Annotated in this window: 113 protein-coding genes, 1 tRNA gene, 1 pseudogene and 1 riboswitch (1 of these 116 only partly in view); of the genes and pseudogenes, 51 read left to right on the forward strand and 64 right to left on the reverse strand. The window is 67.8% G+C overall.

Annotation, left to right across the window (positions count from 1 at the left end):
- The 3 genes from H6G16_RS05395 to H6G16_RS05405 all read left to right on the forward strand — a co-directional run.
- On the forward strand, positions 1 to 2,088 hold a 2,088-nt coding region (locus H6G16_RS05395), incomplete at its 5' end, for a hypothetical protein (protein ID WP_190389299.1).
- Between the two features lie 87 nt (positions 2,089 to 2,175).
- On the forward strand, positions 2,176 to 2,865 hold the full coding sequence (locus H6G16_RS13280) for a response regulator transcription factor (protein ID WP_190389300.1): 690 nt from the start codon (positions 2,176 to 2,178) through the stop codon (positions 2,863 to 2,865).
- A 315-nt stretch (positions 2,866 to 3,180) separates the two neighbouring features.
- Positions 3,181 to 3,450: a hypothetical protein gene (locus tag H6G16_RS05405; RefSeq protein WP_242036217.1), complete on the forward strand. Its 270-nt coding sequence runs from the start codon at positions 3,181 to 3,183 to the stop codon at positions 3,448 to 3,450.
- A gap of 375 nt (positions 3,451 to 3,825) precedes the next feature.
- Here the strand turns inward: H6G16_RS05405 and H6G16_RS05410 are convergent, their stop codons facing one another.
- Both H6G16_RS05410 and H6G16_RS05415 read right to left on the reverse strand, forming a co-directional pair.
- Entirely contained in the window at positions 3,826 to 4,086 is a 261-nt protein-coding gene (locus tag H6G16_RS05410; protein WP_190389301.1) for a DUF2442 domain-containing protein, read from the reverse strand.
- Positions 4,087 to 4,107: 21 nt separating this feature from the next.
- Positions 4,108 to 8,112, reverse strand: coding sequence for a magnesium chelatase subunit H (locus H6G16_RS05415; RefSeq protein WP_190389302.1), 4,005 nt, complete (start codon positions 8,110 to 8,112; stop codon positions 4,108 to 4,110).
- Positions 8,113 to 8,197: 85 nt separating this feature from the next.
- Here H6G16_RS05415 and H6G16_RS13200 point away from each other — a divergent pair, with 85 nt between their 5' ends.
- The 6 genes from H6G16_RS13200 (at position 8,198) to H6G16_RS05445 (ending at position 14,555) form a co-directional block, all read left to right on the forward strand.
- The gene (locus H6G16_RS13200) at positions 8,198 to 11,005 is read left to right on the forward strand and encodes an HD domain-containing phosphohydrolase (RefSeq protein WP_190389303.1); all 2,808 of its coding nucleotides are present in this window, start codon (positions 8,198 to 8,200) and stop codon (positions 11,003 to 11,005) included.
- Positions 11,006 to 11,034: 29 nt separating this feature from the next.
- Positions 11,035 to 11,883 carry a 4-hydroxy-tetrahydrodipicolinate reductase gene (dapB, locus tag H6G16_RS05425; protein ID WP_190389304.1) on the forward strand — a complete coding sequence of 283 codons (849 nt, stop codon included), beginning with the start codon at positions 11,035 to 11,037 and terminating at the stop codon, positions 11,881 to 11,883.
- A 26-nt stretch (positions 11,884 to 11,909) separates the two neighbouring features.
- A complete protein-coding gene (locus H6G16_RS05430) occupies positions 11,910 to 12,557 on the forward strand; it encodes a hypothetical protein (protein ID WP_190389305.1) in 648 nt (215 codons plus the stop codon).
- Between the two features lie 173 nt (positions 12,558 to 12,730).
- Positions 12,731 to 12,985 (forward strand): high light inducible protein, encoded by a 255-nt coding sequence (locus H6G16_RS05435; RefSeq protein ID WP_190389306.1) that lies wholly within the window; start codon positions 12,731 to 12,733, stop codon positions 12,983 to 12,985.
- Between the two features lie 135 nt (positions 12,986 to 13,120).
- Positions 13,121 to 14,290 (forward strand): FAD-dependent monooxygenase, encoded by a 1,170-nt coding sequence (locus tag H6G16_RS05440; protein ID WP_190389307.1) that lies wholly within the window; start codon positions 13,121 to 13,123, stop codon positions 14,288 to 14,290.
- A gap of 43 nt (positions 14,291 to 14,333) precedes the next feature.
- On the forward strand, positions 14,334 to 14,555 hold the full coding sequence (locus tag H6G16_RS05445) for a DUF2949 domain-containing protein (RefSeq protein ID WP_190389308.1): 222 nt from the start codon (positions 14,334 to 14,336) through the stop codon (positions 14,553 to 14,555).
- On the opposite strand, the gene H6G16_RS05450 is transcribed toward H6G16_RS05445, so the two are convergent.
- On the reverse strand, positions 14,546 to 15,070 hold the full coding sequence (locus tag H6G16_RS05450) for an adenine phosphoribosyltransferase (protein ID WP_190389309.1): 525 nt from the start codon (positions 15,068 to 15,070) through the stop codon (positions 14,546 to 14,548). The two genes, H6G16_RS05445 and H6G16_RS05450, sit on opposite strands and share 10 nt — an antisense overlap.
- Before the next feature lie 41 nt (positions 15,071 to 15,111).
- Here H6G16_RS05450 and H6G16_RS05455 point away from each other — a divergent pair, with 41 nt between their 5' ends.
- From H6G16_RS05455 to H6G16_RS05480, 6 genes are all read left to right on the forward strand, one after another.
- Positions 15,112 to 15,654 (forward strand): DUF3038 domain-containing protein, encoded by a 543-nt coding sequence (locus H6G16_RS05455; protein WP_190389310.1) that lies wholly within the window; start codon positions 15,112 to 15,114, stop codon positions 15,652 to 15,654.
- Positions 15,655 to 15,667: 13 nt separating this feature from the next.
- Complete coding sequence (locus tag H6G16_RS05460; RefSeq protein WP_190389311.1) at positions 15,668 to 16,288, forward strand: DUF4335 domain-containing protein; 621 nt, start codon at positions 15,668 to 15,670, stop codon at positions 16,286 to 16,288.
- A gap of 44 nt (positions 16,289 to 16,332) precedes the next feature.
- The gene (locus H6G16_RS05465; RefSeq protein ID WP_190389312.1) at positions 16,333 to 16,581 is read left to right on the forward strand and encodes a hypothetical protein; all 249 of its coding nucleotides are present in this window, start codon (positions 16,333 to 16,335) and stop codon (positions 16,579 to 16,581) included.
- A complete protein-coding gene (locus H6G16_RS05470; protein ID WP_199289238.1) occupies positions 16,578 to 16,943 on the forward strand; it encodes a hypothetical protein in 366 nt (121 codons plus the stop codon). Before H6G16_RS05465 ends, H6G16_RS05470 begins: the two co-directional genes overlap by 4 nt.
- A 19-nt stretch (positions 16,944 to 16,962) precedes the next feature.
- Positions 16,963 to 17,877, forward strand: coding sequence for a polyphosphate kinase 2 (ppk2, locus tag H6G16_RS05475; protein ID WP_190389313.1), 915 nt, complete (start codon positions 16,963 to 16,965; stop codon positions 17,875 to 17,877).
- 378 nt (positions 17,878 to 18,255) lie between these two features.
- Positions 18,256 to 18,546 (forward strand): hypothetical protein, encoded by a 291-nt coding sequence (locus H6G16_RS05480; protein ID WP_190389314.1) that lies wholly within the window; start codon positions 18,256 to 18,258, stop codon positions 18,544 to 18,546.
- Positions 18,547 to 18,586: 40 nt separating this feature from the next.
- Here H6G16_RS05480 and H6G16_RS05485 read toward each other — a convergent pair.
- Positions 18,587 to 18,671, reverse strand: a tRNA-Ser gene (locus H6G16_RS05485).
- Positions 18,672 to 18,873: 202 nt separating this feature from the next.
- On the opposite strand from H6G16_RS05485, the gene H6G16_RS05490 reads away from it, so the two are divergent.
- Genes H6G16_RS05490 through siaD form a run of 4 tightly spaced genes read left to right on the forward strand, consistent with a single transcriptional unit; the run spans position 18,874 to position 21,837 of the window.
- A complete protein-coding gene (locus H6G16_RS05490) occupies positions 18,874 to 19,986 on the forward strand; it encodes a SpoIIE family protein phosphatase (RefSeq protein ID WP_242036218.1) in 1,113 nt (370 codons plus the stop codon).
- Positions 19,987 to 20,045: 59 nt separating this feature from the next.
- On the forward strand, positions 20,046 to 20,603 hold the full coding sequence (gene siaB / locus H6G16_RS05495) for a biofilm regulation protein kinase SiaB (RefSeq protein ID WP_190389316.1): 558 nt from the start codon (positions 20,046 to 20,048) through the stop codon (positions 20,601 to 20,603).
- Positions 20,604 to 20,608: 5 nt separating this feature from the next.
- On the forward strand, positions 20,609 to 21,007 hold the full coding sequence (gene siaC / locus H6G16_RS05500; protein WP_190389317.1) for a biofilm regulation phosphoprotein SiaC: 399 nt from the start codon (positions 20,609 to 20,611) through the stop codon (positions 21,005 to 21,007).
- Positions 21,008 to 21,018: 11 nt separating this feature from the next.
- Complete coding sequence (gene siaD / locus H6G16_RS05505; RefSeq protein WP_190389318.1) at positions 21,019 to 21,837, forward strand: biofilm regulation diguanylate cyclase SiaD; 819 nt, start codon at positions 21,019 to 21,021, stop codon at positions 21,835 to 21,837.
- A 17-nt stretch (positions 21,838 to 21,854) separates the two neighbouring features.
- Here siaD and nrdJ read toward each other — a convergent pair whose 3' ends face one another.
- Entirely contained in the window at positions 21,855 to 24,242 is a 2,388-nt protein-coding gene (nrdJ, locus tag H6G16_RS05510; RefSeq protein ID WP_190389319.1) for a ribonucleoside-triphosphate reductase, adenosylcobalamin-dependent, read from the reverse strand.
- A 128-nt stretch (positions 24,243 to 24,370) separates the two neighbouring features.
- Here nrdJ and H6G16_RS05515 point away from each other — a divergent pair, with 128 nt between their 5' ends.
- Entirely contained in the window at positions 24,371 to 25,060 is a 690-nt protein-coding gene (locus H6G16_RS05515) for a class I SAM-dependent methyltransferase (protein WP_190389320.1), read from the forward strand.
- Here H6G16_RS05515 and H6G16_RS05520 read toward each other — a convergent pair.
- Positions 25,057 to 25,398: a DoxX family protein gene (locus tag H6G16_RS05520; protein ID WP_242036219.1), complete on the reverse strand. Its 342-nt coding sequence runs from the start codon at positions 25,396 to 25,398 to the stop codon at positions 25,057 to 25,059. The genes H6G16_RS05515 and H6G16_RS05520 overlap by 4 nt on opposite strands.
- A gap of 271 nt (positions 25,399 to 25,669) precedes the next feature.
- Between H6G16_RS05520 and H6G16_RS05525 the strand changes: the two genes are divergently transcribed.
- The 5 genes from H6G16_RS05525 to H6G16_RS05545 all read left to right on the forward strand — a co-directional run bounded on the left by H6G16_RS05525 (position 25,670) and on the right by H6G16_RS05545 (position 30,583).
- Positions 25,670 to 26,761: a hypothetical protein gene (locus H6G16_RS05525; protein ID WP_190389322.1), complete on the forward strand. Its 1,092-nt coding sequence runs from the start codon at positions 25,670 to 25,672 to the stop codon at positions 26,759 to 26,761.
- A 33-nt stretch (positions 26,762 to 26,794) separates the two neighbouring features.
- Positions 26,795 to 27,838 (forward strand): hypothetical protein, encoded by a 1,044-nt coding sequence (locus H6G16_RS05530; protein ID WP_190389323.1) that lies wholly within the window; start codon positions 26,795 to 26,797, stop codon positions 27,836 to 27,838.
- 27 nt (positions 27,839 to 27,865) lie between these two features.
- Positions 27,866 to 29,515, forward strand: coding sequence for a peptide chain release factor 3 (locus H6G16_RS05535; RefSeq protein WP_190389324.1), 1,650 nt, complete (start codon positions 27,866 to 27,868; stop codon positions 29,513 to 29,515).
- 57 nt (positions 29,516 to 29,572) lie between these two features.
- The gene (locus H6G16_RS05540) at positions 29,573 to 29,812 is read left to right on the forward strand and encodes a hypothetical protein (protein WP_190389325.1); all 240 of its coding nucleotides are present in this window, start codon (positions 29,573 to 29,575) and stop codon (positions 29,810 to 29,812) included.
- A 93-nt stretch (positions 29,813 to 29,905) separates the two neighbouring features.
- Positions 29,906 to 30,583, forward strand: a complete 678-nt coding sequence (locus tag H6G16_RS05545; protein ID WP_190389326.1) for a CPP1-like family protein — start codon at positions 29,906 to 29,908, stop codon at positions 30,581 to 30,583.
- Positions 30,584 to 30,602: 19 nt separating this feature from the next.
- Here the strand turns inward: H6G16_RS05545 and hslO are convergent, their stop codons facing one another.
- Positions 30,603 to 31,520 (reverse strand): Hsp33 family molecular chaperone HslO, encoded by a 918-nt coding sequence (gene hslO / locus H6G16_RS05550; protein WP_190389327.1) that lies wholly within the window; start codon positions 31,518 to 31,520, stop codon positions 30,603 to 30,605.
- Complete coding sequence (locus tag H6G16_RS05555) at positions 31,517 to 32,179, reverse strand: ABC transporter ATP-binding protein (protein WP_190389328.1); 663 nt, start codon at positions 32,177 to 32,179, stop codon at positions 31,517 to 31,519. Before H6G16_RS05555 ends, hslO begins: the two co-directional genes overlap by 4 nt.
- Before the next feature lie 60 nt (positions 32,180 to 32,239).
- Here H6G16_RS05555 and H6G16_RS05560 point away from each other — a divergent pair, with 60 nt between their 5' ends.
- Together H6G16_RS05560 and H6G16_RS05565 are read left to right on the forward strand one after the other, a co-directional pair.
- Entirely contained in the window at positions 32,240 to 32,719 is a 480-nt protein-coding gene (locus H6G16_RS05560; RefSeq protein WP_190389721.1) for a DUF3531 family protein, read from the forward strand.
- Between the two features lie 7 nt (positions 32,720 to 32,726).
- Positions 32,727 to 33,491, forward strand: coding sequence for a 16S rRNA (uracil(1498)-N(3))-methyltransferase (locus H6G16_RS05565; RefSeq protein ID WP_347238803.1), 765 nt, complete (start codon positions 32,727 to 32,729; stop codon positions 33,489 to 33,491).
- Between the two features lie 68 nt (positions 33,492 to 33,559).
- On the opposite strand, the gene H6G16_RS05570 is transcribed toward H6G16_RS05565, so the two are convergent.
- On the reverse strand, positions 33,560 to 33,952 hold the full coding sequence (locus tag H6G16_RS05570; protein ID WP_190389329.1) for a hypothetical protein: 393 nt from the start codon (positions 33,950 to 33,952) through the stop codon (positions 33,560 to 33,562).
- Positions 33,953 to 34,151: 199 nt separating this feature from the next.
- On the opposite strand from H6G16_RS05570, the gene H6G16_RS05575 reads away from it, so the two are divergent.
- Positions 34,152 to 34,907, forward strand: coding sequence for a DUF92 domain-containing protein (locus tag H6G16_RS05575; RefSeq protein WP_190389723.1), 756 nt, complete (start codon positions 34,152 to 34,154; stop codon positions 34,905 to 34,907).
- Here the strand turns inward: H6G16_RS05575 and H6G16_RS05580 are convergent.
- The 7 genes from H6G16_RS05580 to H6G16_RS05610 form a co-directional block, all read right to left on the reverse strand.
- Entirely contained in the window at positions 34,841 to 35,722 is an 882-nt protein-coding gene (locus tag H6G16_RS05580) for a sigma-70 family RNA polymerase sigma factor (RefSeq protein WP_190389330.1), read from the reverse strand. The genes H6G16_RS05575 and H6G16_RS05580 overlap by 67 nt on opposite strands.
- Positions 35,723 to 35,836: 114 nt before the next feature.
- A complete protein-coding gene (locus tag H6G16_RS05585) occupies positions 35,837 to 36,517 on the reverse strand; it encodes a GDSL-type esterase/lipase family protein (protein ID WP_190389331.1) in 681 nt (226 codons plus the stop codon).
- Positions 36,474 to 38,060 (reverse strand): phosphonate ABC transporter, encoded by a 1,587-nt coding sequence (locus tag H6G16_RS05590; RefSeq protein WP_190389332.1) that lies wholly within the window; start codon positions 38,058 to 38,060, stop codon positions 36,474 to 36,476. Before H6G16_RS05590 ends, H6G16_RS05585 begins: the two co-directional genes overlap by 44 nt.
- Positions 38,057 to 38,803: an ATP-binding cassette domain-containing protein gene (locus H6G16_RS05595; RefSeq protein ID WP_190389333.1), complete on the reverse strand. Its 747-nt coding sequence runs from the start codon at positions 38,801 to 38,803 to the stop codon at positions 38,057 to 38,059. Before H6G16_RS05595 ends, H6G16_RS05590 begins: the two co-directional genes overlap by 4 nt.
- Positions 38,804 to 38,999: 196 nt before the next feature.
- Complete coding sequence (locus H6G16_RS05600) at positions 39,000 to 39,224, reverse strand: hypothetical protein (protein ID WP_190389334.1); 225 nt, start codon at positions 39,222 to 39,224, stop codon at positions 39,000 to 39,002.
- A gap of 62 nt (positions 39,225 to 39,286) precedes the next feature.
- Positions 39,287 to 40,261, reverse strand: a complete 975-nt coding sequence (locus H6G16_RS05605; protein WP_190389335.1) for a putative selenate ABC transporter substrate-binding protein — start codon at positions 40,259 to 40,261, stop codon at positions 39,287 to 39,289.
- 32 nt (positions 40,262 to 40,293) lie between these two features.
- The gene (locus H6G16_RS05610) at positions 40,294 to 41,502 is read right to left on the reverse strand and encodes a pyridoxal phosphate-dependent aminotransferase (RefSeq protein ID WP_242036220.1); all 1,209 of its coding nucleotides are present in this window, start codon (positions 41,500 to 41,502) and stop codon (positions 40,294 to 40,296) included.
- A 110-nt stretch (positions 41,503 to 41,612) separates the two neighbouring features.
- Here H6G16_RS05610 and H6G16_RS05615 point away from each other — a divergent pair, with 110 nt between their 5' ends.
- The 5 genes from H6G16_RS05615 to H6G16_RS05635 all read left to right on the forward strand — a co-directional run bounded on the left by H6G16_RS05615 (position 41,613) and on the right by H6G16_RS05635 (position 46,196).
- Positions 41,613 to 42,218 carry a uracil-DNA glycosylase gene (locus tag H6G16_RS05615; protein WP_190389336.1) on the forward strand — a complete coding sequence of 202 codons (606 nt, stop codon included), beginning with the start codon at positions 41,613 to 41,615 and terminating at the stop codon, positions 42,216 to 42,218.
- Positions 42,219 to 42,288: 70 nt separating this feature from the next.
- On the forward strand, positions 42,289 to 43,215 hold the full coding sequence (locus H6G16_RS05620; protein WP_190389337.1) for a sugar ABC transporter substrate-binding protein: 927 nt from the start codon (positions 42,289 to 42,291) through the stop codon (positions 43,213 to 43,215).
- Between the two features lie 61 nt (positions 43,216 to 43,276).
- A complete protein-coding gene (ispG, locus tag H6G16_RS05625; protein WP_242036221.1) occupies positions 43,277 to 44,533 on the forward strand; it encodes a (E)-4-hydroxy-3-methylbut-2-enyl-diphosphate synthase in 1,257 nt (418 codons plus the stop codon).
- Between the two features lie 93 nt (positions 44,534 to 44,626).
- Positions 44,627 to 45,973: a S41 family peptidase gene (locus tag H6G16_RS05630; RefSeq protein WP_190389338.1), complete on the forward strand. Its 1,347-nt coding sequence runs from the start codon at positions 44,627 to 44,629 to the stop codon at positions 45,971 to 45,973.
- Between the two features lie 7 nt (positions 45,974 to 45,980).
- Positions 45,981 to 46,196 carry a DUF6737 family protein gene (locus H6G16_RS05635; protein ID WP_190389339.1) on the forward strand — a complete coding sequence of 72 codons (216 nt, stop codon included), beginning with the start codon at positions 45,981 to 45,983 and terminating at the stop codon, positions 46,194 to 46,196.
- 13 nt (positions 46,197 to 46,209) lie between these two features.
- Here the strand turns inward: H6G16_RS05635 and H6G16_RS05640 are convergent, their stop codons facing one another.
- Positions 46,210 to 46,383, reverse strand: coding sequence for a hypothetical protein (locus H6G16_RS05640; RefSeq protein ID WP_190389340.1), 174 nt, complete (start codon positions 46,381 to 46,383; stop codon positions 46,210 to 46,212).
- A gap of 65 nt (positions 46,384 to 46,448) precedes the next feature.
- A complete protein-coding gene (gene mfd / locus H6G16_RS05645; protein WP_190389341.1) occupies positions 46,449 to 50,036 on the reverse strand; it encodes a transcription-repair coupling factor in 3,588 nt (1,195 codons plus the stop codon).
- A gap of 62 nt (positions 50,037 to 50,098) precedes the next feature.
- Between mfd and H6G16_RS05650 the strand changes: the two genes are divergently transcribed.
- The 3 genes from H6G16_RS05650 (at position 50,099) to H6G16_RS05660 (ending at position 53,094) form a co-directional block, all read left to right on the forward strand.
- Positions 50,099 to 50,845, forward strand: coding sequence for a hypothetical protein (locus H6G16_RS05650; RefSeq protein ID WP_190389342.1), 747 nt, complete (start codon positions 50,099 to 50,101; stop codon positions 50,843 to 50,845).
- 61 nt (positions 50,846 to 50,906) lie between these two features.
- A complete protein-coding gene (locus tag H6G16_RS05655; RefSeq protein WP_347238804.1) occupies positions 50,907 to 51,338 on the forward strand; it encodes a PAS domain S-box protein in 432 nt (143 codons plus the stop codon).
- Positions 51,331 to 53,094, forward strand: a complete 1,764-nt coding sequence (locus tag H6G16_RS05660) for a sensor domain-containing phosphodiesterase (protein ID WP_190389343.1) — start codon at positions 51,331 to 51,333, stop codon at positions 53,092 to 53,094. The genes H6G16_RS05655 and H6G16_RS05660 overlap by 8 nt, the downstream gene beginning before the upstream one ends.
- Here H6G16_RS05660 and H6G16_RS05665 read toward each other — a convergent pair.
- Positions 53,071 to 53,916, reverse strand: coding sequence for a hypothetical protein (locus H6G16_RS05665; RefSeq protein WP_190389727.1), 846 nt, complete (start codon positions 53,914 to 53,916; stop codon positions 53,071 to 53,073). The two genes, H6G16_RS05660 and H6G16_RS05665, sit on opposite strands and share 24 nt — an antisense overlap.
- Before the next feature lie 80 nt (positions 53,917 to 53,996).
- Here H6G16_RS05665 and H6G16_RS05670 point away from each other — a divergent pair, with 80 nt between their 5' ends.
- The 5 genes from H6G16_RS05670 to H6G16_RS05690 all read left to right on the forward strand — a co-directional run bounded on the left by H6G16_RS05670 (position 53,997) and on the right by H6G16_RS05690 (position 57,509).
- Positions 53,997 to 54,755, forward strand: a complete 759-nt coding sequence (locus H6G16_RS05670; protein WP_190389344.1) for a hypothetical protein — start codon at positions 53,997 to 53,999, stop codon at positions 54,753 to 54,755.
- The gene (locus H6G16_RS05675; protein WP_190389345.1) at positions 54,752 to 55,117 is read left to right on the forward strand and encodes a DUF6464 family protein; all 366 of its coding nucleotides are present in this window, start codon (positions 54,752 to 54,754) and stop codon (positions 55,115 to 55,117) included. The genes H6G16_RS05670 and H6G16_RS05675 overlap by 4 nt, the downstream gene beginning before the upstream one ends.
- Positions 55,110 to 55,790: a hypothetical protein gene (locus H6G16_RS05680; protein WP_190389346.1), complete on the forward strand. Its 681-nt coding sequence runs from the start codon at positions 55,110 to 55,112 to the stop codon at positions 55,788 to 55,790. The genes H6G16_RS05675 and H6G16_RS05680 overlap by 8 nt, the downstream gene beginning before the upstream one ends.
- A 137-nt stretch (positions 55,791 to 55,927) precedes the next feature.
- Positions 55,928 to 57,199 carry a DEAD/DEAH box helicase gene (locus tag H6G16_RS05685; RefSeq protein WP_190389728.1) on the forward strand — a complete coding sequence of 424 codons (1,272 nt, stop codon included), beginning with the start codon at positions 55,928 to 55,930 and terminating at the stop codon, positions 57,197 to 57,199.
- Between the two features lie 106 nt (positions 57,200 to 57,305).
- Positions 57,306 to 57,509 (forward strand): hypothetical protein, encoded by a 204-nt coding sequence (locus tag H6G16_RS05690; RefSeq protein WP_190389347.1) that lies wholly within the window; start codon positions 57,306 to 57,308, stop codon positions 57,507 to 57,509.
- Between the two features lie 4 nt (positions 57,510 to 57,513).
- Here the strand turns inward: H6G16_RS05690 and H6G16_RS05695 are convergent, their stop codons facing one another.
- From H6G16_RS05695 to H6G16_RS05750, 12 genes are all read right to left on the reverse strand, one after another.
- Positions 57,514 to 57,735 (reverse strand): hypothetical protein, encoded by a 222-nt coding sequence (locus H6G16_RS05695; RefSeq protein WP_190389348.1) that lies wholly within the window; start codon positions 57,733 to 57,735, stop codon positions 57,514 to 57,516.
- Between the two features lie 91 nt (positions 57,736 to 57,826).
- A complete protein-coding gene (gene fmt, locus H6G16_RS05700; protein WP_190389729.1) occupies positions 57,827 to 58,846 on the reverse strand; it encodes a methionyl-tRNA formyltransferase in 1,020 nt (339 codons plus the stop codon).
- A gap of 24 nt (positions 58,847 to 58,870) precedes the next feature.
- On the reverse strand, positions 58,871 to 60,277 hold the full coding sequence (locus H6G16_RS05705) for a TldD/PmbA family protein (RefSeq protein WP_190389349.1): 1,407 nt from the start codon (positions 60,275 to 60,277) through the stop codon (positions 58,871 to 58,873).
- Positions 60,278 to 60,279: 2 nt separating this feature from the next.
- Positions 60,280 to 61,704 (reverse strand): TldD/PmbA family protein, encoded by a 1,425-nt coding sequence (locus H6G16_RS05710; RefSeq protein ID WP_190389350.1) that lies wholly within the window; start codon positions 61,702 to 61,704, stop codon positions 60,280 to 60,282.
- Positions 61,705 to 61,783: 79 nt separating this feature from the next.
- A complete protein-coding gene (acsF, locus tag H6G16_RS05715) occupies positions 61,784 to 62,887 on the reverse strand; it encodes a magnesium-protoporphyrin IX monomethyl ester (oxidative) cyclase (protein ID WP_190389351.1) in 1,104 nt (367 codons plus the stop codon).
- Between the two features lie 48 nt (positions 62,888 to 62,935).
- On the reverse strand, positions 62,936 to 63,331 hold the full coding sequence (locus H6G16_RS05720) for a DUF2996 domain-containing protein (protein WP_190389352.1): 396 nt from the start codon (positions 63,329 to 63,331) through the stop codon (positions 62,936 to 62,938).
- 66 nt (positions 63,332 to 63,397) lie between these two features.
- Positions 63,398 to 63,937 (reverse strand): hypothetical protein, encoded by a 540-nt coding sequence (locus H6G16_RS05725; RefSeq protein ID WP_190389353.1) that lies wholly within the window; start codon positions 63,935 to 63,937, stop codon positions 63,398 to 63,400.
- Between the two features lie 26 nt (positions 63,938 to 63,963).
- Positions 63,964 to 64,620, reverse strand: a complete 657-nt coding sequence (locus H6G16_RS05730) for a flavin prenyltransferase UbiX (protein ID WP_190389354.1) — start codon at positions 64,618 to 64,620, stop codon at positions 63,964 to 63,966.
- Positions 64,621 to 64,623: 3 nt separating this feature from the next.
- Positions 64,624 to 66,954: an RNB domain-containing ribonuclease gene (locus H6G16_RS05735; RefSeq protein WP_190389355.1), complete on the reverse strand. Its 2,331-nt coding sequence runs from the start codon at positions 66,952 to 66,954 to the stop codon at positions 64,624 to 64,626.
- A gap of 166 nt (positions 66,955 to 67,120) precedes the next feature.
- Positions 67,121 to 67,441, reverse strand: a complete 321-nt coding sequence (locus H6G16_RS05740) for a TMEM165/GDT1 family protein (RefSeq protein ID WP_190389356.1) — start codon at positions 67,439 to 67,441, stop codon at positions 67,121 to 67,123.
- 13 nt (positions 67,442 to 67,454) lie between these two features.
- Positions 67,455 to 67,823 (reverse strand): TMEM165/GDT1 family protein, encoded by a 369-nt coding sequence (locus H6G16_RS05745; protein WP_190389357.1) that lies wholly within the window; start codon positions 67,821 to 67,823, stop codon positions 67,455 to 67,457.
- Positions 67,820 to 68,191 carry a YkgJ family cysteine cluster protein gene (locus tag H6G16_RS05750; RefSeq protein ID WP_190389358.1) on the reverse strand — a complete coding sequence of 124 codons (372 nt, stop codon included), beginning with the start codon at positions 68,189 to 68,191 and terminating at the stop codon, positions 67,820 to 67,822. Before H6G16_RS05750 ends, H6G16_RS05745 begins: the two co-directional genes overlap by 4 nt.
- Before the next feature lie 189 nt (positions 68,192 to 68,380).
- Here H6G16_RS05750 and H6G16_RS05755 point away from each other — a divergent pair, with 189 nt between their 5' ends.
- The gene (locus H6G16_RS05755; protein WP_094559277.1) at positions 68,381 to 68,488 is read left to right on the forward strand and encodes a photosystem II reaction center protein Ycf12; all 108 of its coding nucleotides are present in this window, start codon (positions 68,381 to 68,383) and stop codon (positions 68,486 to 68,488) included.
- Here the strand turns inward: H6G16_RS05755 and H6G16_RS05760 are convergent.
- Complete coding sequence (locus H6G16_RS05760) at positions 68,467 to 69,804, reverse strand: chloride channel protein (protein WP_190389359.1); 1,338 nt, start codon at positions 69,802 to 69,804, stop codon at positions 68,467 to 68,469. The two genes, H6G16_RS05755 and H6G16_RS05760, sit on opposite strands and share 22 nt — an antisense overlap.
- Before the next feature lies 1 nt (position 69,805).
- Entirely contained in the window at positions 69,806 to 71,713 is a 1,908-nt protein-coding gene (gene recJ / locus H6G16_RS05765) for a single-stranded-DNA-specific exonuclease RecJ (RefSeq protein WP_190389360.1), read from the reverse strand.
- Positions 71,714 to 71,801: 88 nt separating this feature from the next.
- Here recJ and H6G16_RS05770 point away from each other — a divergent pair, with 88 nt between their 5' ends.
- Genes H6G16_RS05770 through H6G16_RS05780 form a run of 3 tightly spaced genes read left to right on the forward strand, consistent with a single transcriptional unit; the run spans position 71,802 to position 73,695 of the window.
- On the forward strand, positions 71,802 to 72,554 hold the full coding sequence (locus tag H6G16_RS05770; RefSeq protein WP_190389361.1) for an HAD-IA family hydrolase: 753 nt from the start codon (positions 71,802 to 71,804) through the stop codon (positions 72,552 to 72,554).
- Entirely contained in the window at positions 72,551 to 72,898 is a 348-nt protein-coding gene (locus tag H6G16_RS05775; RefSeq protein ID WP_190389362.1) for a DUF565 domain-containing protein, read from the forward strand. Before H6G16_RS05770 ends, H6G16_RS05775 begins: the two co-directional genes overlap by 4 nt.
- Entirely contained in the window at positions 72,895 to 73,695 is an 801-nt protein-coding gene (locus H6G16_RS05780) for a hypothetical protein (protein WP_190389363.1), read from the forward strand. Before H6G16_RS05775 ends, H6G16_RS05780 begins: the two co-directional genes overlap by 4 nt.
- Positions 73,696 to 73,725: 30 nt before the next feature.
- Here H6G16_RS05780 and rpmF read toward each other — a convergent pair whose 3' ends face one another.
- Positions 73,726 to 73,902 (reverse strand): 50S ribosomal protein L32, encoded by a 177-nt coding sequence (gene rpmF / locus H6G16_RS05785; protein ID WP_190389364.1) that lies wholly within the window; start codon positions 73,900 to 73,902, stop codon positions 73,726 to 73,728.
- A 156-nt stretch (positions 73,903 to 74,058) separates the two neighbouring features.
- Between rpmF and ftsH the strand changes: the two genes are divergently transcribed.
- Complete coding sequence (gene ftsH / locus H6G16_RS05790) at positions 74,059 to 75,855, forward strand: ATP-dependent zinc metalloprotease FtsH (RefSeq protein ID WP_242036222.1); 1,797 nt, start codon at positions 74,059 to 74,061, stop codon at positions 75,853 to 75,855.
- On the opposite strand, the gene H6G16_RS05795 is transcribed toward ftsH, so the two are convergent.
- The 3 genes from H6G16_RS05795 to thrC form a co-directional block, all read right to left on the reverse strand.
- Complete coding sequence (locus tag H6G16_RS05795; protein WP_190389366.1) at positions 75,793 to 76,758, reverse strand: cupin domain-containing protein; 966 nt, start codon at positions 76,756 to 76,758, stop codon at positions 75,793 to 75,795. The genes ftsH and H6G16_RS05795 overlap by 63 nt on opposite strands.
- Before the next feature lie 108 nt (positions 76,759 to 76,866).
- The gene (locus H6G16_RS05800; RefSeq protein ID WP_190389367.1) at positions 76,867 to 77,142 is read right to left on the reverse strand and encodes a MoaD/ThiS family protein; all 276 of its coding nucleotides are present in this window, start codon (positions 77,140 to 77,142) and stop codon (positions 76,867 to 76,869) included.
- A 30-nt stretch (positions 77,143 to 77,172) separates the two neighbouring features.
- Entirely contained in the window at positions 77,173 to 78,438 is a 1,266-nt protein-coding gene (thrC, locus tag H6G16_RS05805) for a threonine synthase (RefSeq protein WP_190389368.1), read from the reverse strand.
- A 179-nt stretch (positions 78,439 to 78,617) separates the two neighbouring features.
- Here thrC and H6G16_RS05810 point away from each other — a divergent pair, with 179 nt between their 5' ends.
- On the forward strand, positions 78,618 to 81,452 hold the full coding sequence (locus H6G16_RS05810) for a UPF0182 family protein (RefSeq protein WP_190389369.1): 2,835 nt from the start codon (positions 78,618 to 78,620) through the stop codon (positions 81,450 to 81,452).
- Positions 81,453 to 81,506: 54 nt separating this feature from the next.
- Here the strand turns inward: H6G16_RS05810 and fba are convergent, their stop codons facing one another.
- From fba to H6G16_RS05885, 15 genes are all read right to left on the reverse strand, one after another.
- Positions 81,507 to 82,580 carry a class II fructose-bisphosphate aldolase gene (gene fba / locus H6G16_RS05815; protein ID WP_190389370.1) on the reverse strand — a complete coding sequence of 358 codons (1,074 nt, stop codon included), beginning with the start codon at positions 82,578 to 82,580 and terminating at the stop codon, positions 81,507 to 81,509.
- A 281-nt stretch (positions 82,581 to 82,861) separates the two neighbouring features.
- Positions 82,862 to 82,925: riboswitch (Glutamine riboswitch) on the reverse strand.
- 19 nt (positions 82,926 to 82,944) lie between these two features.
- A complete protein-coding gene (locus H6G16_RS05820) occupies positions 82,945 to 84,054 on the reverse strand; it encodes a Gfo/Idh/MocA family oxidoreductase (RefSeq protein WP_190389371.1) in 1,110 nt (369 codons plus the stop codon).
- Entirely contained in the window at positions 84,051 to 84,458 is a 408-nt protein-coding gene (locus H6G16_RS05825; RefSeq protein ID WP_347238806.1) for a hypothetical protein, read from the reverse strand. The genes H6G16_RS05820 and H6G16_RS05825 overlap by 4 nt, the downstream gene beginning before the upstream one ends.
- 10 nt (positions 84,459 to 84,468) lie before the next feature.
- Positions 84,469 to 85,344, reverse strand: coding sequence for an acetyl-CoA carboxylase, carboxyltransferase subunit beta (accD, locus tag H6G16_RS05830; protein ID WP_190389372.1), 876 nt, complete (start codon positions 85,342 to 85,344; stop codon positions 84,469 to 84,471).
- A 50-nt stretch (positions 85,345 to 85,394) separates the two neighbouring features.
- The gene (locus H6G16_RS05835; RefSeq protein WP_242036223.1) at positions 85,395 to 86,243 is read right to left on the reverse strand and encodes an A24 family peptidase; all 849 of its coding nucleotides are present in this window, start codon (positions 86,241 to 86,243) and stop codon (positions 85,395 to 85,397) included.
- 7 nt (positions 86,244 to 86,250) lie between these two features.
- Positions 86,251 to 86,499 carry a hypothetical protein gene (locus H6G16_RS05840; protein ID WP_242036224.1) on the reverse strand — a complete coding sequence of 83 codons (249 nt, stop codon included), beginning with the start codon at positions 86,497 to 86,499 and terminating at the stop codon, positions 86,251 to 86,253.
- Positions 86,500 to 86,660: 161 nt separating this feature from the next.
- Positions 86,661 to 87,563, reverse strand: coding sequence for a phosphoribulokinase (locus H6G16_RS05845; protein ID WP_190389373.1), 903 nt, complete (start codon positions 87,561 to 87,563; stop codon positions 86,661 to 86,663).
- 102 nt (positions 87,564 to 87,665) lie between these two features.
- Positions 87,666 to 88,748, reverse strand: coding sequence for a 3-isopropylmalate dehydrogenase (gene leuB, locus H6G16_RS05850; protein ID WP_190389374.1), 1,083 nt, complete (start codon positions 88,746 to 88,748; stop codon positions 87,666 to 87,668).
- A gap of 25 nt (positions 88,749 to 88,773) precedes the next feature.
- Positions 88,774 to 89,826 carry a UDP-3-O-(3-hydroxymyristoyl)glucosamine N-acyltransferase gene (lpxD, locus tag H6G16_RS05855; protein ID WP_190389375.1) on the reverse strand — a complete coding sequence of 351 codons (1,053 nt, stop codon included), beginning with the start codon at positions 89,824 to 89,826 and terminating at the stop codon, positions 88,774 to 88,776.
- A gap of 37 nt (positions 89,827 to 89,863) precedes the next feature.
- On the reverse strand, positions 89,864 to 90,952 hold the full coding sequence (gene proB, locus H6G16_RS05860) for a glutamate 5-kinase (RefSeq protein ID WP_242036225.1): 1,089 nt from the start codon (positions 90,950 to 90,952) through the stop codon (positions 89,864 to 89,866).
- Complete coding sequence (locus H6G16_RS05865) at positions 90,952 to 91,461, reverse strand: YqeG family HAD IIIA-type phosphatase (RefSeq protein WP_190389376.1); 510 nt, start codon at positions 91,459 to 91,461, stop codon at positions 90,952 to 90,954. The genes proB and H6G16_RS05865 overlap by 1 nt, the downstream gene beginning before the upstream one ends.
- Positions 91,461 to 92,021 (reverse strand): DUF3727 domain-containing protein, encoded by a 561-nt coding sequence (locus H6G16_RS05870; protein ID WP_190389377.1) that lies wholly within the window; start codon positions 92,019 to 92,021, stop codon positions 91,461 to 91,463. Before H6G16_RS05870 ends, H6G16_RS05865 begins: the two co-directional genes overlap by 1 nt.
- 19 nt (positions 92,022 to 92,040) lie before the next feature.
- Positions 92,041 to 92,514, reverse strand: a complete 474-nt coding sequence (ruvX, locus tag H6G16_RS05875; RefSeq protein WP_347238807.1) for a Holliday junction resolvase RuvX — start codon at positions 92,512 to 92,514, stop codon at positions 92,041 to 92,043.
- The gene (locus H6G16_RS05880) at positions 92,511 to 93,602 is read right to left on the reverse strand and encodes a GNAT family N-acetyltransferase (protein WP_242036226.1); all 1,092 of its coding nucleotides are present in this window, start codon (positions 93,600 to 93,602) and stop codon (positions 92,511 to 92,513) included. Before H6G16_RS05880 ends, ruvX begins: the two co-directional genes overlap by 4 nt.
- A gap of 57 nt (positions 93,603 to 93,659) precedes the next feature.
- Positions 93,660 to 94,829 carry a F420-0:Gamma-glutamyl ligase gene (locus H6G16_RS05885; RefSeq protein WP_190389735.1) on the reverse strand — a complete coding sequence of 390 codons (1,170 nt, stop codon included), beginning with the start codon at positions 94,827 to 94,829 and terminating at the stop codon, positions 93,660 to 93,662.
- 139 nt (positions 94,830 to 94,968) lie between these two features.
- Here H6G16_RS05885 and H6G16_RS05890 point away from each other — a divergent pair, with 139 nt between their 5' ends.
- Positions 94,969 to 96,381, forward strand: coding sequence for a PhoH family protein (locus tag H6G16_RS05890; RefSeq protein WP_190389379.1), 1,413 nt, complete (start codon positions 94,969 to 94,971; stop codon positions 96,379 to 96,381).
- Here the strand turns inward: H6G16_RS05890 and glnT are convergent.
- The 11 genes and pseudogenes from glnT to H6G16_RS13065 form a co-directional block, all read right to left on the reverse strand.
- Positions 96,378 to 97,694, reverse strand: a complete 1,317-nt coding sequence (glnT, locus tag H6G16_RS05895) for a type III glutamate--ammonia ligase (protein WP_190389380.1) — start codon at positions 97,692 to 97,694, stop codon at positions 96,378 to 96,380. The genes H6G16_RS05890 and glnT overlap by 4 nt on opposite strands.
- Complete coding sequence (locus H6G16_RS05900; protein WP_190389381.1) at positions 97,687 to 98,688, reverse strand: alpha/beta fold hydrolase; 1,002 nt, start codon at positions 98,686 to 98,688, stop codon at positions 97,687 to 97,689. Before H6G16_RS05900 ends, glnT begins: the two co-directional genes overlap by 8 nt.
- Positions 98,685 to 99,602 carry a fatty acid desaturase gene (locus H6G16_RS05905; protein WP_190389382.1) on the reverse strand — a complete coding sequence of 306 codons (918 nt, stop codon included), beginning with the start codon at positions 99,600 to 99,602 and terminating at the stop codon, positions 98,685 to 98,687. Before H6G16_RS05905 ends, H6G16_RS05900 begins: the two co-directional genes overlap by 4 nt.
- Positions 99,603 to 99,607: 5 nt before the next feature.
- Positions 99,608 to 101,368 (reverse strand): EAL domain-containing protein, encoded by a 1,761-nt coding sequence (locus tag H6G16_RS05910; RefSeq protein ID WP_190389383.1) that lies wholly within the window; start codon positions 101,366 to 101,368, stop codon positions 99,608 to 99,610.
- Between the two features lie 67 nt (positions 101,369 to 101,435).
- Complete coding sequence (gene fumC / locus H6G16_RS05915; protein ID WP_190389384.1) at positions 101,436 to 102,809, reverse strand: class II fumarate hydratase; 1,374 nt, start codon at positions 102,807 to 102,809, stop codon at positions 101,436 to 101,438.
- Entirely contained in the window at positions 102,809 to 103,387 is a 579-nt protein-coding gene (locus H6G16_RS05920) for a thylakoid membrane photosystem I accumulation factor (protein ID WP_347238808.1), read from the reverse strand. Before H6G16_RS05920 ends, fumC begins: the two co-directional genes overlap by 1 nt.
- A gap of 78 nt (positions 103,388 to 103,465) precedes the next feature.
- Positions 103,466 to 105,115, reverse strand: a complete 1,650-nt coding sequence (locus H6G16_RS05925; RefSeq protein WP_190389386.1) for a DUF3685 domain-containing protein — start codon at positions 105,113 to 105,115, stop codon at positions 103,466 to 103,468.
- Between the two features lie 71 nt (positions 105,116 to 105,186).
- Positions 105,187 to 105,552 carry a transcriptional repressor gene (locus H6G16_RS05930; protein ID WP_190389736.1) on the reverse strand — a complete coding sequence of 122 codons (366 nt, stop codon included), beginning with the start codon at positions 105,550 to 105,552 and terminating at the stop codon, positions 105,187 to 105,189.
- Positions 105,553 to 105,725: 173 nt separating this feature from the next.
- Positions 105,726 to 106,475, reverse strand: coding sequence for a hypothetical protein (locus H6G16_RS05935; protein WP_190389387.1), 750 nt, complete (start codon positions 106,473 to 106,475; stop codon positions 105,726 to 105,728).
- A 24-nt stretch (positions 106,476 to 106,499) separates the two neighbouring features.
- Entirely contained in the window at positions 106,500 to 107,264 is a 765-nt protein-coding gene (gene hisA, locus H6G16_RS05940) for a 1-(5-phosphoribosyl)-5-[(5-phosphoribosylamino)methylideneamino]imidazole-4-carboxamide isomerase (protein ID WP_242036260.1), read from the reverse strand.
- 33 nt (positions 107,265 to 107,297) lie between these two features.
- A pseudogene (locus tag H6G16_RS13065) lies at positions 107,298 to 107,486 on the reverse strand (TIGR02450 family Trp-rich protein); the annotation flags it as partial.
- 142 nt (positions 107,487 to 107,628) lie between these two features.
- Here H6G16_RS13065 and H6G16_RS05945 point away from each other — a divergent pair.
- A complete protein-coding gene (locus H6G16_RS05945; RefSeq protein ID WP_190389389.1) occupies positions 107,629 to 108,570 on the forward strand; it encodes a substrate-binding domain-containing protein in 942 nt (313 codons plus the stop codon).
- 60 nt (positions 108,571 to 108,630) lie between these two features.
- A complete protein-coding gene (locus H6G16_RS05950) occupies positions 108,631 to 109,548 on the forward strand; it encodes an NAD-dependent epimerase/dehydratase family protein (protein WP_190389737.1) in 918 nt (305 codons plus the stop codon).
- 16 nt (positions 109,549 to 109,564) lie between these two features.
- Here the strand turns inward: H6G16_RS05950 and H6G16_RS05955 are convergent, their stop codons facing one another.
- On the reverse strand, positions 109,565 to 110,107 hold the full coding sequence (locus H6G16_RS05955) for a CDP-alcohol phosphatidyltransferase family protein (RefSeq protein WP_190389390.1): 543 nt from the start codon (positions 110,105 to 110,107) through the stop codon (positions 109,565 to 109,567).
- A 78-nt stretch (positions 110,108 to 110,185) separates the two neighbouring features.
- Between H6G16_RS05955 and H6G16_RS05960 the strand changes: the two genes are divergently transcribed.
- On the forward strand, positions 110,186 to 110,217 hold the 5' end (the start) of the coding sequence (locus H6G16_RS05960) for a CBS domain-containing protein (protein WP_190389738.1). The gene runs 406 nt beyond the window's last position; 32 of the gene's 438 nt are visible here — the first part of the coding sequence; it begins with the start codon at positions 110,186 to 110,188; the stop codon falls past the right edge of the window.

Here is a 110,217-nt window from a genome sequence, read left to right on the forward strand (position 1 = left end):
TCGCTGGTGAGTGTGTTGGCGACGGTGACGACGGTGGATGGCGATAACGACAGCATTGTGGATTCGAGCAGTGCATCAACACCGTTGAGCCTGACGATCAGCGATACGGATCCTTCTTTTGATAGCTCTACAATCGTTATTAAAACTCCGAATGCCAACCTAGGACCGACCAACCTTGAGCTTCTTGATTGGACTTCAAATCCTGACGGTATTGCCTCTGTTGATATGTCTAACTTGACCGTCTATTTCGCTGGATCTTCGACACCGGCTCTGCTTGTCCAAGTTGCCGAGAATCAGTGGAAGGCCACTTATACTCAAGTTATCTCGGGCACATCTGTTAACACGGTCTATACTTTTACTTATGAGTATATTGATGCAGACGGTAAGATCTCCTTTAGCGTTGCGACTGATAAGGGATCTCTTTATACCATGACTATAGATGGAGACTCTGCCGATACTGTTTTGGTTGGTACGCAGACAGGTGGGGAGTTTTTCATCGATACTGCTCAGAAGTCGGCGATTCCTGGAGGACCGGAAGGTTATACAGTGCTTCCGGTGGGCGAATCTGTCGATCTACTTGTTGTTCCTACCGATAACCTGGGTAAACCTGCTCTTGTTAATACCAGCTCGCCTGGATGGGGTGTTAAAGCTTCAACACAAGGAGATTCTGCGCAAACTGTGGATCCCAATGAATCCATCGCTCTTAAATTCTTTGCGAATGGATCTCTTTCTGATGGCTATGTTGTGACTGATGATGCTCGTGCTGGTACCGAGAAGGTATCCTTTACTCTTAATAATTTTACGGGAGGAGCCAAGGAGATTGATGTTAGGTTTGTCGTCGTCTTGATCAATTCCTCGGATGAGACATTCTCCGTTGAGCTTGACAGCGGTTTGTACGATAAAGCATTTGATGGAGAGCGTTTCTCTTTCGTGGCTGATGACCTTTCTTCTGGCAAAGCTGGTGATTGGTTAATTCATTCTGTTGAAGTTATCAACGAAGGAGACAAAGGCGGATTTAGAGTTAATACCCCTTCTTACGCCGAGCCTCAAGCTATTCCAGTTCCTCCGGTTGCGGTTAATTTTGATCTTGTCGTTACAGACAATGACGGCGATCAAGACTCCGCCTCTTTTTCCCTGTCTCTTAATGATTCCTCTGTTTCAGACATTACTGCTAGTGTAGATGGCTCTGTTCTTGTCCCCCCTGTTGCCATCGATCTTGATCGCGATAATTCAATCTCCTACATTTCGCATTCGGATTCTGCGTTTAGTTCTGAATCTATTCTTTCAGCAGCGGCTTGGGTTGGCTCCTCAGACGGCCTGCTCGTCTACGACTACAACAACGACGGCCGGATCAGCGAAGCTAGGGAATTCGTCTTCACCATGTGGGGCGACAATCCTGATGTTACCACCGACATGCAGGCCTTGGCTGCCTACTTCGACTCGAACAAAGATGGTGTCTTTGATTCACAGGATGATGCCTGGGATTCCTTCGGGGTCTGGCAGGATCTGAACGTCGATGGCATTCAACAGGAAGGCGAGTATGCCTCCCTTGGCGATTGGGGAATCGAGAGCATTGCGCTCAGCTACGACGACGACAGCACGGCCTATAGCGCTGCTGATGGCGCCGTCCAGGTTTACGGTCAGATGACCGTTACCTACGACGACGGCACCACTGGTCTTGCCGAGGACATGGCCTTCGCCGTTCAGGCTGCAGACACCAGCTATCCAGTTGATCAGCTGGTGGCGTCCTATCTCGACACCATGGCCTCATCGGGTGATACCGATGGCAGTGGCGACCTCAGTGTTGCCGAGCTGGCTTACGGCCTTGACTACATGGTGTCGTCCTTCGTCGACAGCTATGGATTGTCGATCGAAGACCATGCGGTGATCCAGCAGGATGTGTACAACCAACTCGCCCACGAACTCAATGATCTCTCGGTGGACGACGGTATCGATATCGCCTTCGATGCTGCCGGCGATGCCAATGGCGCCGACGTACTCGCCGCCCTGGATCAGCACTTCATGGAAATCCATGATGCCCATGTGGTGCCTGTTGACAGCTACGACGATCCCGGTTCGATGGTCTGATCCTCTCGTTTTCTAGGTCTACACTCAGGCTCCGGCGTATTTCGTCGGGGCCTTTTTCTTTTTGACCCCCCTCGCAGGCTTGTTGGCGTGTCGATCACCGCCCGCGTCTTACTCGCCGATGCCGATGCCCGACGCTCTGACTTGCTGCAAAAGCATCTCAGTGCCTTGGGCTGTGTGCTCCACCTGGAAGTGGATGGCCTTCAGGCCCAGCAGCACCTTCTTCAATCGCCACCAGATCTCGCCGTTCTCGACGCCTCCCTTCCCACCCTCACGGGCATCGACATCACCAGGCGGCTGAGGGACCATGGCTCCACCCTTCCCTTAATGCTGCTCTGCCGCTCCGATCGCTACAGCGAACGGGTGGCGGCCTTAGACGCCGGCGCTGACGAGGCGCTTGCGTTTCCTTTTGCCCTCGAGGAGTTCACAGCCCGTATCCGAGCTCTCTTGCGTCGCTCCCGGATGGGCGCCAATGATGCGGATGGCGCCCAGCTCATCCACCGCGACCTCACCATCAACACCGATGAGCGCCTCGTGAGCCGCGCTGGCCTGAGCCTCAAGCTCACCGTGAAGGAATACGAGCTCCTGCTGTACCTGTTGCGCCACAAGGAGCAGGTGCTTTCCCGCCACCAGATCCTCACCGCCGTGTGGGGTGACACCTGGGTGGGAGACGACAATCTCCTCGATGTCTACATCCGCTATCTGCGCAAGAAGATCGAACGCCCCGAGCTGGACCCGCTTGTGCACACGGTGCGGGGCGTGGGGTTCATGTTGAAATAACCCCTGGTGTAGTCAGCTCCCCCTCCCCACCTCAAGGAATGCCGTCAGTGGCTGTATCTCAGAGTTCGGCAAGGGTACGTTGTCCCGTGTCAATCAGTGGGGTGACGCGTCCCATCGGGCGCCCGGCTTTGCAGATCACGAAGGGCTCGCCTGCGGCCCTGCCGCGCGCTGATCTGCAACCAGCTTCCCCGTTGCAGAATTGCTTCATCACCATTTCGCCTCGGCTGAAGCGGTAGGTGCGGTGCGGCTGACGGGATCCCGCTTGCATGTAATCAGTGAGGCGGCCCGCTACGGCCGGGTGCTGGTGGTGCAGCCATGACACCCCAGGAGGACGCCAGGGTGTTGATGGCCTTGGTGGATCGACACCTGCGGGCCCTGAGGCTGAACCTGGATCCCGCCTACCCCGATGAGGAGTGGGGTTGCACCGCGCCGCAGGCCGTGGAAAGGCTCCTCAAGGCTCCCATCGTGCTCGATGATCAGCGCCCTCCGTACACTCAAATGCTGCAGGAGTTGACACTGTTGGCGCGACTCGATCTGGACCATGCCCTTCTCCGTCTCCAGCCCTATGCGGTGGAAGCCCGCTAGGAGGAAGGGCCCTCCCCGCTCACGGCTGATCGCAGCTTGATTCTCGAGCAGATCGGGTCCCTCCGCAGCCAGTTGGAGCAGGCACTGGCGGAGGGGTAATTGTCGGCGGAGATCAACTGAAGCTGGGCATCACTCGTACAACTCCTCCCGCTGACAGGTCAAGAGCTCATCGGTAGCGGGCTGAGCTGCGAGACGGCTCAGGTGGGCACGGCGGATGGTGCGGTCACCAGCCAATGGCCCCGTAACCGGTTGATCTCGGCTGAGTTCAAATCCTGGCTCAAAGGCTTCCAGTGCCGCTTCCAACATCTGGCGCAAGTCGTCACCCGGTGTCGAATCGGTTTGTGCTGATAACGATCCCATGGCCATTGGGTTCGTTCAGGTCCGGCCTGCATGCGTTCTTGATGCAGGAGCTCCGCGAAGCAGGCCTTCGCTGCTGAGGTCTTCGTCAATCTCAGGCCAGTGGATTCCATAGCCTGCACCTGCGAGCACCCAGTTAGCGCGTTCTTCGGGCCTTGCGTGCAATAGTTTTGGGTACCAAGCCAAGGGGACGCTGATGGTGCGTCCGTCAGCCAAGTCGACAGAGAGGGCGTCCTCGGAAACACGGACCCCTACAACGCGCTCCCCCGAATTAGCCATGGAAGTCTTGCAAAAGAGTGCTCACCCCTCCGTAACTCCCTCGATCCGGTCTTCGATCTCCTGGTAGATCTCCTGCAGTTGGGCGATGTTTTCATCGCTGGTTTCCCAGTAGCCGCGGCCGTTCACTTCCAGCAGGGTGCCCACGATGCGGCGGAAGCTGTGGGGGTTGAGCTCCATCAGCCGCTTCCGCATCTCCGGGTCGTTGATGAAGGTGTCGTTGGCCTCTTCGTACACGAAGTTGTCCACCGCGCCGCTGGTGGCGCTCCAGCCCAGGGTGAAGTTGAGCCGCTTGGCCACTTCCCGCACACCCTCATAGCCGCTGTTCAGCATGCCCTCATACCACTTGGGGTTGAGCAGCTTGGTGCGTGAATCCAGCCGGATCGTTTCGCTCAACGAGCGCACCTGGGCGTTGGCCGTGGTGGTGTCGGCGATGTAGCTCGCCGGCGCCTTGCCGTCATCGCGCAGGCCCGCAATCAGCTTGGTGGGATCGCTGTCGAAGTAGTGGCTCACATCGGTGAGCGAGATCTCCGCCGAATCCAGGTTTTGGAAGGTTACATCGGCGGTTTTCATCGCCGATTCGAACACGTCGCGGTTCTGGTTCATCTCGCCGGGGTTGTCGGCGTTGAAGGCAAACGTCTTGCGCGAGAGGTACATCTCCTGCAGCTCGTTCTCCTCCTCCCAGGTGCTGTTCTCTACCGCCAGGTTCACGTTGGAGGAGTAGCTGCCGCTGGCATTGGAGAACACCCGGGTGGCCGCGTCGCGCAGCGAGATGCCCTGCTCCGCCGCCTGCTCCTGGGCGTGGCGGCGCACGAAGTTCATCTCCAGGGGCTCATCGGCCTCGGCCGCCATCTTCACGCCCTGGTCGATCAGGCCCATCTGGTTGATGAACAGGTCGCGGAACACGCCAGAGCAGTTCACCACCACGTCGATGCGGGGCCGCCCCAGCTCCTCGAGCGGGATCAGCTCCAGCTTGTTCACCCGGCCGAGCGAGTCGGCCACCGGCCGCACGCCGATGAACCAGAGGATCTGGGCCAGCGATTCGCCGTAGGTCTTGATGTTGTCGGTGCCCCACAGCACGCAGGCAATGGTTTCGGGCCAGGCGCCCTGCTCCGCCTTCTGGCGCTCGATCAGCCGGTCCACCACCACCTTGGCGGCCGCGATCGCGGCGCGGGTGGGGATCGACTGGGGATCGAGGGCGTGGATGTTCTTGCCACTGGGCAGCACGCCCGGGTTGCGGATCGGGTCGCCGCCGGGACCCGGCAGCACGTATTCGCCATCGAGGGCCTTGAGCAGGCTCTCCATTTCCATGTCGGCGCAGATCTGCTCGAGGCAGAAGCGCAGATAGCCAAACAGCTTGTCGAGCTCGGCCTGATCCACATCGCCAAAGCCGGCCGCGCGGCAGGCGCTCAGCCAGGGGCTGGGCAGCTGGAAGCCGAATTGCTCCAGCAGCTTGAAGAACCAGCCGAAGTTTTCCCGCAGGGTCACCCGCCCATCGGCGCCGGTGACGGCCTTCACCATCGAGCCCACCGCCGCGCGGCACACCTCGGTGATCGTGCGGTTCAGCTCCACATCGGCGAGCACACCGTTGTCGTTGCCCTTGTACACGTCGGCGATCGTGCGGCCCCGGCTCTCGGCCAGCAGGCCCGGCAGGGAGCGCAGGCCGTCTTCGTCGCGCTCCAGCGCGGCGATGTTCACCAGGGTGGCGATCGCCTCCTCGGCGGTGGGGGGCTTGCCGATCGTGTGCAGACCGCAGGGCAGCAGCCGGCTTTCGATCTCCATCAGCTGGCGGTACACCGCTCCCACCACGCCGTCGCGGCCGTCCAGATCCAGCTCCGAAGCATCCCCCTCGGGCAGGGTCACGTCCTTGTCGAGGTTGCACTGGCGGGCCGTTTCCACGATCGCGTTCACGATCTGCACACCCCGGCTGCCTTCGCGCAGTTGCTGGTAGGAGCCCACCAGCTCACCCAGCTCCTTGAGGCCCCGATACAGGCCGGCGTTTTCCGCCGGCGGCGTGAGGTAGCTGATCGTGGAGGCGTAGCCCCGCCGCTTGGCGATCGTGGCCTCGCTCGGGTTGTTGGCGGCGTAGTAATAGAGGTTCGGCAGGGCGCCGATCAGGGAATCGGGGTAGCAGGTTTCGCTCATGCCCATCTGCTTGCCGGGCATGAACTCCAGCGAGCCGTGGGTGCCGAAGTGCAGCACCGCATCGGCCTGCCACACCTTCTCCAGGTAGGTGTAGTAGGCGGCAAAGCCGTGGTGGGGGCTGGCGCTGCGGGAATAGAGCAGCCGCATCGGGTCGCCCTCGTAGCCAAAGGTGGGCTGCACCCCCACAAACACGTTGCCGAAGTGGCGGCCGTAGATCAGCAGGTTGGTGCCGTCGGAATTCAGGTTGCCGGGGGGCTTGCCCCAGTTCTCCTCGAGCCGCTCGGAATAGGGCGTCAGCCGCTCGTACTCCTCCACGCTCATGCGGTGGGCGATCGAAAGCTCCGGCGCCCCCTGCAGGGCTTCCGGATCGTTGATCACCGCTTCCATCAGGGCCTTGGAATCGCGGGGCAGGCCCTGCACGTCGTAGCCCTTGGCCTTCATCTCCTCAAGCACCCGGTAGATCGAACCGAACACATCCAGGTAGGCGGCGGTGCCCACGTTGCCCTTGTCGGGCGGGAAGCTGAACACGGTGATCGCCAGCTTCTTCTCGGCCCTGGGCTTCACCCGCAGCGACGCCCAGCGGATCGCCCGCTCGGCGATCGCATCCACCCGGTCTTGCAGGGTGTGGGCCTTGCCGGTGGCGTCGTCGCGGCCGCTCAGCACGATCGGCTCAATGGCGCCATCGAGTTCGGGGATGGCGATCTGCAGCGCCACCTGCACCGGGTGCAGGCCCAGGTCGCTCTCCTCCCACTCCTGGGTGGTTTGGAACACCAGGGGCAGGGCCACCATGTAGGGGCGGTTGAGCTTCTTGAGCACCTCGATCGCCTTGGGGTGGTCCTGGCGGGCCGGGCCACCCACCAGGGCAAAGCCCGTAAGACTCACCACCCCATCCACCAGGGGGATGTCGGGGTTGAGCGGGTCGTAGAAGAAGGCGTTCACCGGCTTGGTGAAATCCAGGCCGCCGCAGAACACCGGGATCACGGTGGCGCCGCGGTATTCCAGTTCCTGGATGATTGCCACGTAGTGGGCCTCATCGCCGGTGACGATGTGGCTGCGCTGCAGCACCAGGCCGATCACCGGGCCTTTGCGGGCCTCCTCTGAGAGATCGCTGCGGCTGGAGGTCCAGTTGAGGTATTCCTTGAGGTCTTCGAACATCCCCGGCGCCAGGGGGTGCCAGATGCCCAGGTCGGGGAACACCTCGGGCTCGGCCACCACCACCGCCGGCCGGTCGCTGTCGCCCTTCGGGAACACGTATTTATCGGCCAGCATCAACAGGAAGTTCCTGAGGTTGTCCGGCGTGCCGCCCAGCCAATACTGGAAGCTGAGCATGAAGGAGCGGGCGTCCTGCGCCTTCTCCACCGGCAGGTATTTGAGAACCGTGGGCAGGGTGTTGAGCAGCTTCAACATCGCGTCCTGGAAGCCGGCGCCGCCGGCCTCCTTGCGCTTTTTCATGAAGCTGGCAATGGCGCTCTTGCTCTGGCCCAGCTGGGCCATCGAGAAGGTGCCCAGTTTGTTGAGCCGCATCACCTCCGGCATGGAGGGGAACACCACTGCCGCCTTGAGCCGGTCGCGGTGGGGGGCCACCGCCTCCACCACCTTCTGGGCCAGATCTTCGATGAAGATCAGCGAGGCGATGAACACATCGGCAGCGGCCACATCGGCCTGGAAGTCGGCGTAGTTCTGGGGGTCGCGCAGTTCTTCAATCAAATAGCCGCTCAGCTCAATCGCCAGCGGGCCGTTCTGGGCGTTGAGCGAGGTGGCCGCCTGGGTGAGGGCGTTCTGGTACTGGGGCTCGAGCACCACATACACGGCTTTCATCACCGCCCGGCCGTTCACGTCGCCGGGGGTGACGCGGCGGTTGGTGGAGCGGACCTGCGTGAACATGCGCGCGGTGGAGTGAGCACTGGTGGCGAATCTACGGAGGGCCACGCCCAGATGCGAGCCCTGGCCGGCGTTGCTACCAAGGGGCATGCCCAAACGCTTCCCCCGGGTGGGGCTCACCACAGCCCTCGTGGGCCTGTTTCTGCCTCTGGTGTGCGGCACCGGTCTGCTGGTGAGTGCCCTGGGGGTGCGCCGCACCGAGGAGGTGCTCTCCAGCGCCAGTGAGCAGACCCTGCAGGCCCTGGTGGGGGAGCTGCGGGCCCAGCTCGGCCGGGCCCTCGATCCCGCCAAGGCCGTGCTGGAGCTCGAGCGGATCGAAGTTCTGGCCGATGACCTCAGCTTTGACCAGCGGCTGGTCCTGTTACCCCGTTTTGCCGAGGCCCTGGCCAACACCCCCGCCTACGCGGCCTACCTGGTGGCGGATCGGGGCGGTCGCTTCTTTTTGGTGGCCCGGGCGCGGGGCCGCCAGGGGGTGATGGTGCCGGGCCTGCCGCCCTCTGCCGCCCTGCTCGTGCAGGGCATCGATCCCGGCCAGCGCCAGGGGCGGCGGCTGGTGTTCGACGCCGCCCTGCGTCAGCTGAGTGACCAGCAGGTGCCCTTGCCCGCTGGCTTCGTGCTCGCGAACCGCCCCTGGGTGCGCCTGGCCCAGACGGCCAAGGGCCCGGTGCTGGCGCCGGTGCACCGCTTCAGCTTCGGCGGCCAGATGGGGGTGACGCTGTCGTTGGCCACCGCCGATGGCGGGGCCGTGGGGGCCGCCCTGCCCCTCAGCAACCTGGGTGAGCTGCTGCGCCACTACCGGATCACTCCGGGCACCCAGCTGGCGATCGTCACCCCCGGGGGCTCGGTGGTGGCCACCCCGGGCATGGCGGGCATGGGGTTGCTCAGCCAGGAGCCGCGGGGTGAGGTGGTGATGCCCACCCTGGCCCAGCTCGGCATGCCGGCCCTGGCCGCCCTCGCGCCCAGGCTGCAGGCGGCGGTGGCCCAGGCCGATGCCGTGGAGCGAGCGCCGGGCTTCAGCCGCTTCCAGGCGGGGGGGCAGATCTGGCGCGGCGCCGTGGTGGGGCTGCCCTCCCCCCTCAAGGGCGGCAGCACCTTCCTGTTGATGGCCCTGCCCGAGCGGGAATTGCTGGCCGACTCCCGGCGCCTGGCCCGCGATGGTGGGGCGGCCACCCTGCTGGTGCTGCTGCTCACCGTGCCGGTGGTGGTGCTGCTGTCCCGCCGGCTCTCGGCCAGCCTGCGCCGCCTGGCCCGCCAGGCCCAGGCGATCCGGGGCTTCCAGCTCGATGGCGAGCCAGTGTCCCGGTCCCGCATCGCCGAGGTGGATGGGCTGGTGGTCACCTTCGAGGGCATGCGGGGCACAATCCGCCGCTTCCTCGACATGTCGGCCCTGCTGGCCGCCGAGGAGAACGTGGACCGGCTGCTGGAGCAGCTGCTGGAGGAATCGGTGCAGGTGAGTGGCGCCCGCGGCGGCACCTTGGTGGTGCCCCCGGACCGGCGCCTGGTGCAGGGCGAGGTGGAGGCCGGGCCCGGGGATGGCGCCGCCGACGGCCTGGCCCTGCCCCTGCTGAGCCGCCGGGGCGAGAGCCTCGGCGAGCTGGTGTTGCACTTTGCGGGGCCGCCCGAGCCGGCCCGGGTGGCCTTCTGCCGGGCCCTCTCCGGCAACGCGGCGGTAGCCCTGGAAACCCGCAGCCTGATTGCGGCCCAGAAGGCCCTGTTTGAGGCCTTCATCCAGTTGATCGCCGATGCGATCGACGCCAAGAGCCCCTACACCGGCGGCCACTGCGCCCGGGTGCCGGAGCTGGCCAAGCTGCTGGCCACCGCCGCCTGTGAGGCCCGCAGCGGCCCCTACGCCGGCTTTGCCCTTTCGGAGCAGGACTGGGAGGCCCTGCACCTGGCCTCCTGGCTGCACGACTGCGGCAAGGTGACCACGCCGGAATACGTGGTCGACAAGGCCACCAAGCTCGAAACCCTGCACGACCGCATCCACGAGGTGCGGATGCGCTTCGAGCTGCTCAAGGCCACGGCCGAAACCGACACCTGGCGGGCCATCGCCGCCGGTGGGGATCGGCAGGCCCTGCAAGCCGAGCTGGAGCGGCTCTGGGCCGAGCTCGATGCCGACTTCGCCTTCGTGGCCGAATGCAACCTGGGCGGCGAGTTCATGGCCCCGGAGCGCATCGAGCGGCTCCAGGCCATCGCCGCGCGCCGCTGGCGCCGCACCCTCGACGACCGGGCCGGCGTGAGCGCCGAGGAGCTGCGCCGGCGCCAGCGTCAGCCCCAGCCGCCCCTGCCGGTGTGGGAGCCCCTGCTGGCCGACCAACCCCACCACCGCATCGAGCGCCTGCCCCAGCAGCGCCTGCCCAAGGACAACCCCTGGGGCATCACCATGGCCGAGCCGGAGTTGCTCTACGACCGCGGCGAGCTGCACAACCTGGCGATCAGCCGCGGCACCCTCAATGCCGAGGAGCGCTACAAGATCAACGAGCACATCATCCAGACGATCCGGATGTTGGCGGCCCTGCCCTTCCCGGCCCACCTCGCGGCCGTGCCCGAGATCGCCGGGGGGCACCACGAAACCACCGACGGCCGGGGCTACCCCCGCGGCCTCACGGCTGGGCAGATGAGCCCCCTGGCCCGGATGATGGCCATCGCCGACGTGTTCGAGGCCCTCACCGCCGCCGACCGGCCCTACAAGAGCGGCAAGCCCCTGTCGGTGGCTCTCGACATCCTGGTGACGATGGCCGCCGAGCGGCACCTCGATCGGGAGCTGCTGGAGCTGTTCCTTGAGGCCGGCGTCTGGCGCACCTATGCCGAGCGCTTCCTGGCCCCCGAGCAGCGCGACGGGGTGGATCTGGCGGCCCTGCTCGAGCGGCTGCGGGCCCCTCGGGGTGCCGCATAGGCTCGCCCCAGACGCGTTTCGCCTCCGCCATGGCCCCTGATTCCGCCGCCTCCACGCCGATCCCCGTTGTGGTGGCCGGAGCCCTGGGCCGCATGGGGGCCGAGGTGGTGAAGGCGGTGGGCGCCGCGGCGGACTGCACCCTGGTGGCCGCCATCGACACCACTCCCGGCAAGGAGGGGGCCGATGTGGGCCTAGAGCTCGGCCTCGGTGAGTTGGAGGTAGCGATCACCGCCGATTTCGAGGGGGCCCTCTGCCAGGCCAGCCAGGCCGCCCGCCAGGGGGGAGCTGCGGTGCTGGTGGATTTCACCCACCCCTCGGTGGTCTACGAGCACACCCGCGCCGCCATCGCCTACGGCGTGCATCCGGTGATCGGCACCACCGGCCTGTCGCCCGCCCAGCTGGCCGATCTGGCGGCCTTTGCCGACAAGGCCTCGGTGGGCGGGGCGGTGATTCCCAACTTCTCGGTGGGCATGGTGCTGCTGCAGCAGGCCGCCGCCGCCGCCGCCCGCTTCTACGACTGCGCCGAGCTCACCGAGCTGCACCACAACCGCAAGGCCGATGCCCCCAGCGGCACCTGCATCAAGACCGCCGAGCTGATGGAGGAGCTGGGCAAGGCCTTCAACCCCCAGCAGGTGGAGGAGCACGAAACCCTCGCCGGCTGCCGCGGCGGCCAGCGCGAGAGCGGCCTGCGCCTCCACTCGATTCGCCTGCCGGGGCTGGTGGCCCACCAGGAGGTGATGTTCGGCGCCCCAGGGGAGACCTACACCCTGCGCCACGACACGATCGACCGCTCCGCCTACATGCCTGGCGTGCTGCTCACCGTGCGTAAGGTGCGCCAGCTGGGCGGCCTGGTGTACGGCCTGGAGCGGTTGCTCTGAGCCTGGCCTGCGCACACACTGGCGCCATGCTGATTCCACTTCGCCCCGGTGAGCTGCCGCGCCTGATTCCCGCGGTGGCCACCGGCCCCCAGTTCAACGCCTGCACCGGCAATCCCCGCAAGGTGCTGCAGCGGGTGCTGATCTCGGTGATCGGCGCCGTGATCACCCTGCTGATCAGCCAGACCCTGCTGTTCTCCAGCCAGTTCGGGCCCGTGTTCCTGGTGGTGGGTGTGGTGTTTGCCCTCTACCTGCTCTGGGGCCCAATCCTGGAGGCGGGCCAGAAGAATGCCACCCTGCGCCGCTACCCGGCGGCGGCCCTGTTTGAGGGGGAGATCGCCGACCTCTACACCCGCGAGATCGTGGAGGAGCGCCGCGAACAGGCCAACAACAGCGGCCGGCTGGAGCTGGTGGAAAACCGCCGCACCTGGCTCACCCTGGAGCTCGAGGACGAGGAGGGCTACTTGGGCAAGGTGCGCTTCCCCTTTGAGAAGAAACACCAGCAGATCCGGGCCGGCATGGTGGTGCGGGTGCTGGTGCTCAGCGAGCGCAACGACTTCTCCCGGATCGGGGCGATCAGCGATGCCTGGTTGCCCCAACTGAAGCTGTGGGTGGGGGAGTACCCCTTCTTGCTGCGGCCAGCCTTTGAGGAGCTCTGCCTGAAGCGGTTTCGCTGAGCCGGGGAGTCGCTGTCCGCCTGTTGTGTCTGCACTTTGTACAGGCTGTACAGAGCTCAGCAGGCCCGCCGTCGCCGCTGCTGCCCGCCCAGCCCCGGACCAAAACCTCCCGATTGCGTTACAAGCTGCAATATTGCGTTACACTTCGCACATCACCCCGTACCCAGGTCCCCATGCCCCAAGTCACCGCCGCTGAAGCCGCCACCATTCGCGGCGCCACCGTCACTACCGAAGACGGCGGCCGTCTCAACGCCTTCGCCACCGAGCCCCGCATGGAAGTGGTGTCCACCGAGAGCGGCTGGGGCTTCCACGAGCGCGCCGAGAAGCTCAACGGCCGCATGGCCATGCTCGGCTTCATTGCCCTGTTGGCCACCGAGTTCGCCCTGGGCGGTGAGTCCTTCACCCGCGGCCTGCTCGGCATCGGTTGAGCCCGAGTGCCCCTGGTTTCTGCTGGCTGACTGAGCGCCATCTGCTGAGCCACTCCTGAAGCACGCCGCAGCAGACTTGCTGCGGCTTTTTTGTGCCCGCTCCGCCGGGTAGCCTCCCCGCCCCCTGCCCCCGCGATGGTCGAGTCCAATCCGGTCCTTCGGGCCCAGGTGAACGGGGCGGGACCCACCGGTGCCCTGGCGGCCCTGGCCCTGGCTGAGGCCGGCTGGCAGGTGGAGATCCACGATCCCCTGCCCGCCGCCACCCTGCTGGAGCGCAGCCGCGCCTACGCCTTCAGCCACTCCAGCCAGCGCCTCCTGACCACCCTGGGTGTTTGGGAGCCGCTCCAGCAGGCGATGGTGCCCTTCCGCTCACTGCAGCTCCTGGATCTGGCCATTGGCCAGCAGGTGCCCTTCGGCCTGGCCGACCTGGGCCCCCGGCTGGCGGCCGCCCCCGGCGCCGCCGTGGGCTGGGTGGCCCAGCACCGCCCCCTGATGACGGTGCTGCTGGAGCGCCTCGCCGCCCACCCCGCCATCCGCCTGGCGTTGGGGACGCCATCCTTGTCCGCCGCGGGCTCGGCCCCAGCCGATCTGATCGTGGCCGCCGATGGGCCCCACTCCCCCACCCGCTCGGCCCTGGGCATCGGGGCCCTGCAGTGGGCCTACCGCCAGAACTGCCTCACGGCCCTGGTGCAGCTGCGGGGCTCCGCCGACGACCAGGCCTGGGAGCTGTTCCGCCCGGAGGGCCCCTTTGCCATCCTGCCTTTGGGGGAGGGCCTGTTCCAGTTGGTCTGGAGCGCTCCGGCTCCCCGCTGCCGCCAGCTGGAGAGCCTGGGGGACGCGGCCTTCCTCGATGCCCTTGCCGGCGCCCTGCCGGATCGCTTCCAGCCCGATGCCCTGCTCGACGACCCGCGCGCCTTTCCGGTGAGCCTGCTGCTGGCCCACCGCCTGCACCGGGGAACCACCGTGCTGGTGGGGGAGAGCGGCCACCGCTGCCACCCGGTTGGCGGCCAGGGGCTCAACCTCTGCTGGCGCGATGTGGCCCAGCTGCATCGCCTGGCCCGCCGGGTGCGGGCCGGTGGGCTGGCAGTGGAGCGGCTGCCGGCGGCCTATGGCTTGCGTCGCTGGCCCGATCTGCTGCTCACCTTGGTGGCCACCGATCTGCTGGTGCGGCTGTTCTCCAACCGCTCCCCCCTGCTGCTGCCCCTGCGCCGCCTGGCCCTGCTGCTGCTGGCCCGCCTGGCCCCCCTGAGGCGGCTGAGCCTGGCGGCCATGACCCAGGGACCTTGCCAGCTGCTGCGGCCCTGATCAGCATGGCGATTCCGGAGGTCTTCACCCCGCAGCGCTGCCCATGGTGATCAGCACCGCCAGCCAACCGCCCCCCTCCCAGGCCTTGCTGCGGCTGCTGCGCCATCAGTTCGGCCTCAGCGAGAGCGCCCTGGCCCTGGGCCTGCGCCAGGCCCAGCAGGAGCAGGCCCCCCTGCCGGTGGTGCTCTGGCGCTTCGGCCTGATCAATTTGGAGCAGTTCGACGCCCTGCTCACCTGGCAGGACACCGGTGGGGATCAGGCGTAGATGATCAGCGACTCCACGGGCTGGTGGTCGGGCAGTTTGCGGCGCCCCTCCAGGGCCGCGAGCTCGGCCACGAAGCCAAAGCCACACAGCTGGCCGCCGGCGGCCGCCACCAGCTCCGCGCAGGCGGCGGCGGTGCCCCCGGTAGCCAGCAGGTCGTCAATGATCAGCACCTTGGAGCCGTCGGCCAGGGCATCGCTGGCAATTTCCAGGCGGTCGCTGCCGTATTCCAGGGCGTAGTCCACCCCGGTCACCGCGCCGGGCAGCTTGCCGGGCTTGCGCACCGGCACAAAGCCCAGCCGCACCGCCGTGGCGAGGGCCGTGCCCACGATGAAGCCCCGCGACTCGATGCCCACGATCAGGTCGGGCTGCAGCCGCTCACACACGGCCGACAGCTGACGGATCACTTCCTGCCAGCCCTCGGGGTCGCGCATCAGCGGCGTGAGGTCGCGAAACAGGATGCCGGGCTTGGGAAAATCGGGCACATCCCGCACGAATTCCCGCAGGTCTGGGGCCATGGGCGTGACGGTGGGGTGCACTTGCTGGCATCATCGCAGCCATGCCCCAGGACCCAACCGCGCCTGAATCCAGCGCCCCCCTCCCCCGCCGCGGCCTGGAACGGCTTGATCTGCTGCTGCTGAGCGCTGAAGCCCTCGACCTCAATGGGGGGGAGGCGATGGTGTGGATGAGCGAGCAGATGGGCTTCACCAGCCTCTTTCCCAACCGGGTGGAGCTGTGGAAGCGCCGTTGCACCAATCCCCTGCGCCGTACCACCCGCCGCGAAGCCCTGGCGCCGGCGGAAACCGACGCCCTGATCCGCATCCTTTGCGCCCTGGCCGACCGCCTCTACCCCCTGCTGCGGGGGCTGCTCACCAGCGCCGAGCCCCCCGAGGTGCTCAGCCAGCGCTGGGCCCTGTTCCGGGGGCGGCTCACCGATCTGATCCGGGCGCGCATGAACCCCCGCCGCGGCGGGGTGCAGCAGTTGCTGGATCCGGAATCGGGCGCCCGCCAGGCCCGCCTGCTGATCCAGGCCTTGGCCCTCGGTGCCGGTGTGGGCGGCTTCGAGCGCCTGCGGGCCAGCCTCCTCGACGCCCAACCCTGAACCGGCCCACCCCATGAAGCAGACCCTCCAATACGACCAACTCAGCTGTCGCCTCAAGGTCGAGGGTCTGCCGGACGTGTCCGTGGGCCAGAGCGGTGACGCCCTTGGCATCATCACCGGCTGGAGCCTGCAGTGGGCCGGCCGTCCCGAGCTGGAGGGCCGCAAGGAGCACCTGCTGGCCCTGATGCAGGTGGTGCTGCCCTATGCCCGCTATCTGATCAGCGGCGTGCCCCGGCGCTTCGGCGCCGAGCCCCAGCCGGTGGAGATCGCCCCCAATCCCCAGGGCGGTCACACCCTGCTGCTGCGCAGCAGCCAGCCCGACACCCCGCCGCTGCAGCTCGCCCTCGACGATGCCGAGCTGGCCGATCTGGTGCGGGTGCTCGACCAGCTGCGCCTCGACCCGCGGCTGCAGCTGCCCCTCGAGCTGCCCCAGCCCCAGCCGCTCCGGGCCAGGGACCTGCTCGAGCGCCGGCCCCTGGTCCAGCGCCTGGCGGCCCCGGTGGGCGGACTGCTGGCCGTGGTGGTGGCCTCCGGCTTGGGGCTGCTCATTCCCGAACCGAAGCCTGGGGCTGGCCCCGCCACCCGGCCGGCGGCCACCCAGCCTGCCGCCACCCCGCCGGCGCCCGCCCCTTGACGTCGACGGTCCGCTGGTCACACTGAGCGGGAGTCGATAGGGCCATGGCCACGATGACCTGGTCGGAACTGCGCATCCGGGTGGCGAGGATCGGGGCTGCCCTTGGCGTGGTGGTGCGCAGCGATCCGGAGGTCTGCGGGCTCAGTGGCGACAACTTTCGCCTCTCCCTCCACCATGGCGGCCAGGGGGATTGCACCGTCGCCGATCTCTCCCTGATCGACTGCCCCAACGAACTGGTGTTGATGGAGTTCGAGCGTTGGATGCGTGGTGCGGGCTACGCCCTCGAGGTATGACCTCGCCCCGCCGTCGCGCCCTGCAGCTGCCCACCCCCGGGGATGCCAACCGGCGGGTGTTCCGTCGCAAACGGCGGCCGGCCCGCTGGCGCCAGGCCGGCATTGCCCTGCTGCTGGGGGCCGCCGGGGTGCTCCTGCTGCTGGGCCTGCTGCAGCTGCCGGATCGGTTTGACACCTTCCTGATGCTGAGCACGGCCCTGGCCAACCTGATCGGTGGGGTGCAGCAGGCGCTTTTGGGGGTGCTGCAGCTGCTGGCCGTGGTGCTGGTGGTGCTGGCCGTGATCCTGGCCCTGGGGTTGGTGGTGACGGGGCTGATCCGGCTGGTGCGCGCCCTCTGGCCCCAGCCCTCCCGTCCCCGCTGAGGCGCGGCCGCCGCACACCATGGGCAAGTCCAAAAAGCACGACCAGCCCCCCGCCGCGCCCCGTCCTCCCCATTTCGGGCCGCTGAGCGATCGCTACTACCCGTCGGCCCTGCTCGATGATCTGGCCGCCGAGGCCCGGTCGGCGCCCAATGGCGGCCGGCTTGACCGCAAGCTCTACGAAAGGGAGCTCACCCGCCTCCAGGTGGAACTGGTCAAGATGCAGTACTGGGTAAAGGCGTCGGGGTTCCGCCTGATTGTGTTGTTCGAGGGCCGTGATGCCGCCGGCAAGGGCGGCACGATCAAACGGATCACCGAACCCCTCAATCCGCGGGGCTGCCGGGTGGTGGCCCTGGGCACCCCCTCCGACCAGCAGAAGACCCAGTGGTATTTCCAGCGCTACGTCGAGCACTTCCCCGCTGCCGGGGAGATCGTGGTGTTCGATCGCAGTTGGTACAACCGGGCCGGGGTGGAGTCGGTGATGGGCTTTTGCACCGCCGACCAGTTGGAGGAATTCCTGCAGAGCTGTCCGGAGTTTGAGCGGATGCTGGTGCGCTCCGGAGTCGTGCTGCTCAAGTATTGGTTTTCCGTGAGCGATGAGGAGCAGGAATCCCGCTTCCAGGCCCGTATCGACGATCCCGCCCGCCGCTGGAAGCTAAGCCCGATGGATCTGGAAGCCCGCAGCAAGTGGGAGAGCTTTTCCCGGGCCAAGGATGTGATGTTCTCCCGCACCAACATTCCGGAAGCCCCCTGGTTCACGGTGGAGGCCGACGACAAGCGCCGCGCCCGGCTCAACTGCATCCAGCACCTGCTCAGCAAGATCCCCTACGAGGACATGACCCCGCCGGCGATCAAACTGCCGCCCCGCAAACCGGCCCAACACACCCAGCGGCCGCCGCGCAACGAGCAGTTCTTTGTGCCCAACCACTATCCCTAGCGCTTACCCGTGCAGGCGCTGGAACCACAGGCCCGCCAGTTGGTAGGAACTCCAGAGGAAGGCCAGCAGGATCAGCCAGTTCAACCAGGGGGGACGCTGGGGGGCCTCGGGGCGCATGGGTAGGACATGGGGCTCAGCCCACCCACACTCGCATTGGTTCCGCCTGGCCTTGCCATAAAAAAGCAGGGATTGCTCCCTGCCTGATCACCACTCCCTTCATGGCGCTCGAGTGGACCCTAGGAAGGCGGCCAGCCAGGGCTGCCAATCCACCGCTTTTCCACTGCATCACACACCGTGAAGCCGCTCTGCTGCCTGGCGCTCCCTGCCGGGAAGTCCCCTAGCGTTTGGGCCGCTGGCCGTGGGGATCGGGGTTCACAGATGGGAAACCCAATCAGTGTCGAGCTGTTTCTGCAGCGGGCCCGCTCTCGGTTTGGGGATCAATACGACTACGGGGCGATGGTCTACAAGAGCTACAAGACGCCGATCCGGATTCGCTGCACCACCCATCCGGTGAAGGAGATCTCCATCACCCCGGAAAAGCACCTGCAAACCACCGGCGGCTGTAAGTACTGCTTGCGCGAAAAGCGCATCGTCAACCTGGAGCGCGAACTCAACCGCGCCAGTGCTGAGCGGCCTGCCCAGCTGCGGCCCATCACGGCTCAGGACTGAGGGATCAGCGGCTCAAGCCCCGGCATACCCGGGCCAGAAACGGAGAGGGTGGGATTCGAACCCACGGAGGCTTGCGCCTCGCCGGTTTTCAAGACCGGAGCCATCAACCACTCGACCACCTCTCCAGGGGGCTGGCCGTACAGGGCCGAGCCGGCACCATGGTCTCATGACTGGCCGCCCTTGGGGGATCTGAGAACTTGCTGAGAGCAGGCTGCCCCATGGGAGCAATCTGACTAAACTCAAAGGGGAACAGGGCCCAAGGGGATCCGGATGGTGGTATCGCGACCAACTCGTCGAAAGCGAGTCCTTTCCATCCAGCAGATCTTTTTGCTTCTGGCCATTCTTAATGGAATTGTACTCGGCTATTTGATCTATTCAGCTTCGACGTTGCTGAGTAATCCGAGCTCCAGTCAGGTTCAGGCACAAACAACAATCTTCTTGGCCGTACTGTTGGTGATCGGCGTCACGATCTCCTACCGAATTCTCTCCTTGCGGGTGGTCGAGCCCCTGGGCCGTCTGGTGCGTCAGGCGAATGCCATTGCCTCAACCGATACCAATGAATTGTTGACCCTGCGGGGCAATGATGAGATCGGCCGCCTCACGGAAGCCTTCAACGCCGTTCTGATCCGTCAACGCCAAGCCTATGACCTGGTCGATTCGGCACACCAACGCCTGAAGGACGTCACCAAACAGGTTGATGATTCCATTCAGTACGCTGCCCTGCTTCAAAAATCGATTCTTCCCAATCGGCAGCTACGCGAGCGCTTTGGCAACGATCACTTCATCCTTTGGCAGCCGCGCGATACGGTTGGAGGGGATTATTACGTCTTCCACGAAGAGGGTGGACGCTGCCTCGCCGGAGTGGCTGATTGCGCTGGCCATGGGGTGTCTGGGGCGATGATGACCATGTTGGCCCGAGCGGGCATTGATCGCTCGATTCAACTCAAGGGAATCGGCTCACCAGCTGCCGTGCTTAAAGCTACCAATGATGGGATGCACAGCATTCTGAGTGAGGCCCAATTGTCTCGGGCAATCGCCACAACCATGGATGTGGGGCTTGTTCTGATTGACGCCGAATCTCAGCTACTCCGTTTCGCCGGTGCCAAGATCTGGCTCTATTGGAGTGACGGCAAAACCGTTCACTTCATCAAGGGCGATAACCGTAGCCTGTGGGATCGCCGCACCGGCGACTATCACGACCATGACGTGCCGTTGAGCTCTGGCAACACCTACTACCTCACCACCGATGGTTTCCTGGACCAGGCGGGGGGTGAGCATGGGTTTGGACTCGGGTCTGATCGGTTTTCCCAGTGGATTCTGGAACATGCCCACAAGCCACTTGGTGAACAGCATGAGGCCTTTTCCAAGGCTTTGGACGCGTTTAAAGGGGACCATCCCCAGCGCGATGACATCACCATGCTCTCCTTCCGTTTCAGCTAATGCAGTTCAAGCATCCCTGATCCCCCTCAGATGGTAAAATCGAAGTCAGCAAACAGCCCATGGACAGCTCCCTAACAACCAGTCGAAGCCTCTCCTCCTTGAGAGACTTCTTCACCCACGAGCGGATTTTGATCTGTTTCAATGGGCCAACCTCGCGAACTCTGATTGGTGAAATCGGAGCGGCTCTAAAAGAGCACATTGAATCCACCAGGGAGTGCATGTCATCCGCAATGGATGTCTTTAGTGTCTACATCGAAATGAGTCAAAATATCAGGCACTACACGGCGGCACGTGGCTACAACGATCAGGATGCGACGGCAACTGTCGTGATCGCCGAGTCTGGAGTCGATCGTTATATTGTTTCTGCTGGCAATATGATTGAGTTGTCCGACGGTCAGCAATTATTGCAGCGTGTTTTAGAGCTGGCTCGACTCGACAAGGCAGAGCTGAAGTCTCTCTACAAGGAGCAACTGCGGCGGCCCCGGGAAGAGGGGGCTGTGACCGGTGCCGGCCTTGGGTTAATTGATGTTGCCCGTAAGTCGTCTGAGCCCCTGCAAGCCAGCCTCGATGAGCTTGGCGCCGGCAAGGCCTTTTTCACACTCCGTGCCACAATCTGAGGGTCATGACAAACACTGATTTCCAGAAAAATCTGAGTCTGGCCCCAACCCAGTCCACCCCCGCAGTCAAAGGTGAGTGGGACACAGGGCTGCTCGTCATGACGGGAGAGTCCTACCCAGAAAATACCTATGAAATTTTTGACTCCATCATAGGCTGGGTGGAAGAGTTTCTTGGTTCTGAAGATCGACCACTAAAGGTTGAGTTGAAGCTTAATTACTTAAATACCAGTAGTATTCGCGCCATGATCGATATTTTTGACAGGCTTCAGTCTGCTGCTGATGATGGCAGGTCAATAACTGTGTTTTGGTTCTACGACAGTCGTAACCCCCGTTCGGCCGAGTTGGGTGAAGAGTTCAAAGAAGATTATACTTTTGATTTTGAGATCGCTGCCGTCGCGGCCTAGCTTTTGCCGTCATGCCTTCACCCGGTGATCTCCGTTCGTCCGATGCCTTTGATGAGCGCATTGCTGAGCTTTTAGCCGATGAAGCCTATTTGGGTCATCCCCTGAGGGAAGCCTTGGCAGAGCTCATGGAGCGCATGACGCAGCAGGTGTCACGTCTGGAGCGGATCACCCAGATCTCTGATCGCTACCAAACTGGCGTGCAGGAACGGGTGCGAAACCTGTCCCGGCGGTATGACCGGCAGATTCGCACCCTAGAGCGTGCCATCAGCATCTCTGACCGCTACCAGTCGATGCTGAACGACCTCAACAAGGCTCTGCGGGAGGCCTCGACCCACGATCTGCTCACCTCGATCCCCAACCGTCGCTTGATGTCCGAGCGTTGTCGCATTGAGGATGAGCGGCTGGCACGTGAAGAGGGCACCTACTCCCTGCTCACCATGGACGTTGACCGCTTCAAGCAGTTCAACGACGTCTATGGCCACGACGTGGGTGATGAGGTGCTGATTGAGTTGGCCAATTCCTTTACCAAGAGCCTGCGTGAGTACGACTCCTGCGGCCGTTGGGGTGGGGAAGAGTTTCTTGCCCTCTTGGTCAATGCTGACCTCGATACGGCCTCTGATGTTGCCCAACGCATGTTGGAAAATACCCGGGCTCTGAGAATCAAGGTCGGCGAAGAGGTGTTGCGGGCCACCATCAGCATTGGCGTGGCTGAACGGGCCGAAGGTGAGGTGTACACCCAAACCTACAAACGGGCTGACGATGCCCTGCTTTTGGCCAAGCAGTCGGGCCGGGACCAGTTTGTGATCGCCGACCCGCCCGCTCGAGACTGAGGAACCCCTAGGGGCCCTCAGTTGTTGCTGGGTTTGGCCAGAGGCAGCAGGCACTTGTCGGAGTCACAGCCCGCAGGGCCGGCTTCGACCAGTTCTCCGCGGTCGTAGCGCTGCAGCGCTTCAAAGAAGCAGGTGGTGCTGCGTCGCTCGGCCACTTCGGCGGTGAGGCGCTGGTACGTGGCCGCATCGATCGGCTCAAACGGCAGCCGCGGGAATGTGGCGTTGGCATCAAAGCGGGCCAGCAGGGCCGCCGAGATGTAGCCCTCGCCTTGGTCGATGGCCTTGTGGATGGCCTCGGCCAGCGGTTCGATTTCATGCTCCCGAAACTCGACCGTGGCGGACGTGTTGTGGGCCGTGTAGTGCTTCTGCACTTGCATGTAGAAATCGAACTGGGCCAGGGCTGAGAAGTTGTTGATCTCCACCTGATCGGCGCCGGGGATGTTGGCCCAGCTCACTTCCGTGGGGATCTCCACCAGCCACTCCGTGCAGCGGGGATCAAAGGCATCGTCGAGCAGGCGACCCTGGTCGTCCTTGTCGGATTGGGAGGGCACGATCGTGTAGCCGTAATCCATGCAGGCCAGGGCCACCGGATCGTTCTTGCGGAAGGTGATGCGGCGGATGAAGCGCTGGGCCTTGGGGGGATGCCAGCCGGGGGAGGCGCCGGTGAGCAGGCTCTTGGTGCCTGCCGGTTGCACGGTGGTGCAGCGGTTGGGGCGGCGCAGGCCGTGGCGATCGCAGTAGTCCCACACCGACTGGTTGACGATCTCTTTCCAGCGGCTGAGGAATTCGGCCTCCTGGGCCTTGAAGGCCAGGCCCGCTTCCGTTTCGGGGCGGCCCGCTTCCCACCACTGCAGCCAGGGGGTGCCGAAGGCGTGAACGAAGAAGTCGAACAGGCCGGTGAAGCTCACCCCCACGATCGGATCCCAGGCCCGGCTCTGGCGGTAGCGCTCCACCTCAAAGCGATGGTTGAGCAGGCAGGCCACGGCGAGCCCACCGGCCCGGAAGGCTTCCTCCTGGGCCACCAAGTCGGCGGGGTCGATCTGGTTGAGGTGGATTTCGGCCAGGTTGCAGTGGAAGTCGGCGCCGAGAATTTCGCCGCAGGGGTTGAGGCCGTAACGGCCGAGGCGGTGCTCCAGCTCGGCGGCACCGATCTCCGGGTGGTGGGTCGTGAGCCAGATCCCAGCCTGCTCCCTGCCCTGGTCGCAGTAGATGCCGATGAACTCCGTGCGCAGCTCTGGGGTGGTCAGCAGGTCGGCGTTGGAGCGGGCAATGGCTTCGGGGGCGAACTGGATGGCGCCCTCTCCGCTCTGGAATTGCTTGTTCACAGCTTCCAACACCGTCTCCCGCGAGGGGCGGCTGTGGAAGACGCGGGTGTGGTTGGCCATGCGCAGGGCATCGCGCTCGGGATCGATGCGCCAGTTGCCCTCGCTGTCCTGTTGCCAGAGGTTTTCCTTGGCTCCCGCGGCGGAGTTGTCCTCGGCGCTGAACTGCCGCATGCCGGCGCTGCGGCGGATGTTGCCGGCCACGATGGTGACGGCAGCCTCATCGATCAGCAGGCAGCACTCCACCGAGGTGAGCTGGCGGCCCTGGGCCCTGTTGAGGATCTGGGCCACGCGGCCGTAGAGGTCCTTGAGCTTCACCGGGTTGGCCATGCCGCCAAATCCCTTGAGGGTTTCCCCCACCGGCCGCACGTCGGAGAGATCCACCGAGATTTCGATGGGGGTGGCGGGGTCGAAGCGCTCATCGCTGCAGAGGTTGAGCAGCAGCTGGTAGCTGTCAACCCAGCCGCGGCGGGTGTCGCCCACCTTGATGGCCACGCGGTTGCCATCGATGGTGTGGCTGGTGTGTTCCTGGCGCTGGCCTGCGGGTGTGGCGCCGATGTCGGTGACGCCCGTAATGGTCAGCTGGTTGCGCACCGCCGGCAGGCGGTTGATCAGGTGGGGCTCAATGATGGCGCCCGTGCCGCAGCCCATCATCGCCAGATCCATCATCAGCCCGAAGGCTTCCCAATCCACCAGGTTGGTGGAGGTGCAGTTGTAGGAGCCGGAAAAGTTCTCGCTGCGCTCGATCCACTCGGTGCCGCCAATCCACAGCCAGCGGCCGGAGGGCAGGGCCTTCTGCTGCTGCTGCATGCGGCGCAGCAGGGCCACTTCCTCGTCGTTGAGGTTGCCCAGGCGGCGCAGGCCGCCCAGGTTGCGCTCGGCCACCTGAAACCAGCTCTCCCGGCCGGTTTCGGTTTTGCGGCTGTAGGTGCGGTAGAAGACCGGGTTGGCGGCCGGTGCCGTGGCCGGGAAGTCGAGGGCCTCGCCCGCCGGACTGCCGCTGGCGGCGGCATAGGCCTTTTCAGCTGCAGCCTTTTCGGCGGCTTCGCTGATCGAGGAGGGGGGCGTGGCGGAGAGGGTCACAGGCGGTACGGCCCTGGGGTGAGCCGAACCATAACGCCACCGGTGGGGTGTGCAAGAAGCCGTTGACACCAGCAACAGTGGGCCCTGGAGCGGGGTGGGCAGACTGGTTGCTGCTGCTGAGGCGCCTGATGGAGCGGATTCCCGAGCCCGAGCTGATGGATGGGCCTGCCCAGGTGGAGGCCTATGCCGCGGCCGATTTCGAGGCCTCCGACGCGGCGATGGTGGAGCGGCTTGCCCACCTCTGCGGCGGCGATCCGGGCCTGCGGCTGGTGGATCTGGGCTGCGGCCCCGGCAACATCACCTTCCGCCTAGGCCGCCGCTGGCCTGAAGCGTCGGTGCTTGGGCTGGACGGCGCCCCCCGCATGTTGGCCGTGGCCCGGGAGCGCCTGGCGGGAGCGCCGCCGGAGCTGGCGGCGCGACTGGGCTTTGAGCAGGCGGTGCTGCCCCTGGAGAGCCCTGGACCCCTGGCCAGCGGTTTTACGGCGGTGGTGAGCAACAGCCTGTTGCACCACCTGCATGATCCGGCGGCGCTCTGGCAGGCCGTGGCCCAACTGGGCGCCCCTGGGGCCTTTGTGTACATCCAGGACCTGCGGCGTCCCGCCAGTCCCGAGGCGTTGGAGGCGCTGGTGGTCTCCCAGACGCAGGGAGCGCCCGAGGTGCTGCGCCACGACTACCGCGCCTCCCTGCATGCGGCCTTCAGCGTGCGGGAGGTGCAGGAGCAATTGGAGCGTTCGGCCCTCGAGCACGCCTGCCTGGCCGGTCTCCAGGTGGCACCGCGGCAGGAGCGCTACCTGGAGGTGTGGGGCCGGCTGGGTTAGGCGTCGTCTTGCTCGATGACCAACAGGAGCCCCGCCATGATCGACAGATTTTTCAGCAACTGAATCCGCTCTGCCCCATCGCCGGCGTTGCCGTGGAACAGCAGGGTTGTGGGGATCAGAAAGATCAGCAGCAGCACCGCTCCCAGGCGGGATCGCCAGCCGCTCATCACCAACGCAGAGCCCGCAGCCATCAGCAGCATGGAGGCCACCACCAAGGCAGGGGCCAAGGGCAGGCCCTTGGCCGCAATCGCGCCCGCCGTATCGGCAAAGCCCCCGAACTTTCCAATCACCGCATTGATGAAGACCAGGCAGAGAAGAACCCTGGCGATGCGGTTCAACAGGGAAGGCCTAGAGCTCGATGATGACGATACGGATGATGATACGGATGAGGTCATGATTTGTCAGCGCTATCGTTTTTAGGTTGGTCTTCGGCTGTCTAGCACTGTGCAATGGCACCGTTCCTGCTCCACATGGTTTGTAACCGGAGCTTTGATTGAGGGCTTTGATCATCAGCTTCCCTGGAGCTGATTTTCATTGTTTTCGGTTGTTCCCCAAGATGGCCGCCTGGCTGCAGAGCAGGCAGCATGGGTTGTTTCGATAGGCCCTGGCGTGGTCGAGCGCTTTTTGGATCCACGCCGGCCAAGGCGTCACCGCTGGCGTTGGGCGGCTCTCGTGGCTTTCGGGCTTGCGGTGACGCTGTTTTGGGGCAGCGGCTTTCAGGGTTGGAGCTCCGCTGCCGCCCCTGCCCAATCGAGCCCAGCACCCCCCACCAGATTGGAGCCCTTCGGGCGGGGGGGCGATCCTCTGGCTCCTGGGGTGTTGCAGCTGGGTGTCTATCTGACCGTGATTGATGACATCAATCTGCTGGGGAATCAGTTTGGGGCTGAGTTTTTCCTCTGGACCCGCTGGGCAGGTTCCGCCGCAACCAATCCCAGTGATCGCCTCACCGTTCTCAATGCACCCAGCAACAATGATATCGATCGCTTCGAGTTGCTGGAGCGGCGTCAGCTGGGCGCAGTCAGCTGGAGCCTCTACAAGGTGCGGTGCCAAGTGGCGATGCCTTGGCGGTTAAACGATTATCCGTTGGATCGCCATCACCTGCAGATCAAAATAGGCTTGGAAAACCCCCTTGTGGAGGGGATCGCCTTTAAGGTGGACAAGGCACAATCCTATATCGACCCTGACTTCATCCTCTACGACTGGAGCATTTCGCCCCTGAGAATTGATGTCTCCACTCTGAGTCTTAAGGGCCGTCTTGGGCTGCCAGATGAGGGTGGTCATGACGTCTCTTCCAGGCCGGTCGTTGATCTTTCTCTTGTGATTCGGCGTCGTAGTGAACTGGCGCTTTGGTCTAGCTTCTTGGGGAATTTCCTGGCCATTGGGCTTTGTATTCTTGCGCTGATCATTCGGGATAGCCGTGATGATCTCATTCTTGGCGCGGTGTTTTCAGCGGCTGGTAATTCCATCTATTTGGCCCAGCTCTTGCCGGCTTCTGCCCTTTCGGGTTTTGCGGGTCAATTTCAAGTGATCATTTATGTGGGCATCGTTTATGTTGTGATCGCGGATGAGTTGTTGGATCGCGTGTTCTCTTCTCAGGCCGAATCAGTGCTGCGCTATCTGCGCCCCGTTTTATTGCCCAGCTATGTGCTGGCGACCATGGTTTCGGTCTATCAGATATTGCCCTCTAATTTGTATTCCTGATCCTTTCGCCTGTCCATGAAGCGATCTCACCTCTTGCCCGAGCTGCTCTCAGTTGGGTTGTCCTTGTTGGCTTTGGGTTTTGGAGGCCTGCTGATCCGCGCCAAACTCCAAGATCGTCCCAGCATCAAGGATGATCTTGTGCTTACGGTCGATGAGCAACGCGCCTTGCCGGATGATGTGATGCCGGTGGTGTTATTGCAGCGTCCTTGGAATGATGAAAACTCCCTGCCTTTTTTAATGTTAAAGCTTGTTTTGTCGCGCAGCGGAGAAAAGTATGCCTTGGGTTATGGAGAGACGGTAATGGATACCAAGGATTCCATTCAGCATATTGCCGCGTCCAAGGGGCTGTCTGCTGGCAACCCCACAGGGCTCAGCGTTGGACTGTTTGGTGCGATCGACGTCTTCAAGCCCGATGTTCTCCGCCTCCCCACTCCTGTTGACGGAGGCTTGCTTGGCTTGCGCTTCTCTTGCGTCAACGTACGGCATGGCGATCGTTTCAAGTCGGTGAAATCAGTTCCCGATCTCAAGTCCTATTTGGCGGTACAGGCGCGCGGTTTCAGCGACGTCCGCGTGCTCGTTGGCAGTGGGCTGCCAACCTATGAAACCGCAGGTCGCTCCTATCTGAACTTATTGGACCAGGAGCGTGTTGATTATCTACCCCGCGGTCTGGCCAATTTAGAAGAAGAATGTGGGCCGAGGGCCGGCCAGTTGGGCTATGGCAATGTCACGGTTGACCGCCATCTGTTGATCGCCTACCCCAATGCCTTTGTGTTTGTCATCAACCCCGACAATCAGCGTCTGAAATTGGCCCTGGAGCGCGGGCTAGCCCGCGCCATGGCGGATGGCAGCCAGCGGCGCCTCTTGCAGCAGCGTTTTTTCACGCCCTGGCTCAAGCAGACCCTGCGCCTGCGGGATCGGCGTCTGTTGGTGTTGTCCACCCCGGAAACGGAGGCCTTGCTTCGGCAAACGCCCCCATCGGCCTGGTTGGTGCCCTGGGATCGGTTGCCCCGCTCCGATGCCCCCCCCGTGTCTGCGGGCGTGCTGTGTCAGGAATCTTTCTTTGCCCCGCTTTGCTGAGCTGACCCTGCCTGGCAGGCTGGGCCGATGACCACCAGCACCACCGCCAGCACCACCCCTCCCGAACTGGCGGCCCTGGCCGAGGCGGTGGGCCGCCGCCGCAATTTCGCGATCATCTCCCACCCGGATGCGGGCAAGACCACCCTCACCGAGAAGCTCTTGCTCTACGGGGGAGCGATCCAGCAGGCCGGTGCGGTGAAGGCCAAGGGGGAGCAGCGCAAGGTGACCTCCGACTGGATGGAGCTGGAGAAGCAGCGGGGCATCTCGATCACCTCCACCGTGCTGCAGTTCGACTACAGCGGCAGCACGATCAACCTGCTGGACACCCCAGGCCACCAGGACTTTTCGGAAGACACCTACCGGACGCTGGCCGCCGCCGACAACGCGGTGATGCTCGAAGATGCCGCCAAGGGCCTCGAACCCCAGACCCGCAAGTTGTTTGAGGTGTGCCGCCTGCGCCGCATCCCGATCTTCACCTTCATCAACAAGATGGATCGCCCCGGGCGGGAGCCCCTGGAGCTGCTGGATGAAATCGAGCAACAACTTGGCCTGGCCTGCTGGCCGGTGAACTGGCCCATCGGCAGCGGCGATCGCTTCCGCGGCGTGATCGACCGCCGCAGCCACGATCTGATCCTGTTTGAGCGGGCTGAACGGGGACGTACCAGTGAGGAGAAGCGCCTCTCGGTGGCCGAGGCCCGCGCCTCCGGAGCCGTGGAGCCGGAGCTGTTGGACCTGGCCCTGGAGGAATTGGAGTTGCTGGAGGGCGCCGGCGCCGACCTCGACCTGGACCAGGTGCACGCCGGGGAGCTCAGCCCGGTGTTCTTTGGTTCGGCCATGACCAACTTCGGGGTGCGGCCCTTCCTCGATGCCTTCCTGGAATTGGCCCAGAAGCCCGTGGCCCGCTCCAGCAGTGCCGGGGTGATCGATCCGATCCGGCCGGGCTTCAGCGGTTTTGTGTTCAAGCTCCAGGCCAACATGGACCCCCGCCACCGCGACCGGGTGGCTTTCGTGCGGGTGTGCTCCGGCAAATTCGAGAAGGACATGACGGTGCAGCACGCCCGCACCGGCAAGGCCATTCGGCTGTCGCGCCCCCAGAAGCTGTTTGGTCAGGACCGGGAGGTGGTGGACGACGCCTATCCCGGCGATGTGATTGGCCTCAACAACCCCGGCATGTTTGCCATCGGCGACACCCTCTATCTCGGCCCGAAGGTGGAATACGAGGGGATCCCCTGCTTCAGCCCGGAGATCTTTGCCTGGCTGCGCAATCCCAACCCCTCGGCCTTCAAAAGCTTCCGCAAGGGGGTGAACGAACTGCGGGAGGAGGGGGCCGTGCAGATCCTGTACGACACCGACCAGAGCAAGCGCGATCCGATCCTGGCGGCTGTGGGTCAGCTCCAGCTGGAGGTGGTGCAGTACCGGCTCGAACACGAATACGGCGTGCAGACCCGGCTCGAGCCGCTCGGCTTCACGGTGGCCCGCTGGGTGGTGGGCGGCTGGCCGGCCCTGGAGCAGGTGGGGCGCATCTTTAATTGCAAGACGGTGCGCGATGCCTGGGACCGGCCGGTGCTGCTGTTCAAGAACGACTGGAACCTGGGCCAGCTGGCCCAGGACCATGCCGATCTGGAGCTCAGTGCGGTGGCACCGGTGGTGAGCGGGGTCGAGCCCATCAGCCTCTAGTGAGCCACGCCAGCGGCCCGGGCGCGCCAGACTGGGACGTAACGAACCATCACAGCGATGCCGAAGCCTCTCTGGCTGGTGCGTCCCCGCCCGGACGGGGGCTGCGATTACGTGAGTTTCCTGCCCGCCCAGGGACCCATTGGCGCCATCACGGTGGAGATGCGGGAAGGCAGCCATCTGCCCCCCCAGCTCCCCCTGCTGAAGCACCGCAAGCGTCTCGGGGCCGAGGAGGCCGAACACTGTCGCCGCCGCCTGCAACAAGAGGCGGGCTTTCGCTCCAGTGAGCCCCTTTTTTAGCCGGTCCTCGATACGCTCCAGTCAGGGAATTCCCCTGGCTTCACCCAGCGGATCTCCTCCGCTGATGTCCCTGGTGCCGCCTCCCGGCTTCTCATGACCCAACGCTCCGATCAGCCCGCTCCGGCGGCCGAGCCCTCCGGCCCCTATGAACGGCTGGGCGTTGCGGCCGATGCCAGCTTCGATGAGGTGCAGGCCGCCAAGCTCGCCCGGCTCGAGGAGGTGGGGGACGACACCATGGCCCGCTCCCGGATCGAGGCGGCCTACGACGCGGTGTTGATGGAGCGACTCAAGGAGCGCCAGCAGGGAAGGGTCAGCAGCGCAGCCAAGACGGCCTCCCAGCGCGAACAACTGGCGCCGCCGCCGCCCCGCCTGGCGGTGCCCTCCCTGCCCCAGCTCCAGTTGCCCCGGGTGGCCGCCCCCCAGCTCTCCCTGCCGGGCCTGGCCCTGGCGACGGGCCGAGAGCTGTGGTTCCCGCTCGCCACCTCGGGCGTGCTGTTGTTGGTGCTGCTGCTGGCCCCCGGCTTCCCCCCCGACCTCGTATTGGCCCTGGCCACCGCCATGGCGGTAATCAACCTCCAGTGGCGCCATCGCCGCTTCCTGGCGGCGGTGGGCTGGGGCTTTGCCCTGCTGTGCCTGGGCCTGCTGCTGGGGGCGATCCTCACGGGAGCCCTCTCCAGTTCCCTCCCCCTGGGGCTGCCCCTCTCCCCCCTGCAGGTGCAGAGCCTGCCGGCTTTGCTGTTGCTGTTGCTGGGGGCCCTGCTGCTCGGTTGAGCGGTGGTCCGCACCCCGTTCAGGCCACGGGCGCCAGTTCGTCAATCAACCCGGCCAGTTCCGCCGCTTCCACGATGTAGGCCGCACTGCAGAAGTGGCAGGTGAGCTCGGCCTGGCCGTCCTCAGCCAGCATGGCGCTGAGCTCATCGCGCCCCAGCAATTTCAGCGCTCCGACGCTGCGCTCGCGGTTGCAGCGGCACTGGAAGCGCACCGGCGTGCAGGCGGCGGCATCGTCGAGGGGCTGGGGGTCGAGGTCGGGAAAGATGTCTTCGAGCAGGCTGTGCAGGTGGCCCTCGCACTCCGCCAGCCGCTGGCTGAAGTGCTGCACCTCCCGGCAGCGGGCCTCCAGCAGGGCCACCAGCGCCGGCTCGCGGGCGGCCTTGGGCAGCACCTGCACCAGCACGCCACCGCTGCAGCGCACGCCGCTGCTGTCGATCTGCTCCCCCACAAACACCGCCGAGGGGGTCTGCTCGGAGTGGAGCAGGTAGGAGGCCAGGTCGTCGCCAATGCCACCGCTCACCAGCTCCACCGTCGAGCTGAACGGTTCCCCTTCTCCCAGGTCGCGCACCACGTGCAGGTAGCCCGTGCCGGTGGCGGTGCGGAAGTCGAACTGGGACAGGCCGTCCGGTCCGGTGACGGGATCGAGTTCCAGGGCTGGATGGCCCACGTAGCCGCGCACCGTGCCATCCCGGCCCGCATCCACCATCAGCCCCCGAAGCGGCCCATCCGACTGGATGCGCAGGTTGACCCGGCCGTGGGCCACCTTCATGGAGCTGGCCAGCAGCAAGCCGGCCGTCATGGCGCGCCCCAGCAGGGCGCTGGTGAGGAAGGAGAGGCCGTGGCGCTCCCGGGCGCAGCGGCTGGTGTGGCTGGTGCTGACGGCCACCAGACGGATGCCGCCTCCGGCGGCCGTGGCCCGCAGCAGCTGGTCGCTCAAGGCTCTCCGTCCTGGGGTGAAGGCATCGTAAGGATTGGCTGCTGGAGCACGCCCTGCTCGAGGCGCCAGCCGTCGTTGCTGACGCCCCGGAACAGGTCGGGTTCGTGGGTCACCACCAGCACCGCCCGCTCCTGGGCCAGGGCGGCCAGCAGCTCCAGGATCTCGCCCCGCACGGCCCAGTCCAGGCCGGCGGTGGGCTCATCCAGCAGCAGCACCCGGGGGTTGCGCAGCAGCTGCACCGCCAGGGCCAGCCGCCGCTGTTGGCCCCCGCTGAGCTGCTCCGGCGCCTGCTGCAGCGACAGGCCCTCCAGCCCCACCAGGGTGAGCACCTCCTGGGCCTGGTCGGCGGTGAGCCGCCGGTGCCCCAGCTTCAGCTCCTGGCCCACGCTGAGGCCGAGGAAATGGCGCTCCGGGAACTGGAACACCAGCCCGCACAGCCAGCGACGCTGGCGGCCGTTGAGCGGTTGGCCCTCCCAGAGCACGGTGCCGCTGCTGGGTTCGGCCAGGCCGCTGATCACGTCCAGCAGGGTGGTTTTGCCGCTGCCGCTGCGGCCGGCCACCAGGGCGACGCGGCCAGCCGGCACGGTCAGGCTGACGTCACGCAGCACCGGTTGGGCCGCCGTGGCCGGGTGGTAGCTGACGTTGCGGAGCTCGAGCATGGCTCCAGCATGCCGGCGGGCGAGTTTGATGGGGGCACCGTTTCCTGTTGCCCCGTCGTCATGGAGGTGCGCTTCCGCGAATTCAACCCCTTCAACTGCTGGATCTGGATGCGCTTCCCCCACCCGGTTGGGGCGGGTGAGCGGGGGTACCTGGAAACCACCTTTGACAGCTGGTTTTTCCTCGGCAAGCTGGGCGGCTTCAACGCCGAAAATCTCCAGGCCCATGAGGAGGGGGCGGAGCTGGGCTGGATTGCCTACAACCACGACAGTGCGGCGGCGGCCCTGCCGGCCCTGATGCACAACATGGGCCCGATGGAATACCAGGACAACTGGGCCCGCTGCTGGGTGGACCTGGGTACCAGTGATGCCTTTGCCCTCGATGTGCTGATCAATGCCCTCGGGCAGCTCAACAACGACGTGCTCGAACTGGAGGAGCTGCTGATCGGCGGGCTCAACGACGACTGGCCGATCGAAGACCAGCCCGAGGCGATGTTTGCCGGTCTCGATGGCCTCGACTCGGGCGACCCCGAGGACGACTAGGCCCCCGGTGGTGCGGGAACTACGGCGGCTGTTGATTCCTCCCGGGCGGCTGGCGGCGAGCGGTGGGGCGCTGCCGCTGGAGCGGCAGGAGGCCCACTACCTGGGCCGGGTGCTGCGGCTGCGGCCCGGCGATCGCTTTGCCGTGGTGGATGGGGTGGGTCAGCTCTGGAGCGCGGTCCTGCGTCAGGCCGATCGGGCCGAGCTCGAGCAGCCCCTGGCGGCCCCGCTGGAGCAGGCGCCGGCGCCAGCTCCGCCCCTGGAGCTGGCGGTGGCCCTGCCACGCCGTGATGGGGACGTGCTGCTGCGGATGGTGGTTGAACTGGGGATCGATCGGTTCACGCCGCTGCAGGCCGAGCGCAGCGTCGGGCCTGAACCCCTCAAGCCGGAGCGTGGGGCCACCATCCTGCGGGAGGCGCTGGAGCAGTGCGAGCGCCTGTGGCAGCCCCAGCTGGCCGCGGCCGAGCAAGCCCTGGCGCTTTTGGCGAAAACGCCGCCGTCTGGCCCGGGGCGGGGTCTGCTGGCCACCACCCGCCGCAGCGGCACTCCCCTGCTGCTGGAGGCGCTGGCCAACCTGGCTGCCGATCCGGAGCGCCTGCGGGCCGGCGTCACCGTGGCCATCGGGCCTGAGGGCGGCTGGAGTCCGGCGGAGGAGGCCCTGGCCCTGGAGCACGGCTGGCAGCCCGTGAGCCTGGGGGCAACGATTCTCCGTTCCAGCACGGCCGCGGTCACCGCCGCGGCACTGCTCAGCCATTGGCGTGAACAGTTGGCGTGAGCTGTTGGCGTGAGCAGTTGGCTGGGTAGGGGGCTAGGTGCTTGGCGGCGTTGCTGGGGCCTGGGCGTTCAGTTGCGGAACATGCCTGAGGCCATCTCCTTGAAGCCGGCCAGGTTGGCGCCGGCCAGGCGGCGACGGCTGCGCAGGGCGTTGGCGGGGTTGAGGCAGTCGGGAGCGAAGGTGGCCAGGCTCGGGGGGGGCAGGGCCTCCTGGGCCGCCCGCAGTTCGGCGGCGATGGCCTCGGCGGTGGTGGGGCTGGCCGCTGCGTTGCCCGGCAGGGGCTGGGTGCTGGCTGCGGTCTCGACTGGCTTGGCGACGGCCGCCTTGGCCTCGCCTGGGTTGGAGGCGGTTGGCTTCGCGTCGGCCTTGGCCGGCTTGGCTTCGGCGATGGTCACCGTGGCCGGCGTGGCGCCCTCGCTGCCCAGGTCCAGAAAAAAGGAGGCCTTGCGGTTGAACACCATCACGGCAGCAGCGTCGTAAGGCGATTATCCGCTGCCCGCTTGCCCGGGCGGCTGGGCCGTCGCGCTGTGCAACACACTTTGATGGCGCCCCCGCACCGAATCAACCCGCCCATTCGTGCTCCTCTCCGCCCCGGTGCTCAGCCCTTCCGTGCTCACTGTTCCAGTGCTCTTCGCCCCTGACCTGGCCACCGCGACTGGTTTGGTGGCCCCCCAGACCTGGAGCCACTGGCTGGTGGCCCTGGCGCTCAACACCGTGCTGATCGCCCTGGCCCAGCGCCTGCCCCTGCTCACCCGGGCCGGCTGGGTGCATGCCGGTGCCCTTGGCAGCCTGCTGTGGGGCTGCCTGGGCCCCCGGGGGTGGCTGGCGGTGGTGCTGTACCTGGCCCTGGGATCTCTGGTCACCCGCCTGGGCTTTCGCACCAAGCAGGCCCGCGGCCTGGCGGAGGGCCGCGGCGGGGCCCGGGGGCCGGAGAACGTCTGGGGCTCGGCGGCAACGGGTGCCCTGCTGGCCATGGCCGCCGCCCTGGCGACACCCCCGCTCCACCCCTTGCTGCTGCTCGGCTTTGCCGCCAGTTTTGCCGCCAAATTGGCCGACACCTGTGGCAGTGAGATCGGCAAGCGCTGGGGACGCCACACGGTGCTGATCACCACCCTGCGGCCCGTGCCGCCGGGGACGGAAGGGGCCATCAGCCTGGAAGGCACCGCCGCCAGCCTGGTGGGCAGTGCCCTGATGGCGGCTCTGATGGCGGGCCTTGGCCTGATCGCCGGCCGTGACGCCTGGCTGCTGGTGACCCTGGTGGGCCTGGGGGCCACGCTGATCGAAAGCCTGATCGGCGCCAGTGCCCAGCAGCGCTGGCCCTGGCTCAGCAACGAGCTGGTGAACGGCCTTCAGACGGCGATTGCCGCAGGGCTGGCGCTGCTGTTGGCGCCGTTGGTGCGGGTGGCCGTCTCCTGAAGCCAGACCAGCAGGGCCTCCCCCTGGCGCTGGGCCTGGCGGCTGGTGAGCTGTAGCTCCAGGGCCAGTTCGCTCCAGCTCAGCCCGTCGAACCAGTGTCCCTGCAGCAGCCGCTGCTCCAGCTGGCTGAGTTGGGTCAGCTGGGCGTGCAGCCAGCGGCAGCGACTGGGGTTCTGCTCCCGCTGGCCGGTTTCCGGTGCGGCCAGCTGGTCGAGCAGGCAGCCGCCTGCCTCGCCATCACCCTCGCTGAGGGGCGCATCCAGGCTGCGCACCTGCAGGGCCCGCTGCACCGCAGCGGCCTCGTCCAGCTGGGCTGGGCGGCAACCGAGAGCGTCTGCCAGGGCCGCCGGCGCCAGGGGGTCCAGCCCCTGGCTGCGGCGCTGCTCCTGCAGGCGGCGGGCCCGTTGCTGCAGTTCCCGCAGCCGCCGGGGGGTGTGCAGGGGCTGGCCGTGGTCGCGCACGTCGTGGAGCATGGCGCCCCGGATGTAGGGCACGGCAAAGCTGCTGAAGTTGCAGCCCTGGCGCAGGTCGAAGGCCTCCACGGCCCGGATCAGGCCCAGGCTCCCTGCCGACACCAGCTCGTCGAAGGGCTGGCCGCTGTGCTGGCTCTGGCGCTGGGCCACCATCCGCACCAGGGCGAGGTTGTGCTCCACCAGGGCATTGCGCCACCACAGGCGGGTGGCGGCATCGGGGCTGGCCGCCATGGCCTCGAGCCAGCTGCGGTTGCGGGTATGCAGCTGGGAGGGGCCCAGATCATCGCCGCCGTGCTGGGGCGGGCAGGGGCTGGCGGAGCGGCGCAGGGGGGCGTGGGGCATGGGGATGAAACGTCGGTGTTTTCACCGTCGCCGCGGCATCCCCCCGGCCCGTTCCCCTCGCCGAGGGATTGGCTGTCACCCGAATGGGGGATGGGCCTGGCTCCCGCCTTGCCCTCAGGCCATCAGGGGGGTTTGGCCGTGCAGGGGCTGGAGATCGGCCCAGGCCAGCAGGGCCGGCCAGTCGCGCACCCGTTGGTACACCTGGCGGTGTCCCTCGCTGTTGAGGTGCAGGCCATCGCTGCTGAGCCACTGGGGCCAGTCGGGGTCGGCAAGCAATCCCTCCAGCAGCGGCAGGAACGGCACATCGGCCTCCAGGCAGGCCTCCTCCAACAGGCCTTCGTAGCGGCGGATGTCGGTCTGGGAATACCAGAGCACCTCCGCATAGGGCATGGCGGCCTCATCCACCGGCGTGAGGCCGATCACGTGCACCGGGGCTATGGTTCGGGCCTGGCGCAGCAGCTGCTGCAGGCCGAACAGAAAGCCATCGGCATCCAGCTGGGGCCGGCCATCGGCGCGCCCCACCCGGGCGGAGTCGTTGATCCCTACGCCCAGGAGAATCCCCTGGGGCAGCTGGCGGCGCAGCTCGCCCCGGCAGCCCACTTCGGCGCCCAGGCGTGCGGCCAGCCGTTCCAGTCCGTCACCGCGGACGCCGAGGTTGTAGAGCACCGGGCCGCCGGGCAGGTCCATCCAGTGGCGTCGCAACCGCTCACACCAGCCCCCCTCCAGCGGGTCGCCCCAGCCGAACACACCGCTATCGCCAAGTGCCACCAGCTTCCTGGGGATGGCCATCACCATGGGGGGTCTCCAGCAGCCACAGCCGTGCGCGGTCGCTCAGATCTTCCCCCAGCAAGGTCAACAGCGCATAGGCCAGCACCAAAGCCAGCAGCTGGTCCCCGGCAAAGGAACTGAGGGCTTCCAGCAGCTGGCTGCCCAGGCCCGTGGCCCCCACCAGCCCCACCACCACCGATTCCCGCAGGATCACATCGGCGCGGTAGGCGCCATAGGCCAGGTAGGGACGGGCCAGGCCGCTGAAGCGGCCGTAGAGCAGGGCCAGCCGCGGCCCGGTGCCGGCGGCCACCAGGGCCTGCTGCTGGGCCACTCCACTGGTCTCTGACGCCTCCAGCAGCAGGCGGCCCAGGATGCCGAGGTTGTGGAAGCCCAGGGCCAGGGCGCCGGTGAGTACGCCCGGCTGCAGCACAAACAGCAGCAGCAGGGCTGTCAGCGGTGGTGGCCAGAGCCGGCCCAGGGCCCACAGCCCCCGCACCAGCCAGCCCCCCGCGGGCCAGGGCTGCACCAGCAGCAGCAACAGGGGGGCCAGGCCCACGGCCAGGGCTGCGGCGATCAGGGTGAGCAGCAGGGTGTTGCCGATCAGCAGCGGCCAGGGCAGGGCAGCCACTGCGCTCCAGTCGGCAGGGCCCAGGGGGGGGAGCCCCTGCCACTGCAACAGGGCGGCGGGCCGCACGTCCAGGGCCCAGGCCACGGCCCCCAGCAGGGGCAGCAGCACCAGGCCCGCTCCCACCATTTCCCGCCCCTGCCCTCCCACGGCCCGCTGGCGCAGCCCCAACCGGGCCGGCATGGCCCAGCGCCGCCGTAGCCAGCCCAGCAGGGCCTCCAGCAGCAGCATCACCGCCAGCAGCAGCCAGAGGCCGGTCCAAAGCTCAGGGAAGGCCAGCGACTGCAGGGTGAGGCGCAGTTCCGTGCCCAGGCCCCCCAGGCCGAACACGCCCAGCAGGGTGGCACTGCGCAGGGCACATTCGAGCCGGTAGCCGCTGTAGCTGATCACCTGGGGCAGCAGCGGCGGGCCCAGGGCCGTGAGCAGGGCCGCCGGCGCCGCGGCCCCGCCACAGCGCAGGGCCTCCAGGTTGGCGGTGGGCAGGGCATCAAGTAGGTCGCTGACGACCCGGGCCACCAGGGCCCCGAAGGGAATGGCGATTGCCACCACCGCCACCGCCGGTTGCAGCCCCACCAGCTGGAGCAGCAGCAGGCCCCAGAGCAGCTCGTGAATCGAGCGGGGCAGGGCCAGCAGGCGGCGGATCCAGCCGGCCGGGCCGGCGCTGCCGGTGCAGGTGCGCCACACCACCCGGGAGCTGGCGATGCCGAGCACCACGCCCAGGGCCAGGCTGCCGGCCCAGCCCAGCAGGGCAATGCCCGCCGTGATGCCCAGCCCCCCCAGCACCGACCCCAGCACCAGCGGATCGAGGGAGGGCCGCAGGGCGGCGGCGGCGAACTGCCCCACCAGCTCCCAGCCACCGCCGTGGCTGATCCCCGGCAGCAGGGCCAGCACGGGCAGCAGCACGAGGGCGGGCAGCAGCACCCACAGGGGGGCGGCGGGCTTCATGGCTCCTCGCTGCCGGCGTAGAGCTCCTCAAGCTGGGCCGGCTGGAGGCTGGCGCTCGGCTGGTCGAAGACCAGGCGCCCGGCCCGCAGCCCCACGACCCGATCGAACCCCGCCAGCAGATCGGGGCGGTGCAGGCTGAGCAGCAGGGCCCGCGGGGGACTGGCCAGCTCCAGCAGCAGGGCCAGCAGGTCGGCGGCCAGGCGGGGATCCAGGCTGGCCAGGGGCTCATCGGCCAGCAGCAGCTGGGGCTCCTGGCGCAGCAGGCGGGCCAGGGCCACCCGTTGCCGCTGGCCGCCCGAGAGGGCGGACACCGGCTGGTTGAGCAGCGCTGGATCGAGGTCCAGCCGCTGCAGCACGGCCCCACAGGCGGTGGTGTCGAGGGGCAGCAGCAGATTCAGCAGGGCCCGCGGCCAGCCCCATGCCGCCAGGCGGGCGGCGTTGAGGTTCTGTTGCACGGTGAGCTCCTCGATCAGGCGCAGGTCCTGCCAGAGGGTGCCGATGCGGGCCTGTTGGCGGCGGCGCGCCCGGGTTCCGCGGGCCCTGGGTTCCCCCAGCCACAGCACCTGGCCTTGATCAGGCTCCAGCAGGCCATTGGCCACCGCCAGCAGGGTGCTTTTGCCGGCGCCGCTGGGACCCAGCAGGGCCAGCCGTTCGCCGGGTTCGAGCCTCAGGCTCACCCGATCGAGGCGCGGCTGGCCGCGCCCCCGCACGGTGATGTCCTGGAGGGTCAGCAGGGAAGTCAAGGGCAGGTTCTGGGCAAGTCCCGGGCTGGACCGCAACCACCCATCCTGCCCTTTGGGATGGCGGTAGGTCGGCGCTGCCTGCTGATCCCCTGGGCCGGTCCTCAGGCTGAGGTGAGCCGGTAGACGATCAACGCCAGGATCAGCGCCACCAGGGACACCTCCACCAGATCGGGGCCGCGGGGGTTCATGGCCGTCTCTAGGGGCGCCGCCGTTCGAGGCTGGCGGCCGAGGGCAGGGCCAGGGCCAGAACCAGCACGGGGATCTCAATCAGCAACTGGCCGTTCCCAAAGGTGATGAAGGCCAGATCCAGACAGGCAATGGAGCGCAGGAACAGCGACCAGGCCTCATCGCCCTCGTTGCTGGCCCGGGTCCAGATCACCAGGCCGGCGAGCAGCAGCACCAGATCGATCAACCAGACCACGACGCTGATGGGCCGGAGTGTGCTGATTCTGAAGGGTGTGGGGCCTGAGCGGCCCCGTTTTGTCAGCGGATCTTGCCGATCTGGCGTCCAACCTGCTCGATCTTTTTGTATTCACCCGCTTTCACACTGGTGAATTGCTGGGCACCGAACAGCTCGAGGATGCGCTTCTGCTCGGCGTCGCTGGGGCGCCAGCTCACAATTGCGGCGCGCAACTTGGCCGTGAAGCCCTTGCCGAAGCGCTGATCCAGGTTGGGTTGGCCGAGCCAGAGGTAGTCGGGGTAGCTGGGGGTGCGCCAGATCTGCGTCACCTTGCTGCGGTTGGCCTTGCCGCTGCGCAGGCTGCTCTTCCACACCTGTTCGTTCACGGCGCCGGCGTCGTAGGCACCGCTCTGCACCAGCGCGATGGTGGCGTCGTGGCTGCCGCTGAAGCCCGGGGCGCCACCGGCGAAGTCGCCCAGCTTGACGCCCGCCTGGCTGAGGAAGTATTGGGGCATCAGCCGGCCGGAGGTGGAGCTCTCCGAGCCGAAGGTGAATCGCTTGCCCTTCAACACCGCCAGCCCCTTCTGGTTCTGGATCGGCTTGAGACCGCTGCGGGTGTTGGCGATGAACACGCTGTAGAACTGGGCGTCGATGTCCCGCTGGGCGATCATCTGCGCCCCGGGTTTCTGCAGGCTGGCCTGCACGCCGGTGAGGCCGCCGAACCACACCAGATCGAGATTGCCGGTGCGGAAGGCACTGACGGCGGCGGCGTAATCGGTGACGGGCACGTAGCTCACCTTCACGCCGAGCTGGCGGCCCAGCTCATCGGCCACCAGGCCGTAGAGGCGGTTGAGTTTTTCCGGGTTCTGGTCGGGAATGGCCCCGATGCGCAGCACCGTCTTGGATTGGGCTGGCTTGGCTTGGGCTGGCTTGGGCTGGGTTGTCTGTTGCGCCAGGCCGGGCGGCACCAGGCCCCCATTCTGGGCTGGGAGGACCGCCGGCAGCAGGGTGAGGCAGAGCCCCGCCAGCGCGGCGGTCCAACGTTCTCGAGCAGGCATGGCGGTGGGTCGCGCGGGGTGGGTTTGGGTTTCTAGAGGGTGGCCAGGAAGCGCTGGAGGCGCTCGAGACCGTTTTCGATGGTGACAGGTCCGGCGGCGCAGGACAGGCGGATGCAACGGTCGTCGCCGAAGGCCACACCGGGCACCACCGCCAGCCCCACCTCATCGAGCAGGCGGTTGCACAGGGTCATCGAATCAAGGCCATAGGCACTCACATCGGGGAAGGCGTAGAAGGCCCCCTCCGGAGGCAGCAGCTTCAGCCGATCGATTGCCATCAGCCCAGCGGTGAGCAGGCTGCGGCGTTCATCAAACTGGGCCGCCATCGCCCGCACACAGTCGCGGGAGGCGCTGATCGCGGCCAGGGCACCGAACTGGGCAAAGCTGCAGACGTTGCTGGTGCTCTGGCTTTGCAGGGCACTGGCGGCGGCCACCACGGAGCGGGGGCCCGCTAGCCAGCCGATGCGCCAGCCGGTCATGGCCCAGCCCTTGGCAAAGCCATTCACTGTGAAAATGCGATCGGCCAGGTCCGGGGCCACGGCCGCAAAGCTGTGGTGGGTGTGGCCGGGGGCCAGCAGGAACTCGTAGATCTCATCGCACACCACCGCCACCTGGGGGTGGCGGCGCAGTACGGCTGCGATCGCCTCCAGTTCGGGCCGGCCCAACACCATGCCGGTGGGGTTGCCGGGACTGTTCAGCACCAGCAGCTTGCTGGCCGGGGTGATGGCAGCTTCCAGAGCGGCGGGATCCAGCCGGAATCCCTGGGCCGCCGAGCTGGGCAGCAGGGTCACCGCAGCACCGGCCAGCTTGGCGATCTCGGGATAGCTCAGCCAGTAGGGAGCGGGCAGCAGCAGCTCGTCGCCGGGCTCGAGCAGCACCTGGAACAGGTTGTACAGGGCCTGTTTGCCGCCGTTGGTCACCAACACCTGGTCGGCGGCGGTGGGGACCTGGTTTTCCTGGCTCAGTTTCGCGGCGATGGCGTCCCGCAGCGCCGGCTCGCCAGCGGCGGGTCCGTAGCGGGTATGGCCGGCCTCGAGGGCCGCGGCGGCGGCCTGGCGGATGAAGGCCGGGGTGTCGAAGTCCGGTTCGCCGGCGCTGAGGCTGCAGATGTCGTGGCCGTCGGCCTTGAGGGCCTTGGCCCGCGCGGCGATGGCCAGGGTGAGGGAGGGTTGCAGGGCCTGGGCCCGAGCAGACAGAGAAGGGGTGGCGGTGGGTGCGGCGATCATCCCTCCTGTGTCCGGCATCGGGACGCGCGGCATCAGCACTGGAAACCATCCTGCCGCACCGATTTCCCGCGTACGGTTCAAGCCGGCACGAAACGGCCAACCAGTCACACCTTGATGGCTCCGCGCCGATGGCCCGCCCGCCTGCCCCGTCCGCTTCCCTGCAACAGCTGGCCCTGGCCTGCGCCGACTGCCGCCGTTGCGGGCTGGCCGAGGGCCGCCAGCAGGTGGTGGTGGCTCGCGGCAATCCTGAGGCCAGGCTGATGGTGATCGGCGAGGCTCCCGGAGCCCAGGAAGACGCGGAGGGCCTCCCCTTTGTGGGCCGCTCTGGCCGCCTGCTGGATCAGCTGCTGGCCGCGGCCGGTCTGGATCCTGCGGCGGACGTCTACATCTGCAATGGGGTGAAGTGCCGGCCCCCCAACAACCGCAAACCCACGGCCGGGGAGATGGCCGCCTGCCGCCCCTGGCTGGAGCAGCAGATTGCTGTGGTGGATCCCCCGCTGGTCGTGCTGCTCGGGGCCACGGCCCTTGAGGCGGTGCTGGGGATCCGGGGAGGCATCACCCAGCGGCGGGGCCAGTGGCTCAGCAGCCCGGTGGAGTGGCTGCGGGGCCGGCGGCTGATGCCGGTGCTCCATCCCTCTTACCTGTTGCGCTTTCCCACCCCGGCCGAGGGCTCTCCCCGGGCCCTCACCGCCGCCGACTTCTGGGAGGTGCGGCGAGCCCTGACGGCGCTCTGAGGGGGGCAAGACCGTTCAGGCGTGACACGGCGTTTCAAGCGAGCCAAGGTGGGGGATTCAGCCCGGGCCCATGACCGAATCCGTTGGAGCCAGCTCGGGTCAAGCCAGCTCGCCATCCCCGTGTCGGATCGCCTTCAGCCACGCTTTCTCGGAGCTGCTGGTGGTGCAGAGCGTCCGGGCCCATGCCGACCGGCGTGCCAACGAGGTGGGTGGCGTGGCGCTGATCCATGGCACCACCCGGAACGGCGATCTGGCCCACCAGTTGGCGGAGGTGTCGGCCTGGATTGATGCGGGCGTGGCGGCGATCGTGACCATGCCGATCGATGGGGCCGCGCTCCAGCCGCTGATGGCCCGGGCCCAGGCCAAGGGCATCCGCTTTCTCAGCTACGCCTTCCCCCTGGAGGGAAGTGATGGGGAAGCGGGCTTCGATGCGGTGCTCTCGGGCCGCCAGTGCGGGGCCGCTGCCGCCGCCTTCATCGCCGAACATGTTCCGCAAGGGGGGGCGAAGGCCCTGGTGGGGGCCCTGGCGGCCGCCCCCCTGTTCGCCCCGCGCTGGCTCGAGCCGATCCGCGCGATCGAGGCCGCCGGAGGACAGATCGTGGCCCTTGGCGACGGAGCCACGGTGGAGATCGGTCGCCGCCAGGCCGAGGAGGCGCTGCGGGAGCACCCCGACCTGGCGATCGTGGTCGGCATCAACGACGAGTATGCGGTGGGGGCGGCCCAGGCCTTTGAAGCGGCGGGCAAGGATCCGTCCCGCTCGTTTGTATGCGGTCAGGACGGGGCACCGGAGGGGCTGCGTGAGATCGCCCGGGGCCTGCACTACAAGGGGTCGGCGGCGATCCTGTTCGACCAGCTCGGCGCCGCGATCGTGGATCAATCCCTCCGCGCCATTGCGGGCCAGCCCGCTGCGATCCGCATCCCGTCTGAATACGTGTCTCTGGCGGATCCCGATCGCCTCCACCAGCTGCTCTCGGCATTCGCCACCCTTGGCGGCTGAGCGGCGGTCGCCAGTTCAGCGGTGGCTGTGACAGGCTTTCCCCACCTTCCGGCCCCGATTCATGACCGGCACCCTGGCCCGCCCAGACGCCTCCTCTCCCGACCGGGCCACAGCCTCCGCAGCCGACTGGGCCAGCGACCCCCGCTTCGACACCCAGATCCACCGCCGCAAGACCCGCAGCGTGCGGGTGGGCAACATCTGGGTGGGCAGCGACCACCCGGTGGTGGTGCAGTCGATGATCAACGAGGACACCCTCGACATCGCCGGAGCCACCGCCGGCATCCGCCGCCTGCACGAGGCCGGCTGCGAGATCGTGCGGCTCACGGTGCCCTCCCTGGCCCATGCCAAGGCCGTCAAGGAGATCCGCCAGCGCCTGGAAGACAGCTACCAGCCGGTGCCGCTGGTGGCGGACGTGCACCACAACGGCATGAAGATTGCCCTGGAGGTGGCCCAGCACGTCGACAAGGTGCGGATCAACCCGGGGCTGTTCGTGTTCGACAAGCCCGATCCCAACCGCACCGAGTTCAGTGCCGAGGAGATCGCCGCCATTGGCGAGCGCATCACCGAGACCTTTGAGCCCCTGGTGAGCCTGCTCAAGGAGCAGGACAAGGCCCTGCGCATCGGCGTCAACCACGGCTCACTCGCCGAGCGGATGCTGTTCAGCTACGGCGACACGCCGCTGGGCATGGTGGAAAGTGCCCTCGAGTTCATCCGCATCTGCGACCGGCTCGATTTCCACAACATCGTGGTGTCGATGAAGGCCTCGCGGGCACCCGTGATGATGGCCGCCTACCGGATGATGGCGGCCCGCATGGATGCGGAGGGCTTCCACTACCCCCTCCACCTGGGTGTCACCGAAGCCGGCGATGGCGACTACGGCCGCATCAAGAGCACGGCCGGCATCGCCCCCCTGCTGGCCGAAGGGTTGGGCGACACGATCCGGGTCTCGCTCACCGAGGCCCCGGAGAAGGAAATCCCTGTCTGCTACTCGATCCTGCAGGCCCTGGGGCTGCGCAAGACAATGGTGGAATACGTGGCCTGCCCCAGCTGCGGCCGCACCCTGTTCAACCTGGAGGAGGTGTTGCACAAGGTGCGCAATGCCACCGCCCACCTCACCGGTCTCGACATCGCCGTGATGGGTTGCATCGTCAATGGCCCCGGCGAGATGGCCGATGCCGACTACGGCTATGTGGGCAAGACCCCCGGCACCATCTCCCTCTACCGCGGCCGCGACGAGATCCGTCGGGTGCCTGAGGCGGAAGGGGTGGAAGCCCTGATTGCCCTGATTCAGGAGGATGGCCGCTGGGTCGACCCCTGAGCCCCCGTTGTCATCCGGTTACCCGCCCCGGTTGGGGCGGGATAACGGCGCTAGCTTGAGACCACGTTTCCCGAGCCCTGACGGCTCTTTCAGATGGCCAGCCCCCGCGCCAGCCTGCTTGTGCTGGTTGGCATCGGCGCCTGTGCGGCCACGGCAGTTGTGGCCAGGGAAATGGTGACCCCCCCAGGGGGCACGTCGCGCATCAGCGACAGCCCCAAGGAAGTGATCGACCAGACCTGGCAGATCGTTTTCCGCGATTACCTCGACATCAACGGCAAGTACAAGCCGGCCCAATGGCGCCAGATGCGGCGCGATGTGCTGGCCAAGAGCTACGGCAATCCCAAGGAGGCCTATGAGGCCATCCGCGGCATGCTCGGCAGCCTCGATGATCCCTACACCCGTTTTCTCGATCCGCGGGAATTCAAGGAGATGCAGATCGACACCTCCGGAGAGCTCTCCGGGGTGGGCATCCAGCTGAGTCTCGACAAGGACACCAAGAACCTGGTGGTGGTGTCCCCGATTGAGGGCTCGCCCGCCTCCCGGGCCGGTGTGCAGCCCAAGGACGTGATCGTGGCGATCGACGGCAAACCCACCAAGGGGATGAGCACCGAGGACGCGGTGAAGCTGATCCGCGGCCAGGCCGGCACCACGGTCACCCTCACCCTCAAGCGCAAGGCCCAGACCCTGGAGGTTCCCCTCACCCGGGAGCGCATTGAGCTGCATGCGGTCGAGCATCAGATCAACACCACGGGCGATGGCGTGAAGGTGGGCTACATCCGCCTCAAGCAGTTCAATGCCACGGCCACCAAGGACATGCGCCTGGCGGTGAAGGACCTGGAGGAGAAGGGCGTCCAGGGCTACGTGCTCGACCTGCGCAGCAACCCCGGCGGCCTGCTGATGGCCAGTGTGGAGATCGCCCGCCAGTGGCTCAACGAGGGCACGATCGTGTCCACCAAAACCCGCGATGGCATCCAGGACGTGAAGCGGGCCAACGGCCGGGCCCTCACCACCAAGCCCCTGGTGGTGCTGGTGAATGAAGGTTCGGCCAGCGCCAGCGAAATCCTCTCCGGTGCCCTGCAGGACAACCAGCGGGCGGTGTTGGTGGGCCAGAAGACCTTTGGCAAGGGTCTGGTGCAGTCGGTGCGAGGGCTCTCCGATGGCTCCGGCATGACCGTGACCATCGCCAAGTACCTCACCCCCAGCGGCCGGGATATTCACAAGCACGGCATCGACCCGGACGTGTCGGCGAAGATGACCGAGCTGGAGGCCCAGCGTCTCAAGCTGGAGGATCTCGGCACCAAGAAGGACAGCCAGTACCGGGTGGCGGAGTCCACCTTGGTGAAGCGGTTGCGCAGCGCCAACGGGGTGGACAAGGCCTACAACCCGGCCAGCGCCAACCTGCCGGCTGCCCTGGCCAAGCCCGCACCTGTGACGCGCTGAGTTTTCTTTGACTGCCCCCTCAGAGTCGATCTGGACGCACAAGCCCTGGTGGTGCCAGCCCTGGAGCATCGTGCTCACGGGGCTGATGGTGCCCTCGGCGAGTTGGCTGCTGCTGCAGCGCTGGTGGATCACCGCACCCCTCGCAGCCGGCGTCGGGGTGTGGTGGTGGCTGTTCCTGGTGCTGGTGCCGCGGGCCTACCAGAACGATCAGAGCAACGGCTGAGGGAAGGGGGCCGTCAGGCCACCGGCTGCATCAGGCCGCCACCGGGGCTGGAGTCGTCGTCGTCGTTGTTGTTTTCGCCATTGCCGCCCATCACGGCGTAGAGCCCCAGGGCCGCCATGCTGATCAGGGCTGAGATCCAGCCCGTTCCATCGAGCAGGCCGGAGCTCAGTTCAGTCAGTTCTCCCATGGAGGCGGCCGGCGTCGTTCTCAGGATTGTAACGAACTTTTGCGCGACTGGGTGCCCCTGGGTGGTCAGACCGCCAACACCTCTTCGTTGCGGGCCTTGAGCTGCTCGCGCCGCTGGGCTTCGGTGAGGCCGTCGGCGCCCGGGAGCTGCTCGGCCATCTGGTTGAGCCAGCCCATCAGTTCCTCCAACTGTTTGTCGGGCGCCAGCACCCCCAGGCCCCGGGCCAGCACCTTGGCGGTGCTCCCCGATCCCGCCTGATACACGAGCCGCCCGTGCAGGTGCTGGGGCAGGCCCTGGCGCAGCAGCCGGAAAGCGGGCTCCTCCATCGGCGTGTCCAGGGCGATGTTGGGCGGCTCCGGCTTGATGCGGGAGAAGCCGCAGCGCTTGGCCACCAATTTCAGCTCCATCAGCTGCAGCAGCGATTGCACCGGCGCGGGGATGGCGCCGTAGCGATCCACCCAGCCGGCGGCCAGCTCCACCAAGGATTCTTTGCTGGTGCAGTCGGCGGCAGCCCGGTAGGCGGCCATCTTCTCGTCGTTCTCGGTGATCCAGTCGCCGGGGATGAAGGCGGTGATCGGCAGGTCAATCTGGGTGTCGTCGACCGCCGGAATGTCCTGGCCCTGGATCTCGGCGAGGGATTCCTGCAGCATCTCCATGTAGAGGTCAAAGCCGATGGTTTCCATCTGGCCGCTCTGCTCCACCCCCAACAGGTTGCCCACGCCGCGGATCTCCATGTCGCGCATGGCCAGCTGGTAGCCGCTGCCCAGCTGGGCGAATTCCTGGATGGCCCGCAGCCGCTGGCGCGCCGCCTCACTCAGGGAGGCATCGCCCGGATAGAAGAGCCAGGCGTGGGCCTGGATGCCGCTGCGGCCCACCCGGCCCCGCAGTTGATAGAGCTGGGCCAGGCCGAATTTGTGGGCGTCCTCAATCAGGATCGTGTTCACTCGCGGGATGTCGAGGCCGCTCTCCACGATCGTGGTGCAGAGCATCAGGTCGGCCTCACCGGCGTTGAAGGCCACCATGGCGCTCTCCAGCTCGCCCTCGGCCATCTGGCCGTGGGCCACCAGCAGCCGCAGGCCCGGGATCATGGCCCGCAGTTGGGTCGCCACGTCCTCGATGCCCTCCACCCGGGGCACCACATAAAAAATCTGGCCGCCGCGATCGAGTTCCTGGCGGATGGCGCTGCGCACCGCTTCTTCATCGAGGGCGGCCAGGTGGGTTTTGATCGGCCGGCGCAGGGGCGGTGGCGTGGTGATCAGGCTCATTTCGCGCACACCCGAGAGGCTCATGTAAAGGGTGCGCGGGATCGGCGTGGCGCTCAGCGTCAGCACGTCCACGTCTTTTCTGAGGGCCTTGATCTTTTCCTTCTGGTTCACGCCGAAGCGCTGCTCCTCATCCACCACCAGCAGCCCCAGTTGCTTGAAGGTGGTGCTCTTGCCGAGCAGTTGGTGGGTGCCCACCACCACATCCACGGTGCCTGCGGCCAGCCCTTCCTGGATCACCTTGCGCTCGCCGGCGGTGCGGAAGCGGTTGAGCAGGCTCACCTTCAGCGGGTAGGGGGCGAAGCGTTCGGTGAGTGAGCGCCAGTGCTGCTGGGCCAGCACCGTGGTGGGGGCCAACATCGCCACCTGTTTGCCGGCGGTGACGGCCTTGAAAATGGCGCGGATCGCCACCTCGGTTTTGCCGAAGCCCACGTCGCCGCACACCAGCCGGTCCATCGGCTGGGGCTGCTCCATGTCGCGCTTCACATCGCTGATGGCCTTCAGCTGGTCGGGGGTGGGCTCGTAGGGGAAGGAGTCTTCGAGTTCGCTCTGCCAGGGGCCATCGGCGGGGAAGGCGAAGCCCGGGGCCTGGTGCCGCTCGGCGTAGAGCTTCACCAGATCCACCGCCACCTTGCGCACGGCCTTCTTGGCCCGCTCCTTGGCCTTGGCCCAGGCCGTGCCGCCCATGCGGTTGAGGTCGGGCGGGGTGTCGGTGCTGGCCCGGTAGCGGCCCAGGCTGCCCAGCTGGTCGGCCGCCACCCGCAGCAGGCCGTCGGCGTACTGCACCACCAGGTAGTCGCGCGATTCGCCGCTGATGGCCAGCTTCTCGAGCTTGAGAAACTTGCCGATGCCGTGGTTGCGGTGCACCACGAAGTCGCCCGGCTGCATCTTGCCCGGATCCACCGTGCGGCTGGCGGCCTTGCGGCGGCGGCGCACGTAGCCCGTGGCGGCCAGGGCGTGCTGGCCGAAGAATTCCCGATCGGTGATCAGCACCAGCTTCCAGGCCGGCAACTGCAGCCCTTCCAGTTCGGCGGTGCCGCGGGTTTTCAGGGCCACCGGGGTGCCCTGCTCCACCAGCCGCTCGATGGCGGGGAAGTCGGAGGGGTTGGGCACGAAGCGGGTGATGCAGTCGTGCTCCTCCAGCAGGGCCACCGCCCGGCTGGGCTGGGCCGAGAGCAGCCACACCGTGGCCCTCTCGGCCACAAAGCCCTTCACCAGGCCCGCCAACTTGCCGAAGGCGTTGGGGTAGGCCGGCACGGCGCGGGAGGCCAGATCGAAGCTGTTGGGGTGCTTGTCGGTTTCGTGCAGCTCCTCCAGGTCGAAGCCGGTGAAGGCGGAGGTCGGCTCCAGCGCCTCCGCCGGGGGGCGGTGCAGCAGGGGGGGCAGCAGCTCTGGGGCGCTGCTGGCATCCAGGCCCAGATCCTGCACCACGTCGGCGTAGTGGTCGCCGGCGTGGTCAAACCACTGCTGGCCGTGGGAGAGGCAGTGGCGCCGCCCATCGATGGCGATCAGGGTGTTGGGGGGCAGGTAGTCCAGCAGGGAGGCGGGCCGCTGCCAGGCCAGGCCCATCAGCCGTCGCATGCCCTCCGGGGTGCCCCCTTCGAGCAGCCGTTCAAGGGCTTCCGGGCTCAGCAGGCGCTCCAGTCCATCGGGCATCGAGTCGCGCAGGGCATCGGCCACCAGGGGGCCGTAGCCGCTGGGGGTGAGGCGTACCACCTCGATGGCATCGAGGGAGCGCTGGGAGGCGGGATCGAACTCCCGCAACTTCTCCAGCTCCTCGCCAAAAAACTCGAGCCGCACGGGCAGCTCGGCACTCACCGGAAACACGTCGACGATGTCGCCGCGCCGGCTCCAGCTGCCCTCCTGTTCGATCGTGGGCACCCGCTCGTAGCCAAGCCGGGTGAGGGTGGTGCCCAACGCTTCCAGATCGACGCACTCGCCCTTGCGCAGGCTGAGGCACTGGGCCTGCAGGGCGGCGGGCGGGGGCAGATGGGGTTGCAGGGCCCGCTCGGTGGCCACGATCGCCAGCCGGCGGGCGCCGGGTTGGGCCGGCAGATCGAGCAGCTCGCCCAGCACCTGCAGCTGCCCCCAGGTGATCTCACTGGTGGGGTCAAAGGGCTCGTAGGGGCTGCCCTCGCTGGTGGGGTACAGCTGGCAGCTGTCCCAGCCCATCAGCTCCAGCAGGGCCGCCCAGCGCCCGGCCTCCTCCAGGGTGGGCACGATCACCAACAACGGCGCCTGGCTGCTGCCCGCCAGGGCGCTGCTCACCAGGGCCCGCGCGGCCCGTCCCGCGCCGGAAAGCCGCAGCCGTTCGGGGCGCTCCAGGCGGGCCCGCACCTCCGCCGTCAGCGGCACCTGCTGCAGTTGGCGCACCAGGGCGGAGAGGGGCATGGGCGGTGCGGAGGGCAGGTGGCTCCGATCTTCGCAACTGGCCCCAGACTGAACTCGGTTGCTTGCCCTGTCTGGTCCGATCCCGCCGCCCGTCTCGCGCACCCCTGGTCCTGCTACTGGGGGGGCTGCTGCTGCTGCTGGGGGCCGGATGGGCCGCCTGGCCGCTGCGGCCCCCTGCAGGGGCGTCCTCCGTGTTGGCCAAGTCGGCTTCTCCGGCCGCCGGGCTCTCGCCAGCGGCGGAGGCGACCCTGCTGCAGCACTTGGCCGTTGCTGACCGGCAGTGGTTGCCCCGGGCCGAGATCCTGCCCAATGGCGCCACCCGGTACCACTACCGCCGCCGCCCCGGGGAGCCCAGGCTGTCGGTGGCCGAGCTGCGGGCCCTGATCGCCAACCCCCCCCGCTTCGGGGCGGAGCGCCTGGCGATCGGAGAGTTGTTAACCGTGCTCGCTGCCGCTGGGGTGCGCCTGGAATTGACCCAGCCACGCAAGACCGGGGCAGCGGGGGAGTGGGATCCGTCGGCCCGCACCCTGCGGATCCAGCCGAGGGTGGTGGGCAAGGGCAGCCTGGAGTTCGCCCGGGTGCTTAACCATGAGGCCATCCATGTGGCCCAGAGCTGCCGTAATCGGGGGCTGCGCTCCAGTCCTCGCCCCCTTGGTCTGTCCTCCCAGGTGCCGAGCCATCTCGCCGCCATCCTGGAGGAGCCGATCTACCGCACCGCGTCTGAACGTGTTCGGCAGCTCGAGCGGGAGGCCTATGCCAACCAGGAGCGTCTCGGGCTCGGGGCCCAGCTCGTGCGCCGCCACTGCTGAGGCGCGGCGCAGTTCTGTTCGAAACGCGTGATTAGGATCCAATCAAAATCTGGAGACCTGGGTGGATCCTGTTCAAGCTCAGACTCCCTACCTTCCTGTCGACCCCGACCCTGGCAGCCAGGGGATACCCACGATCGAGGCCCTGCAGAACAGCGATCGCCCCTTCGTGCTGGCCAATTCCCTTGGAGAGGTTGTGTCGATCAATGCAGCCTTTCAAGCCACCTACGGTTGGACGGAGGATCAACTGCGTGGTCAGTCACTGAGCTTGATTCTTCCGGGATCCTTTCAGATGTCCCACCAGCTGGGATTCTCCCGCTTCCAGGCCACGGAACAGTCCACGATTTTGGCCCATCCCCTGCGGCTCAAGACCGTGTGTGCCGACGGCACGGAGGTGGTGTCGGAGCATTTCATCCTCGGCGAGAAGCGAGAGACCGGCTGGGTGTTTGGAGCCACCCTCACCCCGCTGCCGGACTGTGTCGAAACCGATGCCTGATGACACGCTGATCCAGGAGCTGCGCCGCACCCTTGGCCGGCTGGATTCGGCCCTCGGCCAGATCAGTGAGGGACTGGTTCTGGTTGACGCGATCGGCCAGGTGTTGTGGACGAATGCCGCCTTCGATGGGCTGGTGGGGAAGTCGCGCCTGGAGATCCTCGGTGTGGATCTCCATCAGCTGCTGCCGCGCAACTTTGTTGATGAGCCGATTCTCACGATTGAACAGACCCGAGGAGGGCTTTTAAAAACAGGTTTTGTGACGGCCATTCTCTGTGAGGATCCGGTTTCCGCTCTCGAAATTGAATGGCGCCCCGTGGTGACCGAGGTGCCCAATCCCCTGATGTTTTGCTTCCGGGATGTGAGTGCCCGGATCTCCTTTGATGAGCTTCAGCAGAAGAGCCGGCAGACCGAAGAGAGATGGTTAAAGGCCAACCAGATGTATCTCGATCTGCAGTCGAAGCAGTTGGCCTTGGCCGCCAAGGTGATGAAGTGCCCGGTGACCGGGCTGCCGAACCGCCGGGGCCTGCGCTCCAAGATGGCGGCGGCCCTGCGCCACCTGCGTCGCACCCCCGGCAATGTCACCCTGTTGTTCTGTGATCTGAACCGCTTCAAGGAGGTCAATGACGTCTATGGCCACCAGGTGGGGGATGAACTGCTGATTGAGGTGGGCAAGCGCCTCCAGGCCACCCTCCGGCCGGAGGATGTGCTGGCCCGTCTTGGTGGCGATGAGTTTGTCGTGCTCAGCCCCGACATCCCCACGCCGATGGCGGCCGTGCAGGTGGCGGAACGCCTGCAGGCGGCCCTCGCGGTGCCCTGGAAGATCCAGGACTACGTGATCACGCCGAGCATGAGCATCGGCATCGCCTCCACGGATGATGCCGAGATGACGGTCGACGAACTGTTGCGTCGTGCTGACTTGGCCATGTATTCAGCCAAGGGCAACGCCGAGCGCTCGATCACCATCTTTGACCATGTCATTGATGAACAGGTCAAGCGGGGAATCCTGATCAAACGCCAGTTGCAGGATGCGATTGACAGTGACCTGTTGCGGGTGGACTTCCAGCCCATTGTCAACCTGGAAACCCGAGAGTCGGTGGGCTATGAAGCCCTGTCCCGGGTCCGGGATATTGAAGGTGGTTGGATTTCACCCGTCGACTTCATTCCCGTCGCTGAAAGCGTGGGCCTGATTGATCCCCTGGGGGATCTGGTGTTGCGGCGCTGCCTGGAGGTGTTGCGCCTGTTGGGGCATCCGAGCACTGATCAGGTGATCTCGATCAATGTCAGTCCCCTGCAGATCTGCCGGCAAGGCCTGGCAGCCCGGGTGATCCAACTGGCGGAGCGGGCCCAAGTGGAGTTCTCGGCCTTGGCGATCGAGGTCACGGAATCGGTACTGATTGATCGACCCATCGAGGCGATGCGGGAATTGGAGTCCCTCCGGGCGGTGGGCTGCCGGGTGTATCTCGATGATTTCGGCACGGGGTACTCGAGCATGTCCTGGTTGGCCCAGTTGCCCATTGATGCCATCAAGATCGATCGCAGTTTTGTCATGGGCCTGCTCACCGATCCCCGCCGCGCCCTTGTGGTGGCTTCGATGATTCGCCTCTCCAGGGATCTGGGTCTCGACGTGATTGCGGAAGGGGTGGAGCAGGAAGACCAGGCCCAGGCCCTGCTGGCGATGGGCTGTTGCAAGGCCCAGGGATTTCTGTTCGGTCGTCCCGCTCCGATTCCCGCCTCAGTGGAGGCTCGCGCGCTCTGAGCTGCTTCCCGCTTCGGCCCTGGCCAGCCACTCGCTCTCCAGCAGCATGTTGAATTGCAGGAGCTGGGTATCGCTGAGTTGCTGCCGGCTGGCCAGGCTGAAGTGCTGCTCGAGGAAGCTGCGCCCCTGGCCCGGATCCCACTGCAGCTGCTCCAGCAGTTGGTCGCATTGACGCAGCAGTTCCCGGCGGCGTAGGGGCGCCGGCGCGCTGGCGGGATCCTGGCCCGCTGCCAGCCCTTCCAGGGCCTGCAGGTAGGCCAGCAGATCGCCGTAGCTGGTGAGCCGGTTGCGGCTGGGATGGCCAAACACCCGCTCCAGGTAGGTGCCCTCCTGGGCCCGGTCCCAGCCCAGTCGTTGCAGCTGCAGGTCGAGCCGGGCCAGTTCGCTGCTCCAGTCCTCGGGATCGGCGGGGGGCTCCACCGTGTCCGGGGCCAGGCTCGGCAGTTGGGGGCTGGGCGGGGCGACGGGGTCCCCACTGGGCTTGGCGCTGGGTGGAGCGCTGGTTGGTGGATTGATGCTTGGGGAAGGGATGCTCGGGGAGGGAATGTTTGGGGCAGGGAGGGTTGGTGGATGGGGGCTTGGTGCCCTGATGGGCTCGGCTGCCCGAGCTGGCTTGGCCGGTGCATCCGGCAGGTGGCTTTGCAGCCGCTGGCGGGCCCGGTCTTCCGCCTCCTCGGCGGTGGGGCCCTCTCCCAGGGCGGCCTCGAGGATCCGCCCCCCGCGGCGGGCCCGCACCAGCACCACCCGGCTGCCAGTTTCGGCATGCACGAGCTCAACCTCCAGGTCGAGTTCCGACGTTCGGTTGGAGCTGTCCCCTGCCATGCCCACGTGCTGTTCCCCCAGGTCCCGGCCTGTTGAAGCTGACTTTCTAGACTGATGTCCATCCTGACCCGCTGCAGCCCGTGGAAGCGGAGTCGATCCAGTCCCTCACACCGCTGATTCGCCAGGCCGACCAGTGGCGGGAGGTGCTGTTGCTGCTGCCCCTGCTGGTGGCGCTCGAGGCCGTGCTTTCCGCCGATAACGCCATTGCCCTGGCGGCCATTGCCCGCGGTCTGGAGGACCCGGCCCGCCAGCGCCAGGCCCTCAACCTCGGATTGGCCCTGGCCCTGGTGTTTCGGCTCGGGCTGATCGTGGCGGCCCGGTGGGTGCTGAATTTCTGGCCCCTGCAGTTGGCGGCGGCGGGCTACCTGCTCTGGCTCTGTGGCCGCCATCTGGTGTTGGTGTGGTCCGAAGGCAACACGGACCCGGACGACCCGGCTGGAGCGCAGGCTGAGCCGGGCGGCCATGGGTCCCTGCACCATGCCGGCCTGGGCTCCATCGTGGTCACCCTGGCCCTCACCGACCTGGCCTTTTCGCTCGACAGCGTCGCGGCGGCAGTGGCGGTGAGCGATCGCCTGGGGCTGGTGATGGCCGGTGGGGTGATCGGGGTGATTGCCCTGCGTCTCACCGCCGAGCTGTTCATCCGCTGGCTGGAGGTATACCAGCACCTGGAAACGGCTGGCTATCTGGCGGTGGGCCTGGTGGGCATCCGCCTGCTGCTGCGGCTCGGCTTGCCCCAGGTGGTGCCGCCGGAATGGCTGCTGTTGCTGATGGTGGCGGCCCTGTTTGTCTGGGGATTTTCGGTGCGCTCGCCCCAGCTGGAGCCCCCCGCCGAGCCGTGAGGGTCGAGTTGCGCCAGATCGGCAGCGACCGCCTGCTGGAGGTGCTCGAGCTGGCCGAGGCTGGCGAGGTGCCCCATCCGGGCCGTTGGCTCGAGGCCGGCGGTCGCAGCTACCTGGTGTTGCAGCGCCGCCACCGCTACCAGCTACGCAACGGTCGCTATGAACTCGCCAGCGTGGCCCTGCAGGTGAAGGCCCAGCGCCAACCCGCCGATGCCCGCTGGTGGCAGAACCAGTGGGTGATCGGTGATCCCCGTTGCCGCTTCAACGCCCGCAGTCCGCTGCTGCGCTGTGCCGTGCTGCCGGATGGCCCCTGCGAGCGCTGCAGCCACTTCGCGGCCAACGGATCCCCGCCCCATGGCTGAGCCCCCGATCCGCTGGATTCAGGGGCAGCGGGTGGAGGGCCACGGCGTGGCCTCCGGCCGTGATCCCGGCTCCCCCTACCCGGCCGGCACCATCAGCCTGCAGAGCCCGCGCTTTGCCGAGCAGGGGCTGGATCTGTCGGATTGCTTTGCCGGCACCCTCAACCTCTCGTTGGCCCCCTTGGAGTTGCGCAGCGAGCACCCCGACCACTGCTTTGAGCGGCTGGCGTGGACCGACCGCCACCCGCCGGAGACCTTCCGCTTCTGGCGGGTGCTGGTGCGGCACGGGGACTGTGCCCCCCAGGCGGGCTGGATTTACCAGCCCGATCCCGATACCAAGCTGTGCCACGACCAGCCGGCAGCGGTGGTGGAGGTGCTGGCCCCTTTCCTGCCCGGACTGGAGCCCGGCGCCTCGATCAGCCTTGGGGTCGATCCCGAGCGCCTCTGGACCATCGATGGCGCCAGGCTGCGGGCCCGGTTGCTGGAGTTTTTCAAGTTTCGGGTGCTGGCCGCCCAGGACACCTTTTTTAGGGACTTCCGCGTTCCCCACAGCGGCGCCTTGGATCCATCCCAGCTGCGCGCCTGGCTGCAGACCGCCTGGCCCGAGGCCCTGGCGCTGTCGGATCGGGATCTGCGGCTCTGCTGTGAGCGGGCCTGGCAGCTCTACGGACCCTGACGGTGGATCGCGCGGTGCCCCCTAGGGTGGAGGATCCCGCAGCGCCAGCGATCCGTCAGTCCGCTCCCCGATCCGGCACCGCAACGGCCGTCGCCAGTCCCCAACCCGTGGCCGCCGATCCGCTGCCCAGCGTTGCCGTGGTCGACTTCCCATCCCTTGGGCTTGGCGAGCCGATCCTGAAGGCGGTGGCCGAGAAGGGCTACACCACCCCTTCGCCGATCCAGGGTCAGTGCATCCCGGCCGTGCTGGCCGGCCATGACGTGATGGCGGCGGCCCAGACCGGCACCGGCAAAACGGCGGGCTTCACCCTGCCGATGCTGGAGAAGTTGCGCCACGGCCCCCATGCCCGCGCCGGGGTGGTGCGGGCCCTGGTGCTCACCCCCACCCGCGAGTTGGCGGCCCAGGTGGGTGAGAGCGTGCGGGCCTACGGCCGCTATCTCGACCTGCGCAGCGATGTGGTGTTCGGTGGGGTGAAGGTCAACCCCCAGATCAGCCGCCTGCAACGGGGCACCGACGTGCTGGTGGCCACCCCGGGCCGCCTGATGGATCTCTACCAGCAGAAAGCGCTGCGGCTGGATCGGGTCGAGATCCTGGTGCTCGATGAGGCTGATCGGATGCTCGACATGGGCTTTATCCGCGACATCCAGAAAATCCTCGCCCTGCTGCCGCCCAAGCGCCAGAACCTGCTGTTCTCGGCCACCTTCTCCGGCGACATTCGCCGGCTGGCCACGGGGCTGCTGCACAACCCCGTGCAGCTCCAGGCCACCCCGGAAAACCGCACGGCACCCACGGTGGAGCACCTGCTCCATCCCTGTGACATGGACCGCAAGGGGGATCTGCTCAGCCATCTGATTCGCAGCAACGACTGGCAGCAGGTGCTGGTGTTTTCCCGCACCAAGCACGGCGCCAACCGCATGGCCGAGCGCCTCAGCCGCGAAGGCATGACGGCGGCGGCCATCCACGGCAACAAGAGCCAGGGGGCCCGCACCCGGGCCCTGGCCGATTTCAAGGCCGGCTCCCTGCGGGTGCTGGTGGCCACGGATCTGGCTGCCCGGGGCATCGACATTCACCAGCTGCCCCACGTGATCAACCTCGACCTGCCCAACCAGGCGGAGGATTACGTGCACCGGATCGGCCGCACCGGCCGTGCCGGCCACAACGGCCACGCCATTTCCCTGGTGGCAGCCGAAGAGAGTGAACTGCTGCGGGCCATTGAGCGCATGATCGGTACCCGTCTGCCCCGCCAGGAGGTGCCGGGCTTCGAGCCCAAGGTGCTTTCCGCTCCCCCCCTGGATCTCAGCGGGGGCCGCGGGCGCGGCGGCCGTAGTGGCGGTGGCCACGCTGGGGGCGTTCGCCGTGGGGGAGTCGAGGGGCGTCGCCCCCGCCGTCCCGGCGGTTCCGGCCGCTGAGCGAGGGTTCCCGCCAAGGCTGACCCTCAGGTTGCGCTGAACAGCAGCGGTCGACACATTGGCCTCGGGGGTTGTGGGCTCGAATGGCTTTGTTGGAGCCATTGCCATGCCCTACGAGCCCGGATCTCCGGAGTGCCGCGTGCTGATCGACTGCAAGGGGCAGATCGAGTCGATGCTGCTGGCCCTGGGCCGCATTGACAACAGCCAGCACATCCGTGATCAGCTGGTGTCCGTCCATAACCAGCTCGAAGGTCTGCATGCCCTGCACCGCAAGGCGTCGCTTCCGCCCGAGAGCCCGGCTGGGGCCTGAGCGCTCAGCCCGCTGGTGATCCGCTCACCACCAGCGGCTGCCGTGCCCTGTCGAGGGCCTGCCCCATCTCGAGACCGTGACAGGTCGCATAGGCGCTGGCCAGGGTCGCAACCCGGCGGCGTTGTTGGGGCTGTTGCTCGTGGCTGACCACGTATCGGCCTGAGGTTTCCCGGTAAATCAGGCAGCCGTTTCCGGTTTCACAGACGTAGGACAGCTCGTTCCCCATGGATCCAATGCGAACTCTTCCTCCTCTCTAGCCAGAGTCCGGGGGGCATCAAAGTGTGTGAGTCCTAACAACACAGAACGTAAGTTGGCCGTTACGAGCCGTCACCCAGGCGGTCGCCCGGCCTGGCCTCCAGCTGCTGGATCAGGCTCTGCCCCTGGGCCGCGGCCTTACCCTCCAGCTGGGCTTGCCGCAGCAGCAGGGGGCATCCGCCGCTAGCCAGCACCACGCCAACCCCGGGGACGATCGCCAGCACGCTGCCCGGCGGGGCGTCAGCGGGGGTGGTGCCCAGCAGGGTCCGGGCTTCCGCGCTCAGCCCCTCCGCCAGCCGGGCGACGAGGGGTTCGGTGGCCAGCAGCTTCAACCGTTTGCCCCGCCAGCTGGTGTGGGCCCCTGGATACAGCCCCATCACCCGCCTGTGGATCGCCAGGGCGGAGGCGCCCCAGTCGATCACGGCGTCCTCTTTGGTGAGCATGCGGGCGTAGCTCAGGCCCTCCTCTGCCTGGGGCCGCACCTGCAGCCGGCTGAGGCGCTCGGGTTCGGGGCCCGGTCCCGCGGCGGCGATGGCCGGAAGGGCCTCCACCAGCAGTTCGGCGCTGAGGTTGGCCAGGCGTTGGCCCAGCTGGTGGGCGTTCTCCAGCAGTCCGATGGCGATCGAGCGCTCCAGCAGCAACGGTCCGGTGTCGAGTCCTGCCTCCATGGCCATGATGCCCACGCCGGTCTCGGCATCCCCCTCCAGCAGGCACCACTGGATCGGCCCCGCCCCCCGCCAGCGGGGAAGCAGGGAGCCGTGGGCGTTCCAGCACCCCAGGGGGGGCTGCTGCAGCACCTCCGGGGGAAGGATCTGGCCAAAGGCCACCACCACATAGGCGTCGGCCCCCAGGGCGCCGAGCTGCTGCTGGCAGGCAGGCTCGCGCCGGATCCGCTCCGGGGTGAACACCGGGATCCCCAACTCCAGGGCCCGGGCCTTCACGGGGCTGGGCTGCAGCTCCTTGCCCCGGCCGCGGCGCCGATCCGGCTGGGTCACCACACCCACCAGGCTGTGGCCGGCGGCCACGAGGGCCTCCAGGCTGGGCACGGCGTAGGCCGGCGTTCCCCAGAACAGGATCTTCACAGGGGCCACATTCGGGCTAGGGGGTCACGCCTCGCCGGTGATGGAGAGGCCCTCCACCCACACGTAGGGGCAGAGGCCATCGGGGGTGATCTTGGCGTCGCCTTCAAAGCCCACAATCGCCTGCAGCACCGCACGGATGTCGCCGGCCACGGTGGCGGCCTCGATCGAGCGGCTGACGCCGTTCTGCACCAGCCAGCCGTCGAAGGGCAGGGAGAAGGATCCCTGGCTGGCCTTCACCCCGGCGTGCAGGGCCGAGAGGGAATCGATCACCACCAACGGCCCTGCGTGGCTGAAGCGGTTCAGCCCCTGTTGGCCGCCGTCGCTCCCCGGGGTGGCTCCGATTTCAAACCAGTCGGCCCCGACGGACACCTTGGCGCCCAGGCCGGCATGGCCGGTGGGGGCCACCCCGAAGGCGCGGGCCGTGGCCTCCGAGTGCAGAAAATTCCTGAGCACCCCTCCCTCCACCAGATCCAGGGGAGCGGTGGGGGTTCCCTCACCGTCGAAGGCCGAGGCCCCCACGTTGCCGGGGTGCAGGCCGTTGTCGCGGATGCTCAGGAACGGCACCGCCAGGTTGGATCCCAGCGAGTCGCGCTGGCTGAGGCTGACCCCATCGAGCACGGCCCGGGCATTGAACAGGCTGCTGAAGGCGCCGATCAGATCGAGGAAGGCCTCTGGGCTGAACACGCAGGTGTAGTGCCCGGTTTCGATCGGGGCGTAATCCAGGTGGGCAATGGTGCGCTCGGCCGCTTCCTCGATGCAGCCGGCGATGTCGAGGTCGGCGGTGCCGTAGCCCAGCCTTACGGCTCCGGCACTGCGGGGTTTGCGGCCGGTTTCCTCGGCGCGGGCATAGAGATAGATGCTGGCCGTCGTGAGCACCTGGTGGCGGCGGGCTCCGTCGCTGTTGAGGTAGAGCCGCTCGCTGCTGCGCTGGGCCAGGCCGTTGTAGGGCACGGTGCCGATGGCGGCATGGCGAGCCAGCAGGTCCCGTTCCGCCTGCTTGAGGGTGTCCAGCAGGGTGAGGATCGGCTGGGGTTCGTGCAGGGGTTGCTCGAGGCTGGCCAGGGGTGCCGTGGCCAGCGGGGAGAAGGCCGGGGTCTCCTCGGCATTGCCGAAGCTGCTGGCATCCCGGGCCCCGGCCAGGGCCCGGGCCAGCCCCCCATCGGAGAGATCCGAGGTGCTGGTGATGCCCACCAGGCCATCACCGTTCCACACCCGCACCGTGATGGCACTGCGCTGGGCCCCCTTCATCTGTTTGGCCTCCCCGCGATCCACCTGCACGGAGGTGTCGGTGCTGCAGGAGGCTCCCAGATCCCAGCGCTGGATGCCGGAGCTGCGGGCCAGCTGTTGGAGGCGCTCGCCCAGGGCCTCGGGGTTGAGCGTCGCCGGGGTCTGCTTGGTGGGTTGTGGGTTTGGGGTGGGGAGGCTGGCCATGGTCAACGGCCCCCCACGGTGATCGAATCCACCTTGATGTGGGGCTGGCCGACGGTGACAAAAATGCTGCCACTCACGGAGCCGCAGAAGCCTGCGGCTAGTTCCAGATCATTGGCACACATCGAGATGCGGGGCATCACTTCCTTGGCCTCGCCGATCAGGGTGGCCCCCTTCACCGGCTTGGTGAGCTGGCCGTTCTCGATCAGGTAGCCCTCCTCCACGGCGAAATTGAACTGGCCGGTGGGCCCCACACTGCCGCCGCCCATCGACTTGCAGTACAGGCCCTTGTCCACCGAGGCGATCAGGGCGTCTGGGGTGTGGGGGCCTGCGGCGATGAAGGTGTTGCGCATCCGGCTGGCGGCCGCAAAGGCATGGCTCTGGCGACGGCCGCTGCCGGTGCGTTCGTGGCCCGTGCGCCGTTGGCCGGCGCGGTCGCTGAGGAAGCGTTTGAGCACGCCGTTCTCGATCAATACCGTGCGCTGGGGTTCCATCCCCTCGTCGTCCATGGAGAGGGAGCCGAAGGCGCCGTCGGTGAGGCCCTCATCAATGGCAGTGACGGCCTCATGGGCAATCCGTTCGCCCACCTTGTCGGCGAAGGGGGTGGTGCCCCGCTCCACCTGGGTGGTTTCCAGCAGGTGGCCGCAGGCCTCGTGGAAGATCACACCGCCAAAGCGGTTGGCCAGCACCGCCGGCATCTGGCCGGCCTCCACGTAGTCGGCGTAGAGCATGGTGCCCACGCTGGCGCACACATCCTGGGCGGAGGCGTCCGCGTCCCACTGGCGCAGGTCATCGGGGCGGCCGGAGGTGCCATAGCGACGACCCAGGCCGGCGCGGTGCTCCCCATCGGCGGCCAACACATTCAGGCCCAGGGACTGGTGCAGGCGGATGTCCTGGGCGAAGGTGCCATCGCTGGCAGCCACCAGCACGCTCTGCCAGTCGCGCGCGTAGCTGGCGCGGCGGGCCTGGAGGTGGCGCCCGTGGTGGGCCAGCCGGGCGGTGCCCTCCAAAAGCTTGAGCGTGGCCTCTGTCAGGGAGGGACAGCCGTTGAGCCAATGGGCCTTGGCCCCGGCGAAGTCAGCCAGGGCCCCCAGGCCCTCGAAGCCCAGGGCGGGGGTGCTGGTGCGGGTCAGGCCGAGCATGCCCAGGGCCTGCTCGAGGGCCTGGAGCAGGCCGCGGTCGCTGAGGTCGTTGGTGCTGACAAACCCGTCCCGTTCGCCGCAGAACACCCGGATGCCAGCCCCCATGCCAAAGGCAGGGCTGACACTGGTGATGGTGTCCTGTTCCGCCAACACACCGATGTGGTCGGTGCGCTCCAGGAAGATCTCAACGAGGTCGGCCCCGGCTCCCCGCCCCGCTGCCAGCAGGCTGTCGAGGCGTGGCCGCCAGGTGTGATCGAAGCCATCGGCGATGGCGCCGACGGCGGGCATGGTGGCAACCAAGGGGAAGTAGCGAGAGGAAGGGGAGCGGTGCGGCTTCGATCAGCGCACCGCGATCAGCGCAAGGCAATCAACGCACCGAGGGCTGGAACTGCTCGCTGCGAATCGGGGCCATCAGGTAGAGCTTGGCCATCTCGGCCCCATTGGCGATCCAGTAGGGCAGTTTGCGCAGCACCTTCACAGGAGCGGGAGCGGAACTGGCGTCGGCCTCGCTGAGCTTCGCGTTGTTGCTCACCAGACGCTCCAGGCGAACGTAGAACTTCGGGTGCTCCACGTTCAGCACCACGGGGAACACCCGGGCGGAGGTTTCGTTGGTCTTGGCGATCACGACCTTGTCGTACTCGCGGGCATCGAGGCCCAGGGCTTCGTAGAACTCCTTGCGGGCCACGTCGCGCACGTACATCGTGGCGAACACGGCCAGCAGGAAGAACCGACACCAGAGGCGAGCGCTCAGGCCGCGCACCGTGTCGGGCTGGGCCTTCATCAGGGCGTCAAAGAAGTCGCCGTGGCGGTTTTCGTCCTGGCACCAGTTTTCGAAGAAATTGAAGATCGGGAAGATCTTGCTCTCGGGATGCTTTTCGAGATGGCGGTAAATGGCGATGTAGCGCCAGTAGCCGATCTTCTCGCTCAGGTAGGTGGCGTAGAAGATGAACTTTGGCTTGAAGAAGGTGTAGGCCTTGCTGGCCGTGAGGAAGCCCAGGTCGAGCTGCAGGCCGAAGTCGCCCATGGCCTTGTTGAGGAAGCCGGCGTGGCGGGCTTCATCGCGGGCCATGTGGGCAAAGCACTCAGCCAGCAGGGGATTTTTCTCCTTGATGCGCCGGCTCAACTCCTTGTAGAGCAGAAAACCTGAAAATTCGGAGGTGCAGCTCTGCTCAAGGAATTCGATGAAAACCTGGCGGGTTTCGGGATCGAGCTTCTCGGCCGCCCCCTCAAACTCCCCGTTGCGCACGAAGTGATGACGGTTGTAGTCCTTGCGGAATTCTTCGCAGATCGCCTCCAGCTCCACTTCGTTGGGCCGCAGATCCATCGCCGCCATGGCGTCGAAATCCGTGGTGTAGAACCGCGGGGTCAGGATCGTGTCCTTGACCGGATCCTTGGTCGCCGGTGCGTCCGGGGTGCCCGTGGCGGCAGTAGGGGGGGCTGCGGGAGTGGCGGTTGCGGCGGGAGGCACCATCGAGCGTTGCGGCTTAGGGCAGTCCCTGCATCGTAGAGGGACTCGCCCTCAGTTCGGGCCGAGCCACTTCTGCCCGTTCAGCCGCTGCACCAGCCGGGACACCAGCAGCGCCAGGCTCATTTTTTTCTCGTCGATCAAAAAAGATTCGAGCAGGCTGGGTTCGCTGCCCGCCTCCGCCACGGCCACGGTTTTGGCGGCATTGATGTCGGCTCCGGTGAAGCAGAGCCAGAAGCGGCGCTCTCCCGGCAGGGTGCCCTTGACCATCCAGCAGTCCGCACCCACGACCGGCATGGCCCCCTGCTCAAAGGAGAGCTCGGGGGCGGGGCCGCCGTAGCCCTGAATTTCCTTGGCCAGGGCTGGCATCAACAGCTGGGGCACGTAGCTGTCGAAGGGTTGATCTTCCGGGCTAGGCGGCTTGGCCTTGGCGGGTTTGGCTTCGCTCACCAGTGCAGGCCCCTTGCGGCATCTCGATCGATTTTACGCAGGTCAGACCTTGACCAGGGGCCGGTTTCACCAGTCGTCGTTGGCCGGGCTGTCCCAGCCCTCGCCCACGGCGGCCGCCTGGGTCACCACCGGTTCGGGCACGGGTGGGGCCTGGGAGGGGGGGCTTGCCGGCGGCTTCCCCTTGCGGATCACCCGGAATGGCACGGCCACGGTGGGGGCCGGATCGCCCGGCGGCCTGGGCGGTCCGGCGGTCGGGCCTGGGGCCGCTGGGGCGCTCTGCCGCGGTGGAGGGGTGCGATCGGCGGCCGCCTCCCAGGGTTCCGGGCCGTCCGCGTTCCAGGCCTGGCGAGGATCGCGGGCCGATCGACGCACCTGGCGGCGCAGGCTCCCTGGTGCCGTTCCCAGGGCCAGGGCGGCACCGGCGGCGCTCAGCCCGGCCCCACCCCCGGCGGCGAGGGCGATCCATGCGCCAATCGGCAGGGCAGGAGAGGTCCACACCAGCAGCCGCAGGGCGATGCCCGGCCTGGGGTTCAGGGCGCCCACCAGCAGCACCAGCACCAGCGGGGCGAGCAGGGGGAGCAGCAGCAGGCGTTGCAGCAGAACCAACGGACGGACTGGTGGGTAGGGGGGATCTAGAGCGACCGGGCGCCCGGGGATCCTGGCTGCTGGGGCGGCCCTTGCCAACGCCGCAGGTTGCCAAGCTCAAAGCCCAACACGTCAAAGACGCGGATCACCAGGAAATCCACCATGTCCTCGATGGTTTGGGGTTGGTGGTACCAGGCCGGCACCGGCGGGGCGATGCGGGCACCGGCCTCTGCCAGGGTGGTGAGGTTGCGCAGGTGCACCAGGTTCCAGGGTGTTTCCCGGGGGCAGATCACCAGGGGCCGTCCCTCCTTGAGGTGCACGTCGGCGGCCCGTTCCACCAGATCGAGAGCGACCCCCGAGGCGATGCGTCCCACCGTGCCCATCGAGGCGGGCAGGATCACCATGCCCTTGGTGCGGAAGCTGCCGCTGGCGATGCCGGCCGCCTGGTCATTCCAGCGGTGGCAGCGCAACTGGCCCGACTGGATGCCGGTGCGCTCCCGCCAGAACGCCTCTTGGGCCTGGGGTTCGGACGGCACCCGTAAACCCAGTTCGGCCTGCCACACCCCAATGGCGCCGCGGGAGGTCACCAGCTCCACCGCTTCGTCCGCCTCCAGCAGCAGCTGCAGGGCCCGTTGGGCCAGGGGCTGGGCGGAAGCGCCGGACACCGCCAGCACGACTGGAGCGGCTCCGGCCGCGGCACCCATCGCTCAGGCCTCGCTCAGCACGGGGATCGGTGCGAAGGGATCGGCCTCATCGGCCTCGCGGGGGTCGCGGTCCCGGGAGGGGTCCGCCTCGGAGGGGCCCTCTCCTTCGGGAAGAATCACGGCCAGGTCGATCTGATGGCGCAGGGCATCCACCTTCTGGATTTCCACGTCCACCTGGTCCCCCAACATGTAGGTGCGGCGGTTCTTGCGCCCCACCAGCCGGTTCTGGCGTGAGCGGTATTCGTACCAGTCGTCCTTCAGGGAGCTGACGTGCACCAGGCCCTCCACCTGGGAGGGGGGCACTTCCACGAAGAAGCCGTAGCTCTGCACTCCGCTGATCACCCCGGGCAGCACCTGGCCCACCAGGGGTTCGGCCTGGCGCGCCTGCACCATGGCGAGCAGGTCGCCTTGGAATTCGGCGAGGAAGCGCCGGCGTCCATTGAGGCGCTGCACCAGCCCATGGTCGAGAACCTCCTGGTAGGGGGTGAGTTGGCTGGGGGCCAGCAAGGGCCAGTCGATGGCGCCATGGCAGGCATCGGAGGCCAGATCGACGCTGGTTTTGTGGCGCACGCTCGGACGATCTTTCCCCTCGGTGAGCAGCACCACGAGCATCTGCTGGTTCCAGAGATCGGCGTAGTGCAGGGTTGGGCAGCACCAAGGGGCCAGGGCTGCCCCTTCCTCCGTCAGTCCGGCCAGGGCGTGGGGGCCGGGGCTGTCACTGAGCAGGATTGGTTTGAGGATGGCTTTCAGCTGCTGCTGGAGCGCCCGGCTGCGGTCGGTGCTGGCGAAGGCTGTGGCCAGCTCTGCCGCACTTGCGTTGCCCTCCTCGCTGAGTTCGAGGGGAATGTCGAGGGCCAGGGCGGCGCGGGCCACGTCGTTGAGATCGGCCGCATCCGCAGGGGCATTCGTGGCGTAAATCGCCGGCAGCGCCAGGGCGGCGAGGTGCTGCCCCAGGGCACGCTCGGCCACCAACACCGCTTCCCGCAGGATCGCCAGGGGATGGTGGCCTTCCAGGCTGACCATCCAGCCCTCCAGGGCCGCATCCGGACCTGGAACGGCCAGGTCGCCAAGGCTGGCAATGGCGGGCAGGGGCAGGTTGAGATCCAGGGAGCCCGAGGCCTGGCGCTGGTGCCGCAGCAACCCGGTGACGGCGATCAGCTGGTCCAACAGGGTCAGCTGATCCTTCAGGCCCTTCAGGGCCGGCGGCACCGTGCGGCTCTTGGGTTTGCGCTCGGCCAGGGCGGTCAGGGCGTCCAGGCCAGCGGCAGCCACGGGCTTGATTTGGCTGCGGCAGAAGCGGTAGTGCTCCAGCTGGCCCTCCGGGCCGATCTCCAGCGCCACAGAGAGGGCTGCCTGGGCCTCCCCCGTTTTGAAGGCTGCGGCTTTGGTGAGGGCGGGGCTCAGCAGGGAAAGCCATTCGTTCCCCACGCAGAAAGCGTCAGCTTGCTGACGCAGCCAGGTGTCGAGGGCGCTGCCGGGGCCATAGCGCTCGCTGATGGCCGGGGTGTGCACCCACAGGGTCCAGCCCCCGTCGCGTTCTTCCAGGCCGAGTCCCGGCAGGGACGGAGCGTCCTTTCCGGCCCAGGGTTCCAGCAGCAGGACCGGCTGGGCGGTGAGGTCGGTGCGTTCCTTGGCCGCGAGGGCCTTGAGGGTGGCGCGGGGGGGCTGGGGACGGGCGTGGAGGCGGTGCTTGGTCAGCAGCAGGTCGCGGTCGGCCGTTTCGCCGCCGTTCACCGGCAGGCTGCGGGCCACGTGGCCCTGGGGCGCGAATTGGCCCACGGGATAGCGGTCGACCAGCACCTCCACCACCGAGGCCTGCTCAGCCTGGAGATGGCTGGCATCGGAGGGGGGAAGTTCCACCGCCGTCAGGAGACGGTCGTCGAGAGGCGTGGCGATGAGGCGCTCCTCCTGCTGGTCCACCTGGGCCAGCAAGGAGGTGGTGTGGCGCTCGAGAATGCATTGCACCCCGCCTTCCGGTGAGCGGCGCCGCCCCCCTTCCCGGGTCACCTTCACCAGCACCCGGTCGCCATTCCAGGCGTGGTTGAGCTGGTGGTCCCGGATGTAGATGTCTTCGCCGCCGTCTTCGCGCAGGGCAAAGCAAAAGCCCTTGCTGGAGCAGCGCAGGCGCGCCGGAATCAGCTCCGGATCCTGTCGCCTGGCGATGCCGGCTTCGGTCACCTCCAGCACGCCAAGTTTTCCCAAACCCTCAAGGCCGATCTGCAGTTGCTGCTTCTCGGCTTTCTGGGTCAGGCCAAGGGCCTTTTCCAGCTTCGGCAGGGGCAGGGCTTCAACGGCGGGAAGCTGGTCGAGCAGGTCGGCGACCGTGAACTTCATCGGTGGGGAGGCTGGTGGGCGGTGGGCCACCGTGGTCAGCCCCGGGGGGCGTGGCGGTTGGCGCGGTGAGGAAGCCCGCGAGCCGGGCTTTGGGCTTGGGAGGCCGGGGATGGCGGACTGGGCTCGGAGCGATGCCCACGGCCACCAAGGCCTTACCAGATGGATATTAGTCCGCTGACGACCCCTCGTCTGCTGTGGCGTTGGCGGTCTCGCTGGTGCTCGAGCGCTGAATCAGGCGCAGGCCGATCACCAGGAAGCCCACGGAAGCTGCCAGCTGCAAAGCATTGGTGGGGATGACGGCCGAGAGCGATCCACCGGCGGCCGCCCCCAGCAGGCTGGCCAGCACCAGGGCGACGGAACTTCCGGCGAACACCGCCCCAGGGCGGGTGGAGGTGCCACTGATGGTCACGATGGCCAGCTGGGTTTTGTCCCCCAGCTCCGCCAGAAACACCGTGGCAAAGGTGGAGGCCAACAGGGCAATGGGCATGGGGCTGAAGGGGTCAGGTGAGGGGTAGGTCAGTGGGGGCCGGCACCAGGCCGACCACGGCCTGGCGCCCCAGCCAGAGACCGAGGGCCACCATCAGGATTCCCGCCAGGCGCTCGAGTTGCTGCGGCGGCATCACCCGGGCCAGCCAGCGGCCGAGCAGCACCCCCACCAGGCTGGAACTGATCAGGGCCAGGGAGGCTCCAACGAACACCACCCCCGGCCGACCCGACTGGGCCGACAGCAACAGGGCGGCCAGTTGGGTCTTGTCGCCCAATTCGGCCAGGAAGACGGTGGTGAAGGTCGTGACGAAGGCGGCTCCCCAGCTGCCGGCGTGGGAAGCCCCCTCGGTGGAGCTGGCGCTGGATTCGGGGTCGCTGCTCATGAACGCGGTTGGATGGCGCGCAGGAAACGCTTCAACACCCTGCCACGGCCGCCGTATTCACTGCGGATCTGCTGGGTGCAGCAGGCGATGGCCAGGCGGTCGCCGGCGCCTGGATCCGTCTCCGTGCCGAACAGCTTGACGAGGTTGGCCACGTTGCAAAAATCGGGCCGGTCGGCATAGATGCGGCAGCTGCGGGAGCCGGTGTTGAAGTGAATGCACCAGCCGTCCGGACCCACCATGGCCAGATAGCGCTCCTGTTGCTCGGCGCTGAGGGCATCGATCGCCTCCTGGCGCAGGGCCGGATCGAGGCGGCAACAGGCCCCGCAGCCACTGATGCAGCGCCACTGCCCGTGGTTCTCCCTGGCCATCCCCTCGACGCGGCTGGCCTCCATTCAGCCACAGCCCATCGGCCCCGGCACGCTGTGACAAGCCGTCACAGACCCCACACCCAGCCCTGGCGGAGTCTGCCCGCCGCCTAACCTGGCAGCGCAGGTGTTCTGCCCCTAAGCAGTCGCCGTCAGCATCGCCTTCCTCGCCACCACCGCGTCGCCGTCACCATGGGTATCGACTTTCACCTGATCGCGAATTTCGCCGCCCTGGCGCTGATCACCCTGGCCGGTCCCGCCGTGATCTTCGTGCTCTTCTACCGCCGCGGCGCGCTCTGATCGGTTTCTGCTTTGGCTTCCCTGCCCAGTTCCCAGAGGGCGTGATAAATCGGCTCTCCCTGGATCCGGCGGCCCGCGTAGGCCCCGACCACGGCGCTGAGCAGGATGCCGAACAGCCACTGCTGATCGCCGGCCATGCGCAGGGCGAACAGCACGGTCATCAGGGGTAGCTGGGTGGCTCCCGCCAGGCTGGCGGCCATGCCCAGGGCAAGACCGAGCTGGGCATCGCCTCCCAGCAGTTCAAGGCTGCCACCACCGAACAGGGCCCCGATGGCGAAGGCCGGGTCGATCAAGCCGCCCGGCACACCGGCGGCCAGCGAGAGGACCGGCGCCACGATCCGGGCGATCAGCACCAGCAGCCAGCCCAGGATGCTCAGCGGTGCTCCGGGAACCGGCAGGCTGCCCTGGCCATCGAGCAGCTGACCCATCAGGGCCTCGCCATCGCCGCCGCTCCAGCCACCGCTGGCCACGGCGATCAACCCGAGTGCAAGGCCGAGCCCCAGACCCCAGGTCAGGGGGCGACGCCGTACCCGCTGACGCAGGAGGGCGGTGGCCTGCCAGAGGATCCGGCTGAACAGCCCCCCCAGCAGTCCACCCACCAGCCCGAGTGGCAGGGCCCAGAGCAGTTGCTGCCATTCCGGTTGGAGGGTCTGCAGCAGGCCCAGGGTGAAGACCGGAATGCCGTCGAGGTTGCTCACCAGGGCCGCAGCGGCGCAGACCACGGCCGCCGGCCACAGCACGGTTGGTTGGAACTGGCCGGTGAGCTCCTCCATCACGAACACCGTGCCCATCAGGGGGCTGTTGAAGCCGCCGGCCAGGCCAGCGCCGGCACCGATGGCCATCAGGGTCCTGGTGTTGAGGCCGGGCCATAGTCGGGGGAAGCGTTGGCGCAGGCCATGGGCCACGGCCGCCCCCACCTGCACCACCGGGCCCTCCCGTCCCAGCGGCATCAGGGCCAGGCTGGCGAGCGTCCATAACGCCAGCCGAGCCCCGGTGGCCCCAGGCGCCATCAGCCGTGGGGCCTGCTCCGGTGTCTCCAGGCTTTCGAGGGTCTGGGGGATGCCGGAGCCGGCGCCGCGGGCCAGTCCCCCGGCCTGGAGCACGAGCAGCAGCGGCATGGTCAGCACCGGCGCCAGGGCCAGGGCCAGGGTGCGGCCGCTCCATCCCCCGCCGCTGAAGCCCGGCAGCTGGTGCAGCAGGAGGTCTTGGGCGTGGTCCACCAGGTTGAGCGGCCAGCAGGCCAGACCCACCACCAGCCCGAGCAGCAGCAGCTGGAGCAGGGGTTTGAGGGGCGTTGGCTTCAAGCTGAATCCCATCTCAGGCCACGAGCCCCAGGGCAATGGCCGCATCCTGCATCAGGGCGCGCACGTAGGGATGGGCATGGTTGGCCCCCTCCGCGCAGCTGAGTTCCTCCCCCGCCGCATTGCGCACCACCAGGCCGGTGCCTTCCCGCCGACACCAGTAGGTGCGATCGCGCCGTTGCAGCCGCACCTCCGTGCTGCCGCAGGCCTGGGTGGCGCTGGCCCTCAGTCCCACCAGCTCCAGCTGGAGGCGCTCCTGCCCCTGCCAGTTGTCCAGCCGTAGGCGGTAGGCCACATCCACCAGGGACGGCAGGTTGGCCTCCCCCTGCCAGCGCCAGCCCATGGCCCGGAGCCGATGGCCCCCCTGCACCAGCTCCAGCTGCAGATGGCCGCCCCGCAACAGTTTCTGGGAGGCCACCTCACACCCCTGACTCCAGAACACGGGTTGGGGATGGCCGATGCCGAAGGGTTCCAGCCGTTGCTGTTGGCGGTGAAAGTCGCGGTCGATCCGGGCGAAGGACAGCAGGGCTTCCGGTTCCACCGGCGTGCCGGGGCCGGCTTGCTCCAGCCAGGCCTGGGCGAGCCCATTGAGTTGGGCCTGCAGCGCGGCCACCTGTTCGGCCCGCACGGTGAAACCACCCGCCGCCGGATGGCCGCCGAACCGCTCCAGCAGGGCGGCGCAGTGGCCCAGGGCCCGGTCGACCGCAAAGCCCTTGGGCGCCCGAACGGAGGCCCGCAGTCGACCGTTGCCCTCGCCGGCCAGCAGGGCGGCCGGCAGGCCAAAGCGCTCCACCAGGCGGGCGGCCACGATGCCGATCACCCCGTGATGCCAGTGGTTCTGGGCCAGGAGCAGGAAGGCGGGTCGCGCGGGGCCATCGGCCTCCAGCAGGGCCAGGGCCTCCGCTTCGATGGCGTCGCAGAGGTCCCGGCGCTGACGGTTCAGGGCTTCGCATTCCCGCGCCAGGGCCAGGGCCCGGTCGGGATCGTCGGTGGTCAGCAGTTCCACCACCAGCTGGGGATCGCCCAGCCGGCCCACGGCGTTGATGCGGGGGGCGATCTGAAAGCCCACCGCCTGGGCGTCGAGGGGGGCTTCGTCCAGTCCGGCCAACTGCTGCAGGGCCTGGAGGCCCGCCAGGGGGCTGCGGCCCAGCTCCGCCAGCCCGTCGATCAGCCAGCGCCGGTTGACTCCCACCAGGGGGGCCATGTCGGCAATCGTGCCGATGCAGAAGAGGTCGCGCGCAATCTGCAGGCCATCGGCCCGCTTCAGCTGGCGGCAGAGCGCTGCAGCGAGCACGTAGGCCAACCCCACTCCGGCCAGGCCCCGGTAGGGCGATTGGGCTGGGGTGCGTTCCGGGTGGAGCAGGGCCAGATGGGGCGGCAGGGGATCGGGAATCGTGTGGTGGTCGGTGAGGATCGCCTCGATACCGAGGGCCTCCGCCCGCTCCAACGCCTCCAGGGCCGAGACGCCGTTGTCCACCGTCACCAACAGGGCCACCCCCTGCGCGGCCAGCCGCTCCACCATGGCGGCGTTGAGGCCGTAGCCGTCGTCCATGCGGCTCGGGATGGCGGCGATGGGCCTGGCTCCCAGCCGCTGCAGCACTCCCACCAGCAGCGCCGTGCTGGTCATGCCGTCGGCGTCGTAGTCACCGCAGATGGCCACCGGTTCCCCCTGGTGGCAGGCCTGTTTCAGCCGGGCCACGGCCTTGGCCAGGTCGGGGAAATGGCGGCCGGCCGGCGGGGCCACCGGCGGATCGAGTAGGGCTTCAATGCGGGCCTGGCTGTCAAAGCCGCGCCGTTGCAGGACCGCTAGCAACTCCTCGGGCAGCGGTGCTTCCAGTCCGGCCGTTGCCGCAGGCTCGCCCGCGGCACTGGTCGGCAGTGGGGCCGGCAGATGCCAGCGTTGCTGGTCGAGGGCAGGCAGCAACGGGGCAACACCAGGGGCTCCGCCATTGTGCGGGGCCTGCCGTCTGGATGCATCCCCTTAATCTGCACGGGCCCCACCGGACCAGCCGATGCCGTTGCAGGCCCTGCTCTGGGATGTGGATGGCACCCTGGCGGAGACCGAGCGGGATGGCCATCGGCTGGCCTTCAACCGGGCCTTCGTCGATCTGGGTGTGCCCCTGCACTGGGATGAGGACTCCTACGGCGCGCTGCTGGCCATCAGCGGCGGGCGGGAACGGATCACCGCCGCCCTTGAGGCGGCCCAGGGCGCGCCGGCCGATCCAGGCTTGGTGGCTGAGCTGCAGGCCCGCAAGCAGCGGCACTATGCCGCCTTGGTGGCGGCCGGTGAGCTGAGGCTGCGCTCCGGCGTGGCCGAACTGATCGCCGAGGCCAACGGCGCCGGGCTGGTTCAAGCCATCGTCACCACCAGTGGCCGCCCGGCCGTGACCGCCCTGGCCAACCATCTGCTGGCCGAGCTGGCGGGCTGCTTCCGCCTCTGGGTGTGTGGCGAGGATGTCGCCCGCAAAAAGCCCGATCCGGAGGCTTACCTGGGCGCCCTTCAGCAGTTGGGCCTGCCCGCCGAGGCCGCCCTGGCCCTGGAGGATTCCGGCAATGGCCTGGAGGCGGCGGATCGGGCCGGAGTGGCCTGCCTGCTCACCCCCAGCCACTACGGCAATGCCGAGTCGCCGGAGCGCCTGTGGCCCGCCCGGGCGGTCGTCAGCCAGCTGGGTACGGGTGCCGTGGTGTTGCGGGGCCCCGCTTGCCAGGGTCCGCGGATCACGCTCTCCTATCTGCAGGATCTGCTGGAGGCTTCGTTGCCGTGACGCGCCTGCCCCTTCAGCGCACCCGCTTCAACCGTGCCCTCGAGCAGCTGGGGGCCCTGGTGCTGGGCAACATCCGGGGCAACTGGCGCTATCGCAGCAGCGTGCTGCTGGCCCTGCTGCTGGGCTTTTATGTGGGCAGCAACGTCACCGTCTTCGTGGTGGTGCGGATCCCCGGGGGGCGCCCCATGGCGGTGCTGTTGATGGTGCTGCTGGTGGAGCTGGTCGTGCGGCTGCGGGGCCGTGTCGTGACAGCCCAGCCCGGGCTCGGCTGGGTGATCGCCGACAACCTGCGCATCGGCATGGTGTACGCGGTGGTCCTTGAAGCCTTCAAGCTCGGCACGTGATCGACCCAGGCCTCGATGGCCATTTTCTCCAGCCCCTGCTGGCCGAACTCACGGCCCTGGGGGCGGGTGCTGGCAGCGGCGGGCGCCAGGTGCTGGCCCTCAATGGTCCGGTCGGGGCCGGTAAATCGACCCTGGGAGCCCTGCTGCTCGAGCGGGCCCGCGCCCGGGGGCTGCGGCTGGCTGTCGCCTCGATCGACGACTTCTATCTGCCCTGGGAGCGCCGCCGCCAGGCGCTGGCCGGCAATCCCTTCGGGGTCTCGCGGGTGCCGCCAGGCAGCCATGACGTGGAGCTGGCCCTGGGCTGCCTGGCGGACTGGCGCGGGGGCGCTGCCTTACGCCTGCCCCGTTTTGATAAAACCCTGCGGGACGGCCAGGGGGATCGGGCCGGCGAGGTGCGACTCGACGTTGACGTTGTGCTGCTGGAGGGCTGGCTGCTGGGCTGCCAACCCGTGGGACCGGAGCGGCTGGCGGAGGCAGAGCTGGAATGCCTCCTCCCCGAGGAACGCGATTGGTTGCCCCACTGGGACCGGGCCCTGGAGACCTACCAGCCGTTGTGGCAGGCCTGTGCCCAGCTCTGGCTGCTGCGGCCGCGTACCTGGGATCTCCCCAGGCGCTGGCGCTTCCAGGCCGAAGCCAGGCAACGCCGCAGGGGTGGAGCCTGGCTGCACCCCCAGCAACTCGACCGGCTGGTGCGATCCAGCCTCTGTTCCCTGCCGCCGACCCTTTACCAGGACCCCCTGATCAAGGGTGCCAGGGGGGTGGCTGTGCTGGATGGCCGCCGCCGCTGGGTGGGATAGGACCCCAGCCGGCCTGGACGCCCCTCGGCCTCAGCTCTCGTCGTCGTCGTCCTCAGCGACGGGGTAGACAAAGCCCTGGGCCCGGCCGCTCAGCACGGCCTTGCCGATGGAGAGTGCCTTCTGGGCCGCCACGGCAGCCTTGCCCTTCCAGGTGGCATGGCGCTGGTTGCGCTTGCCCTTGGAGGTTTTCTTCTTGGGAACAGCCATCCCCGCTCACTCACTGCCAAACCAGGATCCTCCGCTGCCACCTGGCCTTTCGTCAAATCGCTAAGCTCCAGCCAAAGCCGGAACCCTGTGAGCAACAGCCTTCCTCCGGACAGCCTTCCGTCAGGAAGCCTTCCTCCGGACCGGCAGCCCTTCCGATTGAGTTCGCTCTCGCCTCGGGACCCGGCCCCTTCCTACAGCCAGCTGCTGGCTGATCTGCGGGCTGGCAAGGTGAAGGACCTGGAACTCTCCCTGCGCCAGCGCGAGGTGCGGGTCCAGTTCGACGACGGTCGCCAGGCGGCGGTGCCGGTGTTCAGCAACGACCAGCTGCTGTTGCGCACCGCGGAGCAGGCCAAGGTTCCCCTCACCGTGCGGGATGACCGGGCCGATGGGGCCATGGCTGGTTTGGTGGCCAATGGCCTGCTGGTGCTGTTGCTGGTGGGGGGGCTGGCCCTGTTGATCCGCCGCTCCGCCCAGGTGGCCAACCGGGCCATGGGGTTTGGCAGCAGCAAGCCGCGGTTGCAGGACGAGGGTGCCGTGGCCGTGCGCTTCGAAGACGTGGCCGGCATTGCCGAGGCCAAGGAGGAGCTTCAGGAGGTGGTCACCTTCCTGAAGGAGCCTGAGCGCTTCACCGCGGTGGGCGCCAAGATTCCCAAGGGGGTGCTTCTGGTGGGGCCTCCGGGTACCGGCAAGACCCTGCTGGCCCGGGCCATCGCCGGGGAGGCCGGCGTGCCGTTCTTCTCGATGGCGGCCTCCGAATTTGTCGAGATGTTTGTGGGGGTGGGCGCCAGTCGGGTGCGCGACCTGTTCCGCAAGGCCAAGGCCAAGGCCCCTTGCATCATTTTCATTGACGAGATCGATGCGGTGGGCCGCCAGCGGGGTGCGGGCATCGGTGGGGGCAATGACGAACGGGAGCAGACCCTCAACCAGTTGCTCACCGAAATGGATGGCTTCGCCGACAACTCCGGTGTGATCCTGCTGGCGGCCACCAACCGCCCCGATGTGCTGGACACGGCGCTGATGCGTCCAGGCCGGTTTGATCGCCGCATCACCGTCGACCTGCCTGACCGCCGCGGCCGTGAAGCGATCCTGGCGGTCCATGCCCGCACCCGCCCCCTGGCGGCGGAGGTGTCCCTCTCCGCCTGGGCCAGCCGCACCCCAGGATTCTCTGGCGCCGATCTGGCCAACCTGCTCAACGAGGCCGCCATCCTCACGGCCCGGCACCACCAGAGCGCCATCGACGATGGGGCCATGGCGGGTGCTCTGGAGCGGATCACCATGGGGCTGTCGGCGGCGCCCCTGCAGGACAGCGCCAAGAAGCGATTGATTGCGTACCACGAAGTAGGCCACGCCCTGCTGGCCACCCTGGTGCCCCACGCCGACCCCCTCGACAAGGTCACCCTCTTGCCCAGGGCCGGGGGCGTGGGGGGCTTTGCCCGGATGATGCCCGATGAGGAGATCCTGGATTCGGGTCTGATCAGCAAGGCCTATCTGCAGGCGCGGCTCGTGGTCGCCCTCGGTGGCCGGGCGGCCGAATTGGTGGTGTTTGGTCCCAGTGAGGTCACCCAGGGCGCCAGTGGTGACCTGGAGCTGGTGACGCGCATCTGCCGCGAGATGGTGACCCGCTACGGCTTTTCCAGCCTGGGGCCGGTGGCCCTGGAAGGGGATGGGGCTGAGGTGTTCCTCGGCCGGGATTGGATTCACACCCGGGCCGGCTATGCCGATCGCACCGGTCGTCAGATCGATGCTCTGGTGCGGGGGCTGGCCTGCGGGGCCCTCGACCAGGCGGTGGGGCTGCTCCAGCCCAGGCGCGCCCTGATGGACACGTTGGTGGAGATGCTGATTCGCGACGAGACCATCGAGGGCGAGGCGTTCCGGGCGGTGGTGGCCCGTTCACATGTCGATCTGGAGCCCTCCGGCAAAGCGGATGTCGAGGCTGCGCAGGTAGGTGTGTAGGCCCGCATCCTGAATCGGCAACAGGCGGGCCAGCCGATCACTGGTGTTCACGTGCGAGTGCCAGTGGCCCGGCGGTGTGATGAACGCTCCGCCGGACTGCCAGTCGATGCGACGGGGGTTGGCGATCTGGCCGCTGCCATCGAGCTCGGTGCCCACCAGGGTGTAACAGCCGGGATCGCAGTCGATGATCAGATCCAGGGCGACCGACTGGTGCCGATGGGGGGGCTGCACGGCCCCGGGGGGCACGACGCCGAGCATGGCCCACAGGGTGTGGGTCACCGTGCGGCTCTCGGGCAGGTCGCTGTTGGCCAGCAGCAGGCTGAGCCGGTTGCTGCGGGCTGCCGTTGGATCCGCCAGCAGCTGGTCGAGCTCCCGTTGCAGCAGCACGGCGGGATAGTGGGTGGCCTCGAAGCGGGGCAGGGTGGCTTCCACCCCGAGATGGGTCAGCAGGGGGCCGTCGTGCACCCAGTAGAGAACGCTGTCCTGGTGGCCTTCCAGCAGGGGAGTCTCCCCGGCGGGCAGCACGAACAGGTCGCCGGCGCCCCACGCGAGGTGCTGGCCACCCCGGTGCAGGTCGCCGGCACCCTGGAGCACATAAAAGAGGGAGCTGGTGGCGTTGGCGGCGGCCTTCAGCCCCTCGCCCGCCTGGATGCGCAGAAAATGGGCTGCCAGCCCCGGGCTGGTCGCCGGTCCGCTGCAGCCCAGCTCAGCACTGAGATCGAGGGGCAGCACGGCCGTTGGTCCGGACTGGTGCAGCTCGGATCCCCACTGGTGGTAGCGCAGTGGTTCGGTGAGACCGGCCCGGATGGGGTTGGCGGCCTGGCGATAGTCGAACAGCTGGGCCTTCGCCTGCCAGGAACTCTCCAGCACGGGGCTGTCTGGCTGCATCGGGGCTTGGGTCATGGTGGAGGGGCTCCAAGCAGGATCTGTACCCTATTGAGCCCAGAGCGGTGGCTGTTGGGCTGCCGCATTCGGCACCGTTTGCACAGGCGGGTTTGACTGGCGTCTCCCTCAGCCGCCGGCCACGGCGGGCACGATCGACACCTCGTCGCCATCGGCCAGGGCGGTGGCCTGGTTGTCGAGGAAGCGGATGTCCTCGCTGTTGACGTACACGTTCAGGAAGCGACGCAGCTTGCCGCCCTCATCGCAGAGGCGTCCTTTGATGCCGGGGTAGCAGCCCTCCAGGGCATCGATGAGTGCATCCACGCTGGTGGCCTCGAGGTCAACGCTGGCCTCGTCGTTGGTGAATTTCTGCAGGGGGGTGGGGATCAGAACCTGAACGGCCATGGCGTGAAGTGGACGACGAGGGGATGACGGTCAGTTGTGGTGTGCCGCTTGGGCTTGGGCCCAGGCGGCTTTGAAGCTATCGAGCTGGGCTTCGATCGTGTACGGGGCGCCGATGCAATCCGCCACGGCCTCGGTGGTCTTGAGGCCGTTGCCAGTGATGTAGGCCACCGTGGTTTCGTCGGGGTTGATCTTGCCCTGGTCCACCAGCTTCTTGAGCACCGCAATGGTGGTGCCGCCGGCGGTTTCGGTGAAGACGCCCTCGGTTTCCGCCAGCAGCTTGATGCCGTCAATGATCTCGGCGTCGGTCACATCGGCGATGCTGCCGCCGGTGCGGTTGGCGATGTCAATGGCATAGGGGCCATCCGCCGGATTGCCGATGGCGATCGATTTGGCGATGGTGTTGGGCTTCACCGGGGTGATGAAGTCGCGGCCCTCGCGGAAGGCGGTGGCGATGGGATTGCAGCCCTCTGCCTGGGCCCCGCTGAAGCGCACGGCCTTCTCTTCCACCAGCCCCACCTTGATGAATTCGTCGAAGCCCTTGCGGATCTTGGTGAATAGGGATCCGGAGGCCAGCGGCGCCACGATGTGGTCAGGCAATTGCCAGCCCAGCTGCTCGATCACCTCATAGCCGAGGGTCTTCGAGCCCTCCGAGTAGTAGGGCCGCAGGTTGATGTTCACAAAGCCCCAGCCGAAGGTGTTGGCCACTTCCGAGCACAGGCGATTCACCTGGTCGTAGTTGCCTTTCACCGCCATCAAGGTGGGGTTGTAGATCAAGGTGCCCAGCACCTTGCCGAGTTCGAGATCGCTGGGGATGAACACGCAGCAATCCAGGCCCGCATGGGCGGCGATCGCGGCGGTGGAGTTGGCCAGGTTGCCGGTGGAGGCGCAGCTCACCGTGGTGAAGCCCAGCTCCCGGGCGCGGGTGAGGGCCACCGACACCACCCGGTCCTTGAACGAGAGCGTCGGCATGTTGACGCCGTCGTTCTTGATGTAGAGGCTCTTGAGCCCCAGGCGCTTGGCCAGGTTGCCCGCTTTGAGCAGGGGCGTGAAGCCCGTGCCCACGTCGATCGGCTCGCCCTCGATCGGCAGAAATTCCCGATAGCGCCAGATCGAGGCGGGGCCGGCTTCGATCGTGGCGCGGCTGACGCGGTTTTTGATCGCCTCGTAGTCGTAGACGACTTCGAGCGGGCCGAAACAGACGTCTTCGCAGACGTGACGGGCCCCGGCTTCATAGGGGTGGCCGCATTCCTTGCAGCGCAAGCCTGTGAAGGTGGAGCGGGAGAGGGTGGCCGTCACGATCACGCCCGGGCAGATCAACGGAGGCTAACAGCGTGGAACGGACCCCTTGCTTAATCCCGACTTTAAGAGTCGGATATGTGGTTCTGTTGCCGGAGCGTCTTGGTGATGGGCGGCTTCTGGGCTGGGCTTGCTGTTGCGCCAGGGCTTCCTAGCCTCGGTCGGTGGACCGATTCCCCATGCCGAGGCGCCCGAAGCCCTCCAAGTTCCCTTTCCTGGTTGGCCTGATCCTGGGGTTGGTGCTCTTGGCCGGAGCCATCCTCCTGGTGGCCCGCCTTTGGGTGGAATGGCAGTGGTTTGAGCAGTTTTCCTGGGGTGGGGTGCTGCTGCGGCGCTGGCTGCTGCAGCTTGGGGGCGCCCTGTTGGGGCTGGGGCTGGGCCTAGGCCTGCAGTGGTGGTTGCGGGACTTCTGGAGTGCGGGGTCGGATGGCTCCCAGACTCTCCGCTTTGGTCTGGCGCCTGGGCCCTACGCGGTCAGCCTCGGGCTGCTGGCCCTGGCCCAGCTGGTGCCCCTGGCCCTGTTGCTGCGCCTGGCGGAGCGGCTCGTGCGCAGTCCCTTCGATCCCAGCCGTTTGCACGGCCTCACCATGCTCCAGGGCCTGCCCTGGCCGCTGTTGCTGGTCCTGGGAGTGCTGTTGGTGGGGTTGCTGCTCCGCCCGCAGCGCACTCCCCTCGTGGTGGCGGGCATGGCGTCCCTGGCCACGGCGACGGCCCTTGGTCGGTCCTGGGGCGTGTGGTCGCTGGCGCTCCTGGCGCCCGACAGCGGCATCCAGGAGCCCATGCTCTCGGCTGACATCAGCTTTGGCTTGGTGCGCTTCCCGGCCCTGGCGTTCGGGCTCACCCTGCTGCTGGCCCTCTTGATCTGCCACCTGGCGGCGGGACTCTGGGGAATCCTGGCCCGCACGCCCCAGCTCAGTGATGGCCGCTTCCACGGCTTCACGGCCACCCAGCTCGTGAACCTGCGGGTGCCTCTGGCCCTGCTGGTGCTCCTGGTGGCCTGCAGCTTTTGGTTGGGTCGGCACCAGCTGTTGCTCAGCACCGCGGGCAGCGTGCCGGGCGCCGGCTGGTTGGATGTGCATCTGGTGCTGCCCCTGCGCACCCTGGCGGCCGTGGTGGCTGTGTTGACGGCCGTAGCCCTGCTCTTGCCCCTGCGCCGTCAGGGGATCCGTGGGCCCCTGCTGGCGGGGGTCTCCCTGGCCTTGCTGCTGGTGCCGCTGCTTGAGGCCCTGCTGACGCCTGTTCTCCAGTTGCTGCTGGTGAAGCCGCGGGAACTCCAACGGGAAACCCCCTACCTGGCGCGTTCGATCCGCGCCACCCGCGCGGCGTTTCAGCTGGATGCCATCGCCAGCCGCAATGTCAAACCCCGCCGCCGCCTCACCCGGGCCGACGTCAAGGCGGGAGAGGCCACCCTTCGCAATATCCGCCTCTGGGACAGCCAGCCCCTGCTCTCGACCAACCGTCAGTTGCAGCAGCTGCGGGTGTACTACCGCTTCTCCGGCGCCGCGGTGGATCGCTACAGCCTCAATGACGCCAGGGGCAAGGATCGACACCAGCTGGTGATCATTTCGGCCCGCGAGCTGGACCAGGCCTCCCTGCCGCCAGCCGCACGCACCTGGCTCAACACCCATCTGGTGTTCACCCACGGCTATGGATTCACCGTCTCACCGGTGAACACCAGCAGCCTCGATGGCTTGCCCGACTACTTCATCAGCGACTTGGGGGCTTCCACCCGGGTGCAGGGAAATGACCGGTTGGGCATTTCCACCTCTGAGGTGAGGGCCGGCATCCCGATCGGCAAGCCCTCTCTCTATTTCGGAGCGCTGGTCTCCCCCTATGCCCTGGCGCCGACCCGGGTGCAGGAGTTCGACTACCCCCAGGGCGACGAAAACCTCTACACCCATTACGACGGGAGCGCTGGTGTGCCGATCGGGTCGGCCTGGGGCCGGTTGGCTGCCGCGTTGTATTTGGGGGAGCCGAAGTTGTTGGCGCAGGGCGCCATCACACCGGCAACCCGACTGCTTCTGCGTCGGGAGGTGCGTGAGCGGCTGCGCACGTTGGCTCCCTTTGTTCGGTTTGAAGGGGATCCCGTTCTGGTGTCGGTGCAGTTGGACGGGAATGGGCCCTTCTCCCGCGACCAGCACCAGTACTGGCTGGTGGAAGGTTTCACCACCAGCCGGAGCTACCCCTACAGCGCCGCCGTTCCCACCGATCCCAACATCCGCTACCTGCGCAACTCCGTGAAGGCGGTGGTGGATGCCTACAACGGCTCGGTGGTGCTCTACGTGTCGGATTCCCGGGATCCGATCATTGCGGGCTGGCAACGGCTCTTCCCCGACCTGTTCCAGCCCCTGGCTTCGATGCCTGCCCCCCTGCGGGCCCACATCCGCTATCCCCAACGTCAGTTCGAGCTTCAGACCGCCCAGCTGCTCCGCTATCACGTCACCGATCCACGGGTCTTCTACAGCGGTGATGACGTGTGGCAGGTGCCCATGGAGCTGTATGGGCGCAGTCAGATCCCGGTGAAGCCCTATCACGTCAGCGCCCAGCTGGCTCCAGACCTCCCCCCCGAATTTCTGCTGCTGCAACCGCTCACCCCCCTGGCCCGACCGAACCTGGCCGCCTGGTTGGCGGCCCGCAGCGATGCGCCCAACTACGGCGAATTGGTTTTGCTCCGCTTCCCCACCCAGACGCCGATCTTTGGCCCCGAGCAGATCCAAGCCCTGATCAACCAGAACCCTCGCATCAGTCAGCAGTTCGGTCTCTGGGATCGGGCGGGGTCGGAGGTGATTCAGGGCAATCTGCTCGTGGTTCCGGTCGGAGAGGCCTTGCTCTATGTGGAGCCGGTGTATCTCAAGGCCCGGAACGGTGGTTTGCCCACCCTCACCCGGGTGGTGGTGAGCGATGGCAGCCGGGTGGCGATGGAAACCTCGCTGGAGAAGGCCATTGAAGCCCTGCTGGACCCTCGCCTTTCCCAAGCGGGCGCCCCCACCAGCCCAGCCGAAACAACTCCCTGAACCCATGAAAAAAGGCCCCTTGCGGGGCCCTTGGCTCTGGTGGAGCCAGGTGGATCAGACCGCCACGGCGGTCTTGGGGTCGAGTTCGCCCTTGGCGTACAGACCGGCGTAGTAGTTGATGTCGCGCTGCTTGATCTTGCTGGCGTTGCCGGCACACCAGAACTGCTGGTAGCGATCCAGGCACACCTGCTTCATGTACTGGCGGGCCGGCTTGTTGAAGTGGCGGGGATCGAAGTTGGTGGGATCCTTGAAGGCCGCTTCGCGAACCGCAGCGGTGAAGGCCAGGCGGTTGTCGGTGTCGATGTTGACCTTGCGCACGCCGTTGCGGATGCCTTCCTGGATCTCTTCCACGGGCACGCCATAGGTTTCGGGGATGGCACCGCCGAACTTGTTGATCATGTCCAGCCACTCCTGGGGAACGGAGGAGGAGCCGTGCATCACCAGGTGGGTGTTGGGGATGGCCTTGTGGATCTCGGCGATGCGGCTGATGGCCAGCACTTCGCCGGTGGGCTTGCGGGTGAACTTGTAGGCGCCGTGGCTGGTGCCGATGGCGATCGCCAGGGCGTCCACTTTCGTTTTGGCCACGAAGTCGGCGGCCTCGGCGGGATCGGTGAGCAGCTGGCTGTGGTCGAGCTTGCCCTCGAAGCCGTGGCCGTCCTCGGCCTCACCCATGCCGGTTTCCAGGGAACCGAGGCAACCCAGTTCGCCCTCCACGCTCACGCCGATGGCGTGGGCCACGTCCACCACTTCCTTGGTGACGGCCACGTTGTACTCGTAGCTCGCGGGGGTCTTGGCGTCCGCCATCAGCGAGCCGTCCATCATCACCGAGGTGAAGCCGTTGGCGGCCGCACCGAAGCAGGTGGCGGGGCTGTTGCCGTGGTCCTGGTGCATCACCACCGGGATGTCGGGATAGGTTTCCACGGCAGCCAGGATCAGGTGGCGCAGGAAGTTCTCACCGGCGTACTGGCGGGCACCGCGGGAGGCCTGCAGAATCACCGGAGAGTCGGTCTCGTAGGCCGCCTCCATGATCGACTGCACCTGCTCCAGGTTGTTCACGTTGAAAGCAGGGATGCCATAGCCGTTTTCAGCGGCATGGTCGAGCAGGAGGCGAAGCGGAACGAGCGCCATGGGAAAACCTCTCGGGGTCGGGCGTTGGGACTGGGGGGGAGTCTAGGGGATGCCCCTGGCCCGCAAAAAGCCCCGCTGGAATCACTCCAGCGGGGCGCCATTGGGCCTGGGGGCCCAGCCGGGATCGATCAGTCGATCAGGCTCTGCTTGCGCAAGGCCAGCACGGCGTAGCCGTTCTGGCGGGCCGCCCGCCGGGCTTCTTCAGCCTGGCGAACGAGTTGTTTGGCGGTGGTGATGGTCATGGCAGTGCCTCCGTGGAAACCCCGATGGGGTGGGTGGATGGCGCGTTGCTTCGGGTCTGATCCCTACTTCCACCTGCAGAGCCGCAGCTCTGAGGCCAACGATGGTCAAACGGTAGCGGTTGTTACTGAATCCCGGGGGTGGCCGGCGGCGGGAATCCCGAACCCCCCTGGCCCAGGCGGGCCCAGTCACAGCAGCGTTGGCTGAGCACCGCCTCTCCCAGGCCGGGCAGCATCGGCCGCCCTTCGCGCACCGCCGCGCTCCACCAGCCGTGGATCCGTTCCACCGGGGCGATCCTGCCGTCTTCCCAGGTGCGGGCGAAGCTCCAGCGGGGATCGCTGTCCACCGGTCGCAGCGGCTCGCCGGCCTGGGAAAGCCAGAGACCGAAGCCGTGCACATAGTCGGCCTGGTTGTCCGAGCCCAGCACGGCAGTGCCGTCTCGGCCGTAGAGCTCGAGCCAGCAGCCCCTGCCCCGCCGGGTCACCGAGGCCAGATTGAGCTGGGCGGGCACGCTCCCCCCCTGGGGGGTCTCCAGGTTGAGTTGCACCAGGGCGATGTCCTCGGCATCGACGCTGGCCTGGCGGCCGCTGCCATCGGCCAGGGGCCGGGAGCGGATGGCGGTGCTGAGCTGGGACCGAAGTTGCCGGCTCGGTCCCACCAACCAGTGGAGGGTGTCAAAGGCATGGGTGCCGAGGGCGCCCAGCACACCCCCACCCTCGGCGGCCTGGGAATACCAGCTCCAGGGGCGGCTGGCGTCGGCGCGGCTGCCCATCAGCCAGTCGAATTTCACCAGCACCAGCTCCCCGAGGGCGCCGCTGGCCACCAGCGCCGCCAGCTGCTGGAACAGGGGGACGGCCCGGTACTCGAAATCCACCGCCACGGTGAGGCCCCGTTGCAGGGCGAGGCGCTGCAGGTCCTCCACCTGGTCGGCGCAGAGCGCCACAGGTTTCTCCAGCAGCAGGTGCTTGCCCGCTTCCAGGGCTTGGCGGGCCAGGGCATAGCGGGGGGTCGGGGGGGTGGCGATCACGATCGCCTCGACGCTGGGATCCTCCAGCAGGGCGTTGAAATCGCAATGGCCGGGCAGCTCGGCCTGGCGGCAGGCGGCCTCCAGCCGTTCGGGGCGGGGATGCCACAGCGCCACCGGTTCGGTGCCGGAACAGCTGCGCAGGGCGGGCAGATGCACCGATTCGCCGAAACCCAGACCGGCGATGGCGACCCGGAGTGGAGCGGTCATGGCAGTTGGCTGCTGGCGGCGGCGCACACCTCGGCGATCATGCTGCTGATCAGGCTGTCGCCGGCGGCTGGTTGCCACTCGGCTCCAAACTGGGGCAGGCCGTTGATCGAGGTGTCGCGGTAGAGATCCTCGCCGCAGGCGATCTCCATCACGTAGAGGTCGCTCACGGGCCGGGGCTTGTCCTCGCTGACGGCAGGTTGGAACCGGCTCAACACCGAGACGTTGCCGCCGCGGCTGCGCCGCAGGCTGCCCCCATCCCACCACTGGCGGCCTTCGCTGGTGCTGGGCACTTCGTGCCAGTCCACCGGGCCGGCCAGGCCTGGTGCTGCTTGGACGGTGAGCACGAGGGCCAGCAGCAGCAGGGCGGCCAACCGGTGCCCCATCGTGGAGAGGAGCTGTTTCACGCCGGGGTGCTCACGCGGACACCGTTTCGCGGCAGCCATGCATCTTCAGCAAGCTGGCCAGGGTGGTCTTGAGGGCGGTGCGATCGACGATGGCGTCCACAAAGCCGTGGTCGCGCAGATATTCGGCGGTCTGGAAGCCCTCGGGCAGTTTTTCCCTCAGGGTCTGTTCGATGACCCGCCGGCCGGCGAAGCCGATCAGGGCCTTGGGCTCGGCCAGGATCAGATCCCCCAGCATGGCGAAGCTAGCCGTTACCCCCCCGGTGGTGGGGTAGGTGAGCAGGGGCATGTAGAGCAATTCGGCCTGGCGATGGCGCTCGAGCGCGCCGGAGATCTTGGCCATCTGCATCAGGCTGAGCATGCCCTCCTGCATGCGGGCGCCACCGGAGGCGCACACGATCAGCACCGGGTAGCGGCGGGCGGTGGCCGTTTCGATCAGACGGGTGAGTTTTTCGCCCACCACCGAGCCCATCGAGCCGCCCATGAAGCGGAAATCCATCACGCCCAGGGCCAGGGGCAGACCGCTGGTGCGGCAGAGGCCCGTCACCACCGCATCCCGCAGCCCCGTGCTCTGCTGGCTGTCGCGGATCCGATCGGCGTAGCTGCGGCGATCCTTGAAGGCCAGGGGGTCGGTGGGCGAGAGGGCCGTGTCGAGCGGTTCGAAGCTGCCGGCATCGGCGATCAGGGCGATGCGCTCCTCGCTGTCGATGCGGTTGTGGTGGCCACATCCCTTGCACACACTGGCGTTGGCCACCAGGTCTTTGCGATACACCACCAGGCCGCAGTCGGGGCATTTGCTCCACAGCCCATCGCCCTCCTCCACGTCCTGGGTGACCCGCACGGTCGGGGCATTTTTCTGGCGATCCGCAAACCAGTCGAACAACGACATGCGATCTCAGGGGCGCGGGGGCCCGTCGGCTGATCCCTATTTAAGGCGTTTCACCACACCAGCCCGAGCCACGGCAGCCAGACGTCGTTGCCCAGCAGCCACACCGCCGCGCCGCCGGCCGCCAGGAACGGGCCGAAGGGGAAGGGCTGGTGCTTGCCCAGCAGTCCGCTGAGCCGGCCGATGCTGCCCACCACGGCACCGCCAAACACGGCGAGATACACCGTGATGCCCAGGCCGGTGAGGCCCAGCCACGCTCCGAGCAGGGCGGCGAGTTTGGCGTCCCCCAGCCCCAGGGCAGGCTTGCCAATCAGCTTCTGGGCCACGGCGCTCACCGTTTCAAAGCCCACCAGGGCCACGCCCGCGGCCACCAGATGGTGGAACAGCAGTTCCCGGCCCACGGCGCCACCTTGCTGGAAGCCGATCACGGCCGTCACCGCCAGGCCAAGTACCAGGCCGATGCGGCAGAGGGGTTCGGGCAGCCAGAGGTGGTCGAGGTCGATCAGCACCAGCGGAATCAGCCAGCTCAGCAGCAGCCACCCAGCCGCCACCAGAAGCCACGACAGCGGCTGGGGGCCCATGGCACTGGGTTGGGCCAGCAGGGCTGCCACCCAGAGGCCGGAGCAGAGCAGTTCGACGAGGGGGTAGCGGATGGCGATGGGGGCGCCGCAGTGGTTGCAGCGGGCTCGCAGCAGCAACCAGCCCAGCAGGGGCACATTTTCAAACCAGCGCAACCGGCTGCCGCAGTGGGGGCAGTGGCTGGGGGGCAGCACCACCGACTCCTCCCGCGGCAGGCGCCAGGCCACCACGTTCAGAAAACTGCCCACACAGGCGCCGATCAGGGCGACCACGATCGGCAGACCTGGCACGCTGGAGAGCAGAAACGGGCTGACGGCGCTCAAGCGGGCCTCAGATGGACGAGGGTTTGCGGGGCAGGCGCAGGCGCGCCGGACCGGAGCGGCTTTGCCGGCCGCGGATCAACTCGATCGGCACGAACTGTTCCTCCGGGAGCAGCACGGGCAGATCAAAGACAAGGCGACCGTGGAGACGGCTGAGCACCACCCCTGAAGGATCCATCCCAGCCGTACCCAGCTCCAGGGACTGGAACAACACCCGACGTGCGGCCTGGATGACTTGACGGCTGTTGATCCGGTCCAAGCGAAGGGAAGGGGCGGCCTTGCTTGATGCTCCCGCAATCAAAAACGAAGGAGAGCCCTTGTCGGCACGAAGTGCCGCTTCCGATGTCGTTGTGGGTGTGGCGAAGGAGATCGGCCTCACCAGAACGCTGGGCAGCCCCAGACTAGGGGCTGCCGCTGCAATCAGGCCAGCTTCTTCTTCTCTTCGATCATGCGGTGAATGATCGGGGTGAGGATCAGCTCCATGGCGAAGCCCATCTTGCCGCCGTTCACCACGATTGAGGTGGGGCTGGACATGAAGGAGTCGTGGATCATGTCGAGGAGGTAGGCAAAGTCGATGCCCCACTTCTCCCGGGCTCCTTTGCGGAAGTGGATGATCACGAACGATTCATCCGGGGTGGGGATATCCCGGATCATGAAGGGGTTGGAGGTGTCCACGGTGGACACCCGCTGGAAGTTGATGTCGGTGCGGCTGAACTGGGGGCAGATGTGGTTGATGTAATCCGGCATGCGGCGCAGAATCGTGTCCACGGTGGCCTCGGCCGAGTAGCCACGCTCCTTGTTGTCCCGCGCGATCTTCTGGATCCATTCCAGGTTGACCACCGGCACCACGCCCACCAGCAGGTCGGCGAGGCCGGCCACGTCGTACCCCTCACCCTGCACGCCGCCATGCAGGCCTTCGTAGAAGAGCAGGTCGGTGCCGCTGGGGATGGTTTCCCAGGGGGTGAACTGGCCGGGTTCGAGGTTGGTGCCGAGACGGGCATTGTGCTCGGCGGCCTCTTCGACAGAGTGCAGGTAGTAGCGCTTCTGGCCACTGCCGGTTTCGCCGTAGGTCTGGAACAGCTCGGCCAGCTTGTCGAACAGGTTGGCCTCGGGGCCGAAGTGGGAGAAGTTCTCGCCCTTGGCCAGGGCGGCGTTCATGGCCTCCTTCATGGGGCCGCGCTCATAGCGGTGGTAGCTGTCGCCCTCCACCACGGCGGGCACGATGCCTTCACGCTTGAAGATGTGCTCGAAGGCGCGCTTGACGGTGCTGGTCCCAGCGCCGGAGGAGCCGGTGACAGACACAACCGGGTGACGCTTCGACATGCGCAGGGATCCAGAAACCGACCGTGAGTTTGGCAGGTCGCCGGACCGTCCTCTGCCTCAACGGGGCTTCTGAAGGAATTGGGTCCGCGAAGCGGCTGGTGGTCAGGCTTCGAGGGCCGCCAGCAGCTGGTCGCCCATGGCCTTGCAGCCCAGCGGGATGCAGCCTTCCGCCATCAGGTCGCCGGTGCGGTAGCCGGCGGCGAGCACCCGGTCGACAGCGGCCTCCAGGGCGGCGGCGGCGGCCTCCTGGTGCAGGCCGATGCGCAGCATCATGGCGGCGCTGAGCACCATGGCCATGGGGTTGGCCTTGTCCTGGCCGGCGATGTCGGGTGCGGAGCCGTGGATCGGCTCGAACAGGCCCGGGCCGCTGGACCCCAGGCTGGCAGAGGGCAGCATGCCGATCGAGCCGCTGAGCATGGCGGCCTCGTCGCTGAGGATGTCACCGAACAGGTTGCTGGTCAGCAGCACGTCGAACTGGCGCGGGTTGCGCACCAGCTGCATGGCGGCGTTGTCGACGTACATGTGGCTGAGCTCCACCGTTGGGTAGTCGGCCGCCAGGGCCGTGACACGGTCGCGCCAGAGCTGGCTTACATCGAGCACGTTGGCCTTGTCCACGCTGCAGAGCCGCCCGCTCCGGGCTACGGCCAGGTCGAACGCCACCTTGGCGATGCGATCGATCTCGTCGTCGAAGTAGGCCATGGTGTTGAAGGCCCGCACCCGACCCTCCGCTTCGACGCGCCCCTTGGGGGTGCCGAAATACACCCCGCCGGTGAGTTCGCGCACCACCAGGAGGTCGACGCCTTCGATCACCTCGCGCTTGAGGGTGGAGGCGTCGATCAGGGCGGGAATGATCTTGACGGGTCGCAGGTTGGCGAACAGCCCCAGTCCGGCCCGCAGGCCCAACAGGCCGGTTTCGGGCCGCTGCTCCCGCGGCAGCGTGTCGTATTGGGGTGAGCCGATGGCGGCCAGCAGCACCGCATCGGCGGCTTTGCAGGCCTCCAGGGTGCGGTTGGGCAGGGGTTCACCCGTGGCGTCGATGGCGGCGCCGCCCATGGGCTGTTCGTCGTAGACCAGGCCAAAGCCATGGCGGGCGCTGACCGCATCCAGCAGCTGGCGGGTCACCGCCGTGATCTCCGGGCCGATGCCGTCGCCGCTCAGCAGGGTGATCCGGTAGCTGGAGGTCATGGGGGCGCTGGGGCTGGGCGCGAGGTTACGGCCTGGCCTGCTTTTCCAGCTGGCGCAGGGCCCGGGCCAGCTCCGGCAGTTTGTTGAAGGCGGCGGAACAGCGCAGCCACAGCCGGTTGGGGATGGCCGGGTAGCCGCTCACCACTTCGCCGGCGGCCACCTCGCCGTGGATGCCCGATTTGGAGCTGGCGATCGAGCGATCCCCCATCACGGCCTTGTTGGCCAGGCCCACCTGACCGGCCAGGATCACGCCGTTGCCCAGGCGGGCGCCGCCGGCGATGCCCACCTGGGCCGCCAGGGCGCAGCCCTGGCCGGTGGTCACGCCGTGGCCGATGTGCACCAGGTTGTCGATCTTGGTGCCGGCGCCGATGCGGGTTTCCCCCACGGAGGGCCGGTCGATGGTGCTGCTGCAACCCACCTCCACCCCCGCCTCGAGGATCACCTGGCCGGTTTGGGGCATCTTGCGCCAGCCCTGGGCGGTGGGCACGAAGCCGAAGCCCTCGCTGCCGATCACGGCATTGGAGTGCACCACGCAGCCAGGCCCCAGGCGGGATCCGGGATGGAGCACCGCGCCGGCGTGCAGTTCACAGCCCTCGCCGATCTGCACATCGTCGTAGAGCACCACCTGGGGGTGGAGTGTGCAGCTGGCGCCGATCTGCGCATGGGCACCGATCACCACGTGGGGCCCGATGTGGCTGCCCATGCCCACCACGGCCGTGGGATCGACCACGGCGCTGGGATGGATGCCGGGCTCCGGCCGGCGGCGGGGATGGAGGGCGTCGAGAGCCTCGGCGAAGGCCAGGCGGGGATCGTTGACGGCGACCCAGGCCAGGCCCCGCTCCCGGGCTTGCTGCTGCAGCGCCTCGGCCCCGTCGCCACGGGCGGGGATCAGCACGGCGCTGGCGCCGCTGCCGGCCAGGGCCGCCGCCAGGGCATTGCCGGGTTCGAGAAAACTCAGCTGGCCACTGCTGGCCCGATCGAGCGCCTCAGCGCCACGGATCTCGGGATCGTGGGCCAGGTCGCGGGCGTTGGCCTCAGTCACCTCGTTGAGATGGCTGAGCAATTCGCTGAAGCGCATTCCAGGGGCACCGGCCTGGCGGGATCGTAGGTCGGGCCTAGGAGCCCGTGATCACCAGCTGGTCGCGGTGCACCACTTCGACGCCGGCCTGGCCCATCAGCTCCCGCAGCTCCCGGCTGCTGAGGGTGGCCAGACCCCGCCCCAGTTCGCGCCCATCGCTGGCCACCAACCGCACGGCCTCCCGGCGGCCGAAGTCGCCCTCCACCGCCCGCACCCCGACCGCCAGCAGGGAGGCGCCCTGACGCGTCAGGGCCCGCTCGGCCCCCGCATCCAGGTGCAGGCTGCCCTTGGGCAACAGGGCATGGGCCAGCCAACCCTTGCGGTCGGGCAGGGGGGTGGGGCTGGGCTGGAAGACGGTGCCCACCCGCTCGCCGGCCAGCAGGGCCTCCAGCACCGCCGGATCCCGGCCATCGGCCAGCCGCACCCGGATGCCGCTGGAGGTGGCGATGCGGGCCGCGGTGAGTTTGGTGGTCATGCCGCCGGTGCCCCACTGGCCGCCGCCGGTGGCGACGCTCTGGAGGCTGTCCAGTTCCGCCAGGCTGCCCACCTCCTCGATCGGCTGGGCATCGGCATCGGTGCGGGGGTCACCCGAGTAGAGCCGATCCACATCGGTGAGCAGCACCAGCTCATCGGCGCCGATCGCCACCGCCACCAGGGCGGAGAGGGTGTCGTTGTCGCCGAAGCGCAATTCGTCGGTGGCCAGGGTGTCGTTTTCGTTGACCACGGGCACCACCCCCCAGGCAAGCAGTTGCTCCAGGGTGCGGCAGGCGTTCTGGTAGCGGCGGCGGGAGGCCAGGTCGCCCCGGGTCAGCAGCACCTGGGCCACGGCCAGGCCCCGCACGGCGAAGGCGTCCTGATAGAGGGCCATCAGCCGGCCCTGGCCCACGGCAGCGGCGGCTTGGAGGGCCACCACCTCACTGGGCCGCTGGCCCATTTCCAGCGCCACGCACCCCAGGCCCACGGCCCCACTGGTGACCAGCGCCAGCGCATCGCCGCGGCGCTGCTGACGGCTGAGGCTGGCCGCCAGGTCGGCGATCACCGCCGCCGTGGGCCGTTCGTTGCTGCCCCGCAGCAGGCTTGTGCCCACCTTGATCACCCGGCGCATGGAACCCTGCTCGCGTGCCATCAGCCCAAGGTCGTGCCGACCCAGCGGGCCAGGCGCAGCTCCAGTTTCTGCAGTCGATCCCGTTGGCAGGGCCGGCCCAGGGGATCGATCGGCTTCACCAGCACGGTGAACAGGCCGAGGCGGTTGCCCGCGATCACATCGGTGAACAGCCGGTCGCCGATCAGGGCCACCTGCCCGTGGGGCAGCTTGAGATCGGCCAGCACCTTGCGCAGGGCGCTGCGCCGGGGTTTGCCCGCCGAAATGGTGTAGGGCAGGTTCAGTTCGGCCGCCACCGCTCCGATCCGCTGGCGGGACGGGTTGTTGCTGAACAGGTGGATCGGCATGTGCTGCTGCGCTGTCTCCAGCCAGCGCCGGGCGCTGTCGGGCAAGGCGGCCTGGCGGCGGGGCAACAGGGTGCGGTCCACATCGAGCACCAGGGCCCGGATTGGCTGGTCGAGCAACTCCTGCAGGGGCAGCTCGGCCAGGGTGCAGTCCCGCAGCCAGTTAGGGCGCAGCAGCTGGCGCAGCATCAGTCGTCGCCCTCCCGCTCCTCCAGCTCGGCCTCGATCCGGGGTTGCACCCGTTCGAACTCCTCGCCTTCCACCAGCACGGCGCCGTCTCCGTTCATGCGGGCCACCACGAAGAAGGGATCGAGGGGGATGTAGAGCCCGTACTCCCGCTCGTCCACGAGGAAGCTCACCAGCAGCTCGTAGGTCTCGGAATCGTCATCGTCGTCCTCATCGTCCTCGAGTTCATCGGGCTCCGGCTCGTCCAGTTCACCGCTGACGGTGAGGGTGACGGCCGAGCGCACCAGGGTGAGGTCGTGCTCCTGCAGCACCACATCCGCCACCGACAGGATCGGCTCGGTGGCATCAATGGTGTCGATCAGTTCCGGGTCTTCGTCGTCGTCGAGGCGGAACAGGCAGACCGGGGTATCCACCGGGGTCAGCAACACGTAGTCGTGGCCATCCAGGGGGATCAGCTGCTCGAGGAAGCAGAGCAGCTGGCGGCCGCGGCTGTCGTGCACCAGCACGGTGGGCACGTCGGCGGGGATCTCCGAAGGCGTGGAGGAAGGGGGTTCGGGGCTCATGCGCTGGGATTGGCTCTCCTCAGGATGGTGCAGCGTCGGCCGTCTGGCCGCCAGCCATGGTCGCCGGCGTCACCGGTTCCGGTCCTTCCTGCAGCCATTGCTCCAGCAGCAGGGCCGCCGCGGCGCTGTCGAGGGCGCCGCTGCGGTCGCCGTGGAGGCCGTGGCGCTCGGCAGCAGCCCAGCTGCTGGAATGTTCATTCACCCAGGCCAGGGGCAGGGCCAGGTGCTGGGCCAGCCGTACGCCGTAGCGCCGGCAGTGCGCGGCCTGGGCGGTGGGGGCTCCGGCCTGATCGAGGGGGAGTCCCACCACCAGGGCCTCGATCCGACGCTGGTGCACCACTGAGCCCAGGTGCGCCAGATCGGTCGCAAAAGCTCCCCGGGCCAGGGCCGGCAGCGGCGTGACCGTGAGTCCCAGGGGGTCACAGCCCGCCAGGCCGATGCGGCGGCGTCCCACGTCGAGGGCCAGCACCGAGCGGGGCCGGGGGGGCGTCACGGGGTGGGCGCCAGGGGTGTGGGCGTGGGCAGGGGGCGGCGCCGTGGCTGCCATTGGTCGAGCATGGCCTCGAGGCGCAGACCGGCACGCCCCGGGGCGTGCAGCGCCTGACGGCGCCAGACACTGCGGGCCATCAGCACCCGTTCCCCCCGTTCCTCCGCGCCCAAGCTGGCCAGCCAGCGTTGCTGGGCCCCATCGCGCAGGTCACAGCGCAGCCAGAGGGGTTCCTTGGAGCCAAGGGCGGCGTAGGCCTGGCGCAGCAGCAGCTCGCTGGCGCCTCCCACCAGGTGCTCCCACCCGGGGTGGACGCTCAGTTCCACGTCATGGCCACCTCCGGCGTGCTCCCCGATCCAGCGCACCGCCGCTACAGCCTGCTCCCGGCTGGAATCCACAAGCATCCAGCCGCGGCCATGGCTTTGGTCGAGCAGGTCTTCAACGCGGCGATCGAGCAGTTGCCGCAACTGGGCTGGACAGGTCGCCTGTTCGAGATGCCAGAGCAGGGCTGCGCTGCGGCGGTTGAGGGGGGTGAGCTGGAGGTCGGGGGGCAGGGCCGGCATAACGGGGCCGCTGGCGGCCGGGTTGGGTCGCCAGCACCAGAGCCGGTCGGTGCGCAGGGGTTGGAAGCCCTGCTCGCGCAGCATGGCCAGGCGGGTGTCATCCAGGGTGGAGGCGGCGGCGATCCAGCTGGCGGCTCCGCGGGCGCGCTGGATGGCGGCGCGCAACAGGGTGGCGGCCAATTCCTGGCGGGCGGCGCCGGGGGCCAGGCGCAGATGCTGCATCTGCCAGCAGGTGCCGCTGCGATTCAACCGGCGGCACACGATCAACCCGAGCGGGGTCTGGCCGCTGAGGGCCACCAGCACCTGGGGGGCCAGGGATGGCCGCGCCAGCAGGGCCTGCATCAGCCGCTCCGGCAGGCCGAGCAGGACGGCCCGTTGCAGCACGGCCTGCAGGGGCAGGAAGACGGGGTCGCTCAGCAGGGGCAGGTGCCAACCGGCCAGGGGTTGGAGGCGCCAGCTCTCCGGATCGGTTCGCGCCGGCCCCGACGGGGGGCTGGGACTGGAGCTGGGCGACGACTGGATCCCGGGCATGGGGCGTGGCGACGGCTGCCGGGTGGACCAACTCTATCGGCGCCGCGGGGATGGAGCTCAGGCCGGTGGTCGCACCAGCACCAGGGGGGTGCGCTCGTTGGCGTTGCCGGCGGGGTTGGGGCGGAGGGCGCGCTCCAGCAGGGCCTCATCACAGCCCGGGCTGGAGGCCAGCACCTTGACCCGGCCCAGGTCGTTGACATCCACGACGGCGACAGCTACCCCGAGGGAGCGGGCCATGGCCGCACAGAAGGCGGCGGGCCGTTCCGGGCCCAACACAATCGTCTGGTCGTAGGGCGGGGTGGTGCCGGTGATGTCGTCGATCAGCCGGGCCTGATCGCCGGCCAGCCGGTAGAACCAGCCCTTGCTGCCCACCAGCTTGAGCGCCAGGCCCACCAGCCAGGCCCCGAGCACCCGCGCCGGTCCCACCACGTCGATCAGGCTTTGCAGGCCGCAGGCCGTGGCCAGGGAGCTGGTGGGGTGGAACACCCGGCAGAGCAGCCGGGCCAGACCACTGGGCTGCACGGTGGCGGGATGGTGGTAACGGCCCTGCATCACGGCCAAGGGCGTTTCACCGATGGTGAGCACGTCACCGGGTTGGACCAGCTCGCCGGCGTAACGGCGCAACACCGCTTCGGGGTCGTCCAGCACCCCCAGCAGGTGGGTGCCCACCGGGAGCACCCTGCAGCGGTCGCCCTCGCGCCAGCGGGCGCTGGCGGCGGCCTGGGGACTGGGCTTCTGCAGCGGCACCAGCACCCCATCGCGCCGCTCCAGCCGGCCGAAGGGGCCGTAGTTGATCCAGAGGATCTCCAGCCACAAAGTGTCGAGCAGCTGGTCGAGGGTCTGGCCCGGGGCGCCGGCCAGGCTGATGTGGAGGCGGGCCGTGGTGCTCTTGCGCCCCTTGACGATGTAGGCCGCCCAGTAGCCATCGGGGCGCGACTCCTCATCGGGGTGCAGGGCCTCGATCCGACTGCTCACCGTGACCCCGGTTAAATCGCCCCGGCCCAGCAGGGTGGGACGCAAGGCAATCTCGGGCACCATCACCTCCATGCGGCGATGGGGATTGCTGATCGTGACCGTGCCGGTCACCTCCAGCCCCGTAGATGTTCGCTCCACCTGAAAGCCATCGGCCCGCAGCTGCAGTGGTGACGCGGGCCGCAGCCGGTGGCGCAGCTCCAGCCAGAGCAGGGTGAGGCCCAGCAGCAGGGCCAGCACCAGCACGACCTTCAGCAGGAGCAGGGCGACCAGGGCGGGGGCCAGTTGGGTCGAAGCCAGTTGGGTCGGAGCCAATTGCGACCGGGCAAGAATCGCCGGAGCGTAATGGGGCCTGCGGCCTTAGCTTCAAACGGTCGCGATTTCGGTGCCGGGCATGCGCAAGACCTTCGTGCTCGACACGAACGTGCTGCTGCACGATCCGGCGGCGCTGACCCGGTTTGAAGACAACAACATCCTGATTCCGATTGAGGTGGTCGAGGAGATCGACCGCTTCAAGCGCGACCCCGCCGAGAAGGGCCGCAATGCCCGCCAGGTGTCACGGCTGTTGGATGCGTTGCGGGCCCAGGGCAACCTGGCCGATGGGGTCCCCAACGGGGAGCAGGGGGGCACCCTGAAGGTGGTGTTCTGCCGGGCTGAAACCCTCAGCCAGCTGCCGCCCGAGCTCAAGGCCGGCAACGGCGACAACAACATCCTGGCGGTGGCCCTGGAGGAGCAGCGGCTGCAGGCGGTGATGGGCAGCCAGCCGCCGGTGATCCTGGTCACCAAGGACACCAACCTGCGCATCAAGGCCGATGCCGTCGGCCTGAACGCCCAGGACTACACCAGCGATCGGGTCGACCTTGGCGACCTCTATCCCGGCCTGTGTGAGCTCTGGGTAAGTGCCGAGCAGATGGACCGGGTCAAGCAGCCTCCGGGCCTCGCCGTGGAGGGCTTGGCGGTGGAGAGTCCCCTGCAGGCCAACGAAGGGGTCACCCTGATCGATCAGGCCCAGCCGGCCCACACCCTGCTGGCCCGCTTCAATGCCGCCACCGCCACCCTGCAGCCCCTGCAGCGGGCCCCCAAGGCCAAGCTCGGTCGCATCCAGCCCCGCAACCGGGAACAGACCTTTGCCCTGGACCTGCTGCTGGATCCGGAGATCCAGCTGATCACCCTGGTGGGCAAGGCCGGCACCGGCAAAACCCTCCTGGCCCTGGCGGCGGGCCTGCACCAGGTGGCCGATGAGCGCCTCTACGAGCGCCTGCTGGTGACCCGGCCCGTGATCTCCCTGGGCAAGGAGATCGGCTTTTTGCCCGGGGATCTCGAGGAGAAGATGGGCCCCTGGATGCAGCCGATCATCGACAACCTCGACTTCCTGCTGGGCGGCAGCGGCGAGGACGAGGGGCGCGGCGCCCCCCGGGGTGGCGGCAGCGGTGGGGCAGGCGGCCGGGGCGGCAGCCACCGGGGTCCGCGCAGCAACTGGACCGACCTCAAGGGCATGGGCCTGCTGGAGGTGGAGGCGATCAGCTACATCCGCGGCCGCTCGATTCCCCGCCAGTTCATGGTGGTGGATGAGGCCCAGAACCTCACGCCCCATGAGGTGAAGACGATCGTGACCCGGGTGGGTGAGGGCACCAAGATCGTGCTCACCGGTGACCCGTACCAGATCGACAACCCCTACGTGGACGCTGAGAGCAATGGCCTCACCTGGCTGGTGGAGCGGTTCAAGGGCCAGCCGCTCGCTGGCCACGTGACCCTGCTGCGGGGCGAGCGCAGTGAACTGGCCGAGCTGGCCGCCAACCTGCTCTAGCCGTCCAGCCCGGTGCGCCGTTCCCAGGGGGTCACCTCGGAGCGGTGCTCGTTCCATTGGCGCCGCCGCAGCCGCTCGTAGGCAACGCAGAAGTTTTCGCCCAGGGCCTGGCGCAGGGCGGTGTCGGCGGCAAAGGCGTCGAGGGCCTCCCCCAGGCTGTTGGGCAGTCGGCCACAGGCGTCGGCGCTGAGGGGAGCGGCGTAGTTGTCGTTGTCGTGGCGGGGGCCGGGGTGGAGCTGGCGCTCGATGCCGTCGAGCCCCGCCGCCAGGATCGCCGCCTGGAGCAGGTAGGGGTGGGCGGCGCCGTCGGGTAGACGCAGCTCCAGGCGCTGGTCATCGGGGATGCGCACCATGTGGGTGCGGTTGTTGCCGCTGTAGCTGATGCCGCCCGGGCTCCAGGTGGCGCCCGAGCTGGTGGGCGGAGCGGCCAGCCGGCGGTAGCTGTTCACCGTGGGGTTGGTGAGGCAGCTGAGCGCCGGGGCGTGGGCCAGCAGGCCGCCCAGGAACTGGTAGGCCAGCTCTGAGAGGCCCAGCGCTCCGGCCGGGTCGTGGAACAGGTTTTGGCCGGCGTTGGCCCTGCCGGCAGCGCCCCACAGGGAGAGGTGGGTGTGGCAGCCGTTGCCGGTGAGGGCGGCGAAGGGTTTGGGCATGAAGCTGGCCCGCAACCCCTGCTGCTCCGCCAGGGATTTCACCATCACCTTGAAAAAGGCGTGGCGATCGGCGGTGGTGAGCGCCTCGGCGTAGGTCCAGTTGACCTCGAATTGACCGTTGGCGTCCTCGTGGTCGGCCTGGTAAGGGCCCCAGCCCAGCTGCTCCATCGCCTCCAGCAGCGGCGCGATCAGGGGGTAGCGACGCATCAGGGCCAGCTGGTCGTAGCAGGGTTTCTCCTGGGTGTCGGCCCTGTCGGCGATCTGCGCACCCGTGGGATCGAGCAGGAAGAACTCGGCCTCCACGCCGCTGCGCAGCTCCAGCCCCCGCTCGGCAGCCCGCTCCAGCTGGTGGCGCAGCAGGCGGCGGGGGCATTGCGCCATCGGCTGGCCGTTGAGCTGCAGCTCGGCCGCCACCCAGCCCACCTCCGGCTGCCAGGGCAGGGGGGTGAGGCTGGCCGCCGCCGGGATCGCCATCACGTCGCCATCGGCGGGGGAGAGATCCAGCCAGGCCGCAAAGCCGGCGAAGCCGGCCCCGTCCCGGGCCATGGCCGCCACGGCCGAGGCCGGCACGAGTTTGGCCCGCTGGATGCCGAACAGGTCGGTGAAGGAGATCAGCAGGAACCGCAGGTTCAGTTCCTGCACCCGCTGGGCGAGATCAGACATGGGAGGGCTGCTGGAGGAGGGTGTCAACGATGCGGCGCAGCTGCCGCTGCTCGGCAGGGCTGCTGTGGGGGTTGCCCGCCCGGTGGCCGAGCTGCGAGGGGAGCACGTGCAACGCCGCGCCGGGGATGGCGTCGGCGTCGGCGGCCAGGTCGTCGGGCGGGAAGTAGAGGTCGTGGCTGCCGGCCACCACGGCGGTGCGGGCGGTGATGGAGCCCAGGCTTGCGGCCAGGTCGCCACCGGCGGCCACGTCGTGGGCCAGCCAGGTGTCGAGCATGGCGATCAGGTCTCGGGGGTCGTGGCGCTGGTAGTGGGGCAGCCACTGGCGCTCCACGTGCTCCTCCACCGGTTCGGCGACGGTGCGGAAAAAGGGTTGGCTGGCGGCCCAGCTGGCGTAGATCAGGGCGTAGGTGCGCAGCCCCTGGTCCGGCGGGGCGTCGAAGCCGCTGCCGTTCCAGTGGCGATCGGCGGTGAGGGCCTGGCGCAGGCTGAGGAGGAACAGGCGGTTGTGGGGGGAGGTGCGGGCCGTGCCGCAGACGCAGCAGATCCGCTCCACGGCCCCCGGGTGATCAACGGCCCACTGGTAGGCCTGCTGGGCCCCCATCGACCAGCCGTAGATCAGCGGGAGCCGTTCGACACCAAACGCCTCCGCCAGCAGGTGCCGTTGGGCGGCGACGTTGTCGCGGTGGCCCACCACCCAGCCCTGTTCGGCCAGGCCCATGGCGCCGTGGCTGGGGCTGCTGGAGGAGCCGTTGCCGAACATGCCAGCAATCACGATGCACCAGCGCTCCGGATCCAGCACCGGGCCGGCCAGCCAGGCCAGATCCTCGGGTCGGGCGCCGTAGGAGGTGGGTACCAGGATCAGGTTGGAGCGCTGGGCGTTGAGCTCACCGATCTGGAGGTAGGTGAGCTGGGCCTGCGGCAGGGTGTGGCCGCAGGCCAGGGGAAAGGGGCCCAGGGGTTGCTGGGCCCGGCGGGCGACGGCGGTGGCGCTCATGCCGGCAGGGCCAGGGCCGGCAGGTTGCGCAGCAGCCGTCGGTGCACCGCCAGGTAGCCCCGATCGCAGTGGCGCAGGTGGGGGGCGATGGCGGCATGGGCCACCGGCAGGGCGTGGAAGGGCAGGGAGGGGTAGAGGTGGTGCTCGGCATGGAACGGCATGTTCCACATCAGCCAGCGCACGGCCGGGTGGGTGAGGGTGGTGCGGGTGTTCTCGGTGCCGTCACTGCTGAAGCTGCAGCCGCTGTGTTCCGCCAGCAGCAGAACCCGCAGCACGGGCTGCCCCACCGCCAGGGGCAGCAGCCAGAACCAGAACAGAAAGCCCGTGCCGCTCACCAGGGAGGCCAGGGCCAGGGCGGCGTACACGGCGAACTGGAGCCGCACCGAGCGGCGCACCTGGGGGATGGCCTCCGGGCTCAGATAGCTCAGGTCATTGAGGTTTCCCCAGAGCAACCGGGCGTAACCGCCCCACTTGCCGCTCCACCAGTTCCAGCCGCTCACCTCGCGCAGGTAGCCCCAGGCGTCGGTGGGCACGGGATCGTCCAGTTCGGGATCGAGCCCGGGTTGGTGGGTGTAGCGGTGGTGCCACTGGTGGTAGCGCCGGTAGTAGGTGGCGTTGTAAAAGCTCAGCAGCCCGGCGATCCAGGCCACGGTGTCGTTGCTGCGGCGGCTGCGGAACGCCGTGCGGTGGCAGCACTCATGCAGGGGGGCGAAGCAGGTGGCCAGGCCGATGCCGCACACCAGCAGCCCAACCAGCCTCAGGGCCAGGGGCCAGGGCTGCTGGGCCCATGCCAGCCCGCCCGCCAGGGTGAACAGCAGGTGGCTGGCCAGGCGCACGGCTGCAGGGCCATTGCGCAGCTGGTTGAGGCTGGCCAGCGCCTCGCGCTCCAGCAGGGGTGTGGTGGGATGGGCCATGGCCCCTATCCCACCAGGCCGGAGGCCCCGGCTTCGGTAGGGGATGTGACCATCTGCGGGTCCGGCTGGGCGCCATGGGGCTGGAGGCTTTGAATCTCCAGCACGTCCCGCGCGGGGCCGAGGAAGGCCCCCTGGCCCAGGCGCACCCCCATCTCCAGCAGGTCTTGGCGGGTCTCCTGGTCGCCCACGAACTCCGCCACCACCAGGGTGCCGAGCCCCTTGGCCAGCTTGACCACCGCCTCGATGATCAGGCGGTCGGCGGGATCGTTTTCCGTGCCCAGGCCGCGCACGTACTCCCCGGCAATCTTGAGCAGATCGACGGGCATGTGTTTGAGGTAGAAGAAGCTGCCGAAGGCCGCCCCGAAGTCGTCGAGGGCCAGCTGGCAGCCGAGTTTGCGGAGCACCCGGCCGAACTGGCGGGCCCGTTCCAGGTTGGCCATCGCCACCGACTCGGTGAGTTCGAAGATCAGCAGCTCGCGGGGGAAGGTGGCGTTTGCCAGATGGGCCTCCAGAAACTGGGCGAACCGCTCCCCCTGCAGGGATGCGCCACTGAGATTCACCGCCAGGGCTCTGGGGTGTTCGGGGTCCATCTCCTCCAACAGGGTGATGGCCCGTCCGGTGACCCACTCATCGATGTCAATGGCCATGCCGAAGCGTTCCGCCGTGTAGAGGAACACCGCCGGGGGGATCAGGATGCCGCCGGGCGCCCTCAGCCGGATCACCAGCTCGTAGAAGGCCACCGCATCGGTTTGCAGATCGATCACCGGTTTGGCATGGAGCGCGAAGCCGTCGTGGTCGAGGGCGTCCCGGATCCGCTCCGACCACAGCAACCGGGCCGTCACCTTCTCGTGCAGACCGCTGTCGGTGGTGAACACCTTCACGCAGCCCCGGCCAGACTCCTTGGCCTGATAGAGCGCCAGATCGGCGTTGATCAGCACGTCGTCGGCGCACTGGCCGTCGTCGCTCTGGAAACCCGCCACGCCGCAGCTGGCGGCCACGGTGATGCTCAGGCCGGCCCCCTCCACCACCACCGCAGCGATGGCTCGAAGCAACTGTTCGGCGTGGCTGTGGGCTTCGTCAAGGCTGGATTCCGGCAGCAACACGGCGAATTCATCCCCCCCCAGCCGGGCCACCAGATCGGTTTCGCGCGAGTTGCCGCTGAGGGCCGCGGCCACGGCGATGATCAGGGCATCGCCGGCGGCGTGTCCGTATTGGTCGTTGACGCCCTTGAAGTTGTCGAGGTCGAGCATCAGCACGGCGCCGCCGCCACCATGGCGACGGGCGTAGGCGAGCTGGCGGTCGACGTCGATCCGGAAGCGCCGCTGGTTGTAGAGCGAGGTGAGCGGGTCGTGGTCGGCGAAGTATTCGAGCTGGCCGACGAAATGCTTGCGTTCGGAGATGTCATGCACCTGCACCACCAGGGCCCCTTGGCGATCGCCCGTCAGCTCATGGCCCCGCGCCACCGTGATCAGTCCCCAGGTGCGATGACCATCGGCGTGCTCGAAGCGCTTCTCGAAGCTGCAGGTTTCCATCTCCCCGCGGCAGAGGCGGGCGATCAGGTCTTCGAAGAGGGCGACGTCGTCGCGGTGCACCAACTCGGCGAAGGAGAGGCCGCCCAACTCCTGCTTGGTGCGGCCGGTGAAGAAGGCCATGGCACCGTTCGCCGCCAGGATCCTGCCAAGGCCTCCGCGTTCCTGGCTGGGCGCCACAAAGGCCATCGGAATGCCCGCATCGGCAAAGGCGCTGTCGCCCAGTTCTTTGGGCATGGTGAAACCTGCTGCGGGTCCCCGATGGAATGGGCCCTTGGGTTCATCGTGACAGCAATTCAGCCGTTCAGACCATCTCGCTGGGCTGGACCCAGCGATCAAACTCTTCAGCGCTGATCTCGCCGAGCACCAGGGCGGCCTCCTTGAGGCTGAGCTGGTGGTTGTGGGCGTGTTTGGCAATGGCGCAGGCCCGGTCGTAGCCGATCGCCGGGGTGAGGGCCGTCACCAGCATCAGGCTCTGGTCCAGCAGGGTTTCGATGCGGCTCTCATTGGCCTGCAGCCCTTCGACGCAGTGCTCCCGGAAGCTGGTGCAGGCCCCGGCCAGCAGGGCGATGCTCTCCAGCACGTTGTGGGCGATCACCGGTTTGAACACGTTCAGCTCGAAGTTGCCCTGGCTGGCGGCCAGCTGCACCGCGGTGTTGTTGCCCATCACCTGCACGGCCACCATCGTCAGGCTCTCGGCCTGGGTGGGATTCACCTTGCCCGGCATGATCGAGCTGCCCGGTTCGTTTTCCGGGATCACCAGCTCGCCCAGGCCACAGCGGGGTCCGCTGGCCAGCCAGCGGATGTCGTTGGCGATTTTCATCAGGCTGCCGGCCAGCACGGTGAGGGCCCCATGGGCCGCGGCCAGGGGCTCGTGGCCCGCCAGGGCCTGGAATTTGTTGGGGGCGCTGGTGAAGGGCAGGCCCACGCGTTCGGCCAGGCGCGCCGCCACCGCCTCACCGAAGCCGGGGGGCGCATTCAGGCCGGTGCCCACCGCCGTGCCGCCGATGGCCAGCTGGTGCACCTGGGGCAGGGTTGCCCGGATGCTGTCGAGGGCCAGGTCGAGCTGGGCCCCATAGCCGCCGAATTCCTGGCCCAGGCTGAGGGGCACCGCATCCTGCAGGTGGGTGCGACCGATCTTGATGATCGTGGCGAAGGCTTCGGCCTTGGCCACCAGGGCCGCGCGCAGGGCCTCGACGGCCGGGATCAGGCTGCGTTCCAGCTCGATCGCCACGGCCACGTGGAGGGCGGCGGGGAAGGTGTCGTTGCTCGACTGGCTGAGGTTCACATGGTCGTTGGGGTGCACGGGGCTTTTGCTGCCCAGCACCCCGCCAGCGGCTTCGATCGCCCGGTTGGCGATCACCTCGTTGACGTTCATGTTCGTCTGGGTGCCGGAGCCCGTCTGCCACACCTTGAGCGGAAACTCGGCATCGAGCGTGCCGGCGGCCACCTCTTCTGAAGCGGCCACGATCAGGGCGGTGCGCTCGGGGCTGAGCTTGCCCTTGGCCTGGTTCACCTCAGCGCAGGCCGCCTTCAGTTGGCCGAAGGCGTGCACCACCGCCAGCGGCATGGCCTGGCCGAAGGGGAAGTAGTGGATGGAGCGCTGGGTCTGGGCCCCCCAGTAGTGCTGCTCGGGAACCTCGATCGGCCCCATGCTGTCGGTTTCGAGGCGGCCCATCAGCGGCTCACCACCTCCGAATTGAGCTCGTTGAAGCTCTCGGTGCTGCTGCGGGTGCCCCCTTCGGGCAGGGGGATGCCGGTGGCCTGGCTCACGGCGGCGTTGATCGCATCCACATCCACGGCACCCTGTTCATCGAAGATCACCCGCCCCTCGGCGTTGAACACCACCACCTGGGGCACCAGGCCGCGCCAGTAGTGGGCCGGATCGGTGGGGCCGCCATCGCCGCGGTTCTGCAGGGGGTCGGTGACCAGCGGGATCAGCTCGATGCTGTTGAGCCACACCCGTTGCAGCTCCGACACCACCGCCGAGAACTGTTTGCTGGCGGCGTCGTCGTCGAGGTAGTAGATCACCACGGCGGGCCGGTGGTCGGCCAGGGCCTGGGCCAGGCTGCTGCGCGGCGGCACCAGGGAGCCGTTGCCGGCGTAGAGGGCATAGATGTTGCCGTCGTAGCTGTTGCTCGTGAGCGAGGCCTGGGCCGCGGCGGCGGGCACCAGGCCCCAAAGGCCCACCGCCAGCAGCACCCCCAGGGCGGAGGTGAGCACGCCCTGGAGGAGGCTTGTGAGGCTGGTGGGCACTGACCCGATCCCGTTGCGATCTCCCCCGATCCGTCCCATCCCGAACTGCCCGCCAAGTGGAGCCATTGTGACGGGGCGTCAGCTGCGACCCAGGCTGCGGCCCATGCCCTGGGCGATGCCCCGGCCCACCAGGCCAATGGCCCGGCCCAGCACGCGGGTGAGCAGCACCACCACCAGATCCCCCAGGCCCCGCACCAGGGCCTGCACCTGGGGGGCCAGGGCATCGCGGGTTTCCAGGCTGAGGGTCACCAGTTGCTGCAGCCAGCCCAGCTGACGCAATTCGGCATCGCGGGGCTCGGTGAGCTCCTGGCAGCGGATGGCGCCATCGCGCAGGCAGTAGAGCCGGCGGCGGCTCTCGTAGAGGCTGATCGGCCGCTCCACCCAGCTGGTCCAGCGCTGTTGGGCATTGAGCTGGTTGCGCAGCCGTTCGAGGTTGCGGGTGGCCAGCAGATCGGGTTGGAGCAGATAACGGCGCAGCTCCGGCCAACTGCCGCAGCTGGCGAGCACTTCGGCGCTCACCAGTTCGGCGCTGCGCACCAGCCAGTTGCTGAGCAGCAGCTCGAGGTGCAGCACGGCCCGGGGCTCGTCGGCGGCCACCAACTGGCCTTCCACCAGCAGGGGCTGGGCCCGCACCAGGGCGGCCAGCATCGGCTGGGGATCGGGCAGTTCCGGGTCGCTGGCCCCCAGCTCGCTGCTGCGGATCAGGGTCTCGGCCACGGGCTGGAGTTGGCCCTCCCGGGGCAGTTGCACGTAGGGGTTCACCAGGCTGCGCAGGGCCTGCTGGCGGAGTTCCGGCTGCCAGGTGAGCCAGCGCTCCTGCAGCGGCTGATGGGGGAACTCCTCCGCCAGCAGGCGTTGGCGCAGGCTGTCCACCTGGCTCAGCAGGGCCCGCAGCAGGTCGCGGCGGCGCTCCGGGCTGAGGCCCTCCAGGGCCAGCAGCTGGCCGCTGCGGTTGGTCAGTCCGGCCTCGGCCCCGGCCTCCAACCGTTGGCGAATGGCCCGCCAGATGCCGTCGGCGCTGCGCTGCTGCAGGGTGATCGCCAGCACCGGTTCCCCATCCTTCGGACCGGCGGAGCTGCCGGCTGCTGGGGGGCGCGGCGTCTCGACCACCGGGCCCCAGGCCAGGCTCATCGGCCCCCACAGCAGCACCAGCAGCTGCCGGGCCGCCGCCAGCTCCCGCAGGCGGCCCTGCAGCACGAGCAGGTGCACCAGGTTGGTGGGTGGCGGCGTGAGCAGCCGTTGGATCGCCTGGCTGTCGGCGTCGATCTGCTGCAGGCCACTGATCAGCAGCCACTGGCCCAGCCCCAGGGTGGCCGTGGGATTGGGGGCCGCCTCTGGGGCTGACCCGGAGGCCACCGCCAGCACCCGGCCACCGGCGAGCAGGGTGGCGATGGCCTCAAGCAGCTCCTGGGGCGTCGGGGCCTCCAGCACCCCCGCGGCGGGCAGCTGCAGCAGGGCCCCATGGGCCAGGCCATGGCCGGATGGCAGCAGCACCAGCAGGGGCGCGGGCTGCCAGCGCTCCTGGAGCAGCTGAAGCTCCTGGGCCAGGCCCTCCAGCGAGGCCGCCCCGCCGCCCGCACGGCTCACCTGCCAGAGCACCAGTTGGGGCAGGCCGTTCAGCTCCTCGGGGGATTGGGCCACCGTGTAGCGATCAGCCTGGGCGATGAGCAGGCGGGTGAGCCCATCGCGCAGCAGTGGTTCGGCAAACAGCAGCAGCTGCGAACTCACGGGTGGGGCTGAGGAATGGGCCAACGTTAACGAGCCCGATTCGGTTTCTCCAGTGGCGTCCTGACCCCAGCTCAGCCGGCGCGCCGCCGACCGGTGAGGTGCAGGGTGTAGCTCTCGATGGCGAAGCCGGTGTGGCGCTCAATCTGGTCGAGCAGGTCGCGGGGCAGCTCCACATCCAGGTCCTGGATCGCGCCTGACTCGGCGCAGGTGAGGTGGCTGTGCGGATCGCTGCGGTAGCCGTAGAGGCGCCCACTGGCCCGATCCAGGCACTCGATCACCCCAGCCGATTGGAGAGCCTCGAGGTTCTGATACACCGAGGTGTGGCCGATGTTGCGCCCCAGGTTGTTCAGCTTTTCAAAAATGTCGCGGGCGCTCAGGTGGCTTTTCTCCGCCCAGAGCAGGTCCAGCACCATGCGGCGCTGGCGGCTGAGCCGCATGCCCAGCTCCCGGCAGCGCTGGTAGACGTCGTCCACGTTGCCGGAGGCCACCTTGCTGGAGGCCACGTTGCTGGAGTGCCCGTGGCTGGCCGGGGTGGAAAGGGCGTCGGCGAGCACGCGACACACCTCAAATCGTGATCAATCTGTTATAGGCCAACCCGCAACCGATCCGCTTACGGTGTGGGCAGGGCCCCACGGGTCTCCAGCTCCATCAAGCGGCCGAGGCCCGTTACCGGGGCGTGCAGGCCCAGGTGGTTCAGGGCCTGCCAGTAGGTGGCGGTGTTGACCGCGATCACTGGTTTGCCCAGTTCCTGCTCCAGCTCCTCCACCAGGGAGGTGGCCACCAGGTTGGTGCCCACCTGGAGCAGCCCATCCACGCCGCTGTGGTTCACGGCCCGGAAGGCCTCCCGGATCCGTTCGGCGCTGATCCGCGCTGAAAATACCTTGCCCTTTTGGGCGCTGGCCAGGCATTCCATGGCCCCCACCTCAAATCCCTCGGCCTGGAAGTGGCTGAGCACGGCGGCATTCGCCTGCTCGGGAAAGGGATTGACAATGCCCAGCCGACGGCAGTTCAGGGCCCGCAGCGCCGCACTGACGGCGGCGGTGGCGGTGGTGACGGCCAGGCCGCTGGCCGCCTCCAGGGTGGCGCTGAGCTGCTGGGCCACGCCGGCCGCCCCCGGCATGTATTCGGGGGAGTAGCCGAGCACCAGGTGGTCGGGCTCGCAGGCCAGCATCATGGCGATGGCCGGCTCCATCAGCTCCAGCAGCCGCTCCGGGTTGGCCGGCAATTCCGGAAACGGAAAGCGGAAGGTGTGGTTGGTCACCCCCGGGGGCTGGAGGGAGGCCAGGTCGGGTTCCACCATCGTGTTGGTGGCGGGCACCAGCACCGCCAGCACGGCCCGCGTGCCCAGGGCATCGGTCATGGCGGGCCGGGTCGGGAGGGTGGATCAGGCCATCATCGACGCGCCGGCCGGATCCTGCAGCCGGCCCTCATCAATGGCCTGCAGGGCCTCGGCCAGGTCGACGCGGCCGTCGTAGAGGGCGCGGCCCACGATCACCCCCTCCACCCCGAGGGGGGCCAGGGCCAGCAGGGAGAGCAGGTGCTCCAGGGTGCCGATGCCACCGGAGGCGATCACCGGCACGGCACTGGCCTCGGCCATCGCCCGCAGGGCCTCCAGGTTGGGCCCCGCCAGGGTGCCGTCGGTGGCGATGTCGGTGCTGATGATGGCGGCGATGCCGCTGGCGGAGAAGCGCCGGGCCAGTTCGGTGGCCTCGGTGCTGCTCTCTTCGATCCAGCCGCGGGTGGCCACCTTGCCGTTCTTGGCGTCGATGCCCACCACGATTCGGCCGGGATGGCGGGCGGCCAGCGTGTCCACCAGCTCGGGCTGCTCCAGGGCCACGGTGCCGAGGATCACCCGATCCAGTCCGCAGGCCAGCAGCTCCTCGGCCCGCTCGGCGCTGCGCACGCCTCCGCCGAGTTGCACGGGGATGGTGAGGGCGGCGGTGATCGCCTTGATCGCAGCGTCGTTGGCCGGCTCGCCGCTGCGGGCGCCGTCGAGATCCACCAGGTGCAGCCGCCGGGCCCCCTGCTGCTGCCAGCTGAGCGCCTGGGCCACGGGGTCGTCGCTGAAGCGGGTCACCTGGTCGTAGTCGCCCTGGTGCAGCCGCACGCAGTGGCCGTCGAGCAGATCAATGGCGGGGATCACCTGCATGGAGGGGGCCGGGGGCAAGGGCTGCCAGCCAGGCTGCCAGAGCTGGCGATTGCGCAGGTCGCGCAACGGCACCACCAGGCGGTAGTCGGGCGCCAGCACGGCCTGGAGTTCCGCCGCCCGGTCAGCCCCCCGGCCCCGCTCCCCCAGCAGGGCGAAGTGGCGGTAGCCCTGGGTTTGGCCCAGCAGCGCGGGCTGGGCGGTGTACGCAGGGCTCAGGCGCATGGCGGCAGCGTCGCGGGCCGTTGGATTGTGGGCCCCGTGGAGCCCCTTGGGGCCCCCAAGGCTCCGGTGTGACTCAACATTTCGGCCTGGGCTGGGGCCCTGGACCGCCGCCAGATTGGGGGTCAGCTTGCGTGGCCTTGGGATGGTGTTGAGTCTGATCCGCCTGCTCGGCCGCGGTGCCGGGGCTGTGCTGGTGAGCGGTTTGATGGGTGCCCAGGCGCTGCCGGCCGGGGCGGCCCCGGCGAAACCAGCGCTCCGCGTGGTGATGGTTCCCAAGGTGAGCCACCCCTGGTTTGAGGCGGTGCGCCAGGGGGCCCTGGAGGCCGGGCGGATGATCACCGCGGAGACGGGCCGGGCGGTGCGCGTCGACTACCAGCCTCCGGCCGAGGCCACCATTGAGCAGCAACAGCAGGTGCTCCGCCGGGCCATCGCCTCCAAACCGGACGGGATCTTCATCGATTTGCTCGACGCCTCCCGGTTGACGCCCCTGCTGCGGCAGGCCCGGGCGGCGGGGATCCGCTTGGCGGTGTTCGACTCCGAGGCACCAGCGGATCTGGCCATCACCAGCGTGGGCAACGACTACTGCAAACAGGCCACCTTGGCTTCCGAGCGGCTGGTGACCCTGCTGGGCGGCCGCGGCCAGGTGGCGATCATGCAGGGGGTGCCGACGGCGCCGAATCATGCGATCCGGTTCCGCTGTCACCAGGAGGTGTTCCGCCGCTACCCGGCCATCCAGGTGGTGGCCACCCCCAGTGATCAGGACTCCATCGCCACCGCTGAACGGGAGGCCCTGGCCACGATGCAGGCCCACCCCGCGCTGCGGGGCTGGGTGGCCAGCGACGCCAGCGGGCCGATCGGCATCGGGCGTGCCATCCGCAGCCTGGGGGCCCAGGGGCGGGTGCAGGCCGTTGGCCTCGACGACCTGCCCGAACTGGTGGCCCTGATCCGCGAGGGGGTGGTGCAATCCAGTGTGGCCACCAAGCCCAAGGCCCAGGGCTACTGGGCCGTGCTGGCCCTGTGGCAACAGCAGCTGGGAGCCCCGGTGATTGAACGGATCGACACGGGGATCACGCTGGTGGAGTGAACGCGGCTGCTGGCCGGGGGCTTGAATGGCGCCCAGTTTCGTGGCCCGGTGGGCAGCAGCATGGACATCCTGGTGATGGGCGGCACCCGCTTCGTGGGCAAACCGCTGGTGGCGCAGCTGCTGGCAGAGGGCCATCGCCTCACCCTGTTCACCCGGGGCAACAAGCCCGCCCCGGCCGGCGTGGAGCACCTGGTGGGCGACCGCAGCACTCCCGAAGGTCTGCAGCAGCTTGAGGGCCGCAGCTTCGATGTGATCGTCGACAGTTCCGGCCGCACCCTGGAGGATTCCCGCGCCGTGGTGGAGCGCACCGGCGCCCCCCGCCATCGCTTTGTGTATGTGAGCTCGGCCGGGGTGTACGCCGACAGCGAGCTGTGGCCCCTGGATGAAGACAGCCCCACCGATCCCAACAGCCGCCACGCCGGCAAGGCGGAAACGGAGGCCTGGCTGCGTCAGCAGGGCATTCCCTTCACCAGCTTCCGGCCCACCTACATCGTGGGCCCGGGCAATTACAACCCGGTGGAGAGCTGGTTCTTTGACCGGATCGTTCACGGTCGGCCCGTGCCCCTGCCGGGTGACGGCAGCACCATCACCCAGCTGGGCCATGTGGGCGACCTGGCCGCCGCCATGGCCCGCTGCATCGAGGTGGATGCGGCCGCCAATCGCATCTACAACTGCACCGGCCGCCAGGGCATCACCTTCCGCGGCCTGGTGCACGCCGCCGCCCGGGCGGCTGGTGTGGATTCGGCGGCGGTGGAGATCCGCAGCTTCGACCCGGCCGGGCTCGACAAGAAGGCCCGCAAGGCCTTCCCGCTGCGGTTGGCCCACTTCCTCACCGACATCACCCGGGTGCGGCGCGAGCTGGCCTGGGAGCCCGAATTCGACCTGGACGCCACCCTGGCCGACAGCTACGCCAACGACTACGCCAAGCGGATGCCGACGACGCCAGATTTCAGTGCCGATGCGGCGTTGATCGGCTGAGGCTGCCGGGCCTGGCTCAGCCCCGGCGCAGGTAGCCCCAGGCCGAGCTGAGGGCCAGCAGCAGGGATGGCCAGAACAGCCAGAAGCCTGCGCTGTGGAATGCCGCCGCCAGTCCGAGACCCCAGCCGTTGGGCCACAGCAGCAGCAGCAGGGCCAGGAACTGCAGGATGGTTTTCGCCTTGCCACCGAGGGACGCCGGACCGCCGCCGGTGGCGGCGCTGCGCCAGCCGGAGATCAGCAGTTCCCGGGCCAGCAGCAGCCAGATCGCCCACAGCGGCAGCAGGCCCTCAGCACCAATCCAGAGCAGGGGGGCGGCGATCAGGATCTTGTCGGTGAGGGGATCGAGCCGGGCCCCCCATTCGGAGCCGCCGCCGGCGCGACGGGCCAGCACGCCGTCGGCCCAGTCGCTCAGACCACCCAGCAGCAGCAGGCTCCAGGCCAGGGCCAGCTGGCCGCACGCCAGGGCCAGGATTAGGGGCAGGCCCAGCACGGCCCGGCCCACCGTGAGCCCATCGGCCAGTTGGCGCCACCTCTGCGGCCCGATCGCCTGCCTCGCCATGGTGCGTGCCCTGCTCGGCCCCAGAATGGCTCCAGTCTTGAGTTCGCGCCCGTGGTGCAACAGCTGGTTTCTGCCGTGATGTCGGCTCCGGTGCTAAGCGTGACGGCGGC

The sequence above is a fragment of the Cyanobium sp. FACHB-13342 genome (assembly GCF_014697415.1).
Taxonomy (GTDB): domain Bacteria; phylum Cyanobacteriota; class Cyanobacteriia; order PCC-6307; family Cyanobiaceae; genus Cyanobium_A.

Excerpts from the sequence above, each read along its gene's own strand:
- H6G16_RS05405 (WP_242036217.1), top strand. The coding sequence starts at position 3,181 with ATGACACCCCAGGAGGACGCCAGGGTGTTGATGGCCTTGGTGGATCGA.
- H6G16_RS05410 (WP_190389301.1), bottom strand. The coding sequence starts at position 4,086 with ATGGCTAATTCGGGGGAGCGCGTTGTAGGGGTCCGTGTTTCCGAGGAC.
- H6G16_RS05415 (WP_190389302.1), bottom strand. The coding sequence starts at position 8,112 with ATGTTCACGCAGGTCCGCTCCACCAACCGCCGCGTCACCCCCGGCGAC.
- H6G16_RS13200 (WP_190389303.1), top strand. The coding sequence starts at position 8,198 with ATGCCCAAACGCTTCCCCCGGGTGGGGCTCACCACAGCCCTCGTGGGC.
- dapB (WP_190389304.1), top strand. The coding sequence starts at position 11,035 with ATGGCCCCTGATTCCGCCGCCTCCACGCCGATCCCCGTTGTGGTGGCC.
- H6G16_RS05430 (WP_190389305.1), top strand. The coding sequence starts at position 11,910 with ATGCTGATTCCACTTCGCCCCGGTGAGCTGCCGCGCCTGATTCCCGCG.
- H6G16_RS05435 (WP_190389306.1), top strand. The coding sequence starts at position 12,731 with ATGCCCCAAGTCACCGCCGCTGAAGCCGCCACCATTCGCGGCGCCACC.
- H6G16_RS05440 (WP_190389307.1), top strand. The coding sequence starts at position 13,121 with ATGGTCGAGTCCAATCCGGTCCTTCGGGCCCAGGTGAACGGGGCGGGA.
- H6G16_RS05445 (WP_190389308.1), top strand. The coding sequence starts at position 14,334 with ATGGTGATCAGCACCGCCAGCCAACCGCCCCCCTCCCAGGCCTTGCTG.
- H6G16_RS05450 (WP_190389309.1), bottom strand. The coding sequence starts at position 15,070 with ATGGCCCCAGACCTGCGGGAATTCGTGCGGGATGTGCCCGATTTTCCC.
- H6G16_RS05455 (WP_190389310.1), top strand. The coding sequence starts at position 15,112 with ATGCCCCAGGACCCAACCGCGCCTGAATCCAGCGCCCCCCTCCCCCGC.
- H6G16_RS05460 (WP_190389311.1), top strand. The coding sequence starts at position 15,668 with ATGAAGCAGACCCTCCAATACGACCAACTCAGCTGTCGCCTCAAGGTC.
- H6G16_RS05465 (WP_190389312.1), top strand. The coding sequence starts at position 16,333 with ATGGCCACGATGACCTGGTCGGAACTGCGCATCCGGGTGGCGAGGATC.
- H6G16_RS05470 (WP_199289238.1), top strand. The coding sequence starts at position 16,578 with ATGACCTCGCCCCGCCGTCGCGCCCTGCAGCTGCCCACCCCCGGGGAT.
- ppk2 (WP_190389313.1), top strand. The coding sequence starts at position 16,963 with ATGGGCAAGTCCAAAAAGCACGACCAGCCCCCCGCCGCGCCCCGTCCT.
- H6G16_RS05480 (WP_190389314.1), top strand. The coding sequence starts at position 18,256 with ATGGGAAACCCAATCAGTGTCGAGCTGTTTCTGCAGCGGGCCCGCTCT.
- siaB (WP_190389316.1), top strand. The coding sequence starts at position 20,046 with ATGGACAGCTCCCTAACAACCAGTCGAAGCCTCTCCTCCTTGAGAGAC.
- siaC (WP_190389317.1), top strand. The coding sequence starts at position 20,609 with ATGACAAACACTGATTTCCAGAAAAATCTGAGTCTGGCCCCAACCCAG.
- siaD (WP_190389318.1), top strand. The coding sequence starts at position 21,019 with ATGCCTTCACCCGGTGATCTCCGTTCGTCCGATGCCTTTGATGAGCGC.
- H6G16_RS05515 (WP_190389320.1), top strand. The coding sequence starts at position 24,371 with ATGGAGCGGATTCCCGAGCCCGAGCTGATGGATGGGCCTGCCCAGGTG.
- H6G16_RS05535 (WP_190389324.1), top strand. The coding sequence starts at position 27,866 with ATGACCACCAGCACCACCGCCAGCACCACCCCTCCCGAACTGGCGGCC.
- H6G16_RS05540 (WP_190389325.1), top strand. The coding sequence starts at position 29,573 with ATGCCGAAGCCTCTCTGGCTGGTGCGTCCCCGCCCGGACGGGGGCTGC.
- H6G16_RS05545 (WP_190389326.1), top strand. The coding sequence starts at position 29,906 with ATGACCCAACGCTCCGATCAGCCCGCTCCGGCGGCCGAGCCCTCCGGC.
- H6G16_RS05555 (WP_190389328.1), bottom strand. The coding sequence starts at position 32,179 with ATGCTCGAGCTCCGCAACGTCAGCTACCACCCGGCCACGGCGGCCCAA.
- H6G16_RS05560 (WP_190389721.1), top strand. The coding sequence starts at position 32,240 with ATGGAGGTGCGCTTCCGCGAATTCAACCCCTTCAACTGCTGGATCTGG.
- H6G16_RS05570 (WP_190389329.1), bottom strand. The coding sequence starts at position 33,952 with ATGGTGTTCAACCGCAAGGCCTCCTTTTTTCTGGACCTGGGCAGCGAG.
- H6G16_RS05580 (WP_190389330.1), bottom strand. The coding sequence starts at position 35,722 with ATGCCCCACGCCCCCCTGCGCCGCTCCGCCAGCCCCTGCCCGCCCCAG.
- H6G16_RS05585 (WP_190389331.1), bottom strand. The coding sequence starts at position 36,517 with ATGGTGATGGCCATCCCCAGGAAGCTGGTGGCACTTGGCGATAGCGGT.
- H6G16_RS05590 (WP_190389332.1), bottom strand. The coding sequence starts at position 38,060 with ATGAAGCCCGCCGCCCCCCTGTGGGTGCTGCTGCCCGCCCTCGTGCTG.
- H6G16_RS05605 (WP_190389335.1), bottom strand. The coding sequence starts at position 40,261 with ATGCCTGCTCGAGAACGTTGGACCGCCGCGCTGGCGGGGCTCTGCCTC.
- H6G16_RS05610 (WP_242036220.1), bottom strand. The coding sequence starts at position 41,502 with ATGCCGGACACAGGAGGGATGATCGCCGCACCCACCGCCACCCCTTCT.
- H6G16_RS05615 (WP_190389336.1), top strand. The coding sequence starts at position 41,613 with ATGGCCCGCCCGCCTGCCCCGTCCGCTTCCCTGCAACAGCTGGCCCTG.
- H6G16_RS05620 (WP_190389337.1), top strand. The coding sequence starts at position 42,289 with ATGACCGAATCCGTTGGAGCCAGCTCGGGTCAAGCCAGCTCGCCATCC.
- ispG (WP_242036221.1), top strand. The coding sequence starts at position 43,277 with ATGACCGGCACCCTGGCCCGCCCAGACGCCTCCTCTCCCGACCGGGCC.
- H6G16_RS05630 (WP_190389338.1), top strand. The coding sequence starts at position 44,627 with ATGGCCAGCCCCCGCGCCAGCCTGCTTGTGCTGGTTGGCATCGGCGCC.
- H6G16_RS05640 (WP_190389340.1), bottom strand. The coding sequence starts at position 46,383 with ATGGGAGAACTGACTGAACTGAGCTCCGGCCTGCTCGATGGAACGGGC.
- mfd (WP_190389341.1), bottom strand. The coding sequence starts at position 50,036 with ATGCCCCTCTCCGCCCTGGTGCGCCAACTGCAGCAGGTGCCGCTGACG.
- H6G16_RS05660 (WP_190389343.1), top strand. The coding sequence starts at position 51,331 with ATGCCTGATGACACGCTGATCCAGGAGCTGCGCCGCACCCTTGGCCGG.
- H6G16_RS05665 (WP_190389727.1), bottom strand. The coding sequence starts at position 53,916 with ATGGCAGGGGACAGCTCCAACCGAACGTCGGAACTCGACCTGGAGGTT.
- H6G16_RS05680 (WP_190389346.1), top strand. The coding sequence starts at position 55,110 with ATGGCTGAGCCCCCGATCCGCTGGATTCAGGGGCAGCGGGTGGAGGGC.
- H6G16_RS05690 (WP_190389347.1), top strand. The coding sequence starts at position 57,306 with ATGCCCTACGAGCCCGGATCTCCGGAGTGCCGCGTGCTGATCGACTGC.
- H6G16_RS05695 (WP_190389348.1), bottom strand. The coding sequence starts at position 57,735 with ATGGGGAACGAGCTGTCCTACGTCTGTGAAACCGGAAACGGCTGCCTG.
- H6G16_RS05705 (WP_190389349.1), bottom strand. The coding sequence starts at position 60,277 with ATGGCCAGCCTCCCCACCCCAAACCCACAACCCACCAAGCAGACCCCG.
- H6G16_RS05710 (WP_190389350.1), bottom strand. The coding sequence starts at position 61,704 with ATGCCCGCCGTCGGCGCCATCGCCGATGGCTTCGATCACACCTGGCGG.
- acsF (WP_190389351.1), bottom strand. The coding sequence starts at position 62,887 with ATGGTGCCTCCCGCCGCAACCGCCACTCCCGCAGCCCCCCCTACTGCC.
- H6G16_RS05730 (WP_190389354.1), bottom strand. The coding sequence starts at position 64,620 with ATGGGTGCCGCGGCCGGAGCCGCTCCAGTCGTGCTGGCGGTGTCCGGC.
- H6G16_RS05735 (WP_190389355.1), bottom strand. The coding sequence starts at position 66,954 with ATGAAGTTCACGGTCGCCGACCTGCTCGACCAGCTTCCCGCCGTTGAA.
- H6G16_RS05740 (WP_190389356.1), bottom strand. The coding sequence starts at position 67,441 with ATGCCCATTGCCCTGTTGGCCTCCACCTTTGCCACGGTGTTTCTGGCG.
- H6G16_RS05745 (WP_190389357.1), bottom strand. The coding sequence starts at position 67,823 with ATGAGCAGCGACCCCGAATCCAGCGCCAGCTCCACCGAGGGGGCTTCC.
- H6G16_RS05750 (WP_190389358.1), bottom strand. The coding sequence starts at position 68,191 with ATGGCCAGGGAGAACCACGGGCAGTGGCGCTGCATCAGTGGCTGCGGG.
- H6G16_RS05755 (WP_094559277.1), top strand. The coding sequence starts at position 68,381 with ATGGGTATCGACTTTCACCTGATCGCGAATTTCGCCGCCCTGGCGCTG.
- H6G16_RS05760 (WP_190389359.1), bottom strand. The coding sequence starts at position 69,804 with ATGGGATTCAGCTTGAAGCCAACGCCCCTCAAACCCCTGCTCCAGCTG.
- H6G16_RS05770 (WP_190389361.1), top strand. The coding sequence starts at position 71,802 with ATGCCGTTGCAGGCCCTGCTCTGGGATGTGGATGGCACCCTGGCGGAG.
- rpmF (WP_190389364.1), bottom strand. The coding sequence starts at position 73,902 with ATGGCTGTTCCCAAGAAGAAAACCTCCAAGGGCAAGCGCAACCAGCGC.
- H6G16_RS05795 (WP_190389366.1), bottom strand. The coding sequence starts at position 76,758 with ATGACCCAAGCCCCGATGCAGCCAGACAGCCCCGTGCTGGAGAGTTCC.
- H6G16_RS05800 (WP_190389367.1), bottom strand. The coding sequence starts at position 77,142 with ATGGCCGTTCAGGTTCTGATCCCCACCCCCCTGCAGAAATTCACCAAC.
- H6G16_RS05810 (WP_190389369.1), top strand. The coding sequence starts at position 78,618 with ATGCCGAGGCGCCCGAAGCCCTCCAAGTTCCCTTTCCTGGTTGGCCTG.
- fba (WP_190389370.1), bottom strand. The coding sequence starts at position 82,580 with ATGGCGCTCGTTCCGCTTCGCCTCCTGCTCGACCATGCCGCTGAAAAC.
- H6G16_RS05820 (WP_190389371.1), bottom strand. The coding sequence starts at position 84,054 with ATGACCGCTCCACTCCGGGTCGCCATCGCCGGTCTGGGTTTCGGCGAA.
- accD (WP_190389372.1), bottom strand. The coding sequence starts at position 85,344 with ATGTCGTTGTTCGACTGGTTTGCGGATCGCCAGAAAAATGCCCCGACC.
- H6G16_RS05845 (WP_190389373.1), bottom strand. The coding sequence starts at position 87,563 with ATGTCGAAGCGTCACCCGGTTGTGTCTGTCACCGGCTCCTCCGGCGCT.
- leuB (WP_190389374.1), bottom strand. The coding sequence starts at position 88,748 with ATGACCTCCAGCTACCGGATCACCCTGCTGAGCGGCGACGGCATCGGC.
- lpxD (WP_190389375.1), bottom strand. The coding sequence starts at position 89,826 with ATGCGCTTCAGCGAATTGCTCAGCCATCTCAACGAGGTGACTGAGGCC.
- proB (WP_242036225.1), bottom strand. The coding sequence starts at position 90,952 with ATGGCACGCGAGCAGGGTTCCATGCGCCGGGTGATCAAGGTGGGCACA.
- H6G16_RS05865 (WP_190389376.1), bottom strand. The coding sequence starts at position 91,461 with ATGCTGCGCCAGCTGCTGCGCCCTAACTGGCTGCGGGACTGCACCCTG.
- H6G16_RS05870 (WP_190389377.1), bottom strand. The coding sequence starts at position 92,021 with ATGAGCCCCGAACCCCCTTCCTCCACGCCTTCGGAGATCCCCGCCGAC.
- H6G16_RS05880 (WP_242036226.1), bottom strand. The coding sequence starts at position 93,602 with ATGCCCGGGATCCAGTCGTCGCCCAGCTCCAGTCCCAGCCCCCCGTCG.
- H6G16_RS05890 (WP_190389379.1), top strand. The coding sequence starts at position 94,969 with ATGCGCAAGACCTTCGTGCTCGACACGAACGTGCTGCTGCACGATCCG.
- glnT (WP_190389380.1), bottom strand. The coding sequence starts at position 97,694 with ATGTCTGATCTCGCCCAGCGGGTGCAGGAACTGAACCTGCGGTTCCTG.
- H6G16_RS05900 (WP_190389381.1), bottom strand. The coding sequence starts at position 98,688 with ATGAGCGCCACCGCCGTCGCCCGCCGGGCCCAGCAACCCCTGGGCCCC.
- H6G16_RS05905 (WP_190389382.1), bottom strand. The coding sequence starts at position 99,602 with ATGGCCCATCCCACCACACCCCTGCTGGAGCGCGAGGCGCTGGCCAGC.
- H6G16_RS05910 (WP_190389383.1), bottom strand. The coding sequence starts at position 101,368 with ATGCCCAAAGAACTGGGCGACAGCGCCTTTGCCGATGCGGGCATTCCG.
- fumC (WP_190389384.1), bottom strand. The coding sequence starts at position 102,809 with ATGGGCCGCCTCGAAACCGACAGCATGGGGCCGATCGAGGTTCCCGAG.
- H6G16_RS05930 (WP_190389736.1), bottom strand. The coding sequence starts at position 105,552 with ATGCGGCTCAGCCGCCAGCGCCGCATGGTGCTGGACCTGCTCTGGGCG.
- H6G16_RS05935 (WP_190389387.1), bottom strand. The coding sequence starts at position 106,475 with ATGACCGATGCCCTGGGCACGCGGGCCGTGCTGGCGGTGCTGGTGCCC.
- hisA (WP_242036260.1), bottom strand. The coding sequence starts at position 107,264 with ATGCAGGTGATCCCCGCCATTGATCTGCTCGACGGCCACTGCGTGCGG.
- H6G16_RS05945 (WP_190389389.1), top strand. The coding sequence starts at position 107,629 with ATGGTGTTGAGTCTGATCCGCCTGCTCGGCCGCGGTGCCGGGGCTGTG.
- H6G16_RS05950 (WP_190389737.1), top strand. The coding sequence starts at position 108,631 with ATGGACATCCTGGTGATGGGCGGCACCCGCTTCGTGGGCAAACCGCTG.
- H6G16_RS05955 (WP_190389390.1), bottom strand. The coding sequence starts at position 110,107 with ATGGCGAGGCAGGCGATCGGGCCGCAGAGGTGGCGCCAACTGGCCGAT.